Origin of the sequence: Kribbella voronezhensis, assembly GCF_004365175.1 — a bacterium.
Lineage (GTDB): Bacteria > Actinomycetota > Actinomycetes > Propionibacteriales > Kribbellaceae > Kribbella > Kribbella voronezhensis.
The window spans coordinates 1490219-1603531 of the sequence record NZ_SOCE01000001.1; the positions used below are offsets into that span (position 1 = coordinate 1490219).

108 protein-coding genes, 3 tRNA genes and 3 pseudogenes (2 of these 114 only partly in view) are annotated in these 113313 nt (G+C 67.3%); 70 read left to right on the forward strand and 44 right to left on the reverse strand.

From position 1 onward, the window contains the following. A protein-coding gene (gene ettA, locus EV138_RS06535; RefSeq protein ID WP_133977517.1) for an energy-dependent translational throttle protein EttA crosses the window boundary here: on the reverse strand, positions 1–72 show its beginning. 1611 nt of this gene lie to the left of the window's left edge; 72 of the gene's 1683 nt are visible here — the first part of the coding sequence; it begins with the start codon at positions 70–72; its stop codon lies off the left edge, out of view. Between the two features lie 281 nt (positions 73–353). Beyond that, positions 354–848, reverse strand: a complete 495-nt coding sequence (locus EV138_RS06540) for a single-stranded DNA-binding protein (RefSeq protein WP_133977518.1) — start codon at positions 846–848, stop codon at positions 354–356. A 178-nt stretch (positions 849–1026) separates the two neighbouring features. Between EV138_RS06540 and EV138_RS06545 the strand changes: the two genes are divergently transcribed. Further along, the gene (locus tag EV138_RS06545; protein ID WP_238157985.1) at positions 1027–1656 is read left to right on the forward strand and encodes an SRPBCC family protein; all 630 of its coding nucleotides are present in this window, start codon (positions 1027–1029) and stop codon (positions 1654–1656) included. 59 nt (positions 1657–1715) lie between these two features. Here the strand turns inward: EV138_RS06545 and EV138_RS06550 are convergent, their stop codons facing one another. The 3 genes from EV138_RS06550 to EV138_RS06560 all read right to left on the reverse strand — a co-directional run bounded on the left by EV138_RS06550 (position 1716) and on the right by EV138_RS06560 (position 8715). Next, positions 1716–3386 carry a GTPase gene (locus EV138_RS06550; protein WP_166678513.1) on the reverse strand — a complete coding sequence of 557 codons (1671 nt, stop codon included), beginning with the start codon at positions 3384–3386 and terminating at the stop codon, positions 1716–1718. Beyond that, positions 3383–7102 carry a dynamin family protein gene (locus EV138_RS06555; protein ID WP_133977519.1) on the reverse strand — a complete coding sequence of 1240 codons (3720 nt, stop codon included), beginning with the start codon at positions 7100–7102 and terminating at the stop codon, positions 3383–3385. The genes EV138_RS06550 and EV138_RS06555 overlap by 4 nt, the downstream gene beginning before the upstream one ends. An 89-nt stretch (positions 7103–7191) precedes the next feature. Next, positions 7192–8715, reverse strand: coding sequence for a PrsW family intramembrane metalloprotease (locus tag EV138_RS06560; RefSeq protein WP_133977520.1), 1524 nt, complete (start codon positions 8713–8715; stop codon positions 7192–7194). A 231-nt stretch (positions 8716–8946) separates the two neighbouring features. On the opposite strand from EV138_RS06560, the gene EV138_RS06565 reads away from it, so the two are divergent. From EV138_RS06565 to EV138_RS06575, 3 genes are all read left to right on the forward strand, one after another. Then, positions 8947–9020, forward strand: a tRNA-Arg gene (locus tag EV138_RS06565). Between the two features lie 140 nt (positions 9021–9160). After that, on the forward strand, positions 9161–9619 hold the full coding sequence (locus EV138_RS06570; RefSeq protein ID WP_202866636.1) for a MarR family winged helix-turn-helix transcriptional regulator: 459 nt from the start codon (positions 9161–9163) through the stop codon (positions 9617–9619). A gap of 2 nt (positions 9620–9621) precedes the next feature. After that, positions 9622–10437, forward strand: coding sequence for an NAD-dependent epimerase/dehydratase family protein (locus EV138_RS06575; RefSeq protein ID WP_133977521.1), 816 nt, complete (start codon positions 9622–9624; stop codon positions 10435–10437). 97 nt (positions 10438–10534) lie between these two features. On the opposite strand, the gene EV138_RS06580 is transcribed toward EV138_RS06575, so the two are convergent. Both EV138_RS06580 and EV138_RS06585 read right to left on the reverse strand, forming a co-directional pair. Further along, positions 10535–10927: an ester cyclase gene (locus EV138_RS06580; RefSeq protein ID WP_133977522.1), complete on the reverse strand. Its 393-nt coding sequence runs from the start codon at positions 10925–10927 to the stop codon at positions 10535–10537. Between the two features lie 16 nt (positions 10928–10943). Further along, entirely contained in the window at positions 10944–11468 is a 525-nt protein-coding gene (locus tag EV138_RS06585; protein ID WP_133977523.1) for a CGNR zinc finger domain-containing protein, read from the reverse strand. A gap of 85 nt (positions 11469–11553) precedes the next feature. On the opposite strand from EV138_RS06585, the gene EV138_RS06590 reads away from it, so the two are divergent. Then, positions 11554–12690 carry an epoxide hydrolase family protein gene (locus EV138_RS06590; RefSeq protein WP_133977524.1) on the forward strand — a complete coding sequence of 379 codons (1137 nt, stop codon included), beginning with the start codon at positions 11554–11556 and terminating at the stop codon, positions 12688–12690. 85 nt (positions 12691–12775) lie between these two features. On the opposite strand, the gene EV138_RS06595 is transcribed toward EV138_RS06590, so the two are convergent. Further along, positions 12776–13843 carry a TRAP transporter substrate-binding protein gene (locus tag EV138_RS06595; RefSeq protein ID WP_133977525.1) on the reverse strand — a complete coding sequence of 356 codons (1068 nt, stop codon included), beginning with the start codon at positions 13841–13843 and terminating at the stop codon, positions 12776–12778. Between the two features lie 317 nt (positions 13844–14160). On the opposite strand from EV138_RS06595, the gene EV138_RS06600 reads away from it, so the two are divergent. Both EV138_RS06600 and EV138_RS06605 read left to right on the forward strand, forming a co-directional pair. Beyond that, positions 14161–14808 (forward strand): hypothetical protein, encoded by a 648-nt coding sequence (locus EV138_RS06600; RefSeq protein WP_133977526.1) that lies wholly within the window; start codon positions 14161–14163, stop codon positions 14806–14808. Between the two features lie 170 nt (positions 14809–14978). Continuing rightward, the gene (locus EV138_RS06605; protein WP_133977527.1) at positions 14979–16028 is read left to right on the forward strand and encodes a M4 family metallopeptidase; all 1050 of its coding nucleotides are present in this window, start codon (positions 14979–14981) and stop codon (positions 16026–16028) included. A gap of 52 nt (positions 16029–16080) precedes the next feature. On the opposite strand, the gene EV138_RS06610 is transcribed toward EV138_RS06605, so the two are convergent. Further along, complete coding sequence (locus tag EV138_RS06610) at positions 16081–16446, reverse strand: PRC-barrel domain-containing protein (protein WP_133977528.1); 366 nt, start codon at positions 16444–16446, stop codon at positions 16081–16083. Between the two features lie 178 nt (positions 16447–16624). Here EV138_RS06610 and EV138_RS06615 point away from each other — a divergent pair, with 178 nt between their 5' ends. After that, on the forward strand, positions 16625–17806 hold the full coding sequence (locus EV138_RS06615; RefSeq protein WP_133977529.1) for a peptidase MATCAP family protein: 1182 nt from the start codon (positions 16625–16627) through the stop codon (positions 17804–17806). Further along, positions 17803–18798, forward strand: coding sequence for an ATP-grasp domain-containing protein (locus EV138_RS06620; protein ID WP_133977530.1), 996 nt, complete (start codon positions 17803–17805; stop codon positions 18796–18798). Before EV138_RS06615 ends, EV138_RS06620 begins: the two co-directional genes overlap by 4 nt. A 9-nt stretch (positions 18799–18807) precedes the next feature. On the opposite strand, the gene EV138_RS06625 is transcribed toward EV138_RS06620, so the two are convergent. Together EV138_RS06625 and EV138_RS06630 are read right to left on the reverse strand one after the other, a co-directional pair. Further along, on the reverse strand, positions 18808–19428 hold the full coding sequence (locus EV138_RS06625; RefSeq protein WP_133977531.1) for a methyltransferase family protein: 621 nt from the start codon (positions 19426–19428) through the stop codon (positions 18808–18810). Positions 19429–19469: 41 nt separating this feature from the next. After that, positions 19470–20327, reverse strand: a complete 858-nt coding sequence (locus EV138_RS06630; RefSeq protein WP_238157986.1) for an aldo/keto reductase — start codon at positions 20325–20327, stop codon at positions 19470–19472. A 201-nt stretch (positions 20328–20528) separates the two neighbouring features. Here EV138_RS06630 and EV138_RS06635 point away from each other — a divergent pair, with 201 nt between their 5' ends. After that, positions 20529–20756: a hypothetical protein gene (locus tag EV138_RS06635; protein WP_238157987.1), complete on the forward strand. Its 228-nt coding sequence runs from the start codon at positions 20529–20531 to the stop codon at positions 20754–20756. A gap of 16 nt (positions 20757–20772) precedes the next feature. On the opposite strand, the gene EV138_RS06640 is transcribed toward EV138_RS06635, so the two are convergent. Further along, on the reverse strand, positions 20773–22083 hold the full coding sequence (locus EV138_RS06640; RefSeq protein WP_133977533.1) for an MFS transporter: 1311 nt from the start codon (positions 22081–22083) through the stop codon (positions 20773–20775). A gap of 147 nt (positions 22084–22230) precedes the next feature. Between EV138_RS06640 and EV138_RS06645 the strand changes: the two genes are divergently transcribed. From EV138_RS06645 to EV138_RS06655, 3 genes are all read left to right on the forward strand, one after another. Further along, positions 22231–23055, forward strand: coding sequence for a hypothetical protein (locus tag EV138_RS06645; RefSeq protein ID WP_133977534.1), 825 nt, complete (start codon positions 22231–22233; stop codon positions 23053–23055). Positions 23056–23140: 85 nt separating this feature from the next. Next, positions 23141–23848 carry a PadR family transcriptional regulator gene (locus tag EV138_RS06650; RefSeq protein ID WP_133977535.1) on the forward strand — a complete coding sequence of 236 codons (708 nt, stop codon included), beginning with the start codon at positions 23141–23143 and terminating at the stop codon, positions 23846–23848. Further along, the gene (locus EV138_RS06655; RefSeq protein ID WP_238157988.1) at positions 23848–24336 is read left to right on the forward strand and encodes a DUF1707 SHOCT-like domain-containing protein; all 489 of its coding nucleotides are present in this window, start codon (positions 23848–23850) and stop codon (positions 24334–24336) included. Before EV138_RS06650 ends, EV138_RS06655 begins: the two co-directional genes overlap by 1 nt. On the opposite strand, the gene EV138_RS06660 is transcribed toward EV138_RS06655, so the two are convergent. Further along, positions 24298–25341: a LacI family DNA-binding transcriptional regulator gene (locus EV138_RS06660; RefSeq protein ID WP_133977536.1), complete on the reverse strand. Its 1044-nt coding sequence runs from the start codon at positions 25339–25341 to the stop codon at positions 24298–24300. The two genes, EV138_RS06655 and EV138_RS06660, sit on opposite strands and share 39 nt — an antisense overlap. Positions 25342–25345: 4 nt before the next feature. Next, positions 25346–27745, reverse strand: coding sequence for a glycoside hydrolase family 3 N-terminal domain-containing protein (locus EV138_RS06665; protein ID WP_133977537.1), 2400 nt, complete (start codon positions 27743–27745; stop codon positions 25346–25348). Positions 27746–28011: 266 nt separating this feature from the next. On the opposite strand from EV138_RS06665, the gene EV138_RS06670 reads away from it, so the two are divergent. From EV138_RS06670 to EV138_RS06695, 6 genes are all read left to right on the forward strand, one after another. Next, a complete protein-coding gene (locus EV138_RS06670; RefSeq protein WP_133977538.1) occupies positions 28012–29361 on the forward strand; it encodes an extracellular solute-binding protein in 1350 nt (449 codons plus the stop codon). A gap of 77 nt (positions 29362–29438) precedes the next feature. Continuing rightward, the gene (locus EV138_RS06675; protein ID WP_133977539.1) at positions 29439–30281 is read left to right on the forward strand and encodes a carbohydrate ABC transporter permease; all 843 of its coding nucleotides are present in this window, start codon (positions 29439–29441) and stop codon (positions 30279–30281) included. A gap of 1 nt (position 30282) precedes the next feature. Continuing rightward, positions 30283–31167: a carbohydrate ABC transporter permease gene (locus tag EV138_RS06680; protein ID WP_133977540.1), complete on the forward strand. Its 885-nt coding sequence runs from the start codon at positions 30283–30285 to the stop codon at positions 31165–31167. A 22-nt stretch (positions 31168–31189) separates the two neighbouring features. Continuing rightward, the gene (gene xylA, locus EV138_RS06685) at positions 31190–32353 is read left to right on the forward strand and encodes a xylose isomerase (protein ID WP_133977541.1); all 1164 of its coding nucleotides are present in this window, start codon (positions 31190–31192) and stop codon (positions 32351–32353) included. Positions 32354–32518: 165 nt separating this feature from the next. Then, entirely contained in the window at positions 32519–33691 is a 1173-nt protein-coding gene (locus EV138_RS06690; RefSeq protein ID WP_133977542.1) for a winged helix DNA-binding domain-containing protein, read from the forward strand. Positions 33692–33719: 28 nt separating this feature from the next. Beyond that, positions 33720–34478 carry a maleylpyruvate isomerase family mycothiol-dependent enzyme gene (locus EV138_RS06695; RefSeq protein WP_133977543.1) on the forward strand — a complete coding sequence of 253 codons (759 nt, stop codon included), beginning with the start codon at positions 33720–33722 and terminating at the stop codon, positions 34476–34478. 100 nt (positions 34479–34578) lie between these two features. Here EV138_RS06695 and EV138_RS06700 read toward each other — a convergent pair whose 3' ends face one another. Further along, positions 34579–35667 (reverse strand): alpha/beta hydrolase, encoded by a 1089-nt coding sequence (locus EV138_RS06700; protein ID WP_202866637.1) that lies wholly within the window; start codon positions 35665–35667, stop codon positions 34579–34581. 52 nt (positions 35668–35719) lie between these two features. Here EV138_RS06700 and EV138_RS06705 point away from each other — a divergent pair, with 52 nt between their 5' ends. The 4 genes from EV138_RS06705 to smpB all read left to right on the forward strand — a co-directional run bounded on the left by EV138_RS06705 (position 35720) and on the right by smpB (position 43353). Then, the gene (locus tag EV138_RS06705) at positions 35720–36016 is read left to right on the forward strand and encodes a PadR family transcriptional regulator (protein WP_133977544.1); all 297 of its coding nucleotides are present in this window, start codon (positions 35720–35722) and stop codon (positions 36014–36016) included. Continuing rightward, on the forward strand, positions 36013–36774 hold the full coding sequence (locus EV138_RS06710; RefSeq protein ID WP_133977545.1) for a hypothetical protein: 762 nt from the start codon (positions 36013–36015) through the stop codon (positions 36772–36774). The genes EV138_RS06705 and EV138_RS06710 overlap by 4 nt, the downstream gene beginning before the upstream one ends. Before the next feature lie 402 nt (positions 36775–37176). Beyond that, complete coding sequence (locus EV138_RS06715) at positions 37177–42696, forward strand: PKD domain-containing protein (protein ID WP_133977546.1); 5520 nt, start codon at positions 37177–37179, stop codon at positions 42694–42696. A 177-nt stretch (positions 42697–42873) separates the two neighbouring features. After that, positions 42874–43353, forward strand: coding sequence for an SsrA-binding protein SmpB (gene smpB, locus EV138_RS06720; protein ID WP_133977547.1), 480 nt, complete (start codon positions 42874–42876; stop codon positions 43351–43353). 323 nt (positions 43354–43676) lie between these two features. Here the strand turns inward: smpB and EV138_RS06725 are convergent, their stop codons facing one another. Further along, positions 43677–44720 (reverse strand): LacI family DNA-binding transcriptional regulator, encoded by a 1044-nt coding sequence (locus EV138_RS06725; RefSeq protein ID WP_133977548.1) that lies wholly within the window; start codon positions 44718–44720, stop codon positions 43677–43679. Positions 44721–44821: 101 nt separating this feature from the next. Here EV138_RS06725 and EV138_RS06730 point away from each other — a divergent pair, with 101 nt between their 5' ends. From EV138_RS06730 to EV138_RS06750, 5 genes are read left to right on the forward strand one after another with little or no spacing between them, the layout of a single operon-like run. Continuing rightward, positions 44822–45688 (forward strand): carbohydrate ABC transporter permease, encoded by an 867-nt coding sequence (locus EV138_RS06730; RefSeq protein WP_166678515.1) that lies wholly within the window; start codon positions 44822–44824, stop codon positions 45686–45688. Further along, on the forward strand, positions 45685–46551 hold the full coding sequence (locus tag EV138_RS06735; RefSeq protein WP_202866638.1) for a carbohydrate ABC transporter permease: 867 nt from the start codon (positions 45685–45687) through the stop codon (positions 46549–46551). Before EV138_RS06730 ends, EV138_RS06735 begins: the two co-directional genes overlap by 4 nt. 31 nt (positions 46552–46582) lie before the next feature. Beyond that, the gene (locus EV138_RS06740; RefSeq protein WP_133977549.1) at positions 46583–48001 is read left to right on the forward strand and encodes a ricin-type beta-trefoil lectin domain protein; all 1419 of its coding nucleotides are present in this window, start codon (positions 46583–46585) and stop codon (positions 47999–48001) included. 31 nt (positions 48002–48032) lie between these two features. After that, positions 48033–49388: an ABC transporter substrate-binding protein gene (locus EV138_RS06745; protein WP_133977550.1), complete on the forward strand. Its 1356-nt coding sequence runs from the start codon at positions 48033–48035 to the stop codon at positions 49386–49388. 27 nt (positions 49389–49415) lie between these two features. Further along, positions 49416–51158: a glycoside hydrolase family 35 protein gene (locus EV138_RS06750; RefSeq protein WP_133977551.1), complete on the forward strand. Its 1743-nt coding sequence runs from the start codon at positions 49416–49418 to the stop codon at positions 51156–51158. Here the strand turns inward: EV138_RS06750 and EV138_RS06755 are convergent. Next, complete coding sequence (locus EV138_RS06755; RefSeq protein WP_133977552.1) at positions 51091–52497, reverse strand: FAD/NAD(P)-binding protein; 1407 nt, start codon at positions 52495–52497, stop codon at positions 51091–51093. The genes EV138_RS06750 and EV138_RS06755 overlap by 68 nt on opposite strands. 339 nt (positions 52498–52836) lie before the next feature. Here EV138_RS06755 and EV138_RS06760 point away from each other — a divergent pair, with 339 nt between their 5' ends. Then, positions 52837–53040, forward strand: coding sequence for a cold-shock protein (locus EV138_RS06760; protein ID WP_112239219.1), 204 nt, complete (start codon positions 52837–52839; stop codon positions 53038–53040). Positions 53041–53080: 40 nt separating this feature from the next. On the opposite strand, the gene EV138_RS06765 is transcribed toward EV138_RS06760, so the two are convergent. The 3 genes from EV138_RS06765 to EV138_RS06775 form a co-directional block, all read right to left on the reverse strand. Then, entirely contained in the window at positions 53081–53581 is a 501-nt protein-coding gene (locus tag EV138_RS06765) for a GNAT family N-acetyltransferase (RefSeq protein WP_133977553.1), read from the reverse strand. An 81-nt stretch (positions 53582–53662) separates the two neighbouring features. Further along, the gene (locus tag EV138_RS06770) at positions 53663–54022 is read right to left on the reverse strand and encodes a M23 family metallopeptidase (RefSeq protein ID WP_133977554.1); all 360 of its coding nucleotides are present in this window, start codon (positions 54020–54022) and stop codon (positions 53663–53665) included. Positions 54023–54055: 33 nt separating this feature from the next. Beyond that, entirely contained in the window at positions 54056–57277 is a 3222-nt protein-coding gene (locus EV138_RS06775) for an AfsR/SARP family transcriptional regulator (protein ID WP_133977555.1), read from the reverse strand. 185 nt (positions 57278–57462) lie between these two features. On the opposite strand from EV138_RS06775, the gene orn reads away from it, so the two are divergent. The 9 genes from orn (at position 57463) to EV138_RS06820 (ending at position 64004) form a co-directional block, all read left to right on the forward strand. After that, entirely contained in the window at positions 57463–58071 is a 609-nt protein-coding gene (gene orn / locus EV138_RS06780) for an oligoribonuclease (RefSeq protein ID WP_133977556.1), read from the forward strand. Positions 58072–58129: 58 nt separating this feature from the next. Next, positions 58130–58202, forward strand: a tRNA-His gene (locus EV138_RS06785). A gap of 322 nt (positions 58203–58524) precedes the next feature. Further along, a complete protein-coding gene (locus EV138_RS06790) occupies positions 58525–58992 on the forward strand; it encodes a hypothetical protein (RefSeq protein WP_133977557.1) in 468 nt (155 codons plus the stop codon). Between the two features lie 36 nt (positions 58993–59028). Further along, positions 59029–59598 carry a dihydrofolate reductase family protein gene (locus tag EV138_RS06795; protein ID WP_133977558.1) on the forward strand — a complete coding sequence of 190 codons (570 nt, stop codon included), beginning with the start codon at positions 59029–59031 and terminating at the stop codon, positions 59596–59598. Continuing rightward, positions 59598–60629, forward strand: a complete 1032-nt coding sequence (locus EV138_RS06800) for a sigma-70 family RNA polymerase sigma factor (protein WP_133977559.1) — start codon at positions 59598–59600, stop codon at positions 60627–60629. The genes EV138_RS06795 and EV138_RS06800 overlap by 1 nt, the downstream gene beginning before the upstream one ends. Before the next feature lie 4 nt (positions 60630–60633). Continuing rightward, a complete protein-coding gene (locus tag EV138_RS06805) occupies positions 60634–61254 on the forward strand; it encodes a TetR/AcrR family transcriptional regulator (RefSeq protein ID WP_202866639.1) in 621 nt (206 codons plus the stop codon). 109 nt (positions 61255–61363) lie between these two features. After that, a complete protein-coding gene (locus tag EV138_RS06810) occupies positions 61364–62578 on the forward strand; it encodes a cytochrome P450 (protein WP_133977560.1) in 1215 nt (404 codons plus the stop codon). Between the two features lie 13 nt (positions 62579–62591). Beyond that, positions 62592–62786: a ferredoxin gene (locus tag EV138_RS06815; protein WP_112239228.1), complete on the forward strand. Its 195-nt coding sequence runs from the start codon at positions 62592–62594 to the stop codon at positions 62784–62786. A gap of 6 nt (positions 62787–62792) precedes the next feature. After that, entirely contained in the window at positions 62793–64004 is a 1212-nt protein-coding gene (locus tag EV138_RS06820) for an NAD(P)/FAD-dependent oxidoreductase (RefSeq protein ID WP_133977561.1), read from the forward strand. A gap of 491 nt (positions 64005–64495) precedes the next feature. Here the strand turns inward: EV138_RS06820 and EV138_RS06825 are convergent, their stop codons facing one another. Continuing rightward, on the reverse strand, positions 64496–66238 hold the full coding sequence (locus EV138_RS06825) for an aminotransferase class V-fold PLP-dependent enzyme (RefSeq protein WP_133977562.1): 1743 nt from the start codon (positions 66236–66238) through the stop codon (positions 64496–64498). Between the two features lie 94 nt (positions 66239–66332). Between EV138_RS06825 and tenA the strand changes: the two genes are divergently transcribed. The 8 genes from tenA (at position 66333) to EV138_RS06865 (ending at position 72356) form a co-directional block, all read left to right on the forward strand. Beyond that, positions 66333–67001, forward strand: a complete 669-nt coding sequence (tenA, locus tag EV138_RS06830) for a thiaminase II (protein ID WP_133977563.1) — start codon at positions 66333–66335, stop codon at positions 66999–67001. Next, positions 66998–68551, forward strand: a complete 1554-nt coding sequence (locus EV138_RS06835; RefSeq protein ID WP_133977564.1) for a phytoene desaturase family protein — start codon at positions 66998–67000, stop codon at positions 68549–68551. The genes tenA and EV138_RS06835 overlap by 4 nt, the downstream gene beginning before the upstream one ends. Before the next feature lie 77 nt (positions 68552–68628). Then, a tRNA-Lys gene (locus EV138_RS06840) sits at positions 68629–68704 on the forward strand. A gap of 387 nt (positions 68705–69091) precedes the next feature. Beyond that, positions 69092–69403, forward strand: a complete 312-nt coding sequence (locus EV138_RS06845) for a TraR/DksA family transcriptional regulator (protein WP_133977565.1) — start codon at positions 69092–69094, stop codon at positions 69401–69403. 76 nt (positions 69404–69479) lie between these two features. Then, complete coding sequence (locus EV138_RS06850; RefSeq protein WP_133977566.1) at positions 69480–69851, forward strand: TraR/DksA family transcriptional regulator; 372 nt, start codon at positions 69480–69482, stop codon at positions 69849–69851. Further along, on the forward strand, positions 69848–70651 hold the full coding sequence (locus EV138_RS06855; RefSeq protein WP_133977567.1) for a rod shape-determining protein: 804 nt from the start codon (positions 69848–69850) through the stop codon (positions 70649–70651). The genes EV138_RS06850 and EV138_RS06855 overlap by 4 nt, the downstream gene beginning before the upstream one ends. A gap of 86 nt (positions 70652–70737) precedes the next feature. Beyond that, on the forward strand, positions 70738–71700 hold the full coding sequence (locus EV138_RS06860) for a sensor histidine kinase (RefSeq protein WP_133977568.1): 963 nt from the start codon (positions 70738–70740) through the stop codon (positions 71698–71700). Further along, complete coding sequence (locus EV138_RS06865) at positions 71697–72356, forward strand: response regulator (protein ID WP_238157989.1); 660 nt, start codon at positions 71697–71699, stop codon at positions 72354–72356. Before EV138_RS06860 ends, EV138_RS06865 begins: the two co-directional genes overlap by 4 nt. Before the next feature lie 117 nt (positions 72357–72473). Here the strand turns inward: EV138_RS06865 and EV138_RS06870 are convergent, their stop codons facing one another. Together EV138_RS06870 and EV138_RS06875 are read right to left on the reverse strand one after the other, a co-directional pair. Then, entirely contained in the window at positions 72474–72956 is a 483-nt protein-coding gene (locus EV138_RS06870; protein WP_133977570.1) for a universal stress protein, read from the reverse strand. A gap of 39 nt (positions 72957–72995) precedes the next feature. Further along, positions 72996–73253: a hypothetical protein gene (locus EV138_RS06875; protein ID WP_133977571.1), complete on the reverse strand. Its 258-nt coding sequence runs from the start codon at positions 73251–73253 to the stop codon at positions 72996–72998. A 78-nt stretch (positions 73254–73331) separates the two neighbouring features. Here EV138_RS06875 and EV138_RS06880 point away from each other — a divergent pair, with 78 nt between their 5' ends. Then, positions 73332–73907, forward strand: coding sequence for a TetR/AcrR family transcriptional regulator (locus EV138_RS06880; protein WP_166678516.1), 576 nt, complete (start codon positions 73332–73334; stop codon positions 73905–73907). An 88-nt stretch (positions 73908–73995) separates the two neighbouring features. On the opposite strand, the gene ygiD is transcribed toward EV138_RS06880, so the two are convergent. Next, on the reverse strand, positions 73996–74853 hold the full coding sequence (gene ygiD / locus EV138_RS06885; protein ID WP_238157990.1) for a 4,5-DOPA-extradiol-dioxygenase: 858 nt from the start codon (positions 74851–74853) through the stop codon (positions 73996–73998). A gap of 40 nt (positions 74854–74893) precedes the next feature. On the opposite strand from ygiD, the gene EV138_RS06890 reads away from it, so the two are divergent. Together EV138_RS06890 and ctaD are read left to right on the forward strand one after the other, a co-directional pair. After that, positions 74894–76888, forward strand: a complete 1995-nt coding sequence (locus EV138_RS06890) for an FAD-dependent oxidoreductase (RefSeq protein ID WP_202866641.1) — start codon at positions 74894–74896, stop codon at positions 76886–76888. A 259-nt stretch (positions 76889–77147) separates the two neighbouring features. Continuing rightward, the gene (gene ctaD / locus EV138_RS06895; protein ID WP_133977573.1) at positions 77148–78932 is read left to right on the forward strand and encodes an aa3-type cytochrome oxidase subunit I; all 1785 of its coding nucleotides are present in this window, start codon (positions 77148–77150) and stop codon (positions 78930–78932) included. Positions 78933–79003: 71 nt separating this feature from the next. Here the strand turns inward: ctaD and EV138_RS06900 are convergent, their stop codons facing one another. From EV138_RS06900 to EV138_RS06915, 4 genes and pseudogenes are all read right to left on the reverse strand, one after another. After that, positions 79004–79504: a VOC family protein gene (locus EV138_RS06900; protein ID WP_202866642.1), complete on the reverse strand. Its 501-nt coding sequence runs from the start codon at positions 79502–79504 to the stop codon at positions 79004–79006. Positions 79505–79518: 14 nt separating this feature from the next. Then, positions 79519–80531: pseudogene (tal, locus tag EV138_RS06905) on the reverse strand (transaldolase). Positions 80532–80680: 149 nt separating this feature from the next. Continuing rightward, the gene (locus EV138_RS06910; RefSeq protein ID WP_133977574.1) at positions 80681–81436 is read right to left on the reverse strand and encodes a hypothetical protein; all 756 of its coding nucleotides are present in this window, start codon (positions 81434–81436) and stop codon (positions 80681–80683) included. A gap of 214 nt (positions 81437–81650) precedes the next feature. Next, a complete protein-coding gene (locus EV138_RS06915; RefSeq protein ID WP_133977575.1) occupies positions 81651–82892 on the reverse strand; it encodes a PucR family transcriptional regulator in 1242 nt (413 codons plus the stop codon). 178 nt (positions 82893–83070) lie between these two features. On the opposite strand from EV138_RS06915, the gene EV138_RS06920 reads away from it, so the two are divergent. The 6 genes and pseudogenes from EV138_RS06920 to EV138_RS06945 all read left to right on the forward strand — a co-directional run bounded on the left by EV138_RS06920 (position 83071) and on the right by EV138_RS06945 (position 89933). Next, positions 83071–84057: a universal stress protein gene (locus tag EV138_RS06920; protein WP_133977576.1), complete on the forward strand. Its 987-nt coding sequence runs from the start codon at positions 83071–83073 to the stop codon at positions 84055–84057. Then, entirely contained in the window at positions 84054–86804 is a 2751-nt protein-coding gene (aceE, locus tag EV138_RS06925) for a pyruvate dehydrogenase (acetyl-transferring), homodimeric type (protein WP_133977577.1), read from the forward strand. The genes EV138_RS06920 and aceE overlap by 4 nt, the downstream gene beginning before the upstream one ends. 269 nt (positions 86805–87073) lie before the next feature. Further along, complete coding sequence (locus tag EV138_RS06930) at positions 87074–87505, forward strand: hypothetical protein (protein ID WP_133977578.1); 432 nt, start codon at positions 87074–87076, stop codon at positions 87503–87505. After that, positions 87502–88527, forward strand: a complete 1026-nt coding sequence (locus EV138_RS06935; RefSeq protein ID WP_133977579.1) for a slipin family protein — start codon at positions 87502–87504, stop codon at positions 88525–88527. Before EV138_RS06930 ends, EV138_RS06935 begins: the two co-directional genes overlap by 4 nt. A gap of 110 nt (positions 88528–88637) precedes the next feature. Further along, positions 88638–89103, forward strand: a pseudogene (locus tag EV138_RS06940) (ABC transporter ATP-binding protein); the annotation flags it as partial. A gap of 464 nt (positions 89104–89567) precedes the next feature. After that, positions 89568–89933, forward strand: a complete 366-nt coding sequence (locus EV138_RS06945) for a DUF488 domain-containing protein (protein WP_133977580.1) — start codon at positions 89568–89570, stop codon at positions 89931–89933. Positions 89934–89983: 50 nt separating this feature from the next. On the opposite strand, the gene EV138_RS06950 is transcribed toward EV138_RS06945, so the two are convergent. Then, positions 89984–90391 carry a hypothetical protein gene (locus tag EV138_RS06950; protein WP_202866643.1) on the reverse strand — a complete coding sequence of 136 codons (408 nt, stop codon included), beginning with the start codon at positions 90389–90391 and terminating at the stop codon, positions 89984–89986. Then, positions 90384–91100, reverse strand: a complete 717-nt coding sequence (locus EV138_RS06955) for a DUF2249 domain-containing protein (RefSeq protein ID WP_133977581.1) — start codon at positions 91098–91100, stop codon at positions 90384–90386. The genes EV138_RS06950 and EV138_RS06955 overlap by 8 nt, the downstream gene beginning before the upstream one ends. A gap of 86 nt (positions 91101–91186) precedes the next feature. Here EV138_RS06955 and fdxA point away from each other — a divergent pair, with 86 nt between their 5' ends. From fdxA to EV138_RS06975, 4 genes are read left to right on the forward strand one after another with little or no spacing between them, the layout of a single operon-like run. Further along, positions 91187–91513 (forward strand): ferredoxin, encoded by a 327-nt coding sequence (gene fdxA, locus EV138_RS06960; protein WP_133977582.1) that lies wholly within the window; start codon positions 91187–91189, stop codon positions 91511–91513. A 5-nt stretch (positions 91514–91518) separates the two neighbouring features. After that, positions 91519–92226 (forward strand): helix-turn-helix transcriptional regulator, encoded by a 708-nt coding sequence (locus EV138_RS06965; protein WP_133977583.1) that lies wholly within the window; start codon positions 91519–91521, stop codon positions 92224–92226. Next, complete coding sequence (locus EV138_RS06970; RefSeq protein ID WP_133977584.1) at positions 92226–92594, forward strand: cupin domain-containing protein; 369 nt, start codon at positions 92226–92228, stop codon at positions 92592–92594. Before EV138_RS06965 ends, EV138_RS06970 begins: the two co-directional genes overlap by 1 nt. Before the next feature lie 60 nt (positions 92595–92654). Continuing rightward, on the forward strand, positions 92655–93086 hold the full coding sequence (locus EV138_RS06975; protein ID WP_166678517.1) for a hypothetical protein: 432 nt from the start codon (positions 92655–92657) through the stop codon (positions 93084–93086). A gap of 10 nt (positions 93087–93096) precedes the next feature. Here the strand turns inward: EV138_RS06975 and EV138_RS06980 are convergent, their stop codons facing one another. Further along, positions 93097–94332, reverse strand: coding sequence for an NAD(P)/FAD-dependent oxidoreductase (locus EV138_RS06980; RefSeq protein WP_133977586.1), 1236 nt, complete (start codon positions 94330–94332; stop codon positions 93097–93099). Between the two features lie 77 nt (positions 94333–94409). Continuing rightward, the gene (locus EV138_RS06985; RefSeq protein ID WP_133977587.1) at positions 94410–94841 is read right to left on the reverse strand and encodes a DoxX family membrane protein; all 432 of its coding nucleotides are present in this window, start codon (positions 94839–94841) and stop codon (positions 94410–94412) included. Positions 94842–94929: 88 nt separating this feature from the next. On the opposite strand from EV138_RS06985, the gene EV138_RS06990 reads away from it, so the two are divergent. Further along, positions 94930–95613 carry a helix-turn-helix transcriptional regulator gene (locus EV138_RS06990; protein ID WP_133977588.1) on the forward strand — a complete coding sequence of 228 codons (684 nt, stop codon included), beginning with the start codon at positions 94930–94932 and terminating at the stop codon, positions 95611–95613. 191 nt (positions 95614–95804) lie between these two features. Here the strand turns inward: EV138_RS06990 and EV138_RS37215 are convergent, their stop codons facing one another. From EV138_RS37215 to EV138_RS07005, 4 genes are all read right to left on the reverse strand, one after another. After that, positions 95805–95942 (reverse strand): hypothetical protein, encoded by a 138-nt coding sequence (locus tag EV138_RS37215; protein WP_166678518.1) that lies wholly within the window; start codon positions 95940–95942, stop codon positions 95805–95807. A 363-nt stretch (positions 95943–96305) separates the two neighbouring features. Beyond that, positions 96306–96773: a hypothetical protein gene (locus EV138_RS37220; protein WP_166678519.1), complete on the reverse strand. Its 468-nt coding sequence runs from the start codon at positions 96771–96773 to the stop codon at positions 96306–96308. A gap of 61 nt (positions 96774–96834) precedes the next feature. Further along, positions 96835–97029, reverse strand: coding sequence for a hypothetical protein (locus EV138_RS07000; protein ID WP_133977590.1), 195 nt, complete (start codon positions 97027–97029; stop codon positions 96835–96837). Positions 97030–97171: 142 nt separating this feature from the next. Then, on the reverse strand, positions 97172–98062 hold the full coding sequence (locus tag EV138_RS07005) for a hypothetical protein (RefSeq protein ID WP_133977591.1): 891 nt from the start codon (positions 98060–98062) through the stop codon (positions 97172–97174). 278 nt (positions 98063–98340) lie between these two features. Here EV138_RS07005 and EV138_RS07010 point away from each other — a divergent pair, with 278 nt between their 5' ends. Continuing rightward, complete coding sequence (locus tag EV138_RS07010) at positions 98341–98778, forward strand: pyridoxamine 5'-phosphate oxidase family protein (RefSeq protein WP_133977592.1); 438 nt, start codon at positions 98341–98343, stop codon at positions 98776–98778. Between the two features lie 11 nt (positions 98779–98789). Here EV138_RS07010 and EV138_RS07015 read toward each other — a convergent pair whose 3' ends face one another. Beyond that, on the reverse strand, positions 98790–99107 hold the full coding sequence (locus EV138_RS07015) for a helix-turn-helix domain-containing protein (protein ID WP_369410737.1): 318 nt from the start codon (positions 99105–99107) through the stop codon (positions 98790–98792). Positions 99108–99486: 379 nt separating this feature from the next. Here EV138_RS07015 and pflB point away from each other — a divergent pair, with 379 nt between their 5' ends. The 3 genes from pflB (at position 99487) to EV138_RS07030 (ending at position 103296) form a co-directional block, all read left to right on the forward strand. Further along, positions 99487–101748, forward strand: a complete 2262-nt coding sequence (gene pflB / locus EV138_RS07020; protein WP_133977593.1) for a formate C-acetyltransferase — start codon at positions 99487–99489, stop codon at positions 101746–101748. A 67-nt stretch (positions 101749–101815) separates the two neighbouring features. Further along, positions 101816–102535 carry a pyruvate formate-lyase-activating protein gene (gene pflA / locus EV138_RS07025; RefSeq protein WP_133977594.1) on the forward strand — a complete coding sequence of 240 codons (720 nt, stop codon included), beginning with the start codon at positions 101816–101818 and terminating at the stop codon, positions 102533–102535. Between the two features lie 314 nt (positions 102536–102849). Then, on the forward strand, positions 102850–103296 hold the full coding sequence (locus EV138_RS07030) for a hemerythrin domain-containing protein (RefSeq protein ID WP_255513652.1): 447 nt from the start codon (positions 102850–102852) through the stop codon (positions 103294–103296). A 298-nt stretch (positions 103297–103594) separates the two neighbouring features. On the opposite strand, the gene EV138_RS07035 is transcribed toward EV138_RS07030, so the two are convergent. After that, entirely contained in the window at positions 103595–103804 is a 210-nt protein-coding gene (locus tag EV138_RS07035) for an ArsR/SmtB family transcription factor (RefSeq protein ID WP_133977596.1), read from the reverse strand. Positions 103805–103953: 149 nt separating this feature from the next. Then, positions 103954–104370 carry a winged helix-turn-helix transcriptional regulator gene (locus EV138_RS07040; RefSeq protein WP_133977597.1) on the reverse strand — a complete coding sequence of 139 codons (417 nt, stop codon included), beginning with the start codon at positions 104368–104370 and terminating at the stop codon, positions 103954–103956. Positions 104371–104443: 73 nt separating this feature from the next. Between EV138_RS07040 and EV138_RS07045 the strand changes: the two genes are divergently transcribed. From EV138_RS07045 to EV138_RS38565, 3 genes and pseudogenes are all read left to right on the forward strand, one after another. Then, positions 104444–105079 (forward strand): dihydrofolate reductase family protein, encoded by a 636-nt coding sequence (locus EV138_RS07045; protein ID WP_133977598.1) that lies wholly within the window; start codon positions 104444–104446, stop codon positions 105077–105079. Further along, positions 105076–105699, forward strand: a complete 624-nt coding sequence (locus EV138_RS07050; RefSeq protein WP_133977599.1) for an MBL fold metallo-hydrolase — start codon at positions 105076–105078, stop codon at positions 105697–105699. Before EV138_RS07045 ends, EV138_RS07050 begins: the two co-directional genes overlap by 4 nt. Positions 105700–105720: 21 nt before the next feature. Then, positions 105721–105780: pseudogene (locus EV138_RS38565) on the forward strand (hypothetical protein); the annotation flags it as partial. 44 nt (positions 105781–105824) lie between these two features. On the opposite strand, the gene EV138_RS37225 reads toward EV138_RS38565, so the two are convergent. The 3 genes from EV138_RS37225 to EV138_RS07060 all read right to left on the reverse strand — a co-directional run bounded on the left by EV138_RS37225 (position 105825) and on the right by EV138_RS07060 (position 107503). Continuing rightward, the gene (locus tag EV138_RS37225; RefSeq protein ID WP_166678520.1) at positions 105825–105989 is read right to left on the reverse strand and encodes a hypothetical protein; all 165 of its coding nucleotides are present in this window, start codon (positions 105987–105989) and stop codon (positions 105825–105827) included. A gap of 197 nt (positions 105990–106186) precedes the next feature. Next, a complete protein-coding gene (locus EV138_RS07055; protein ID WP_133977600.1) occupies positions 106187–106570 on the reverse strand; it encodes a pyridoxamine 5'-phosphate oxidase family protein in 384 nt (127 codons plus the stop codon). 144 nt (positions 106571–106714) lie between these two features. Then, complete coding sequence (locus tag EV138_RS07060; RefSeq protein ID WP_133977601.1) at positions 106715–107503, reverse strand: hypothetical protein; 789 nt, start codon at positions 107501–107503, stop codon at positions 106715–106717. A 184-nt stretch (positions 107504–107687) separates the two neighbouring features. Here EV138_RS07060 and EV138_RS07065 point away from each other — a divergent pair, with 184 nt between their 5' ends. Further along, positions 107688–109082, forward strand: a complete 1395-nt coding sequence (locus EV138_RS07065; RefSeq protein ID WP_133977602.1) for an FAD-dependent oxidoreductase — start codon at positions 107688–107690, stop codon at positions 109080–109082. 24 nt (positions 109083–109106) lie between these two features. On the opposite strand, the gene EV138_RS07070 is transcribed toward EV138_RS07065, so the two are convergent. After that, positions 109107–109955 (reverse strand): GNAT family N-acetyltransferase, encoded by an 849-nt coding sequence (locus EV138_RS07070; RefSeq protein WP_133977603.1) that lies wholly within the window; start codon positions 109953–109955, stop codon positions 109107–109109. 278 nt (positions 109956–110233) lie between these two features. On the opposite strand from EV138_RS07070, the gene EV138_RS07075 reads away from it, so the two are divergent. Both EV138_RS07075 and EV138_RS07080 read left to right on the forward strand, forming a co-directional pair. After that, the gene (locus EV138_RS07075; RefSeq protein WP_133977604.1) at positions 110234–110692 is read left to right on the forward strand and encodes a MarR family winged helix-turn-helix transcriptional regulator; all 459 of its coding nucleotides are present in this window, start codon (positions 110234–110236) and stop codon (positions 110690–110692) included. A gap of 110 nt (positions 110693–110802) precedes the next feature. Continuing rightward, on the forward strand, positions 110803–112896 hold the full coding sequence (locus EV138_RS07080) for an MMPL family transporter (protein ID WP_202866644.1): 2094 nt from the start codon (positions 110803–110805) through the stop codon (positions 112894–112896). A 119-nt stretch (positions 112897–113015) separates the two neighbouring features. On the opposite strand, the gene EV138_RS07085 is transcribed toward EV138_RS07080, so the two are convergent. After that, positions 113016–113313, reverse strand: partial view of a hypothetical protein gene (locus tag EV138_RS07085; RefSeq protein WP_238157993.1) — the 3' portion only. The gene runs 158 nt beyond the window's last position; 298 of the gene's 456 nt are visible here — the last part of the coding sequence; its start codon lies off the right edge, out of view; the stop codon is at positions 113016–113018.

Here is a 113313-nt window from a genome sequence, read left to right on the forward strand (position 1 = left end):
GACGTTGTCGAGAACGACCTTGTCGCCGTGCGCTTTCCGGACGTTGCGAAGGGTGTAGATGAATTCCGCCATACCCCAGAGCCTATGTGCACACCCCCGCCCAAACCCAACCGGCGTCACCCGCGGGATCAGGCGAGGTACGTGCGCCGTCGCCGGACGCGACCCCGCACGCAATGCCAACCTGCTTCCGCTTGAGGTGCACCCGCGGCCGGCGACCGCATACGGCGCACAAGTCTCCTGAACCTGGAGCGGCGCGACAGCCAGGTGAGGAATCGAGTGTTGGTTGCTCGCACGCCGTCGCCGGCCGCCCAGCGCCGGACGCGGGCGGACGACGGCATCGTCGGGTGGGCGACTCATGCGGCTTGGGAGTCGGGTTCGTAGGGGTCGTTGGCGTTGCCCGGGTAGAAGTCGGGGGCGCCTTCTTCGCCGGACTCGGTGGGGTCCTGGTCGAGGGAGCTGATATCGGCCGAATACGGCCGTCGTGGTGATTTGGTGAAGGCGGTGGTGCCGCGGGCCAGATCATGGCCGACCGAGAACGCGTCGATCACCGTCTTGGTCTTGGTGACTCCTTCGGCGTCGACCCATTCGGTGGTCTTCAAACGGCCGGTGACCAGGACCGGGTGGCCGCGCTGGACGGACTTGCGCACGTTCTCGGCCAGCGCCTTCCAGCACTCGACCTGGAACCAGGTGGTCGGCCGGTCGACCCAGCCGCCGACCGTCTTGTCGAAGTGCCGTGGCGTCGTACCGATCCTGAAGTTGGCCACCCCGAAGCCGCCCGACACCTCCCGGTAGCTGATCTCGCCGCCGACCCAGCCCATCACCGTCACCGTGGTCTCGTTGACGCTCATGCCGGTCACCTTCCTTTCAAGTCGCAGATTCGCTGTCACCAGAGAAGATGCACCCGACCACGCCCGCTCCGACGACCCAATCACCGACCTGGGGACACCTATTTCAGGCTTGACTTATATAAGTCAAGCCTGGCAACCTGACCGGCACAGACGCAAACCGCAGCAGAAAGGCCGACAGGTGATCGACATCCTCGAGCACATCAACGCGATCCAGCGCCAGGTGAGCAAGACCGGCGAGGAGGTGCGGGTGACGCTCCGGCGTACCTATCAAGCAGAAGTCGAGGACGTCTGGGACGCGCTGACCGACCCCGACCGGATCCGCCGCTGGTTCATGCCGATCACCGGCGAGCTGAAGGTCGGCGGCAGCTTCCAGCTGGAAGGCAACGCAGGCGGCGAAATCCTCGAGTGCGAGCCGCCGGACCGCTTCAAGGTCAGCTTCGGCGGTCCGGCCAGCCTGGTCGAGATCCGCTTGTCCCCAGGCGCGGGCGACGACACCACGGAGCTCCAGATGGACCACTCGGTGCCGGCCGACTTCGGCGGTCCCAGCGGCGCGCTGTACGTCGGCCCCGGGTGGGACGGCGCGCTGCTCGGCGTGGCCCTGTACGTCGAAGGCAAGCTCAAGGAGACCGACGACCCTCAGCAGATGGCCAACTCTCCCGAGGTCATCGAGTTCAACAAGGCGTCGATCCGTGAATGGGTGAAGGTGCTCCGAGACTCCGGCCTGGTCACTCCGGAAGAACTACGAGCCGCGGCCGAAGCCTCAGCCAACCAATTCGCGCCCGGCACTCCGGTCGACGACTACCTCTAACCGGTACTACGAACCGTCGCGCCGCTGGCCGCTTCGACCTCGGTCGCCCGAGCGACTGGTCAGCGGCGCGCGATGGCCAGTTTGTCGCGGCAGAGCGTGTAGGCCTCGAGCTCTTCGCGCGCCGGTGCAACTACGTGGCTGTCGGCAACCTTCTCCAGCTCGGCACGAAGAGCCTTCGCGACCAGCCGAGCTCTGCGATTCGCTCCGCTGCTGGCGAAGAGCCTGCACGCGACGGCCACCAGGAGGCCGAGCACCACACCACCGACGAGCATGATCGTCGCGTACGGAACGCCTTCCCACTTCGGCAGCACCAGGTCGCCCACCTGCAGGAACCCGACCAGCGCGAGCCACACAGCACCGCCGAGCGCGACCAGGAACAGCACCCACTGCAGGAACCGCGCAGCACCCCACCAACCCGGGCTGGTGTTGGCCCCGAGGTCGGTGCGAGCTACTGCCTGGTCCAATTCGTCCCCGAGCGATTCCTCGCGCCGGCGAATCGCAGTACGGACCGAGTCTGCCCATGGGCGTGACAGGCCGGACGCTGCCTTGTTGGTGATGTTGCGAACCGCTGTGTCCATCCGCGCACGCTGCACCGGTGTTGCCGCAGGCAACGAAGACCGGGCGATCGACACCTCGTTGGATGCCGTCTTGCGCGCTGCCTTGCCCTGCTGCTTGCTGCCCTGGTCCAGGTGGAGCCGACGCAGCGGGTCCGGCTTGAACCGCCCGAGCCACTTGGTGACCGGCCAACCGGTCGCTGCACGAGCCCGCTGCAGGTACGACCGGCGTACGGCCTCGACGACCACGGGGACACCGGATGCGTCGGACAGCGCCTCGACCAGCTCGGCGATGTCGGATTTGGCGATCTCCGGCGTCTTGGCGTTGCCGCACTGACTCGCCATCCGGTCGGCCACCCGGTCGACGTCGGCGGCGAGCCGCTCGCGGGCAGCACGCTTGGCGTTGACCCGCTTCACCAGCAGGGCGCGGAGGTCGTCCAGACCAGTACCGCTCACCGCGGAAGTGGCGACGATCGACGGCGACTTCAGCCCGTCCGACTTGAGCAACCGGGTCAGGTCGCTGACACAGCTCGTGCGCTGCTCGTCGGTCAGCTTGTCGGCGTGGTTCAGCGCGAACACCATCACGGACGAGTGCGACGCGAACGGCTTGATGTAGCGGTTGTGCAGGGCGGCATCCGCGTACTTCTGCGGATCGACCACCCAGACCAGTACGTCGACCAGCTCGACCAGGCGGTCCACGATCAGCCGGTGCTCCACCTCGGTGGAGTCGTGGTCCGGCAGGTCCAGCAGCACCAGGCCGTCGAGATCCTCCGACTGCGCGTCCTCCAGCGAGCTGCGGTGCGCGACCTGGTGACGCCGCGGGATCCCCAGCCAGTTCAGCAACTCACCGGCGGGCTCCTCACCCCACACGCAGGCCAGCGGCATGGAACTGGTCGGCCGGCGCGTACCGATGGCTGCCAGGTCGAGCCCGGTGAGCGCGTTGAACAGCGACGACTTGCCGGAACCCGTCGCACCGGCCAGCGCGACCACAGTGAGATCGCCGGACATCCGCAGCCGTTGGCCGGCCCGGTCCACGATCTGCGAGGCCTCGCTCAGTACTACGGGATCCAGCCGGCCCTGGCCGGCCTCCGCTGCGTCCTCGAGTGCCTCGATCTTCGTCAGGACATCGGTAGAGCCCCGCACGAGGCCCTTGACCGTATCCACAATTCCCGTCACGTGCAGTCCTCCACCGCGCGCGCGGCCTCCGTCAGTCGCCTGGGTGCGTCGGGATCGACCGGATGCTGGTCGAGCACAGCCAGGTAGCGGGCGAATTCGGCATCCATCAACGCATGCACCCTACCGTCCAGATCGGCGCGCGCCTTCGCGGCCAGGGTCCGGACCGCCTGGTCACCGAAGACGGCTTCCAGCAGCTTCTGCCCGACCACCGCGGTCCCGGCGCCGACACCGACCTCGGCGCCGCTCAGTCCCGCGGTGTGGGCGAAGATCACGATCATCAGCGCGAGGCCGAGCCCGTTGACGCCGTACGCAAGGATCCGGGCCGTGGACCGCTTGTCCGCACCCTCCTTGCGGACCAGGTCGAGCACGTAGCCCTGCCACTCCCGTACTGCGCGGCTCGCCGCGGCCGGGAACTCCTTGGACATGCGGCCCATGTCCTTGTCCCCCGCAGCGAGCAACTGACGCCCGGCAGCCAACGACTGCCACGACTCCTCGGCCCGCTCGGCTGCCGCCTCGGCATGCTCGCGCAGCAACGACTCCAGCCCGGACTCGACCGCGTCGTTGAGGTCACGCGTGGGCGGCGGCTTGCCGACCACCGCAGTACGGACCTTGTCGCGCAGGCGGCCGACGTTGGTCTGCAGACCCTTCAGCAACTCACCGGTGCCGACGAACTCCTGCCAGCGGGCAAGCACCTCGCCGCGCAGCATCGTGCCGTCCTGGGTCGCCTTCGCGATGTCCTTGACCGCACGCTCGTACGCCGTTTCCGCCGTCGCCCGCAGCTCGACAACCGTGTCCGCCTGAGCGCGCACTGCCGTCGCGAACGCCGGGGTCTTCTTCGTCATCGCGGTGACAGCGCCGTGCAGAGTACGCCGTACTACGGCCGACCGGCCCTCGGCGTCGGCAGCCAGGTCGATCAGCCAGTCCTTGATCGAGGCAACGGTCTCGGCCGGCAGCATGCCGTTGCTGTCGACAACGGTCTCCTTGATACTGAACAGCGGCGAGTCACCCAGGCCGCGCTCGAGCAGCATCTGCGCCAGGTGCCCGGTGATGTCGTCGATCGTGTCGGCCGGAGCGCGGTCGAGCACCACCGCGACCGCAGTACTGCGGTCCGACGCGCTCTGCAGGAACTCCCACGGGACAGCATCGGCGTACCGGGCCGCGGTCGTGACGAACAACCACAGGTCCGCGGCAGCGAGCAGCTGGGTGGCGAGTTCGCGGTTCGCCTCGACGACCGAGTCGATGTCCGGTGCGTCCAGAATCGCCAGGCCCTGCGGAACGGTGTCGGCGGCAACCAAACGGATCTGGCCGGGATCCTCCATCCCACCGGGCTTCTCGCCGGTGGAACGGGCCATGCCGGGCAGCACCCGGTCGCCGGTGAACCACTCGGCGTCGACCGGATTGTGAATCAGCACAGGTGAACGCGTGGTCGGCCGCAGTACGCCGGGCTCACTCACGACCTGCCCGATCAGCGAGTTCACCAGCGTCGACTTGCCCGCGCCGGTCGAACCACCGACGACAGCAAGCACCGGAGCTTCCAGCTGAACGAGCCGCGGCAGGATGTAGTCGTCCAGCTGATCCAGCATCGCCTTCTGCTGCTGGCGAGCCTCGTCAGCCCCGACCACATCAATCGGCAACTTGCTACTCGCCAGAGCCCCACGCAGACGCATCAGGGCAGTGATCAGCGCCATAGCAGCCTGCTCAGCAGCAGACTTCTCCGCCGCCGCAACTTCATCCAGTACTACGCCCTCAGCACGGTCGCCCGCATCCTCCGAGTCGCCACTCTCCGCACTCGAATCCTCCGAGACAGCGTCGCCAGCGCTCAGGTCCCCCGAGTCGCCGCTCTCCGCGCTCGAACCCTCCGGGTCAACGTTGCCGGTGCTCAGGTCCTCCGAGTCGGCGCTGTCCGCGCTCGAATCCTCCGGGTCAGCGTTCCCGGTGCTCAGGCCCTCCGAGTCGGCGTTCACGGGGTTCAGCTTCTCCGGGTCGGCGACCTCGGCACGCGGCTTCTCTGGGTCGGTGCTCTCGGCGCTGCGCTGGCCGTCTACGGCCGCCTCAGCTTCACCCTCAGGCCCCGCATCGGCACCATCCGCTTCCGCCTTCTCCGGCTCAGCCGCGGATTCAGCCTTCTCGGCATCACCCGCTACTGCGCCGCTCTCGGCGTCAGCATGATCCGCCTCGCCCTCAGCCTTGGCAGGCCCGACCTCCGCACCCTCAGCCACCGGTTCGCCGTCCCCGGAGACCTGCTCCGAGTGTTCAGCGTCGGCGTTCTCCGCGTCGCTGCCATCGGACCCTGCCTGGGCCTCGGTGCCTTCATCCACCACCCCGGCACCTTCACCGGCCGGCACGACCTGCTCGCCACCCTCGTCCACGATCCCGGCCCGCTCACCCACCGACTCGGTCTCACCGGTGGGCTCAGCCTGCTCACCCGGAGCCTCGGCCTCGGCCGCGGACTCGGCCTGCTCGTCCGGAGCGTCGGTCTCACCCGTGCGCTCGACCTGCTCAGCGGCCGGCTCGGCCCCGCCTGCGGGCTCGATCTGCTCACTGGCCGGCTCGGTCTCACCCGTCAGCTCGAACTGCTCATCCGCCGACTCGGCCTCGACCGTGCGCTCCGCCTCCTCAGCCTGCTCAGCCGGCGGCTCGGCCTCGACCGTGCGCTCCGTCTGACCAGCCGCGGGCGCGGCATCGCCTGCGGACTCGGTCTCGCCTGTGGGCTCGTTCGGCTCGCCCGTGGGCTCGGTCAGGTCAGCGGTCGGCTCGTCCTCATCGGGGTGATCGTCGGCATCCTCCGGCGAGGTGGCGGTCTTCTCGGGGCTCGTCTCGGCGGATGATCCCGGGCTCGGCTTGCTCTTCTTCAGTTCGACCGGCTTCGGGAGTCCGATGATGATGTCGCCATACTCCAGCGGGAACCCGTCCGGCGACTCTTCCGGCTCGTACACCACACCAACCGTCGGCCGGTCGTGCTCCAACTCGTCCGCCTCTTCGTCCGCAGACTCGTTGCCTTCCGCCACTACCTCGGCAGACGTCCCGCCCTCAGCGCTCGGCTCAGCGTCACCTGCCTTCTCAGCCTCAACCGCGACATCCGAATCGTCCGCCTTCACCGGCTCCGCGGCACCTTCAGCATCAGCCTTCCCGGCCTCCGCAGCAGCGTTCTCCGCATCAGACGACTCGCCTTTCGCACCGACCTCGGCACCGTCCGTTGAATCCGCATCCGAGCCGACCTCGCCCGTCACAGACCCAGCCTCGTCCGTAGCCGAATCCGCCTTGTCGCTCGCCGCGCCGGAGGTGTCCGTCACCGAGTCCGTGTCGGAGGTTGCCGACTTGACCCCGGAAGTTGCCGCCTGGGCGTGGTCCGTAGCCGCCCCGGACGAGTCCGCAGTGGACTCTGGCCGGCCGGTCGTCGACGAAGACTGGTCAGTGGCCGACCCTGGCTTGTCGCCGGCCGACTCGGAACGGTCGGTGGCCGACTCGGTGGCCGGGGTGGAGTTGGGCGAAGGTGGGGTCGCGGCCTCCGGCGTACCGGCGGGTGACGGGGTCTCTGCTGACTCGGGTGCGCCGGCGGGCGTCGTACCGGGTTTGGGTTTGCGGAGGCGGCGCCAGAAGCCCTTGCCCTTGGCATCCGATTCGGCGATCAGGTTCGCCAGTTCGTGGGCAGGCTCTGCCTGGGCCGGAACCCGCGGTTCCGAACCCTCGCCTGCTGCTGACCTGGTGTCAGCCACGGCTTCCGCCCACGAGCACAGAGTGCCCGGTCGGACAGCGCAGAAGCAAAGTCATCTTGACCCCGTTTGGCGGCTTGGACGGGTGGCGTTCACTGCGACGGTGGATACGGACCGTATCCTCCCGGCGATCCTTGCGCTCCAGGGGGTCCCTGTGGGTAACCGGATTGGGTCGAAGGGTAGCTGGGTTGCCCCGAGGGATACCCCGGCTGGGCAGGTTGATAACCAGTACCCCCCGGATATCCCCCACCCCCGGGACCAGGCCCCACCGGACCAGGCCCCACCGGACCAGGCCCCACCGGACCAGGCCCGACCGGACCGGTCCCGGGACCCATCGGAGCGGCGTACATGCCACCAGGCCCCTGCGGTACCGCCTGGGCGAACGCCGGCATCGGCGGGAACGGCACGCTCGCCCGCCGGTTGCGCAGCTCGTCCAGCAACTGCTTCTCGGTCTCCAGCGCCTCCGGCCCGATCACCTGGCGGACGATCTTGTCCCGCAGGTATGCCAGCTCGGTGGCGTTGTGCTGGAACGCCTTGGCCGCGGTCTCAGCCTGTACGCCGTACCGCTTCGCGTTCTGCCGCAGCGCCTTGCGACCCCGCAAGGTGGCGATCAGCGGCACGTCCTGCGGGATCAGCCAGCCGAACCGCACGTAGTCGTACAGCCGCGAAGCGATCATCTGCCCCTCGCGGGACCGCATCACCAGCGCGAACGCCACCATCGCGGCGAAGAGCGGGAACATCAGGATCACGTAGACGGCGATGAAGCCGCCGCCGGCCCAGCTGGCACCGGCGTTCCACAGCCCGTGTGCCAGTACGGCGGTCAGGTAGCCGACGATCGGCGCCAGGTAGCGCACCGCAGTACTGCGATGTCTGACCGCGACCCCGATGCCGATCGCGGTGAACGACGTGAAGAGCGGGTGGGCGAACGGGGTCGCCAGGCACCGCAGCAGGAACAGCAGGAACGCGCCGCGCAGGCCGGCCGCGCTGCCGGACTCCTTGGAGAGCTCGTCGAAGATGCGGCCGATATAGAGGATGTTCTCGGTGAAGGCGAAGCCGACGCCCACCATGCCGGCGTACACGAGTCCGTCGATGATCCCGTCGAACTCCTTACGGCGTACCAGCGCCAGCAGCAGGATCACGGATCCCTTGGCGAACTCCTCGACCACCGGTGCGACGAACACAGCCGACCGGTTCCCGCCACTGTGCGCCTCGTGCAGCAGGTCGGCGACCTGGGTGTTGATGAAGATGGCGGCCAGGGTGGCGATGAACGCACCCCAGCAGAACGCGAAGATGATGTACTTCGCCGGCTCCGGCTCGTACCGGTCCAGCCACAGGTACACCGCGATCACCGGTACGACCGGCACGAACGCGAACAGCAACCCCCAGGCGAACCCGCCGAGACCGGTCGCCCTGGCCACGATCCCGAAGATCAGCAGCCCCGCGACGGCGAACACCACCACGATCACGACACCGATCAGCACCCCCTGGTTACGCCGCTGACCGGGGACCGGATGTGTCCCGAGCACGTTCGGCTGCGGTTGGGGGCCACCGGGCGGGTAAGCCGGCCCCGCCGCCGCTTGTGGCGACTCGGCCGGGCCTCCTGAGGGGTAACTCATGCCCGCAGCCTAGTTGTAGAGCCCACACCGCGGCAGGACAGCCCACTCAGCGTTACCGGGATGGAACGACAGTCCACGCTTCTCACTCCCCGTGCGCGCCCCCGCGCGTGTTTCCCGATCTTTCCCGTACTACGTACGCCTACCCCACCCAACCCACCCGGTAACCCACAAGCACGATCGCCCCCGGATCTGAGAGACTCTGATCCGTGCCGCGGTCCCCCACCCGGCCATGCGCCCGTAGCTCAGCTGGATAGAGCGTCGGACTTCTAATCCGTTGGTCGCAGGTTCGAATCCTGCCGGGCGCGCCTTGGGATGTCTCAAGTCATCGGCGACAGCTGAACCTGCGTTTCGTGGGTTCAGCTGTTGTCATTTGGGGTGTCTGGTCGCGGAGGCTTCGCGGCCATCGGTCCTTGATTAATTGTTAGCTGCCTGACAGGATTGTTAGGTGGCTAACAGAATACAAACTCCTGATCTGGACGGTGCTGGGGTCTGGGCCAAGCGATATTTCCTGGCCAGCCGGGCGCTGATGGATTCGGTGCTGCGTCCCTACGATCTCGGGCACACCCAGTGGTACGTGCTGCAGTTGCTCGCCATCAACGGGCCGTTGAACCAGCGTGAGGTCACCCGCCTGCTCGAAGTGGAGCGCGCGACCCTCAGCACGATCACCGGCGTTCTCGTCCGTAAGGGGCTGATCGAACAGCTTGCCGACGATGCGGACCAGCGCCAGAAGGTCCTGCGCATCACGGCGGCCGGTACCGATCTCTGGAGCACGATCCCGGATCCGATCGAGCTGATCACCACCGTCGCCTTCGCCGGGGTCGATCCGACCGACCTGGCAACCGCCCAGCGCGTACTCAGCGAAGCCACCCAACGACTTGTCAACCACAGAACGGAGAACAAGTAACCATGACGATCCTCGTCACCGGTGGCACCGGTCTGGTCGGCTCACGTCTATTGAAGCGATTCGCCGCGAACGGTACCGACTGCCGAGCGCTCGTGCGCCCCGGAAAGACCGTACCGGAAGGAATTCAGCCGGTTGAGGGAGACATTCTGCGTCCGGAGACACTGTCCCAGGCTCTGGTCGGCGTCACGGCCGTCGTTCACCTGGCCGCCGTGTTCCGCACCACGGACGAAGCGCGGATCTGGGCGGTCAACCTGGACGGGACCCGCAACCTGATCGCCGCGACGCAAGCCATCAATCCCCAGGCCCGGTTCCTGCTGGCCAGTACCTCCAACGTCTACGGTCCAGAACTCACCCACCCTGGTCGCGAGACCGACGCCACGACGGCGACGCACGCCTACCCGGCCAGCAAGATCAAGGCCGAGGCGGAACTCCGCGCCAGCGGACTGAACTGGGTGATCCTCCGCTTCCCCTTCGTGTACGGAGACCAGGACGGTCATCTCGAAGCGGCCCCGCACCAACTGGCCGAGATGGGATGGCATCCCGCGCGCAAACTCAGCGTCATCCATCACGAGGACATCGCAACCGCGACCAATCTCGCCCTGGCCGGCGAACTGGACGGACAGACGGTCAACATCGCCGACGACTCACCCCTCACTGCCTACGAAATGGCCCAACTCGTCGGCTCGACCTACGAGTCGTCCGGCGAGGCCCTGCCCAACCCCTGGCAAGGCCACATGGATATCTCCCTCGCTCGAAGCCTCGGCTTCCGACCGAAGGTGCCCACCGCCTACCAGGCCCATCGCGACGGAAGAATCTGACCCGAACCAAACTGCACCGCGGGATTTCGGAGTGACAGGAGCCGCAGGCAACTATCAGCGTGGCTGCGATCCGCACCAAATCGCCGGCCGCGCCGGGCTAGGAGCTGAATTGGGACGCGACCGCGTCGCGGTCGATGAGGGACCAGACGTGCGCGATCCGTCCGCCCTCGAACCGGTAGAAGACGTGCTCGGCGAAGGAGACCGCCCTCCCTGTCGGTTCAAGGCCGAGGAAGGTACTCGTCGGGGTGCAGTCGAACCAGAGCCGGCAGGCCACCAGGTCACCATTAGTGGACAGCAGGTGAGCCTCGAAGCGTAGATCCGAGACCGCACGAGCATCCGCCGCGATCATGTCGGCGTACTCGGGGCGGGTCAGCAGCTTGTCGTTGTAGACGAGTTCGTCGCACACATAGCGGTCCAGTTCGTCGAACCGCCGGCCGTTCAGTGCGTCGAGGTAGGCCAGGTACGTGGACTCCAGGTTCTCGTGGGCCACGGGTTCTCCTTCCACATCATCCGGCTTGCTGGCGGCGCTCGCGGTAGACGCGGGTCTTGTGGCGGTTGCCGCAGACATTCATGTCGCACCAGCGCCCTCGACCGCTGCGCGACGTGTCGTGGAAAGCCCACCGGCAATCCGGCGCCGCGCAAAGCTTGACCCGGCTCCAGTCTCCGCGGCCCACGGTCACGACCACGGTCTCGAGGATGGTGTCGAGCCATGGCCTTCCCGACCGAGCCGCGATTCGCAGCCCACCCGAATCGTCGTGGGCGAGCTGCAGCGGATACGCCGCGAAGGCCGTCGTCGCATCGACCTCACCTGAGAGCGACTGACGCAGTGCCGTACGAAGAGCGATGGCGGCCGCCAGATCCTCCGTTCCCAACTCATCACCGGCCACGAGCAGGTCGTACTCCGCCAGCCAGTCCGCCAAGTCCCCCGGCGACGCCAGCCGCTCATCGCCGACGTGGGTCCGGCCGTGCCGGCTGAACGATCGCTGGTCGACCGTGTTGAGGAACTCGGGGATCACGTCCAATGCATCCACGACACCACTGTACACAATTACTGGTGTTGCGAATGATCGACACCACTGTTAGCTTTCAATGGTGTCGACAGAAAGGATGCAGAAGATGCCCGACCCCCAACGAGTACTCACGGTGTCCGACGCCGACCTCGACGACCTCCGCGCACGCCTGCGCGGTACGCGGTGGGCGAGGCGATGGCCGGTCGACGCCTGGAAAGCCGGTACCGACAGCGACGAGTTGCGTCGACTGGTCGACTACTGGTCCACGGCGTACGACTGGCGCGAACACGAAGCGGCGATCAACGCCCTGCCGTCCGGGTTCGCCGACGTCGGCGACACGTCCGTTCACTACCTGCGTTTCGACGCCGAGCGCCACGGAGCACTGCCGCTCCTGCTGGCCAACGGCTGGCCCAGTTCGTTCCTCGAACTGACCGGCCTTGCCGACCGGTTGTCCTCGCCCTCGCGGTACGGCGGCAGCGCGGAGAACTCTTTCACCGTTGTCATCCCGAGCCTGCCCGGGTTCGGACTGTCTCCGCAGCGGCCCACCCTCGGCAAGGCCCCGCTGACCCACGACATCTGGCACCGGCTCATGCACGACAGCCTCGGTTTCGAGCGGTACGGCGTACACGGATCCGACCTCGGTGCTGGTGAGTCCAGCTTGCTCGCACAGGCTCACCCGGAGGCAGTGGTCGGCGTACATCTCCTGGACGCCGCCGGACCGCAAAGCTACGACCCGGAAGGATTGACCGACGAAGAACGCGCTTATCTGGCAGCAGAGAAGGCCTGGTTCGACGCGGAGGGCAGCTATTCCCATCAGCAGCAGACCCGCCCGCTGACCCTCGCCCAGGGCCTGTCCGACTCCCCGTCGGGCCTGCTCGCCTGGATTCTCGAGAAGTACCGGGCGTGGAGCGACTGCGGCGGCGACCCCGCCGGCCGGTTCGGCGACGACTTCCTCCTGACCCAAGCGTCGCTGTACTGGTTCACCAACACGATCTCGACCTCGTTCCGGCCCTACTACGAGCGAAAGCACGGAATCAGGCCGAGCGTCGAACGTGTCGAGGTGCCGACCGCGATCGCGGTCTTCCCACACGACCTCGGAGGCCGGCCGCCCCGCGAGTGGGTCGAGCGGACTTACAACCTCACCCGCTACACCCCCATGCCCAGCGGAGGACACTTCGCCGCCCTCGAGGAACCGGACCTGCTCGCCGACGACCTCACCGCCTTCTTCTCCGAGCTGGCCTGACGTCCCCCTCGGTCTGCACCGTGACACCACGGACGTGCGGGCCGCGCCTGCTGGGGGCTGATGCCTTCGGTGATGGGGGCGTGGATCAGCAGGGTGTGGCGACTCCTGTGCGGGGAACTTGTACGGACTGCTTCAGGGTGCGGATGCGGTCGATCATCGACTTGGTGTCCGCGTCCTGCTCGAGTTGGGTGTACAGGGGTCGTACGGCCTGGCTGAGGGCCTGGAGGTTGGCGGGTGTCGCGGTGACGATCTTGCCGCCGCGGTTGCAGAAGGCTGCTGCGTTGGCGGCTTCTGTGGTGCGGTGGCTGAGCGCCCACTGAAGCGTCGCGGTCGCGGCGTTTCGCAAGACGGCTTGGTTCTCGGGCGACAGCCCATTGAGGGCGGCGGAGTTCGCCACCAGGGTGTTCACCTTGGTGGTGAAGGTGACGTTGGCGGCCGCGGTCCCTGGCACCGGCAAGGTGTCGGACAAGACGAAGCCGGTCTCGGCGCCGCCGAGGGTTCCGTCCCGGACGCCGGCTCCGATGGCGTCGCCCACCGGGTCGTCGGGCTTGCCGCCGAGCGCACGGATGGTGGCATCACCAAGGTCCGACTTCGCCGCGCGGATGACCTTGCCCTTGAAGGCGACCGGGGTGACCAGCGCCGGACCGAAGCTGAAGGGGTGGCGCAGGCTCTCGGGGATCAGCGCGAGACCGGTCGCCCCGTCCTTGTCCAGGCCCGCCATCAGCTCGGCGGACAGGTCCTTGCTGGTGACGATCTCGTCGGCCAGCGCATCCGAGGTCACCAGGAACGGTGCACCGAGCGCACGCAGGGACGTCACCCCTTCGGTGTCCCAGGTCCGGCTCGGGATCATGGCCAGGTCGAGTTTGCGGTCCTTCAGCATCCGTGCGACGACCTGGTCCCACTGCTGTACGTCGTGTCCCTGCGCTTCCCACACCGGATAGATCAGCAGCTTCCCGCCGGACAACGTCCTGACCTGCTCGACGAACTGTACGATCGCGAGCCCTCCCGGCCGGCTGTCGTCGTCGGCCGTTCCCAGCTTCAACGTCACCGGCGCCGACGTGTCGACAGTCTCGGTCTTCTCCGCCTTGCCACCGCACGCTGTCCCCGCAAGCACCAGCGCGGCAGCGATCGGAAGAGCCCAGTACTTGCTCATCACAGCCCCCAAGTACGTCGAGGGCTTGGCCGCACCCGGCGACACATTTCCACTGCACCGTCGATACCCTCCGGCGCCGAAAGTCCCCCAGGCCCAACGGCACTGGCCTGCACGAATACGTGCAGGCGCCTGCCGACCACACTTGCACCGGACAGCCCCGCCCGCCACCTCCCACACACCGAAACCTTCCTACGCCTGAGCACTGTTTGTGGAAGACGGCATCCGCGTCTGGTGATCGCCGGCAATTGAGCGCACAGTCGCAGCAGTACCTGGACGCAGCAGGCATCTGTCTGGCGACAGTGACGAAGGGAAAGAGAATGAGCGGACCGTTCCGCTCGAAAGCCTCAGCACTCACCGCTGTCGTGCTGCTGACCGCGCTGGCCGGCTGCGGCGGGACCAGCGAATCACCGACCACCGTCACGTCGTCGCCTGCCGCGTCGTCCAGTCCAGCCCAGTTCACCAGCCGGGCATTCTCCCTGCCCTTGACAGTCACGCTGCCCGCTTCGCTGGTACCTCAGCCGAGCGAGGACACCAAGAACTTGATCAGCTGGAACGCAGTCAGCGGGAGTGGCGGCATGAGGTTCCTGCTCCCGGTCGTGGTCTACCACCCGGACAGCACCACTCCAGCGCCACTGCCCAAGGACTACCCGGCATATCTCCGCGGGCTGGTCGACGCCGGCGGCACGCTCGCTGACGAGAGCACGACAACGGTCGGCGGTCACGCCACGATCTTGCTGACCGGCACCACCTCACGAGGACTCGACGGCACCTTGGGTTGCCCCGCGCCGACCACCCCGCGGGAAGTCTGCTTCGGCCTCCAACCCGACCTGGTCCTCCGCATCGCCGTCATCGACCTCGGCGACAGAACGCTGCTGGCCTGGGCCAGGAGCCCGCAAGGCGATTCCGGGGCACCGAAGTTCTTCACCGACTTCGAGGCCATGATCCACACCCTGAAACTCACCTGACGACGCTCCTGAGCTACGGCGTCACCACGGTCACTGTGGCGGGGCCGCCGTTGGCTGTGGGTGACGGTCGACGCAGGGAATCCCTGAACCTTGAACCCGGCCACTTCCTCCCCGCAAGGGCGCGACTTACGTTGTGCTGGCAAGTCCCCTGCGTCGAGATGGAGACTCCGATGGCGCCCAAGAGCTGGACCACACCTGTCGCCCTTGCCGCGACTGCCGCGCTTACTCTGGCGGGGCTGACAGCTCCCGTCGCCAGTGCGAAGCAGCCGACCGGCGCCACCACGGCGAAGGCGCTGGTCTTCATACCGAACCCAGTGCAGTCCAGTGGCGACCAGACGCTCACTGACCAGAAGGACTCCGCGACGGCCGTTCCCCGCGGCGAGTACTACGAGGTCACGTTGACCGACCTCGACGGCTCGGGCTACCTGCGCGGCAAGTGGGCGAACGTCCGCAGTACGACCGGCACCCCGGCGTACACCGCCAACGGGACCTATTACTACAACCGGCACGACGACCAGTTCGAGCAGGTGATGGCGTACTTCTGGGGAACCGAGGCTCAGAAGTACCTGCAGTCGCTCGGCTTCGGCAGCGAGCTGCCGCCGGTGAACGCCGAGAGCCAGGACTACAAGGTCGATCAGTACGGCGTGGACAACTCGTTCTCGTGGGACAAGCACGACACGATCACGCTGGGCAAGGGTGGCGTGGACGACGCCGAGGACGGCGAGGTGATCGTGCACGAGACCGGACATGCCGTGCACGACGCGCAGGTGGCGGGTTTCGGCGCCTCACTCGAGGCCGGCTCGATCGGCGAGGCGTGGGGCGACTACTTCTCGGTGACCGTCGGCGACTGGGTGGCGAAGAAGTACGGCGTACCAGTGAAGGCGCCGCTGGTGTGCGTGGCGGACTGGGACTCGGTTTCGTACACGTCGACGGTTCCGCACTGCCTGCGTCGCCTGGATGCCGGCAAGCACTACCCGGAGGACGTCGAAGGAGAGGTGCACGCCGACGGCGAGATCTGGTCGCAGGCACTGTTCCAGATTCGTACAGCGCTCGGCCCGACGGTTGCCGACCGCATCATTGTCGACGCACAGTTCGGCTTCGCGCCGGACACCAGCTTCGCAGCCGCGGCCCGGCACACGGTCGCGACCGCGCAGTCGATGTACGGCGCCACCCAGGCCGCCGCGGTACAGAAGGCCTTCGCCGACCGCGGCATTCTCTGAGGAGGCGCGCAGTGGCGCCGGCCTCAGCGGAGGCCGGCGCGAGGTGTTGGTGTTACATGCCGCGTTTGTAGTAGTCGCCGTAGTAGTTGCCCAGACGGTCGCGGTAGTCGCGGTCGTCGTAGTCGGACGTGTCCGGGTCGTACTCGGGGGCGTCCTTGATCTGGTCCTTGGTGCGGTCGACGTAGATCTTCTTGTCGGCGTCGTCGATCCGTTGGACGACGCCGGCGGGCAGGAGGACCTTGCGGCCGAGGATCCACGGCCCGGTGTCGACCACGATCGACGCGGCGCCGACGTCGTCCGTCGCCTTGTCGACCTTGCCGATGTCGCCGTCGGTGGCCGCGATCTTGTACCCGACGATGTTGGTGCCCTGGGTGTAGCCGGCATCCTCGCGGTAGTTCCACGGATCGAATGTGCTCATGGTGGCCTTCCTTCCACACAGGGCCGGTCCCAGTGACCGGGGTCTAGCGGTACCCCGCCGAGTCCCTGTCAATGCACGAACACCGTCGCGATCTGGTCCGCCGACTCCCACGCGGTCGATTACCGGATAGTTCACAAGTTGGCGGGCTTGGGCGTGGGGTGGTGGGTACGTCTGGGAGATGACCTCCTCGACTCAGCAGCTCGGGGCGGCCCTGGAGATCGACGGGCGGCTCACCGAGATCGAGCGCAGCGTGAACCTGCTGCTCAACACGACGCCGGTCAATGCGGCCGAGGCGTGGGTGGACTTCGAACGCGGGGATTTCGGAGCCGCTCCCACGCTCCGCCTGAGACCACTGGAATTCGACCCCGACCTGGTACGACGCGACCTCTACAACCTTGAGATCGAGAACGTCGCCGATCCAGCGCTGCACACCCTCTTCCGGGCGAAGCGCGACGAGCTGGCGCGGGTGATCACGGCGCTGGAGGATCGCGACACCTCACGCTTCGTGTACGGATCACTGCAGCTGTACGGCGAACTCGCTCCCACCCTCGTCGCCGCCGCGGAGGAGTTGCTCGAACTCATCCCGCCGCAAGCGGCGAGTACGAGCAGCGTCACAGCCGGCGCGTTCGCACAGGCGGCTCGTGAGGAGTTCGACCGGTATCGCGCTGTGTATCCAGACTTCCCGGCAGACGTCGAAGTACGCGAAGACGTCTCGGAGCTGATGGTGTCGTTCGGCCGGCTGCTCATCCCCGAGTCCGCCGCCATTAGGAAGGACCGCGTCGAACCTCTGCTGCACCACGAGGTCGGCACTCACGTCGTCACCTATCAGAACGGCGCTCGGCAACCCCTGACCCTGTTGACGATCGGCCTGCCTGGCTACGACGAGACCCAAGAGGGCCTTGCCGTGCTCGCCGAGTATCTGACCGGCGGACTGGATCCGCGGCGCCTCCGCGTGCTTGCGGCCAGGGTGGTCGCGATCGACAGATTGCTCGACGGCGCCGAGTTCCTGGAGATCTTCGAGTCGCTGCGGGCGCAGTACCGGATCCCGACCCGAACGGCCTGGTCGATCGCCACTCGCGTCGTGGTCGGCGGCGGTTCCGTGAAGGACGCGATCTACCTGCGCGGCATCACCCGCATCCTCGACATCCTCGCGGAAGGCAGCAGCCTCGACGTCCTGTTCGTCGGCAAGCTCGCGGTGGACCACATCCCCTTGATCCAGGACCTGCTCGACCGCGAGGTGCTCACTCCGCCGTGGGTGCGCCCGCGCTGGCTGGACGTTCCCGGTGCACAGGAGCGCCTCGACAGGCTGCGCGCAGGCGCGTCAGTCACGGATCTCTACGAAGGAGAGGTGGCGGCATGAGGCTCGCCTTCTTTGTCAACGACGTCGAAACCGAGATCGACGAGTACGCCACCACACGGCTGGCACGCGCCGCCGCCCAGGGCGGCCATGAGGTCTGGTACGTCGGCGTCGGTGACGTCGAACTCGGGGAGAACGAGCACCTGATGGCTCGCGCTCATGCTGCCCAACTCGCACCAGACGACACGCTGGCGACGTTCATGCTGCGGATCAAGGAGCGCCCCGCCGAACGGATCGTGATGGACGACCTCGATGCGCTGTTCCTGCGCAACGAATCGATCGACGACCTGCAGGCTCGGCCGTGGGCGAGCCCGCTGGGCGTCGTCTTCGGCCAGATGCTCAAGGAGCGCGGCGTCACGGTGGTGAACGAACCGACGTCGCTGTCCCGAGCCACCAGCAAGCTCTACCTGGAGGAGTTCCCGGAGAAGATCCGGCCCCGCTCGCTGGTGACGCGTGATCCGGAAAGCATCCAACGGTTCGCCGACGAGGTCGGCCACTGCGTGGTCAAGCCGCTGTACGGAGCCAAGGGCCGCAACGTGTTCATGGTCGAGGGCCCTGGCGAGGCGAACCTCGCGCAGATGACCGAGGCGGTACTCCAGGACGGCTACGCGGTCGTTCAGGAGTTCGTCGACGGCGGCGAGAACGGCGACGCCCGGATCTTCCTCCTCGACGGGCAACTCCTCGAGCGGGACGGAAAGACGGCCGCGTTCCGGCGGGTGCCGACCGGCAACGACCCGCGCGCCAACATCAGTGCCGGCGGACGCTCGGTCCCGCTCGAGATCGGGCCGGTGGAACGCGACATCGTCGAGGCGATGAGCGACAAACTCGTTGCCGACGGCATGTTCTTCGTCGGCATCGACGTGATCGGCGGCAAGGTGGTCGAGATCAACGCCGAGAGCCCGGGCGGCATGCAGAGCGTCGAACGGCTGTACGACATCGACGTCTGCCCGACCGTCATCGAAGCCCTGGAACGCCGGACCAAGTCAAAGCCCTGAGCCGCGGGGTCACCAGATGCCGGGAACGAGGCGGCGCCGCCTGGCGGCGTACTGCGTGTAGGCGGCGCCGAAGTTGTCGAAGAGCGCGGCCTCTTCGACGCGGATCCGCAGGACCAGGCCGATCGTGGGGAGCGTGCTGATGAACAGCAGCGACAGCCAGTTCCCGAAGGTGAGGCCGATGCCGAGGAGGACCAGGACGACACCCGTATAGCTGGGATGCCGGACCCAGCGATACGGACCGGACTGGACAACCGGCTGGCCCTCGGTCACGCGTACGTCGTACGTGAACCACCTGCCCAAGGTGACGATCGCCCAGAGCCGCAGGACTGCGCCGGCGAGGATCGTGGTGATCCCGAGGCCGAAGACGATCCAGCGGATCGCCGGGTGGTCCGGCGCGATCGTCGCGCTCCTGATGCGGATGGCACTCAGGGCGGCACCGATGAAACCGGCGGCGGCGAACAGGAGCACCAGCGGCAAGGTGCCGCGATCCAGCCCGACGTGGCTCGCCCGCGCGCGTCGCCGTCGTACGAGCGCTATCACGGACGACCCCGTCTGCAGTACGGCGAACAGCCCGACCGAGATCCCGAAGAGCAACTCGGCTCGGCTGTCGGCAAAGGGAAGGGGATCCATGAGCAACCCCTTCCCTTCGCGTGTTCAGCCGAGCATAGGGGCTAGTCGATGCTGGGCAACGCGTTCAGCGTCGCCAGTTCGGCGGGACTGAGGTGGACGGTGGCGGCGGCGAGGTTCTCGATGAGATGGGCGGGATCACCGGTGCCGGGGATCGCCAGGACGTGCGGACCGCGAGCGAGCGTCCAGGCGATCCGGATCTGGGCAGGAGTGGCGCCGCGGTCGCGGGCGATCGTCTGCACCGGGTCGGAATGCGTCAGTCCGCCCACCTCGCGGCCGGTGCCGGTCAAGGCGAAGAACGGGACGAACGCGATGCCCTGTTCACCGCAGGCGGTCAGCATCGCGTCGTTGACCCGCCCGAAGTCGACTCCGTACCTGTTCTGTACTGCGACCACGGGCGCGATCTCCTGCGCTTGCGAGAGGTGCTCCGCGCGGACGTTGGACAGGCCCAGGTGCCGGATCATGCCGGCTTCGCGGAGTTCGGCCAGTACGCCGAAGTGCTCGGCCACCGTCTCCAGGCCGGTCTGGCGCAGGTACACCAGGTCCAGGCAGTCCAGCCCGAGTTGGCGCAGGTTGTCCTCGACCAGTCCGCGCAACTGGTCCGGCCTGGCGAGTCCGGACTCGGTCGGTCCGACCTTGGTGGCGATCACCAGGTCGTTGGGGTAGGGGGCGAGCGCCTGCCGGATGGCGTCGTTGGCCCAGTTCAGGCCGGTGAAATCGCGCGGCTGCTCGAGGTGCGCGAAGGTCGGGTAGAAGGCGGCCGTGTCGATGTGGTTGACACCGAGTTCGACAGCCCGGCGGAGCAGGCCCTTGACCTGCGCCGCGTCGCCCGGCCGGCCGAGGTCGACGACCCCGCGCCCGCCGAGCCGCTTGGCCCCGAATCCGATCCTGCGAACGGTCAAATCACCCAGCCGCCAGGTGCCCGCGGTGAGTGATTTGCGCTCTTCGAATTGAGGTGATACGGTTGAGATGAGTCGTGTGCCCAATTCACTCATATGCATTCTTGCAGGGTACGCCACAGCTGCCTTTCTGGTCCAGCTTTTTCTTCGTGCACTTCTTGTGTGGAACCACTGTGCGGGCGACGGCGTTCTTTCCTGCAGGAGGTGGTTCCGATCGACGGCATCTGGTTGCTCTTCGTCAGCCTGGCCGCGGTCGCGGGCGTTCTGGCTCTGCTCGCGTGGGCGGCGGCCCGGGCCCGGCGGCGTGGGATCAGCGGCTCGATGATGGGTGTGTTCGACCAGATGTGGCACCCGGCCGCCGCCGAATCACACCTCGAGCTCCAGCTCGAAACCGAACGCAAGAAGCCGCTGCCGTCCCCCGACGACCTCTGACCCTTGCCATCGGCAACTAAGCCTGTACTGCGATCCGCTCGGCCAGCGGTTCGCTCTGCAGCACCGTTTCGCCCTGCAGCATCGTTTCGCGGCCGGCCGGGGCCGGGGCTTCAGATGCCGCCCGTTCGCCGCGGGCGAGCAGGATGAACGGCAGGACGAGCAACTGGATGCCGGCACCGAGCAGGTAGGACGGCCCGTAGCTCCACACGTCGGCGGCCTTGCCGAGAGCCGGTTGGATGACTACTCCCCCACCCGAGGCCAAAAGGTTGTCCGAGGACAGCACTGTGGCCCGCTGTGCCGACGGAATCAGACCGTTCAGGTACGCCTGCCGCACCGGCCCCGCTGCGGCGAACATGATTCCCCAGATCGCCAGCAACACCAGTGCCGCCCAGAAGTTGTGGACCAGACCCATCATCAACAGCACGGCCGCTGTGGCGACAGAGGTGATGAGCAACACCGAAGTACGGCGTCTGAACACGCGTGCGACCAGGGGTGCCGAGGCGCCACCGACGACCTGCGCTGCGGCTACCAGCGCAGCCGCAAGCCCTGCGACCGCGTAGGAGTCGCGGCTGCCGTACAACTCAAGTAGATAAGGCTGTGCGGCGTAGAAGCCGTAGCCGCTGACTCCCATGCTGAACGGCGCCGCCAGCATCAACCAGCGCACAGGCGGGTTCCGCAGACCGTGATCCAGCGACGCCCGCAGGATGCCCTGCATCTCGGAGACCACCGAGACCCGCGGTTTCGGTGCGAACCCGACGTCCCGCATCGACCGCCACGCCACCACGAAGGTGAGAGCGAGCAGCAGCGCGCGTACGGCGTACGGAACGCCCAGGCTGGTCGACTGAGCCAGTACGCCGCCGGCGATCGTGCCGCCCATCATCGCGATGCCACTCGCCATCTGGCCCTTGGCGAACGCCGACTCCAGCGAACCGCGGTACCCGGTCGCCTTCAGGCCGTCGACCAGCCACGCCTCGGTGGCGCCGCTGAAGAAGGTGAAGCCCAGCCCGAGCAGGATCGACGCACCGGCCCATGCGGCGAACGGAGCATGCATGTGCCACAGCAGCAGATAAAGCAGCGTCGAACCGAACAGCGTGGCCGTGCCGAGCAGGTACGACGCCCGCCTGCCGACCGTGTCGGCCACGACCCCGGTCGGGACCTCGAACAGCACCATCCCGACCGTGAAGAACGCGTTCGCAGCGAACGCCTCGCCGACACTCAGCCCCGCATCGAGCAGGAACAGGGTGTTGATGCCCCAGATCATCGACGACGCCCCGGTCGACACCACCGTGAGCATCACGTACGTCCGCAAAAGCTGCTCGCTTCTCATCACATCTCCTTCGCCGCGTTGTCACCTGCAACGTCGGAGTCACGGTGGCCGCCTCGACAGGGGCCAGCCGTTGACACCGGTGATTACTCGGAGTAACCCTGAGCCTTGGGGGTGCCCGCTGTCCGAGCGGGGCCGAGGGGGAGAGACATGACGGTTGATTACCGGGCGCGAACTGCTGCGCTCGCAGACGCTTACCGGCAGACGATGCTCGCCGGGGATGTCCAGCTGGCGGGGCGGCCAGAGCGGAAGATCCTGCAGGCCATGGTGGCCGATTCGGTGGCAGAGATCGCCCTGTGGGTTCGTACCCGGGCTCCCGGCGGCGACGACGTGGCCGAGCCGCTGGAGAAGCTCCTGCCCGATCTGCAGAAGGGGAACATCGTCGGCCAAGGACTGCAGAAGGTCCGGTCCACCCTGATCAGTCAGGCGAAGGGCCTTGTCGCGACAGTCCTGCTGGGAAAGGCGATGCCCTTGTTGCTGGCAGGAGTGGTCGCCTTCGTCCTCGGCGCCGTCGGCTTCGCTCAGGACGCAGGGGCATCGGTCGGGGCGACCTTGATCCCGGCGGTCGTCGGCGGCACGGTCGTCACGGGCGCGCTGGTCCGCGCGTTCCAGGCAGTACCCGCTGCCGTCAACTCAGTCGGCAATGCTGCAGGGTCGCTGTACGACAGTGCGGCATCGGTGGGCTCGACAGCCGAGGGCATCTTCAAGGAGCACGCTCTTCCCGCGATCACTGCGCTCTACAGCGGCGCCAATCTGAACGCCGGCGGAGTTCCTGTCGTCGGCCAGCTCCGCGGCCTGGGCAAGTCGATCGTCGGCGGTGCCTACCTGCTGCTTGCGGTCTGCGGTCTGTTCTTCGTCAGCGGACTCGTGCACGCCTGGAATGCGTACAACACTCCGGCCCCGGCTCCCGGGCCGAGTAGCTGCATCACCATCTCCCGCGATCCCCTTCCTCCCCTGATCACCTGCCCCCGCTGATCAGGGACATTTTTCCTTGGTTGCGATCGGTTCGCGATATATCGTCGACGTATCGGAACAGCTTCCTCGGAAGGGTGGCCCCAGCATGACCGGATCGACGTACGCGGCCGGGTGGCCGTGGCAGCAGCTGGCACAGCATTGTTCGTTCGTCGAGGACCTCAAGAAGGAATGGATCGCCGCGATGAGCGGCCGGCGCGGGCACAGCTCGTACGCCGGCCAGCACCCGTTCGGCGCGCAGTGGGGCACCCTGTTCGGCGGTGGCCCCGGGTTCGGCCCGGGATTCGGCCAAGGACCGGGCTGGGGCGGGCAGCGCGGCTGGCGTGGACCGAAGGCTCGCCGTGGAGATGTGCGGGCCGCGATCCTCGCAGTACTGGCCGAGCAGCCGATGAACGGCTACCAGATCATCCAGGAGGTCGCGGAGCGCAGTGGCGGGGCCTGGAAGCCCAGCCCTGGTTCGATCTACCCGACGCTGCAGCAGCTCGAAGACGAAGGCCTGGTAACCGCGGATGCCGCAGTCGGCCGGCGCACGTTCACGCTGACCGACGAGGGCCGGGCGTACGTAGCCGACCACACGGATGAAGTCTCCGCTCCCTGGGAGGCGATGACCGCACCACCGGGCAATGACGACAACAGCCTGAAGCCGCTCCTCGGCCAGGTCGGTGCCGCGCTGTGGCAGATCCTCGCGGCGGGCACGCCGGACCAGCAGGAGAAGGCGCGCAAGGCGCTGTCCGAGCTCCGCCGCACGCTCTACTCGATCCTCGCCGACGACGACCGCGACGAGCAGGACCGCTGATGATGCAGGACGAGCCGAGCCCTTTCCGCCGCGCGACCGGCCAGGTCCGGATCGGCGATGCCGAGCGCGACCAGGCCGTGGCCGCGCTCAGCGAGCACTTCGTGGCCGGGCGGATCACCCAGACCGAGTTCGAGGAACGCAGCGACCAGGCCACGCGAGCGCGGTACGTCGACGACCTGGCGCCGCTGTTCGCCGACCTCCCCGACGATCGGGCAGCCGAGCAGTTCCCGTACGCCGTTGCCGTTCGGCCTGACCGGGCGCCGTGGGCCCGAGGTTCCTCGAGACCGCAGCGGTTCAGCCCGCCGCCGTTGTTCTGGTTGCTGCCGCTGATGATGACCGGCCTGGTGGTCGCGAGCGTGGCGTTCGCGGCGCCGTGGGTGCTGTGGATCCTGTTCTGGGTCTTCATCATCGGTGGGCCGCGCGCCCGGTACCGCCGGCACCACCAGGGCTCAGGAGACGGCAGGTTCCAGCGCGGGTTCGGCCGCTGAGCTCCGGACGATGAGCTGGGTCGCCAGCTCGACGTGGTGCGAGTCGACCTTCTCGCCCGCGGCGAGCTGGAGGGCGGTGCGGAGCGCGACGGCGCCCATCTCGCGGAGCGGCTGACGGATGGTCGTCAGCTGCGGAGAAGCCAGGCGTGCCACCTGCGTGTCGTCGAACCCGACCACACTGAGCTGCTCCGGAACGCGCAGCCCACGAGCACGCGCGGCCTCCAGCGCACCGAGGGCGACCTCGTCGCTACCGGCGAAGATCGCGGTCGGCGGCTCCGGCAGGTCGAGCAGCGCCGCGCCACCCGCCAGCCCGTCCTCATACAGGAACTCGCGCAACCACACGTACTCCTTGGGCACCGGCGCGCCCGCGGCCTCCATCGCGCCGCGGAAGCCGTTCATCCGGGCCTGGTTGCAGCCTGAGGTCGGCGGGCCGCCGAGGTAGGCGATCCGCCGGTGGCCGAGTGAGAGCAGGTGCTGGGTGGCCGCCATGCCACCGGCGAAGTTCGTCGAACCGACACTTGTCACGTCGGGCTGGGCGATGTTGAGCGGGTCCACGACGACCAGCGGCAGTCTGGCCCGCGACAGCGCGGCGAGGTCGGCGGCCGTCAGTTCCGAGGTGATCCCGATCGCGGCACGACGACCGGTCGCGGCCAGCTCGCGGACCCACGGCTGCGCCCGGCCGGAACTGCGGCTCTGCGAATGCTTCGGCCTCGAGGTCACCACGACGTCCACCTCGGCGGCCTGGCCCGCGTCGACCACCCCCTGGATCACCTCGACCGAGTAGCTGTTGAGGAATCCCTGGTAGAACAGCTCGACCGAGGGTCGCTCGACCGGCTCGGGGCGACGGCCGACGTACTCGTGTTCTCTCAGCACCTCCTGCACGCGCGCCCGCGTCGATTCGGAGACGTCGCTGCGCCCGTTGAGCACCTTGGAGACCGTCGCCACCGACACTCCCGCCGAGGCAGCGACGGTGGCCAACGTCGTACGGCCACTCAAGCGCGGCACCAGCTCACACTCCTCCGGCTACAGGGGTCAGGTCGACAGGGGTGATCATCCTACGATCGTGTCCGACGACACGCGTATTCCCGGTCAGCCGGACGGTTCCGGTACAGGGCAGGTCTGCCGACGATGTGCCGACCAGTACTTCGAGGTCGCCCGCCTCGACGATCCGGCGAAGATCCGGCCCGCTGTACGCCGTACGGTCGGCGTGGACGTGGAAGGTGACGTCCATCGCGGCGCCGGGCTCGAGCGACACCCGGGCGAAGCCGGTGAGCAGCTTCAGCGGACGCGCGATCTGGGCCACGACGTCGTGCAGGTAGAGCTGAACCACCTCGTCGCCCGCGCGGGAGCCGGTGTTGCGGACGCGGACTGTCGCGGTGAACTCGCCGTCGGTCGGGATCTCGGTGTCGCTGAGCCGCAGGTCGTCGACCTCGAACGTCGTGTACGACGAGCCGTACCCGAAGGGGAAGAGCGGCACGGTCTCCAATCCGCTGATGCCGGCACTCTCCACGCTGCCGAGCGCCGGCTGCAGGTACGTCGCCGGCTGGCCACCCACGTGCCGCGGGATCTGCACCGGCAGCTTTCCGCCGGGTGTCACCCGTCCGCTCAGGACACCGGCGATCGCCGAACCGCCTTCCTGGCCAGGGAAAAAGGCCTGGACGACGCCGGCCGCGCGCTCGGCGATGCCACCCAAGGCGTAGGGCCTGCCGGACACGACCACCACGACCACCGGCGTACCGGTCTCGAGGAGCTGTGCAAGCAGTTCAGCCTGTACGCCGGGCAGGCGCAGGTCCTCGGCGTCGCAGCCCTCCCCCGAGGAACCGTGGCCGAACAGGCCGGACAGGTCGCCGACGAAGGCGATGCAGAGATCGGCCTCACGAGCCTTGTCCACAGCCTCGGAGAATCCCGATCGATCGTCGCCCAGAACCGGGCATCCTCTTGAGTACAGGAGTTCGGCGTCCGGGAGTTCCTTGCCCAGGGCATCTAGTGCGGAGGGGACCTCGATGCCGAGGTCGCGACCGGGATAGCGAGGTAGGACATGGTTGGGGAAGGCGTAGCAGCCCATGAACGTGCGCGGGTCGTCCGCGCAGGGCCCGACGACGGCGATCCGTTGCGGAGCAGGGCGATCGTCGCCGAGCAGCGGAAGTGCCGTGCCGGCGTCGAGCAACACGATCGAGCGTTCGGCCAGCTCGCGGGCGAGAGCTCTGTTCGCCGGGGAGTCGAGGTCGACATCGTCGGCCTGGACAGAGCCGGCGGGGGTCCATTCAGGGTCGAGCAGACCGAGCCGGATCTTCTGCAGCAGCAGGCGACGCGCGGCCCGGTCGACGAGGTCTTCCGAGAGCTCACCCGCTTCGACCCGCTCGATCAACCCACCGCCGAAACCGATGGTGTCGGGCAGCTCGACGTCGGTTCCGGCGGTGAGAGCAAGGGCACCCGCGGCATCCACGTCGGCGGCGACGCGGTGCATGGTGGCGAGGAACGGCACGGCCCAATAGTCCGAGACGACTGTGCCGTCGAAGCCCCACTGGTCGCGCAGCAGTTCGGTGAACAACCAGGGGTCGGCTCCGGCCGGGAGCCCGTCGACATCGGAGTAAGAGCTCATCACCGAGCCGGCGCCTGCGGTCGCGATCGCGGCCTCGAAGGTCGGCAGGATGACGTCGAGCAACTCGCGGCGCCCGATCGACACCGGCCCGTGGTTACGTCCGCCCCGGGCCGCGGAGTAGCCCGCGAAATGCTTCAGGGTCGCGATCACACCGGCACTCTGCAGCCCACGCACGTACGCCGAGCCGAGCGTCGCCACCAGGTGCGGGTCCTCACCCATCGTCTCCTCGACCCGGCCCCAGCGGTAGTCGCGGACCACGTCGAGCACCGGCGACAACCCTTGATGGACACCGACGGCGGCCATGTCGCGGCCGATCGCCGCGGCCATCCGCTCCACGAGTGCGGGATCGAAGGTCGCGCCCCACGCGAGCGCGGTCGGGTAGACCGTCGCGCCGTACGTCGTGAAGCCGGTCAGGCACTCCTCGTGGACCAGCGCCGGCACACCCAGCCGGGACTGCGCGAGGACGACCTCGTGCTGGCGAAGGAGTTCGGCCACGCCTTCTTCGACCGTCAGCGGGACACTGCCCCAGACGCGGGTCAGATGACCCAGACCGTTCTTGCTGGCGTCCTCCAGCGAGACGGATCCGCCGGCGGCGAAGACGTCCTGCATCGGTGCGACGTTGATCGTCTCGTCCGCGGGCAACTCGGGCTCGGCCATGTCGTTGCCGACCCAGCGGCTGCCGAGCTGGGCCACCTTCTCGGCCAGCGTCATCGCCTGCAGGAGCAGTTCGGCCCGCTTCTCGGCCGACAGGGAGGTGTTCTGCCAGGGACGGTCGTCCGGGGTCGCCGGCACAACAGAGGTCGTCACGAAATTCTCCCTAGTTTTCGGCGGAAGCAGTAACAAAGTATCGAAACTTTTCGACACTTTGTGTGGACCATGTCGTCACCGGAAGAGTCCGGAGCGATACTCCATTTCGCCTGCTGGTACGGCGTATCCGCATCGTAACTCTGACTCCTCATTGTCCCGAGTTCAAGACCTTGACAGCAACACGCGCGAAACCTACGTTACGAAACATCGCAACTTGTTAACCGGTTAGTGCTTCGGCACGGAGTACGGAGATCACAGTGGATCCCATGACGACATCCCGGCGTACGTTCCTCACCTTGGTCGGTGGCGGCGCCGTGGCAGCCGGTCTGGCCGCCTGCGGCGGCACATCCGGCCCGAAAAGCTCCGGCGGCTCGACCGGTGGTGGGGCGGCCGGTTCGGGGGCTACCTACTGGTCGCTCACCGGCCAGCCTCAGCAAGCGATCCGCGAGGCCCAGGTCAAGCGGTTCAACGACGCGAACCCGAACACGAAGATCAAGCAGACCGAGTTCCAGAACGACGCGTTCAAGCAGAAGATCAAGACCGCGATCGGAGCCGGCCAGGGGCCGACGCTGATCTGGGGCTGGGGCGGTGGCGGCCTGAAGGCCTACGTCGAAGCCGGCCAGGTCGAGGACCTGACCGACTGGCTCGGCCAGCAACCCGACCTGAAGAACTCGATCTTCCCGTCCGCCTTCACGGCGGCGACGGTCAACGGCAAGATCTACGCGGTGCCTGGTGAGACCGTGACGCCGATCGTGCTGTTCTACGACAAGCGCGCGTTCGACAAGATCGGCGCCCAGCCCCCGCAGTCGTGGGGCGACATCATGGACCTGGTGCCGAAGTTCAACGACAAGGGCATCGCGCCGTTCTCGCTCGGCGGCCAGTCCCGCTGGACCAACATGATGTGGCTGGAGTTCCTGTTCGACCGGATCGGCGGCAGCGAGGTCTTCCAGAACATCTTCGACGGCCAGCCCGACGCCTGGTCCGACCCGTCGGCACTCAAGGCGCTCGACGAGATGCAGAAGCTGATCAAGGCGAACGGCTTCATCAAGGGCTTCTCCTCGATCACCGCCGACTCCAACGCCGACCAGGCCCTGCTCTACACCGGCAAGGCCGCGATGATGCTGCACGGCGCCTGGACGTACGGCGGCATGAAGGGATCCGGCAAGGACTTCGTCACCGGCGGCCACCTCGGGTACATGAACTTCCCACCGGTCGACGGCGGCAAGGGCGACCCGAGCGACACCGTCGGCAACCCGGGTCAGTACATGTCGATCTCCTCCAAGGCAAGCCAGGCCGAGAAGGACACCGCGAAGAAGTTCATCGCGAACAACACGCTCGACGACGCCACCGTGGACGCCTGGGTGAAGTCCGGCAACATTCCGGTCGTGAAGAGCGCGAAGGACAAGCTCTCGTCGATCACCGACAAGAACGACGCCGAGTGGCTGAAGTTCGTCTACGACACGGCGGCGAACGCCAAGAACTTCGCGCAGTCCTGGGACCAGGCGCTCAGCCCGACCGCGGCCGAGACGCTGCTCGACAACATCGCCAAGCTGTTCCAGCTGTCGATCTCGCCGCAGCAGTTCGCGTCCAGCATGAACGCGGTGATCGGCAAGTGACGGCCGCCGCTCCCCCCGGCGTACCGGTCCTGCGGCCTCACTCTTCGCGCGCCGGGCGGAGCGGCTCGGTCAGCTGGATGGTCGTCCCGGCGCTGGCGATGTTCGTGGTGTTCGGCATCGTCCCGCTGGTCGGCGTGCTGTTGCTCAGCTTCGCGCAATGGGACGGTCTCGGTGCGATCCACACCGCAGGCATCTCGAACTGGCGCACGGTGCTCAGCGATCCCGCGCTGCCGCACACCGTCCTGGTGACCTTCGAAATCATGTTCCTGTCATGGGCCGTGCAGACTCCGCTGAGCCTGCTGCTCGGCGTCTTCCTGGCCGGCCGCCAGCGATACCGCGCACTGCTCGCGGTCCTGTACTTCGTTCCGCTGTTGCTCAGCTCGGCGGCGATCGCCATCACCTACAAGGCGCTGCTCGACCCCAATTTCGGGCTGGGGCCGGGCCTGCACCTGGATTTCCTGACTCAGGACTGGCTGGGCAAGGGCAATCTCGCCGTGGGTGTGGTGATCTTCGTCGTCTCCTGGCAGTTCATCCCGTTCCACTCGCTGATCTACCAAGGCGGCGTCCGGCAGATCCCGACCACGATGTACGAAGCGGCCGCGATCGACGGAGCCGGGCGGATCCGGCAGTTCTTCAGCATCACCGTCCCGCAACTCAAGTACACGATCATCACGTCGTCGACGCTGATGGTGGTCGGCTCACTGACGTTCTTCGACCTGATCTTCATACTCACCGCCGGTGGCCCTGGTGACGCCACCCGGGTGCTTGCTCTCGACATGTACAAACGCGGGTTCCAGGCGAACTTGATGGGTCCGGCCAGCGTGATCGCCGTCCTGCTCGTGGTGCTCGGCCTGATCCTGGCCCTGGTGCTGCGCCGACTGGGCGGCAGCACCACGGCAAGCCAGCAAGAAGGGGCGTGAGATGGCAGTCCTGACCTCGAGTGCGGCGACCCGGCCGGCCGGATCGAACCCGGTGGGGATGCGCCGGCTCACCCAGCTGAACTGGTTCGGCGGTGCGGCAGGCTGGCTCTGGCTGGTGATCGTCCTGGTCCCGCTGTACTGGATCGTGGTGACCAGCTTCAAGGACCAAAGCGCGTTCTTCACCCAGAACCCGTTCGCCCTGCCCGCTGATCCGACCATCGAGAACTACCGGCTCGTGATCGAGTCCGACTTCCCGCGGTACTTCGTGAACAGCGTGGTCGTCACGGCCGGCACGATCATCCCAGCGGTGGCGATCTCCTTCATGGCCGCCTACGCCATCGTCCGCGGCGCGGGCAGCCGGCTGCTCGCCGGCGTGAACGGGCTCTTCCTGATGGGACTGGCGATCCCCTTGCAGGCGACCATCATCCCGGTCTACCTGCTGATCATCAGGATGCACCTCTACGACAGCCTCCTGGCCCTCATCCTGCCGTCGATCGCCTTCTCGATCCCACTGTCCGTGCTCGTGCTGACGAACTTCATCCGCGACGTTCCGAAGGAACTGTTCGAGTCGATGCGCGTCGACGGCGCCAGCGAATGGGGCATGTTGCGCAAGCTGGCCCTGCCCCTGACCAGGCCGGCCCTGGTGACGGTCAGCATCTACAACGGGCTCGGCGTCTGGAACGGGTTCCTCTTGCCGTTGATCCTGACCCAGAGCCCGGACAAACGCACGCTTCCCCTTGCCCTGTGGACGTTCCAGGGGCAGTACAGCGTCAACGTGCCCGCTGTACTGGCGTCCGTAGTACTGACCACACTTCCCATCGTCATCCTGTACGCGCTCGGGCGTCGCCAGTTGCTCAGCGGTCTGACAGCCGGTTTCAGCCGGTAACCCCATCAGTAGGAGGAGCACCATGACCGATGCCGACTTCACGCCCACGCGCGAGGACAAGTTCTCGTTCGGCCTGTGGACTGTCGGCTGGCAAGGCGTCGACGTTTTCGGTGGCGCGGTCCGGCCGGTGCTCGATCCGGCCGAGGCTGTGCACCGGCTCAGTGACATGGGTGCCTACGGCATCACCTTCCACGACAACGACGTCTTTCCCTTCGGGAGTTCGGTCGCCGAGCGCGATGCTCACCTGAAGCCGTTCCGGTCGGCGTTGGAGGAGACCGGCCTGGCCGTTCCGATGGTGACCACGAACCTCTTCTCCCACCCGGTCTTCCGCGACGGCGGCTTCACGAACAACGACCGCGACGTCCGCAGGTACGCGATCCGCAAGACCGCCGACCAGCTGGATCTCGCGGCCGAACTGGGGGCGGAGACGTTCGTCGCGTGGGGCGGCCGGGAGGGTGCGGAATCGGGCGCGGCCAAGGACGTGCGGGCGGCGCTCGACCGGTACAAGGAAGCCTTCGACATCCTCGGGTCGTACGCGATCGAGCAGGGCTACGACATCCGGTTCGCGATCGAGCCCAAGCCGAACGAGCCTCGCGGCGACATCCTGCTGCCGACGATCGGTCATGCGCTGGCGTTCATCGAATCGCTGGAGCACTCCGATCGGGTCGGCCTCAACCCCGAGGTCGGGCACGAGGAGATGGCGGGGCTCAACTATGCGCACGGGCTCGCCCAGGCGCTGTGGCACGGCAAGCTGTTCCATGCCGACCTGAACGGCCAGAACGGCCCGCGCTACGACCAGGACCTCCGCTTCGGGGCCGGCAATGCCCGGGGTGCGTTCTGGACCGTCGACATTCTGGAGAACGGTGGCTACGAAGGGCCGCGGCACTTCGACTTCAAACCGCCGCGGACCGAAGACATGGACGGCGTCTGGGCCTCGGCCGCAGGCTGCATGCACAACTACCTCGTACTACGCGCCAAGGTGCGCGCCTTCCGCGCCGACCCCGAGGTACAGCAGGCGCTGCTCGATGCCCGGCTCGACCAACTCGCCCAGTCCACCCTGTCCGAAGGCGAGACGATCGCCACCCTCCGCGCCGAATCCTTCGACCCCGACGAGGCCGGCCGCCGAGGCATGGCCTTCGAACACCTCGACCAACTGGCCCTCGACCACCTCTACGGCACCCGCTGACCCCGACCGTCAGCCGGCCCGAGTCCTGCGCGCCGGCTGACGGTCGCCCTCCGCGCCTCCTGGCCGCGGACAGTCGCCGGCCGGCGGCGATGGGCGCGCCGCCGCCGGCGACACACACGCAACCACCGGCATCCACACTCGACAGTTGGCATTTAGGGTGGGCGGATGGTGGTTACTGGGCGGGGGCTCAATCGGGCGACGTTGGGGCGACAGCTGCTGCTGCGGCGGGAGCCGCTGGGTGTCGTGGAGGCGACCAGGCGGATCGTGGCGATCCAAGGGCAGCAGGCCGCGTCGCCGTACATTGCGTTGTGGAATCGGATCGACGGGTTCGAGCCGGATGACCTCGATGCGGCGTTCGCCAGTCGGGAGCTGGTGAAGGCGACGCTGATGCGGTTCACCTTGCACGTGGTGCATTCGGAGGATCATCTGCCGATGCACAAGGCGATGCAGCCGTCGCTGCGAACGAGGCTCGGCGACGCCCGCTACACCGAGGCAGGGCTGACCCGCGACGACGCCGACGCGGTCATCGCGAAACTGCTGGAGTTCCTGGTGGAGCCGAGGTCGAACGCGGAGATCGAAGCCTGGTTGCAGGACCAGATCGACGGGCCGCCGAAGAGCATGTGGTGGGCACTGCGCGCGTTCATCCCGGTGCTGCACGCGCCGACCGGTGGACCGTGGGCCTACGGATACCGCCCCGCCTACCGGGCAGCCGTGGCCACTCACGCTCCACTCGACACCAGCGCGTCGGACGCCGCGCTGCAAACCCTCGTCTGGCGCTATCTGGAAGGCTTCGGCCCCGCGACCATGGCAGATGTCGCCCAGTTCGCCTCGGTCCAGCGAGCCCGTGCCCGAGCAGCAATAGAGGCCCTCGGCAACAAACTCGAGATTCTGGAGGGACCCGACGGCAAGGACCTGTACGACGTACCGGGCGGTCTGCGACCCGACGACGACACGCCCGCGCCACCGCGGTTCCTGCCGATGTGGGACAGCACGCTGCTCGCGTACGCCGACCGCGGACGCCTCGTACCAGCGGAGTACCGCAAGATCATCACCCGGACCAACGGCGACACGCTGCCGACACTGCTCGTCGACGGGTACGTCGCCGGCGTCTGGCGCACCGTCGACGACGGCATCGAGGCGACCGCCTTCCACCAGCTGCCCGCGAAGGTCTGGAAGGAGCTCGCCGTCGAGGCGCGCGCCCTCACCAAGTTCCTCGCCAAACGCGACCCGCACCCGTACAGCCGCTACCACCACTGGTGGGCCAAGCTCCCCGACTACGAGACCCGCGTTCTCCCGCGCGATGTCAAGAAGCGGCCGTCCGCTCCGACCCAGGCCTGACAGCCCCGATGAGCGGAGGAGACCCACGATGGACTACCACGAGTACTGCGACCAGATCGTCGCCCAGGCCAGCCTGCTCGCGCAGCACCTGATCGACGCCGATCTCGTTACACCGGTGCCGACTTGCCCGGGCTGGACGGTCGGCCAACTGGTCCGGCACGTCGGCGGCGCTCATCGTGAGGCCGAGCAGGTGGCCCAGAAGGGCCGGCCGCCCGGGCAGGACGACTTCCGGGACCCGACGCATTTCACCGACACCGATCCTGGACAGCTCGGTGCGTGGCTGGTCGAGGGCGCCAATCGGCTGGCGGCCGAGTTGCGCGCTGCCGGACCGGACAAGGCGGTGGCCACCCCGGTGGCCGACCAGACAACGAAGTTCGTAGCTCGCCGGATGACCCACGAAACGGTCATGCACCGGGCGGACGCGGCGCTCGCCCTCGGATCGGAGTACCGGCTGGAGCCAGGGATCGCCGCCGACTCGATCGACGAGTGGATGGAACTCTGCGCGCTACCGCTGCATTTCGAGGTCCATCCCTGGATGCGCGAGTTGCTGGGTCCCGACCGGATCCTGCACTTCCATGCCACCGATACGCGGACAGACTGGCTGGTCGACCTCACCGGCGACGCGATCGCCTGGCGGCACGCCGATGAGGAAGCAGCGGTCGTTGTCCGCGGCACCGTCCTCGACCTGCTACTGCTGATCTACAAGCGCCGCCCCGTCGAAACGGTCGAGGTCCGGGGCGACCGCGAACTGCTCGGCTTCTACCTCGATCGCGTCAGCTTCGGTTGAGGGCTAGCAGAGCGCGAGACCTGGCAGCGGAGTCCCCTGTACTACGTGGTTCACGAAGCCGGACACGTCAGCGTTCTCCTGCGTCAGCACCTTCCGGCCATCAGCGTTGCCGAGAGCAAGGAACTTTCGAAGCGGTGCAGCCAGGTAGTAGATGCCGTAATCGGTGAAGTTGAAATGCCGCGCCCCGGTGATCGTCGAGCACCACGACGGTCCGGAACTCGCTGTCAGCAAGCGCTTCGCTCGATCGACGTCGTCCTTGTTCTCCACCGCTGCCGGACCGCACCTGCCCGTGATGCAGGAGTCCTCGGAGCCGAGCAGCAGCATCGGCGCCTTCACTCCGGCAGTGACCACGTCGCCGAACTGGCTGCCGTCCAGGTCGACCGCTCCCCCGCAGCGAGCGTCCAGCCGGCAGGCCCTCCAGCGAAGCCGCGCCGCCGAACGAATGACCCACATAGACGACTCGCGCCACGGTGTCGACGCGCCCCGCGAGCAATCCACCTGCCGTTGCGACCTGGTGAGCCGCGAACCGGGCATCGGCGGCCCACGTCATCACCAGCCGATCTCCTTCCGAGACGGCCGCGGGGGTGTCGCGGCCCAAGTCCTCGGGGTTGGCCGCTTTCAAGCTACCGACCACCTGCCCGTCCAGCACGGTCAGGTTCGCGCTGTACGTCGGAGTGACGCCGGCGACCAGGTAGCCATGACTGGCAAGGTCTTCAGCCAGTACTGCGTACTGCGGCGCCGAGAACCCCATCCCCGGTTCCAGTACGACGACCGGATGCCGCCCGGTCGCCACCGGGACGTCCCGCAACGCGTTGTCCCGCAGCGACTCGAACCGCCCCTCGAACGGCGCGATCGGCCCCTGCAGGTGCAGGCCGTCCCACAACCCCGGCGCGTACTCGGCTCGCTGCCCGCCGGCGTCTGCCGCGGCCGGATACCAGAGCCAGACGGACAGCTTCCGCGGCAGCCCCGCTACGAACGGATCCCGTCGTGCGGTGTCCGTCCACTCGAAGGTCGTCCGGCCGACCTTGTACTGCCCGGTCGGCGCCGGCAGCGCGATCGGATCCGACCGGCGGGACAGCACGTAGCCGAAGTAGCCGATCCCGGCGGCCAGCACCAGCAGCACCAACGCCGCCGTACCGGCTGCCAGTCGCCGAAGCCATCTCCTCCGACCACGCTGCTTGGTTCCCATGGCGCCCAATAGTACACATCACGTACTACGCGGAACGTAGTACCGTAGGTTCATGAACGGCAACGACGCCCAGACGCTGGTGCTCTGCGTGCTCGCGGACGGGCCCCAGCACGGCTACGCGATCAACACCGCGATCGAGGAACTCACCGGCGAACGGCTCGGCCCCGGCAGCCTGTACGGCGCGGTCAGCCGGCTCGAGGCCAAAGGTCTGATCGAGTCGCTCGACGAGACCGGCCGGCAGCGGCCGCTCCAGCTCACCGACGCCGGCCGCAAGGCGCTGACGCAGCAATTGCGGGCGATGGCCAAGGTCGCCGAAACAGGTCTTCGCAGTCTCGGCCTCGCGACATGAAGCTCGCCGGCGCCCTGATCAGGCTCTACCCGAAGTCGTTCCGCGACCGGTGGGAGGACGAGCTTCGGCTCGAGGCCCACGCCGCCGGAGCAAGAGGCCTCCCGGACCTCGCGGCGGGAGCCGTCAGCCAATGGCTTCATCCGGCCTTGTGGCCCGCAACCCGACCTGACCAGCGCTACGGCCGAGCGACCGCCTCGCTGACGGCCGTCACCCTGGGCACCTGGCTGCTCGCCTATCTGACCGGCGAGCAGGACAAGACGGCCATCCCGCACGGACTCGACGCCGCCGCCTATCTGATGGTGTTCGCGATCGTCCTGAGCTCGCCCTGGCCGAAACTGACAGGCGCGGCATTGACGACGCTGGCCAGACGCGGCTTGGCCCGGCTGGCTCTCCCCCTCCTGGTCGGCGCTGCCGTGGTGGTCATCGCGAAAACGACCGCCGGACCAGTCACATATCCGGCCCGGCAGCTCCTGCCGGCCATGTGGTGGGCCAGCCTGCTTGCTTTCGCTGTCCAGGCGCCCCGCGTGATCACCGACGTCTGCGAGCACGCCGCACGCCCCGCCGGCCCGGCCCGGTTGCGTACGTCGATCGACCTGGTCACTGCCGCGAACCTCGCCATCGCGGCCACCATCCTCGCCCGCGCGGCGAGCAGTCGTCACTTCCTGCCCGCCGCTACCGCGGTGATGATCGCCGTCCTGACGATCCCCGCGCTCTTCACCCGGCGGGATCTGAGCAGCTTGCGCGGATCCATCCGCTGACCACCGGCCGCCGCGAGCCAAAGCTGGAAAAAGCGACGAAAATCAGTTCCTGAAATACCTCGGGAAGCGGCACCGAATGACCTAACAGCAGCCGCTAAAACACTTACGCTCGGTAGTGAGAACAGCCCGATCTGCCGAATCGGCGCCGAAACTCTTGCACGCAGCGTGGCGGAATGCCATTGTCAGCCCTGGGGATCCGGGGGGCGGATCTTTGGGGTGGATTCTCGGTCACTGGGGGGTGGCGAGCAGTGTCGGTCGACGACGTCTTTGTCACACGCGTGCCTGCGGCCGCTACGGCAGCCGGATTCCAGCCAAGTCACGCCTCACCTACGGGAACTCCAGCAACGGCCTGGCAGCTTGCCGGGCCGCGTCCTGTTCTCTGAATCTGGTTGGTGAGTGATTGTGTCCCAGCTCTTCGCTCGATCCGTTCGCGGCCGGAGGCGTCCGGTCAGTCTGCTGCTCGCGGCGCTGATCGCCCTGGTCCCGGCACTGACGTTGACCGCGGTCCTCGCGGGGTCGGCCTCTGCCGCCACCGGACAGATCTCCTTCGTCGCTGCCACGAGCAACGGTGGAAACCGGACCGCGCACACGGTCCGGGTGCCCGCGACCGCGCAGCCGGGAGACGCTCTGGTCCTGTACATCACCACCAACGAGACAGCCAGCGTCATGAACGACACGCTGGCCGGCTGGACGTTGCTGCAGTCCCGCAACGGCAACGGTGTCCGCGGCCGGCTGTGGACGAAGACGGCTGTCGCCGCCGACGTCAATGCCAACGTCACGGTGACGACCAGCCTCGCCGCCAAGTCCGTGATCGGCGTCGCCGCCTACCGCAGTACGGGGAATGCGACCGTGTCGGCGTCGGCGGTCGGCGGTGTCGACACGACCGCGACCTCGCACACCACTCCGGCTGTGGCCGTCGCCGACACGAACTCGTGGCTGCTCAGCCTGTGGTCGGAGAAGTCCTCGGTCGACCCGATCACCTGGACCCTCCCGGCCGGCGCGACCTCCCGTACGACGGCTGCCGGTACCGGCTCCGGCAAGGTCAGCGCGGTGCTCGGCGACTCCGCCGGCGCAGTCCCGACCGGTACGGCGGCAGGCCGGACCGCGACGACCAGCGCGGCGACCTCTCGCGACGTGATGTTCTCCGTCGTGCTGAACCCCGGCCAGACCGCGGACCCGGTGAACCAGCCGCCCGTGGCCGCCTTCGTCTCCAGCTGCAACGGCCTGGTCTGTGGCTTCAACGCCTCGGCTTCCAGCGACCCGGATGGCAACACGCTCACCTACGCCTGGAACTTCGGCGACGGCCAGACCGGTACCGGCGTCAACCCCAACCACACCTACGCGAGTGACGGTGCCCGCACCGTGACCCTGACCGTCAGCGACGGCAGCCTGTCCGACACCGAGACCAGCCAGGTCAGCCCGGTGGCCAACGTCAGCCAGGGCGAGGTCTCGTTCGTCGGTGCTGCCAGTACCGCGGGCAACCGGTCGGCCCACTCGGTCAAGATCCCCACCACCGTGCGGACCCAGGACCGCCTGCTGCTCTTCCTCACCACCAACGACACCGTCAGCACGATCACCGACACCGTGCCCGGCTGGACTCTGCTGCAGAGCCGCGACGGCAACGGAGTCCGGGGCCGCGCGTGGACGAAGCAGGCCACCGCTACCGACGCCGGTAGCGACGTGACCGTCAACGGCAGCGCTCTGACCAAGTCCGTGATCAGCGTGGCGGCGTACCGCAGTACCGGCCTCGCGACCGTCTCGGCGTCGGCCATCCGCGGCCTGGACACCTCGTCGGCCAGCCACGCCAGCCCGACGGTCACAGTTGCCAAGGGCAACTCCTGGCTGGTGAACGTCTGGAGTGAGAAGTCGTCCACCGACCCGATCACCTGGACCCTGCCGGCCGGCGTGACCTCCAGGACGACGGCCGCGAGCACTGGCACCGGCAAGACCAGCTCGGTCCTCGGCGACTCCAACGCGAGCGTCCCGATCGGCACCGCCGCCGCCCGGACGGCGACCACCAGCGCGGCGACTTCGCGCGACATCGACTTCTCGGTCGTCCTCGACCCGGGTCCGGACGCGTCCGGCACCAACGAGGCGCCGATCGCGGACTTCAAGACCGGCTGCGCGACGATGACGTGTGAGTTCGACGCCAACCTGAGCTTCGATCCCGACAACGACCCGCTGACCTACAGCTGGAACTTCGGCGACGGCCAGACCGGCACCGGGGACAGCCCGGCCCACACCTACGCCACCGTCGGCACCCGTACCGTCACCCTGACGGTCAGCGACGGCACCCACACCGCCACCAAGACCGGTACGGCGGTCACCACGGCCAAGCTGCCCGGCCCGGGCCACAACCGGATCGTGCCGGACATCCCGCGCACCAACATGCCGCTGATCAGCGACGGCGAGATCTGGGACATCGAGATCGTCGGCAACCGCGTGTACGTCGCGGGTGGCTTCACCTCGATCCGCAACCAGGTGACCGGTAACACCACCAGCTACGCGCAGGCGAACCTGGCGGCGTACGACCTGTCCACCGGTCTGGTCGACCCGACCTTCCGCCCGGTCTTCGGCGGCGGCGGTGTCGAGTCCGTGGAGGCCTCACCGGACGGCACGAAGCTGTACGTCGCCGGATCCTTCAACGCCGTCAACGGAGTCACCAAGCGCGGCGTCGCCAGCCTCAGCCCGACCACCGGCGCACCGGTCACCGGCTTCACGGCCAACACCGACGTCAAGGCGACCGAGCTGGCCGTCACCAACTCCACGGTGTACATCGGCGGCCGGTTCAGCACGGTCAACGGCGTACCGCGGAACGCGCTCGCCGCGGTCGACGGCGTCACCGGCGTGGTCCGGGCCGACTTCGTCAACAACATCACTGGCGGCATCGGCAGCAACGGTGAACTCACCGTGCAGCGGCTCAAGCTGACCCACGACGAGGGCACGCTGATGGTGGTGCACACCGGTCGCCAGGTCAACGGCCAGGACCGGTACGGCATCGCGCTCATCAACACGCGCACGAGCAAGCTGCTGCCGTGGCGGACCCGGCTGTGGGACGACAACCTGCAGTTCGTCGGCGGCATCCAGCGCATTTACGGCGGCGACATCGCGCCCGACGATTCGTACTTCGCTGTCACCAGCGGCTCGGGTGGCGACCGGCCGCCGATCAACGACACCGTGGTCGCCTACTCCTTCACCGGCGGCGACAACGTCCAGCCGCTGTGGATCGCACGCAACTTCGACTCGACGTACTCGATCGCCATCTCCGAGGTCGCGGTCTACATCGGCGGCCACTTCGCCTGGAACGAGTCCCCGACCTCGCCGCAGCCGTGGCCCGGTCTGGACGACGTCGGCTACGGCACCGGCCAGGGCCTGTCCGGCTACGGACTCGGCGACGCCGTCGTCCACCGCGAGCACATCGGCGCGCTGAACCCGGTCGACGGTACGGCGCTGGACTGGAACCCAGGGTCCAACTCCTTCGAGGGCAACAAGGCGATGGAGCTGACGCCACGCGGACTCATCACCGGCGGTGACGCGACCACCCAGGGCGAGTACAACGTCGGCCGGATGGCGTTCTACGACTTCAATTCGGTCCCGGCCGCCAACGGGGTGGAGACCACCATCACCGACCCGATCGAGGGCCGGGTGAAGCCGATCAACACCGAGTTCACGATCACCGGCAACGCCTCGGCCAACCAGGGCCGGACGGTGCAGCGGGTCGAGGTCGAGATCCAGGACCGGGACAGCCGGCGGTACCTCAACGACGACCTGACCACCTGGGGATCGACCACCAGCAACACGATCAACGCCACCCTGGCAACGCCGAACGCGGCGTCGACGGGCTGGTCGCTGCCGCTGACGATCCCGCAGAACCGCGCGCTGAAGGTGCTCGCCCGCACGATCGCGAACACCGGTGCCGCGGACAACTACAAGGCGACGAAGAAGTTCGAGACCTTCGGTACTTCGGACGCGCCACCGGACACGACGATCACCGGACCGACGACGAGCGTGGTCCCGACGACCACTTTCGAGATCACCGGCCGCGCCACCGACGACCTCGGCGTGAACTCGCTGAGCCTGACGCTGCGCGACCTCAACAACCGCTATCTGCAGAACGACGGCTCCGTCTCGCCGACGTACAACGCGTTCCGGGTCGTGCCGGACGTCGTGGGCGGGACGAACACCACCTGGTCGTACGAGGTCACGGTGCCGACCGAGGGAACCTGGCAGGCACAGGCCAGAGCCACCGACACCACCGGCCAGTCCGATCTCGACACCGCCGACCGGTCCTGGCTCGTGTCCGACACGGCCATCCCGCCGACGGTCTCCATCACGGCGCCGGTCGCGATGACACCGCCGCTCACGGTCCCCACGGTGACCGTGGCGCCGGGTGGTCAACTGACCTTCGCCGGTACGGCGAACGACGACCAGCAACTGGACACGGTCGAGATCCAGCTGCGCAACAGCACTACCCGCGAGAACCTCGGCTCCGACGGCGCCTGGGGCGTGGACGTCATCCAGGGCTGGTACCGCGTCTCGCCGGTGCACATCAACGCGACCAGCTACAACTGGACGTACACGACACCGTTCAACCTCAAGCCGGGGACGTACAGCTTCTCGGTCCGGGGCACTGACCAACTGGGTCTGTCCACCGCCAACAACAACCAGGGCCGGCTCACCATCAGCGCCCAGATCCCCGGTGACAGTCCGCCGGACACCACGATCACACCGACCGGCACGATCACCGGCCTGCAGGTTCTGCACCTCGACCTGACCGGTTCGGCGACCGATGCGCAGGGGGTGTCCGAGGTACGGGTCTCGCTACGGGACAACGACACCAGTCGCTACCTGCAGCCCAACGGGACGATGTCGGCGAACTTCGCCACCTTGCCGGCGAACCTGGCATCACCGGGTGCCACGAGTACGACGTGGACCTTGCCGATCAACCTGCCGACCCAAGGTGACTGGTCGGTGACGGCGATCGCCTACGACACCGCCGGCCAACAGGACCTCTCGACCACCGGAGCGACGTCGCGGTACCCGATCTATCCGGGTGACACGCCGCCGGTCCTGAACGAGAGCCTGCTGACCCCGACCGAGGGCACCACCTTCGTCGACGGCAAGGTCTTCATCTCCGGCCGCGCCGAGGACGACCAGGCGATGCAGCGGGTCGAGATCGCCATCGTCGACTCGCTCGGCCGGTACATGGGATCAAACGGCACCTTCACCAGCACGAACGCCAGCTGGCGGACCGCGTTCCTGACCAGCCCGGGTACTCCGGGTTCGAACTTCTCCTACACGTCACCGGTGATCCCCGACGGCGCGTACACGGTTCGGGTCCGGGGCGTCGACCAGCACAACTTCGTCACGGCAGTGCCGTCCGAGCGGCACGTGACGGTCACCCACCCGGCGAACAACCCGCCGGTGGCAGCGTTCACCGTGTCGTGCAACCAGAACGTCTGCACGTACGACGCTCGCAGCTCCACCGACGAGAACCCGACGGCCCTGACGTACTCCTGGAACTTCGGCAACGGCACCGGTAGCGGACCGTTGGTGGACAGGACCTACACCAGCGCCAACACCTACACCGTCACGCTGACCGCCACGGACGAGTGGCTGTCGACCAGCACGGCCACCCAGACGGTCACCATCACCGAACCGACGAACAACGTCGCTCCGGTCCCGGTGATCAACCCGCCGGTCTGCTCCGGACTGGTCTGCAACATCTCCGGTGCAGGGTCCGCCGATCCGAACCTCGGCGACACCTTCACCTACCGCTGGGACTTCGGTGACGGTACGGCGGTGAGCACGTCGTCCGCCCCCAACCACACCTTCCCGGCAGCCGGCACCTACACGGTCACGCTGACCACGACAGACGGCTGGGGCAAGGCAGCCAGCCTGACCAGACAAGTCACCGTCTGACCTAACACACAGAGGGGCGCCGGCAAACCCGGCGCCCCTCTCCCTTTACCTGCCGCAAGCGACGCCCCACGCCACGGCGATCGGGTGCCGGCCCAAATCTCTGAGCTCCGATTCGCCAGACCGGCCGGCTCGTCATCGGTTGGCTCGCGGGTACGGGCCTCGGGGCAGAATGTGCATGTGAAGAAGCCTGAGGTCGACCCGGTGGTCGCGCGGAACCGCAAGGCTGCCCATGACTACCAGCTAGGTGAGTCCTGGGAGGCGGGGATGGTGCTGCAGGGTCCGGAGGTGAAGGCGCTCCGGGCCGGGCGCGCGTCTTTGGTCGGCGGTTTCGCCATGGTCGAGAACCGGGAGATCTGGCTGCACGGCGTGCACATTCCGCAGTACTCGCAGGCCCGGTGGTTCAACGACGGTTCGCGCCGCAAGCGGAAGCTCTTGCTGCATCGCGCGCAGATCGACAAGATCGAGCGCAAGGTCAACGAGAGCGGCCTGACGATCGTCCCGGTGGTCCTCTACTTCAAGGACGGCCGCGCGAAGATCGAGATCGCGCTGGGCCGCGGCAAGAAGACCTGGGACAAGCGACAGACACTCGCCGAACGCGAGGCGACCCGTGAAACCGAACGCGCAGTCAGCCGCCGCTTGAAGGGCCACCGAGACTGATCAACGATTGCCCCCACGAGCCGGGGGGTGGGGTTGGCGCTGGGGCCGGCTGCGATCGGCTGGCCGGTTTGGCGCATCGGAACTGGAAGGTCTGGCCGGCCCCGGCGCATCGACCCAAAGGTCTGGCCGGCCCCAGCGCATCGGACCCAAAGGTCTGGCCGATCCGGCGCATCGGAGCTCAGAGGTCTGGGCCTGCAGCCGACCGCCGCGGCCCGCCGCTGCCCAGCATCGCGACGGAGGAGCGGGCGTTCGGGGTGGGCGGGAGCCAGACGCCGAAGGTCGCGACGGAGGAGCGGCCGTAGGCGGCGGCGTGGGTGGGCAGGTCAGCTCCGGGGTGGCGCTGTGCTTTCTCGGACAACCAACTCGGTTGCCACGGCGACTGGTTGGTGGTGGTGTTCGCCGGCCTGGATTTCGCTGATGAGGGCGTCGACGCTGCGGCGGCCGACCTCGGCGAAGAACTGGCGGATCGTTGTCAGGGGCGGCCAGAAGTGAGCTGCCTCCTCCATGTCGTCGAAGCCGACGACGCTGACGTCGCCGGGGATCGACCGGCCGTGCTCGTGCAGCGCGCGGAGCAAACCGAGCGCCATCTGGTCGTTGGCGACGAAGACCGCGGTGACGTCCGGGTCCGCGGCGAGCTGGTGACCGGCTTCGTACCCCGAACCGGCTGACCAGTCGCCCGTCAGCACCGGCGGCACCGGGCAGCCGCGGTCCATCAGGGTCTGCCGCCACGAGCGCAACCGGCGCGAAGCGGCGAAGGACTTCGCCGGACCGCCGAGGTGCCAGACCGTCCGGTGGCCAAGGTCCAGCAGGTGCTCGGTCGCGAGCCGGGCGCCCTGGGCCTGGTCGGTGTCGACGATCGGGTAGTCGAAGTCGGCGTTCGAGTCCACCACGACCACCGGCAGCCCGTCGGGCAGCTGCACCTCGGCCTCGTCGAGCTGGTGCGCCTCGATCAGGATGACCACGCCGTCCACCGCCTGCTCACCGAGCCGGTTGAAGGCCCGGTCGAAGGCGCCCGACAGGGTCCCCTGGGTGGCGTTCAGCACGGGGATCAGGTTGACGGCGTACCCGCTGCTGGTGGCGGCTGTGGCGATCGCGTCCAGGGTGCGGGTGTTGCCGAAGCTGGACAGCTCGAAGACGATCACGCCGATGCTGCGGAACTGCCCGTTGCGAAGCGCGCGGGCGGCGCTGTTCGGCCGGTAGCCGACCTCGCGCATCGCCGCCAGCACCCGGTCGCGGGTGGCTTCGTCGACGTTGTGCCGGCCGTTCGCGACCCGCGAAACCGTCTGCCCGGAGACACCGGCCAGGCGGGCGACGTCGGCCATCGACGGCCCGCGCCGTCGGCGCAGCAGCGGTTCCTCCGCGGTCATCGGCCACCTCCTGGTGTCTCGCTGACTATAGACATGTTGACGTAAACACGTTAGCGTCCCGGCGAGTCATGTTGACGTAAACATCGGAGGACGGCGACCAGATGCACCGAGATACCAAGGGATGGGTCTTCGTCGGTCCGTTCCTGGCCGTGTTCGCGCTGACTTTCCTGGCGCCGATCGGCTACGCGATCTATCTGAGCCTGTTCCGGGAGCAGGCGTTCTTCGGCGGGAACGTGTTCGTCGGCCTGGACAACTACGCCGACGTGATCGCCGACTCCAAGTTCTGGGAGTCGTTCCTGCGGGTGCTGACCTTCCTGGTCGTCCAGGTGCCGGTGATGCTCATCCTGGCCCTGCTGGCCGCGCTCGCGATCGACAGCGCCCGGCTGCACGGAGCGAGCTTCTTCCGGATCGTCATCTTCCTGCCGTACGCCGTACCGGGTGTCGTCGCCGTCCTCATGTGGGGCTTCATCTACGGCGACAACTTCGGCCTCGCCGCCGATCTCAACAACCTGCTCGGCAGTACGGCGATCAAGCCGCTCAGCGGGCACTGGATGCTTCCGTCGATCGCCAACATCGTGACCTGGGAGTTCGTCGGCTACAACATGCTGATCTTCTACTCAGCGCTGCGGACCGTGCCCGAGGAGTTGTACGAGGCGGCCGCGATCGACGGTGCGAGCGCGTTGCGAACCGTCCGCGCGGTCAAACTGCCGGCCCTGCGCGGAGCGGTCGTGATCGCCACCATCTTCTCGATCATCGGCAGCTTCCAGCTGTTCAACGAGCCCAACATCCTGCGCACGCTGGCGCCGAACGTGATCACGACGTACTACACGCCGAACATGTACGCCTACAACCTCTCCTTCGCCGGCCAGCAGTTCAACTACTCCGCGACCGTCGCCATCGTGATGGGCGTCATCACCGCCGTCATCGCGTACGTCGTCCAGCTGCGCGGTTCACGGGAGGCACTGTGAGTACCCGGACGTCACCGCTGCGGCCCAGGCGGTCTCCCCTGCTGACCGGGCTGATGATCCTCTATCTGGTCTACACCCTCGTCCCTTTGCTCTGGCTGTTTCTGAGCGCCACCAAGACGCAAGGCGATCTGCTCTCGAGTCCCGGGCTGTGGTTCGGTCACCGGTTCGCGCTGTTCGCCAACATCCGCGACACCCTGACCTACAACGACGGCATCTTCCTGCGCTGGCTCGGAAACACCTTGCTGTACGTCGTTGTCGGAGCAGGCGGGGCGACTCTGCTCGCGACGGCGGCCGGCTACGGGCTGGCGAAGTACAAGTTCAAGGGCCGCCGCGCGGTCTTCGCAGTATTGCTCGGTGCCGTCGCGGTTCCCGGTACTGCGCTGGCCGTGCCGACGTTCCTGATGTTCTCCAATCTCGGTCTGACGAACACCGTCTGGGCGATCATCATCCCGTCGCTGGTCAGCCCGTTCGGCCTGTACCTGATGTGGGTCTACGCCTCGGACGCCATTCCGCACGACCTGCTCGAGGCGGCCCGCATCGACGGTGCCGGCGAGGTCCGGATCTTCTTCACGGTCGCGCTGCGACTGCTTGCCCCAGGCATCGTCACGGTCCTGCTGTTCGCGGTGGTGTCCACCTGGAACAACTACTTCCTGCCGCTGATCATGCTCAGCAAACCCAACCTCTACCCGCTCACCGTCGGCCTGACCCAATGGAGCAACCAGGCGACCGGCGTCGGTGCCCGCCCCATCTACAACCTGGTGATCACGGGGTCGTTGCTGACCATCGTGCCCTTGGTGGTCGCCTTCCTCCTGCTCCAGCGGTTCTGGCAGTCGGGCCTGACCGCGGGCAGCGTCAAACAGTGAGGTGTCAATCAGTGAAGGGAATCCGAGTCTGATGAAAACTGCACTTTGGCGAAGAGTCCTGACCGCGGTCGTCCTGGTGACCACCACGGCAGCGATCCCTGCGGCCGCCGCGGCGCCGAGCACAGGTCCGGCCGGGACCAGTGAGTTCCGGGGCGTGAACTGGGCGGATCCGCGCGACAACTACGCGTCCGACGCGGTCGTCCCGTCCGGGCTCAGCACCGCGGACAACTACGCGACGACGTACCGGAAGTCGACGGGCATCGTGCTGGAGTTCCGGCACGAGCTCAAGGCCAACACGATCCGGCTGCCGATCAATCCGTCCAGTGTCGGGACCGCCTGGTGGAAGTCCTACCAGGCCGCGATCGATGCCTCGGTCAACAACGGCTTCAAGGTCATCCTCAGCTACTGGGAGGCCAACGACGCCAAGGATGGCCGGGTCGACGACGCAGGAGCGTACGCCGCCATGTGGGACACCGTGGTCAAGAAGTACGCGAAGAACCCGCGGGTGTACTTCGAGCCGATGAACGAGCCGTTCGGCTACTCCCTCGACGAGTGGGTCGGTCTCACCTCGTCGTGGCTCGCGCGACACAGCAACGTCCCGCGCGGCCGCGTCGTCATCTCGGGAACCGGCTACAACGACAACGTGACCGGCGTCGGCGCGGCCCCGCAGTTGAAGGGAACCCTGCTGTCGCTGCACTTCTACGGCTTCTGGGCCTCCGACACGACCGAGGCCGCCTGGCTGGCGAACCTGCAGCCCCGGATCGGTTCGTACGGCTGGCGCACCATCATCGACGAAGCCGGCTCACCGATGACCATCGGCCTGAACTACGGCAACCACGAGGGCAACGTGTACACGGCGTACCTCGGCGCGCTCACCCAGACCGCGCGCGAACAGCACATGGGCATCGTCTACTGGCCCGGCCTGCGCAACGGTGACTCGTACTCGATGACCACCCAGGTCGCCGAGAACGACCTCGTGGTGAACAGCCGCAGCGGTCTCGCGCAGTTGCAGTGGGGCTGGGGGCTGCTCAAGACCGAGCCGTCCAACAACCTGCCGCCGGCTCCTCCCGGTGAACCGCTGCGAAGCGTGGCCGGCGGCCGCTGCGCCGACGTACCGGGCTTCTCCACTGCTCCCGGGACGGCGCTGGATCTGTGGGACTGCAACAACGGTGGCAACCAGTCGTGGAACTACACCGCCGACAAGCAGTTGATTGTCTACGCGGACAAGTGCCTGACGATCGGCGGCGACGGATCGAGTGCGGGCAGCCCCGTCACCATCGAGAACTGCACCGGCGCGTCGACGCAGGCATGGGATGTCCGCGCGGACCTGTCGGTGGTCAGCGTCGGCCACCCGGATCTCTGCCTCGAGGCCGTCGGTACGGACAACGGATCGCCGGTCGCTGTGGGGACCTGCAACGGGCAAGCAAATCAGCAGTGGACGCGCTCGTAGCGCTCGTCCTTCATCAGTGAAAGGAACACCCATGAAGACCAGTCATCGGCACGGCCTGAGGCGACTCGTCGCCGTCGGCGCCGCCGTCACGGCCGCGTCGGTCCTGCTGGCCGCTTGCGGCAGCTCCGACAAGACGGCCGCCGGCAGTGGTCAGGCGCAGGGGTCGCCGGATGCTGTCAACGCCGCCCTCGAGAAGGGCGGGACGATCACCTACTGGAGCTGGACGCCGTCCGCCGAGGCGCAGGTGAAGGCCTTCGAGCAGGCGTACCCGAAGGTCAAGGTGAACTACGTCAACGCCGGTACCGGCAACGACCAGTACACCAAGCTGCAGAACGTGATCAAGGCCGGCTCCGGGGCACCGGATGTGGCCCAGATCGAGTACCAGGCGCTTCCGCAGTTCGCCCTGCCGGGCTCGCTGGTCGACCTGCGCCAGTACGGCTTCGACAGCTTCCAGTCCGCCTACACGCCGTCGACCTGGACCGCCGTGCACGCCGGTGACGGTCTCTTCGGGCTGCCGCAGGACTCGGGCCCGATGGCCCTGTTCTACAACAAGGAAGTCTTCGACAAGTACGGCCTCACGGTTCCGAAGACCTGGGACGAGTACATCGCCCAGGCCAAGAAGCTGCACACGGCGGACCCGAAGAAGTACCTCACCAACGACACCGGTGACGCGGGCTTCGCCACCAGCATGATCTGGCAGGCCGGCGGCAAGCCCTTCAGTACCTCGGGCAAGAACGTCACCATCAACCTGCAGGACGCCGGGACGCAGAAGTGGACCGGGGTCTGGAACCAGCTGGTGACCGGCGGCCTGCTCGCGAACATCCCCGGCTGGTCCGACGAGTGGTTCAAGGCCCTCGGCGACGGCACGATCGCCTCGCTGTCCGTCGGCGCCTGGATGCCGGGTGTGCTCGAGTCGTCGGTGAAGGGCGGCGCCGGCAAGTGGCGGGTCGCCCCGCTGCCGACGTACGACGGTCAGCCGGCCACCGCCGAGAACGGCGGCAGCACCGAGTCGGTCCTCAAGCAGAGCGCGAACCCCGCGCTGGCGGCCGGCTTCGTGCGCTGGCTCAACCACGACGGCGGCGTGAAGCCGTTCCTGGCCAGCGGCGGCTTCCCGTCCACCACGGCCGACCTCGCCGACCCCGCGTTCCTGGACAAGAAGAGCGCGTACTTCGGTGGTCAGCAGATCAACCAGGTCCTCACCAGCGCGGCCGGCTCGGTGGTCAAGGACTGGAGCTACCTGCCGTTCCAGCTCTACGCCAACAGCATTTTCGGCGACACTGTCGGTAAGTCCTATCAGGCCAAGACCGACCTCGACGGCGGGCTCAAGGCCTGGCAGGACGCTCTGGTCAGCTACGGCAACCAGCAGGGCTTCCAGGTCAACGGCTGACGGTCCGGAATCTCGAGAAAGAGGCACATGTCCGACTTCACGATCGGTGAGTCCGAGTTCCTGCTCGACGGTGAGCCGTTCCGGATCCTGTCCGGTGCGCTGCACTACTTCCGCGTCCACCCGCAGTCGTGGGCGGACCGGATCGAGAAGGCCCGCCTGATGGGACTCAACACCATCGAGACCTACGTTCCCTGGAACGCCCACAGCCCCGTGCGTGGGACGTTCGGCACCGAGGGAATGCTCGATCTCGCGGCGTTCCTGCGCCAGGTCGCCGAGGCCGGCATGTACGCGATCGTCCGCCCAGGCCCCTACATCTGTGCGGAATGGGACAACGGCGGCCTGCCCGCCTGGCTCTTCGCGGAGCCGGGCGTGGGGGTCCGCCGGTACGAGAAGCAGTTCCTGGCAGCGGTCGAGGAGTACCTGGAGCAGGTACTGCGGATCGTCCGGCCGCTCCAGGTCGACCAGGGCGGCCCGGTGCTGCTCGTCCAGGTCGAGAACGAGTACGGCGCGTTCGGCGACGACCCGGCGTACCTGAGGTTCCTCGTCGACGTCACCCGGCAGGCTGGCATCACCGTGCCGCTGGTGACGGTGGATCAGCCCGAAGACGCCATGCTCGCGGCAGGCGGCGTGGACGGCGTACTGCGTACTGCTTCGTTCGGGTCGCGGAGTGCCGAGCGGCTCCGCACCCTGAGGGCCCACCAGCCGTCAGGACCCTTGATGTGCATGGAGTTCTGGGACGGCTGGTTCGATCACTGGGGAGGTCCGCACCACACGACCTCGGTGGCGGACGCGGCCGCCGAGCTGGACGCGTTGCTGGCGGCCGGCGCATCGGTCAACGTGTACATGTTCCACGGCGGGACGAACTTCGGCCTGACCAGTGGGGCGAACGACAAGGGCGTCTATCGGCCGACGATCACGTCGTACGACTACGACGCTCCGCTGGACGAAGCGGGCAACCCGACGGCGAAGTACGACGCGTTCCGTGAGGTGATCTCCCGGTACGCCGAGGTGCCGCCCGCGACCCCGCGACCGGCCACACCGGCGCCGGCGTTCCGGGTGACGCTCGGTGAACCGGTCCGGTTGCTGGCCAGCCCGGGCCTGTGGGGAAGCTGGAGCGATCACCGCGAGGCGCCGTCGCTGGACGAACTCGATGCCCGGCTGGCGCTTTTCCGGACCGAGATCGACGTCGACGGCGCCACGATGCTCAACGTCGGCGAGGTCCGGGACCGGGCGCAGGTGTTCCTGAACGGGGACCCGGTCGGCGTTCTCGATCGCGAGCAGCACGATCAGGCGATCATGCTGCCACGCGGGCGGGGCCGGCTCGAGATCGTCGTGGAGGACCAGGGCCGGGTCAACTACGGTCCGCGGATCGGCGAGCCGAAGGGCCTGGTGGGTCCGATCCGGTTGGGGTCGGAGTCGTTGGCCGACTGGTCTGTCTGCGCGATCGACCTGGATGCCGTTCCCCGGCTCTGGGAGTCGGCGGCCGTCGGTGCCGCGGGCGTCGGTCCGACTGCGTGGCGCACCACGTTCCTCGCCGAGGAGCCGGCCGATCACTTCCTGCAGACCGATGCCTGGGGCAAGGGTTTTGCCTGGGTCAACGGATTCTGCCTCGGCCGCTACTGGCGACGCGGGCCGCAGCGCACACTTTTCGTCCCAGGTCCGGTGATCCGGGCCGGAAGCAACGAACTGGTCGTCCTGGAACTCAACGCACTGTCGGAACCGACGGCGCAGTTCGTACCGGGACCGTCGCTGGGACCGCTGGAGCTGTGAATCGGGCTTCGGTGGAGAGCAGGTAGGCCACGACGGACCTCGCTACTCCGGCTGCCTGTGAGCGGATCTCCGGCATCGCGGTCGACTCCCACAGACTGCCGCGGCGTAAGGCTCCCAGCGTCCAGAGTGGCGCGTTGTCGTCACCGAGGATGCGGCCGTCGTCGGCTGTTTCGAGTCCTAGTCCGACGTCGCCGCTCCTGGCCAGCCCTTGCGCCAAAAGGTTGCGCAGAAGCGGGTCCACCTTCGCGTCGCCTACGGGGCCCGTGCAGTTGACCACGGCACCGACCGTCATGACCGTGCCATCACTGAGCAGCACCCGCACGGCGTGGCCGGTGTCTTCAGCCGTCACCACCTCGCCGGTGTGCTGGCAGAGCCGCCCTGACTCGCGGACCACGGCCAGCCGCTCTGCCGTGACAGGCGCCATGCGATGCCGGTGCGCATCCCAGGTTCGCGCGTCACCGCGAAGGAACTCCTGCTTGTCACTGGCCGACAACCGCTTCCACACCTGCGAGGTGATCGGCCGCAGCCCGTCGATCGCGGCCCGCCAGTCACCAGTACGCCGTACCGTCTGCGCCACGTGCCGGAGCAAGGCTGAGCGCAGTACGGCGAGACTGTCGGCCTCGGCGAGCTCAGCAGGCGGCGGCACCGGCGGGGTCTTCTCTGAGCGGTGTACCGCAGGGATGACGCCGTGGCGCGACACCGTGTGCACACTGCGACTCGGACGGTCTGCTGCGAGCACTACGTCGACCATGGTGAGTCCGGTGCCGACCAGCAGCACGTCCGAGTCCGGCAGGTTGTCGAGCACGTCGGGGAGCCACGGGTCTGCGACAAAGCGGGCGGAGGCCTGCAGGCCAGGTGGAGCCCACGCAGTGCCGGGCGCCGTACCGCTGGCCACTACGGCGGCGTCGGCGAGCAGAAGCTCACCTGAGTCGAGCTGCAAGGTCACCTGCCCGTCGACGTGGCCTACGGCAACCACTCGGGCATGGACACGCTCCAGGGACCCAGCAGAGCGGGCCACGCAGGCGGCGAGATGGTCGGCGAGATAGTCGCCGTACCGGGCTCGGGCCACGAAGGCGGACGGCTTGATGCCGGGGTCAACGTGCGCGTGCAGCCAGTCGACGAAGTCGTCCGGTTCATCGGGCAGCGCGCTCATCCCGGCCACGGGGACGTTCAGCAGATGCCGGCCGTCGGGCGTCGAGTAGGCCACACCCCGTGCTGTGGCCGCACCGGGGTCGATCAGCACGACCTGGAGCCGGCCGGCATCCAGGAGCCGGGCCGCGGTCAGCGCACCGGCGGCACCCGCGCCGATCACCGCGACCGTCCAGCCGGCTTCCCCCATGTCGACCCCACCCCGCAGGCGTAAAACTCTACTGAATCAATAGACTTACTCGCCTGACGGTAGCCGATCCCGGCCGCGATCGCCAGCAGCACCCGGTGGGCAGGGGCGGCTTCCGACGCGCTGTGCAAGCTGGCGGTAGCGCGACCGGCATTGTGTGCTACCGTTTTCACCGGTTGCAGTTTTGCAGTTCCACGTTCGTTTTGAGACGCCCGCGGAGTTTGTGATCCGCAGGGCGTTTTCTCATTTCCGGGCCTTGGTCCGATGTGGGAGGGCTCGTTCGGCAGCCCGGGAACCGGTATTCGCCGGGACTCGTCAACTCGCCCCACAAAGGAGCAGATCATGGCCAACGGAACAGTGAAGTGGTTCAACAGCGAAAAGGGCTTCGGCTTCATCGCGCAGGACGGCGGCGGCGCCGACGTGTTCGTGCACTACTCGGCGATCACGACGGACGGCTACCGTTCGCTGGATGAGAACCAGAAGGTCGAGTTCGACCTGACCCAGGGCCCGAAGGGCCCGCAGGCGGAGAACGTCCGCCCGGTCTGAACCACCGTGTGACGCAGGCCCGGCTTCGGCCGGGCCTGTTTCATTTTCCGCGCGGCTCGGACTCCCAGCGGACCTCTCCGTCCTGGACCACGTCGGTGCGAGTCAGCCCGACTACCGCCGCCACAGCGGCCGACGCGCCGTGATCCGGGTGAACGTGCGCGACGATCCGCCGTACGCCGTGCGCCTGCAACCAGGTCACCAGGCCCACCGCGGCCTCCTTCGCGTAGCCGCGCCCCTGCCACGCAGTACCGATGACCCAGGCGATCTCCGCCTCGTCACCGGTGACCGTCGCCTGTACGTAGCCGACCAGCGCGTCGTCCTCCAGCGAGCTCGCCACCCAGTTGAGCCAGTACTCTCCCGGCCGACCCGGTCCTGCCACCTGTCGTTCGTACCGCGCAGCCAGCTCCTCCGCCGTCGGCGGACCGCCACCGGTGAACGTGTAGAGCTCAGACGCAGCCAGTACGCCGGCCATTTCCTCGGCGTACTCCACGTGCAGCGGCAGCAAGGCCAGCCGCTCGGTGTCGAACCTGGTGGCGATCATCGGGCAACGGTAGCGCCGAGCGGTCCGGCCGCTCCCTCCTCGGCCGATCCGCCCGGTGCCACTGCGTTGCGACGCAGGCGACTAGGGCAGCCGTGCGTTCGGATGAATGTCGAACCGTGGACTCCGGTGGTCGCCCGGCCGGTACGGCGTGACCCGCTCCTCGTAGTGCAGATGCGGACCCACCGCGACGCCCAGACGATCCCCCGTCTCCACCGTGTCCCCCTGCTGGACCTCCACCTCGGACACCCGACCGTAGAGGTGCCAGATCGCGTTCGACTCGACCACGACCTCGTCACCTGCTGCCCGGACGACGACCCCCGCAAGCGTCGCCCGCACCGGCGTACCCGGCTCGGCACGGTAGTCCCGGCCCGGGTGCGGCCCGCGCTCCCCCGTCACCCCGAACTCGCAGGTCACTCTCGGGTTGTGCACCGGCGCCGCCATGTACCGATGGTCCGGGCGCACCTTCAGAAACCCTTAAAGCCTGGCCGGTGCCGTCGGGTAGGGGGCCGGCTCGACGTCCAGCTCGGCCATGCGCTGCACGTAGGTGCGGTAGGCCCGGCGGGCTTCGCCGTGCGCTCCACTGCTCTGGAACGCAGACACCAGCCCGAGGTGCGCGCGTTCGTCGTACTGGTCTCGTTGCAGGATGCGGAGCAGGTAACCGGCGGCCGCGTCGGGGTCGCGCTTGCTGCGATCGGCCAATACGCGGGCAACGCGGACATACAGAGCCCGGGCTTCCTCGCGCATCCCTGCGGCCCAGTCGGCGTATACGTCCTCTTCCAGGAAGTCACCGCTGTACGACGCTTCAGCGGCGCGCAACATCGTCAGGTCGTTGCTGTCGAGACCGGCTCGCGCATCCCGCAAAAACCCCTCGACGTCGACGGCAGTCTGCTCACCGTCCAGCCAGATGGTGGCTCGGTCGGCGCCGACGAAGCTGTCCGGCGGATACGACTTGTCGGGGTCCAGCACGGACCGCACGGTCGACAGCGCCACCGACAGCCGCGGCGACGCGACCGACTCGCCCTGGTCGGGCCAGAGCAGGTCCAGTAGCTGCACGCGAGCCACTGGACGGCAGCGACGGGCGACGAGGATCTTCAGCAGGTCCCTCGCCTTCTTGGACGGCCATTCGCCAAGCTGCACGGGTTTGCCGTGCCGTAGTACGCGGAAGCCACCGAGGCACTCGATGCGTACTGGAGCGGGCCCTGTCTCTTCACCGGCGGCCAGCGCAGCTGCGGCGTAGCGGGTCGCTCCAGCTGCGAGGAACTGCTGGTGAGCACGCAGCGCCAAGTCCCTGGCCTCGGGACCGTGCGTCCGCCTGGACAGCATCAACTCGGCCCGCGCCTGCCCCAACGGATCGCCCAACTCAGTACGGATGTTCAGTACTTCGTGCAGTGGCTCGGCGCCGCCGTCCGCTGCCGCAAGGAGTTCCAGCGCGTCGGCAAGTCCTGCGCGGTCACGCCGCTTGCGACACAGGGCTGCTGCTTGCTCTGCAGCAACTGCCGCCTCGGCCTTGTTGCCGGCGTGCAGGCTCACCCAGCCGAGGGCAACCAGGGCACTGGACTGACCGAGCACAGGCCCGTAAGCCACGGCCTGCTTGGCCATCTCGGCAAGCTCCGCGGCTCTCTCCGGCTCCTCCCCGGCAAGCACCCGCGCCAGCCCGGCCAACGAGGGCACCAGCGACTGCATGTCCTTCGTCTCGTCGGCCAAGGCGATGGCCTCTTCGAAACAAGCCCTCGCCATCGCCCGGTCGCCACGCTCGCGATAGACCTCGCCCAAAACAGAGAGCGGTTGTGCGACTCGCTTGGACTCCAGCTTCTGGTAGAGCGCCCTGGAACCTTCCAGCTCGCCAATGGCCTCGTCCAGCCGGCCCAGTCTCAGCAGTGCTTCGCCGCGATTATTCAGTGCGAGCGCCCGGAACACCGCGAAGCCGGACCGGTCGGCCAACTCCAGTGCACGGTCAAGCTCTTCCAGGCCGAGCATGTAGTCGCCCTCGGCGATGTGGTGAGATCCACGGTTCACCCGGATGCGGATCGACTGCAGCAGGTCACCTGCGCGCTCTGCGTGGTCCAGCGCGCGCAGGTAATGGGAGGCGTTGCCGCGCGGGTCACTGTCGACCGCGGCCAGCATCGCAAGCACTGTGTGGACGATCGCCAGCGCGCGGTCGTCGCGAGACGTCTTGGCGGCCTGCTGAGCCGCTTCGATCAGTGTGCGGCAGTCGTCGAACTCCCCGCGCAACCAGTGCGCTCCGGCCCACCACGCCTGCAACAGCGCCTCATCGGCCGGCTGGCCGCCGTCGATCCGGCCTCGGCGATAGGTGGCGATGGCAACATCCGTCCGCCCCCGCAGGTGATGGATCAGGCCCAGGCGCCAGGCGATGGCGACCGGGATCTCCCCCTCGGGCCCGATGATCCGGTCGAAGCAGTCCTCCGCACCCTGCCAGTCGCCCAGAACCTGCCTGGCTTCGCCTTCCAGTTGGTCCATCGCCGCGTCGCGCAACTCCTGCGGCAGCATGGTGACGGCAGCGACCACCATCTCCGCCAGCCCACCCGCAACCATCGCGTGCCCGCGCTCGGTCAGCATGCGCGCCGCTTGCGCCGGATCGACGGCCTGGAAGCACGCCAGTGCATCCCGATGGTCCCCGACCGACTCGAACCAGCGGCCGGCCTGCTGGGTCAGTTCGATGATCTCTGCGTCGTCGGTGGACAGCCGGTCGTTGGCGAAGTCGCGAACCAGCGGGTTGAGCTCGTAGCCGTCCGCCTCGCCGGCAGAGACGAGCAGACCTCTCGTCCGAAGCTGTTGCAGCGTGTCGGCACTGTCAGTGAGCCCGATCGCCTGGCACAGCTCGGCCCCGAATCGCGGCAGCACAGCGACGGCGGCCACCAACCGGCGTACGGACGCAGGCTCGGCAGCGAAGACCTCCTCTGCCAGGTAGTCGTACAGCGGCCCGTCCGAACGCAGCGCACGTCGTAACCGGATGGATCGCTCGGCAGCCGGCACAGTCCGCAACGCCTCCACCGCAAGGCGAGTAGCAGCAGGCCACCCCTGTACTGCGGCTTGCAACGGCTCGGCGAGTTCGTCGACCCCTTCACCCAGTACTGCGCGCAGCACCTCCAGGGTCTCCGGCACAGTGAAGGCCACCGCCGTCGCGTCGATCTCCAGCACCTGGCCTCGGCCACGCAACCGGTCTATCCCGAACGGCAGCGCCGTACGGGAAGCCACCACCAGGTGCAGAGACGAGGGCGCCACCCTGACCAGTCCGTCGATCAGCTTGGCTGCCGGGTCGTGCGCATGGATCTCGTGGAGGTCGTCCAGGACGAGGACGAGGTCGTCGTGCAGGTTCTGCTCGAGCGCCTCGGCCAGCACCGCGGCGTACGCGAGTGCTCTGGTCTCCTGCTCGGCGTCTGCGTCCGGCCCACGAGGCCCTTGGAGCTCAGCAGCCAGCACTGCGGACAGTGCGGGGACCTGGCGCCGGAGTGCCTCCACCAGTGCGGTCACCATGGCAGCGAGCGAGCGGTCCTCGGCGCGGACGGTGTGCCAGGCGCAGGGCCGCCCGGCGGCCCAGGAGCCGAGCAACGTGGACTTGCCGAACCCAGCGTCCGCGACGACCGTCACCAGCCGCCGCCGCGCGCCCTCGTCCAGCAGCGCCAGCAGGCGCGGCCGTGCCACCGTCCCCTGCAAACCCGCGCCGTCCCCAGCCATCTGGCCACCTTCCCGTCCCCTGTCGCGAGATTAGTGTCGCGGAGGGGCTGCAGCTACAACAGCACCCTCAGTAGCCGGTTCGCAACGGTGCCGGCACTGATCTCACGCCCAGGAATCCCCGCCACGCCCGCTCCTGAGCCTGCCGGGCGCGACCCTGTCGGCGTGTCGCCGTAGGGTGGGTGCCCATGAACGACCGGCTGGTGTGGATCGACTGTGAGATGACCGGACTCGATCTGGTGGCGGACGCCCTGATCGAGGTGGCGGTCCTCGTCACCGACTACGAGTTGAACGTGCTCGGCGAGGGGATCGACCTGGTGATCGCACCACCCCCGGGCGCGCTGGAGCAGATGGGCGACTTCGTCCGCGACATGCACACCGCCTCCGGCCTGCTCGCCGAACTCGAGCACGGGATCGAGCTCGCCGACGCCGAACAGCAGGTGCTCGACTTCATCGCCGGCTACGTCCCCGACCCGCGCAAGGCCGCGCTGGCCGGCAACTCCGTCGGCACCGACCGCACCTTCCTGGTCCGCGACATGCCCAAGGTCGAGGCCCACCTGCACTACCGCAACGTCGACGTCAGCTCGATCAAGGAACTCGTCCGCCGCTGGTATCCGCGCGTGTACTACGCGACGCCGGCCAAGAACGGCAACCACCGCGCCCTCGCCGACATCACCGAGAGCATCGCCGAACTCAGGTACTACCGGCAGACCGTCTTCGTGCCCCAACCGGGCCCCGACAGCGACACCGCGAAGGCCGCCGCCAGCGCCGTCTCGGCCCCGATTTCAGGGAACTGACGATCGTCGCTATGATTACCCAGCCGTCGCAGTCAGGACGGCAGCAGTACCGAACATGGTGGGTATAGCTCAGCTGGTAGAGCACCTGGTTGTGGTCCAGGGGGCCGCGGGTTCAAGTCCCGTTACTCACCCGGCTGGCCCGGCGTGTCTGCGGAAGGCGCAGACATTGCCGGGCTCTTTTTTTGTGCGCGGTCGCTTCGCTCCGCGCGGGCGGGGGCTTCGCCACCCGCACCCCCTTGCCGGGGGCTGGGGTTCGCTTGGGGGCTCCCTGGCGGGGAGCTGTGTTCGGATGGGGGCCCTCGATGCGCCTCCACTTCTCGCCGGTCCATCGCCGTCCCCACCCCGGTGCGCTCCGCCTTTCCTTGCCGCACGCCTTTTTTGGGTGGGTTTGTGCGGGGGTTGGTGGGGGTGGGCTGGGAGGATCGGGGGGTGAAGTCGGGCAGCGTTTGGTTTGTGTATGGGGTGGCTGTGCTGGTCACGTTCGTGATCGGGGTGGTCGCGTTCGGGGTGTTCGTGTTGTCGAAGGTGTTCGGCGGGGGGTCGACTGAGGAGTCCTCGCCGGCGCCGGCAGTTGTCCAGGCGAGCCCGTCGGTCAGGGCTACACCGGTTCCGCGGAAGAGGGCTGCTCAGGTGTTGGGGGTGCGGGCTGTGGTGGCTGATGCCCGGCAGGTGGTGGTGACGGTGGCGACGCCGGTGGGGTGTGCGAAGAATCTGCGCGCGGTCGCTTATGCCGAGGGGGTCGGCGCGGTCGCGGTGCGGGTCACGCAGGAGGTTGGCGCCGGGTGCCGATGGCAGCGCAAACCTGTGCTGGTCACGGCCAAGGCCCCGGTCGGTGACCGCACGCTGATCGTCAACGGCACCCCGTGGACACCGACCGAGTCCGGCGAATACCAGCAGGCGCTTCGCGCCTCGACGTCCTGACCGATTCCTTTTCCGGGTCCGCGCGGTCTACCTGTCATGACTGAAAACAGACCCCGCCGGCTGGCCCTGTCCGTCCTCGTCTCGCTCAACGGCGTCATCGGCGAACCGATGACCTGGGCCGGACCGTACTTCGGAGAAGGTAGCGCCGCCCATTCCCTCGCCGTCCTGGAGCGCAGCGACGCCTTCCTGATGGGCCGGCACACTTACGAACTGTTCGCGCGACAATGGCCGACGGCGACCGGCCCGTACGCCGACCGGCTCAACCGGATGCCGAAGTACGTGTTCTCGTCGACCCTCACCGAGGCCGAGTGGACCAACACGACCATCGTGGGTGGCGACGTCGTGGCCGGAGTGCGGGAACTGAAAGAGGCGGGCGGCAACGATCTGATGGTCTACGGGCACGGCCGGTTCGGGCAGACCCTCGTGGATGCGGGGCTCGTGGACGAGTTGACTGTCACCGTCGTACCGGTGTTCGTGCCCGGTGGCACGCCTTTGTTCCGCGACGGCGGGCAGGGGCACCATTGGGAACTCGTCCATGCCGGCGAAGGCCACGACCCGGGCCTCGCGACCCTCACCTACCGACCCGCAACCGCTGCGAAGGCCTGATGAAGACGATCTCCAGCGACGACCGCGACCAGTTCCTCGAGGACACCGAGCAGTACCGCTCCGAGCTGCTCGCCTATTGCTACAAACTGCTCGGCTCGTTGCACGAGGCGGAGGACGTCGTACAGGAGACCTGCCTGCGCGCCTGGCGAAGCCAGGACACGTTCGAGGGCCGGTCGTCGCTGCGCACCTGGCTGTACCGCATCGCGACCAACCAGTGCCTGAACGCGCTCGGATCTCCGCAACGCCGTGCGCTCCCGTCCGGATTGTTCGCACCCAGTCAGGATCCGGGCGCGATGATGGCACCCGCCCAGGGCGAAAGATCATGGCTCGACCCGTTCCCGGGACCTGCCGCCCACGAGGGCGACCCGGCCGAGGTCGTCGCGGCCCGGTCGAGTCTGCGCTTGGCGCTCGTTGCCAGCCTGCAGCACCTGCCACCACGGCAGCGGGCGGTACTCATCCTGCGGGAAGCACTCGGGTACCGCGCGGCCGAGGTCGCCGAGATGCTCGAGACCTCCGTGGCCGCGGTCAAGAGCGCTCTGCAGCGTGCCCGCGCCACCCTCTCCGAAGTCGCACCGACCACCGAGGAAGTGGTCGAGCCCGACTCTCCGGAGGCGCGCGCGATCCTCGACCGCTACATGGACGCCTTCGAGCGCGCGGACGTCGAGGCGATGAACGACCTGCTCCGCTCCGACGCGAGGCTCGAACTGGTCCCGTCCGACGTCTGGTTCCAGGGCAAGACCACCTGCGTCGGCCAACTGCGCGCGCGGGCCATGACCCAGCCCGGCCTCTACAAGATGCTGCCGACGATCGCCAACGGCCAGCCCGCGGCCGCCGCCTACTACCGCAAGACCGTCGACGACGAGTTCAGGCCGTTCGCGATCTCGGTGCTCACCGTCGACCGCAGCAACATCATCGCGATCACGGTCTTCGCCGATCCGGCGCTGCTGGCCCGCTTCGGCTTCCCGGCCGAACCGGCAGCCGTCGACGCCGGACAGGTTCCCGGCCGGGCGGGTGACGCTGGGGCAGAATGACGAGATGCCGGACGACGAGACCATCACCGAACAGCGGGTCCGCAACCGTTGGGGCGAGGGCGACCGGCTGCGGGTCGAGATCCTGGAAGGCGCCGGCCGGCTGTTGTCGGAACTCGGTGGCGAGGACGGCCTCACCATCCGCGGCGTCGCCCGGGCGGTCGGGATAGCGCCGGCCAGCATCTACCAGCACTTCGCCGACCGGGCCGCGCTGATCGACGGCCTGGTGGAGTACGAGTTCAGCCAGCTGATGAAGGCGATAACCGCCGCCGACGAGAGCCTCGACCCGACCGACGTGGTGGGCCGGGTGCGCGCCCAGGTGCACGCCCACCGAGATTTCGCCGACGCCAAGCCGGGGCACTACCGGCTGCTGTTCGGGAAGGCCACCCGACGGGCGATCCGCGGCGAGCGTCCGGTGAACGGGCCGCTGTTCGAGGTGTTCACGAGTTTCATCGCGGCCTTCGACCGCTGCGCCGAGGCCGGCTTCGCGCTCCGGGTGCCCAGCCAACGGGCCGCCTCGCTGGTGTTCGTGAGCGTCTACGGGCGCGCGGCCCTGCTGGACGGCGTACGGATCGAACGGCCGGACGAAGACTTTCTCGACGATCTCGTCTCGCTGATCTTCGTCTGAGCTCCTCACGAAGTGTGACCTCTCTCTCACTGTCTGGTATCGCCGGAGGCAGTTACCTAACGTCTGTTCAGTAAGAAAACAATCGTTCGGTAACTCTGGGGAGTCGACGATGTCCGAGATCGTGGAGGAACTACCGACCTATCCGATGAGCCGCGGTCGCTGCCCGTTCGATCCGCCGCCGGAACTGGACCGGCTGCAGGACACCGAGCCGCTGTCCCGGGTGAAACTGTGGGACGGCAGTACGCCGTGGATGGTGACCCGGTACGACCACAGTCGCCAACTGCTCGCCGACCCACGGATCAGTTCGGACCCACGCAACGACGGCTTCCCGTTCTCGAACGCGGCCCAGTCGCAGAACCGCGGCCAGTTCAAGGCGTTCATCGTCCGCGACGATCCCGAGCACGCCGCCCAGCGCCGGCTGGTGACCGCCGACTTCATGATCAAGCGGGTCGAGGCGATGCGGCCGCGGATCCAGGAGATCACCGACGGCCTGATCGACGACATCCTCGCCGGCCCGAAGCCGGTCGACCTGGTGGAGACGCTCGCACTGCCGCTGCCGTCCCTGGTGATCTGCGAACTGCTCGGCGTACCGTACGCCGATCGCTCGCTGTTCCACCGCCTGGGCAAGACGCTGCTCCGGCGTGACAACACCCCCGAGCAGAGCCGCGCCGCGAGCGAAGAACTGCGGGCCTATCTGCGAGACCTCGTGAACCGCCTGGACGCCGAGCCCGACGACGCCCTGCTCAGCCGCCTGATCGTGCAGCAGTTGCGCACCGGGCAGATGGGCATCGAGGACATCGTCGACATGGCTCTCTTACTGCTGATCGCCGGCCACGAGACGACCGCCAACATGATTGCCCTGGGCACCGTTGCACTGCTGGAACACCCCGACCAGCTCGCCGGGCTCCGCGACACCGACGACCCCAAGGTGGTCGCGAACGCCGTCGAGGAACTGCTGCGCTATCTGACCATCGTGCACAACGGCCGGCGTCGCGTCGCGCTGGACGACATCGAGATCGGCGGCCAACTGATCCGCAAGGGTGACGGCGTGATCGTCGCGACCGAGATCGCCAACCGCGACGCCGAGGCCTTCCCGGACCCGGACAAGCTGGACATCCACCGGGTGGCACGGCACCACGTGGCCTTCGGGTACGGCGTACATCAGTGCCTTGGGCAACCACTTGCGCGGGTGGAGCTGCAGGTCGTCTACAGCACGCTCTACCGGCGGATCCCGACGCTCGCCCTGGCCGTCCCGCTGGACGAGGTGCCGTTCAAACACGACATGGCGATCTACGGCGTGCATGCACTGCCGGTGACTTGGTGATGGGAGACAGGGGATGAAGGTCGTTCTCGATCAGGACAGGTGCATCGGGTCGGGGCAGTGCGTGCTGTCGTCGCCCGAGGTGTTCGACCAGCGTGACGACGACGGCATCGCCGTACTGCTGGCCGAACAACCTCCGGCCGATGCCGAGGAAGGTGCGCGGGAGGCGGCCCGGATCTGCCCGGCGCTCGCGATCACGGTGGCGGAGTAGCCGCGCGTGCTGTCGCAGGTGGTCGTCGTCGGTGCCTCGGCCGCTGGGCTCACCGCGGCCGAGGCGCTGCGGCGCGAAGGCTTCGCGGGTGAGCTGACCGTCATCGGCGACGAGGTGCATCCGCCGTACGACCGGCCGCCGCTGTCGAAGCAAATCCTTCGCGGCGGCTGGGAACCGGACCGGATCGTCCTGCGCACCGCTGACCTGCTGGCCGACCTGAAGGCATCCTGGCTCCTCGGTACGCCGGCCGCCGGACTCGATCCCGTCGGGCGCAAGGTGGTGCTCGCGGACGGCCGCGAGATCGGGTACGACGGCCTCGTCATCGCGACCGGGGCAACGCCGCGGCGCCTGCCGTTCGGGCACGACGTGGCCGGCGTACATCTCCTGCGCACGCTCGACGACACGCTGGCGCTCCGCGACGGCCTGCGCTCGGCAGGCTCGGTGGCGATCGTCGGCGCGGGTTTCCTCGGCGCCGAGGTCGCGGCGGTCGCCCGGGAGGCGCGGCTCGAGGTTACGATGATCGATCCCCTGCCCGCGCCGATGATCCGGCAGTTCGGCGCGGAGCTCGCCGGGTTGCTGGCACAGCTGCACCAGTCCCGCGGTGTGAATCTTCGCTGCGGCGTGGGCGTCACCGCGTTGACGGGCGACGACGGGCGGGTGACTGGTGTCGACCTCTCCGATGGCTCACATGTGACCGCCGATCTCGTCCTGGTCGCGATCGGCGCAATCCCGGCGACCACCTGGCTCGCCGGCAGCGGCCTCAGCCTCGGCGACGGCGTGGAATGCGACCAGTACTGCGTCGCCGCGCCCGGCATCGTCGCGGCCGGCGACGTCGCTTCGTGGCACCACCCCGGCATCGGGCGGCGCCGGCTGGAACACCGGATGAACGCCACCGAGCAAGCCACCATCGCCGCGAAGAACCTGCTCGGCGCGCAACTCCCGTTCGCACCGGTCTCCTACTTCTGGACCGACCAGTACGACGTCAAACTCCAGGTCTACGGCCGCTCCGGCGACGACCTCGACTTCCGCATCGTCGCCGGCACCCCCACCGAAGACCGCTTCGCGGCCCTCTACGGCAACGGCCACCACGTCACCGGAGCCCTGACCTGGAACCTCCCCCGCCAAGCCCGCCTCCTCCGCACCCACGTCGCCAACCAAACCCCTTGGCAAGAGGCCCTGGCTTCGATCCCCACCGGCGAACTCGAGGTCGGCCGCTGACCCACCGCGAGCAAACGCCGGCGGCGCTTCCCCGACGCGAGCTCAACGCCCGGCGGCGCTGCCCGGACGCGAGCTCAACGCCGGGCGGTGGTGCCCCGACGCGAGCTCAACGCCGGGCGGCGCTGATCCACCTGCGTCCGGCGGCAAGGAGCGTGGCGAGGCGACCGGCGAGTCTGGTTCGCCAGGTGATCTGCGGTCTAGAGGGTGCGAGCGGATCGACCTTCCTGTGCACCGGTCTGGTCGGGTAGGTCGCCGCCTCTCGTCCCGCGCGCGATGGGCGGCTGCTGGGACGAAGGCTGTGCGGCGTACGGCCGAGTGGCTGGTGGGCTACCGTCTGGCGTTTTCGGAGGACTCTTCGGTGCGCTGTAGCGCGTTCGGCATCATCACTGGTCATCGGATCCACCTCCGCGCCTCCAGTGACCGTTGCCCATGGCACGCACACGTCGGAGAGCAGGCTGTGACAGCGTTGTTACATGCTGTCGCCTGGTCTGTCAGCGCGACGGGCGGGTGATGCAGGTGGCGGGGAGGTCGAACCAGCGGAGGTGGTCGAAGTCGGAGTTGACGGTGGCCTCGTCGGCGGGTGGCGCGGTGTGCTGGCAGGCCGAGAGGAGTTGGCGGGCCTCGGCCAGGTAGCCGTCGAGGGCGGACTCCGGAGCGGTGTCGTTGTGGTGCGGGTAGCGCAGCGTGCCGTCCGCGTCGTAGCCGACTTGGGACAACCGCATCGGCGGCTCGACCGGACCGCGATGGTGTTTCCAGAGTCCGTTGGCCGGGTCGAACCGGTAGTCGCACAGCAACCGCCAGCCGTCCCGTGCGACGAGCTTCACCGCCTCCACGACGTACGAGAAGACCGCTTCGGAGATGAAGTAGTTGAAGTTGACCCGCACCCAGCCGGGCTTGATTCCCTCGCAGCCGTGCATGATCTCCGCGGCGAACTCCGCCGACTGCTGCAGGTCGATCCCGAGCAGCGTGTGCCCGTACGGTCCCGCGCACGAACAACCGCCCCGGGACTGGATCCCGAACAGATCGTTGAGCAGGGCAACGACGAAGTTGTGGTGCAGGTAGCGCCCCGACGGCGCCTTCACCACGAACGAGACGATCGACAGCCGCTCGGCGTCCAGGTTGCCGAGGATCTGGATGTTCGGCTCCTCGCGCCACGCCTCGACGGCGCGCCGCAGGTAGGCGTCCTCGTGCGCGCGGATCACGTCGATTCCGACCGCCTGCTTGAGCTGGAACACCAGCCCGGCCCGGATCGACTCGATGATGGCCGGCGTCCCGCCCTCCTCGCGGTGGACCGGGTCGTCGAGGTAGCGGTGGTCGTTCGGGTTCACGAACGCGACGGTGCCGCCACCCGGTACGTCGGGGACGCGGTTGTGCAGCAGGTCGCGGCGCGCGACCAGCACGCCCGGCGTACCGGGGCCGCCGATGAACTTGTGCGGACTGAGGAAGATCGCGTCCTTGTACGACAGCGGGTCGGCCGAGCGCCCGCCGTACATGTCGATCTCGATGTACGGCGCGGCGGCGGCGAAGTCCCAGAACGACAAGGCGCCGTGCCGGTGCAGGAGCGCGGAGACCCGCTGGGTGTTGCTGACGATGCCGGTCACGTTGCTGGCGGCGGAGAACGAGCCGATCTTGAGCGGCCGATCGGCGTACCGGACGAGTTCTTCCTCGAGCCGCGGGATGTCGATGTGGCCGTCCGAGTCCTGGCCGATCGTCACCACGTCCGCGATCGACTCGCGCCACGGCAACTCGTTGGAGTGGTGCTCGTACGGGCCGATGAAGACGACCGGGCGGCGCTCGGGCGGGATCCGGTCGGTCAACTGGTACTCGTCGTCGAGGCCGGCCGGGATCCGCAGGCCGAGGACGCCGATCAGCTTGTCGATCGCGCCGGTCGCGCCGGACCCGCAGAAGATCACCGCGGTCTCGTCGTCGCCGCCGACGCTGTCGTGGATGATCTTGCGGGCGTCCTCACGCAGGCGGGTGGTCTGCAGGCCGGTGCCGCTGGACTCGGTGTGGGTGTTCGCGTACCGGGGCAGCACTTCGGCGCGGATGAAGTCCTCGAGGAAGGTCAGCGCCCGGCCGGACGCGGTGTAATCGGCGTACGTGACCCGGCGCTGCCCGTACGGACCGGGCATCACCTGGTCGTCGCCGATCACCGACGACCGGATCCGGCTCAGCAGCGGGGTGTCCGGCGGCATCGCGAGCCGGTCGCTCGGGGCCGTCTCCTGGATCGTCATGGCGTCAGGGTAAGCCGGTTCGTGAAGTTCGTCTCCTGCCAATCGTCGGTGCGCTTGGCTAGGGTTCTCAGCAGTCGACGGTGAGGAGCTGGGGATGACGTTTTCCGCGGAATTGTGGGAGCGCGGCGCCGCGAAGGTGTACGAGGAGATCCTGCGGCACCCGTTCATCACCGGGCTCACCGACGGGACGCTGGAGCACTCCGCCTTCCGCTACTTCATCATCCAGGACAGCCACTACCTGCGGGCGTACTCGCGTGCGCTCACCCTGGTCGCCGCCCGGGCCACCTCCGAGGACGACGTACGTCTCTTCGCGACCCACGCAGCCGAGGCGATCGCGGTCGAGCAAGGTCTGCATTCGGAGTTGCTGGGGTCGCTGGGGCTGGAATCGGCCGACGTCGACGCTGCCGGGTCGCGGCCGACGACCACGGCGTACATGTCCTATCTGACGGCTGTCTGCGCGACGGGCACGTACGCCGAGGCAGTGGCCGCCGTGCTGCCCTGCTACTGGATCTATCGCGACGTCGGCCGGGAGCTGCTCAAGCGGTCGTCGCCGGATCCGATCTACGCACAGTGGATCTCGACGTACGGGTCGGAGGAGTTCGACGCGGTCGTAGAGTCGGTCCTGGCGGTCACGGATCGGCTCGGCGACGAGGTCGGGCCGGGTGAACGCGAACGGTGCCACCGGCACTTCTCCACCACCACCAGGTACGAGTGGATGTTCTGGGACGCCGCGTACCGCGAGCTGGATTGGCCGGTCGGATGAAGGATTTCTACGACGTCGTGATCGTCGGCGGCGGCCACAACGGTCTCGTCGCCGCCGGCTACCTGGCCGGTGCCGGGCTGTCCACGCTCGTGCTGGAGCAGCAGGGGCAAACGGGCGGCGCCGCGGTCAGCCAGCAGGTGTTCCCCGGCGTCGACGCGCGTCTGTCGCGGTACTCGTATCTCGTCAGCCTGCTCCCCGACAAGATCGTGGCCGACCTCGGACTGTCCCTGGAACTCCGGTCCCGCTCCGTCGCGTCGTACACGCCCGTACGCCGGGGAGGGCGCGACCTGGGTCTTCTGGTCGACCGCCCCGAGGGCGCCGCCACTCGCGCGTCCTTCGCGACGTTGACGGGAAGCGACACGGAGTACGACGCCTGGTCTGCCTTCTACGGATCGGTCAGCGAGCTCGCCGCAGTCGTCGCGCCGACCCTGCTCGAACCGCTGCTGCCCGCGGCGGAGTTGCGTCGCCGGGTGAATCCGGCGTTGTGGGAGGCACTGGTGGAGCGGCCGCTCGGAGAGGTGATCGAGCAGCGGTTCGCCGACGACACGGTGCGGGGCGTGGTCGCGACCGACTCGGTGATCGGGACCTTCGCCGGACTGCACGACGAGTCGCTGATCCAGAACCGGTGCTTCCTCTACCACCTGATCGGCAACGGCACCGGCGAATGGCGAGTCCCGGTCGGCGGCATGGGCGCCGTGACAGATGCCTTGGCGACTGCCGCCCGGCGGGCTGGTGCTTCGTTGGTGACGAACGCCTCGGTGACCTCGGTGCAAGCCGACGGGAAGCGGGGTTCCGTGACGTGGCTCGGCGGTGACGGCGAGCGTTCGGTCGACTGCTCCTTCGTGCTGGCCAATGTCGCGCCGGCCACGTTGGCCGGGTTGCGCGGCCTGGGCGGTGTGGCGCGGCCTGAGGGCTCCCAGCTCAAGATCAATCTGCTGCTGTCGCGGCTCCCCCGGCTGCGCTCGGGTGACGACCCAGCGCGCGCCTTCGCGGGGACCTTCCACATCGACGAGGACTACTCGCAACTCGAATCGGCTTATCTTGAAGCCGCTGGTGGCTCGCTGCCCGCAGTACCGCCGTCCGAGGTCTACTGCCACTCGTTGACGGACCCCTCCATCCTGAGTCCTTCGTTGATTGCCTCCGGGCACCACACGCTGACGGTCTTCGGCGTCCACTTCCCGGCGCGACTGTTTGCCTCCGACAACGATGCCGCCCGCAACGAGTCCGTCCGCCGCGTGCTGGCCGGCCTGGAGTCGTACCTGGCCGAACCCCTCGAGCCCTGCATCGCCCGCGACGCCGAGGGCAACCTCTGCATCGAGGCCAAGACGCCGTACGACATCGAGGCATCCGTCGGCATGCCCGGCGGCCACATCTTCCACGGCGACCTCCAGTGGCCCTGGCTCGACAACTCCGCCGACGCCGGCCGCTGGGGCGTCGAGACCGACGTCGCCAACCTCCTCATCTGCGGCTCCGGCGCCCGCCGAGGCGGCGCCGTCAGCGGCATCCCCGGCCACAACGCCGCCCAGGCAGTCCTCGAACTACACCCCTGAAACTCCCACCCCGAACCGATTTCGCATCCCCCCACCACCCCTGCTACGATCCTCTTCGTTCGAACACAACAGAACATGCGCCGCTAGCTCAATTGGCAGAGCAGCTGACTCTTAATCAGCGGGTTCGGGGTTCGAGTCCCTGGCGGCGCACCAGCACCACCCAGGCCCAGGCAGACATCGCAATCTGTTCCTGGGCCTTTGTGCGTCCGGGGAAGTGATATCCCCCACGCCGACTCCTTCGTCGCCGGCTCCCACCCACCCCAAACCGCCGCTCCTCCGTCGCGGCTCGTGGCCGAGTGCGGGTTGCCTCCTGCCGAGACGGCGGCCCGCTCTCCCAACTGGCTCGTCGCGACCCTCCGCACCGAAGCAGCCGCCGGTATCCGCCTCCTCGAATGGGTGTTGGCACCGATGGTCGCGGCGGGTGGCGTCGGACATGGTTGGTGGTAGGACACACCTGAGGCAACGGCACGCAGCGCGCGGCCGCGTCGGCGTTATCGGCGTAGAGCTTCAGTCCCGTGTTCGCGAAAGGACGAAGCTTCGATGACCACCGTGGGCCGACCATCGACCCTGACCACGCACGACGCCCGCCGGCGGCTGGAACACGAACGCAGCTCGCGGCTGACCCAACTCGAAGCGATCGAGGACGGCGCGGCGCTCGCGGACGAGGAGCTCAGCAAGGCTCAGACAGTCGCCATCCGGCGCGTGCTGGCTGAGATCCGAGCCGCTGAGGACCGTCTCATCGACGGCTCGTACGGCGTTTGCCAGGACTGCGGGACACGAATTCCGGTCGAACGGCTGGAGATCCTGCCTTACGTGCGCTTCTGCGTGAACTGTCAGCAACGCGCTACCTGAACAGCCCAGGCGCGCAACAGCCCGACGAGCTTCGTCGCGCGGTCCCGTCCACCCGAACTCTTAAGGGCGTGAAGTCTTGAGCTATCCGTTCGCCACCATCAACGAAGTCGAGCTGACTCCGGAGGACGTGATCGCCTTGCGGACTGCCCTTCGGGACGAAGGCGCGTTCCGCCGTGAGCAACTCGCCGGGCTCGCCGAGACCTGGCCACTGGACACTGCCCAGCCGCACACTCCGCATGCGACGGCCCGCGAGGAGGTGCTGCACGCGCTGGCCGAGGCCGCTCAGAACGTGCTCACCGATGTCGAGGCAGCGCTCCACCGACTGGAGACCGGCCACTACGGCAGCTGCCATCTGTGCGATCGTCCCATCCCGCTGCCCCGGTTGCGCATCCTGCCCCACGCCCGGTACTGCGGCCCCTGCCACCAACTCAAGGAGACTCTGGCGTGACGATTCCGCGCCCGCCGCTGCTGCGGAAGCGCGGCGCGTGGGCGGCCGGCCGGCGTACGACCGGCATCGCCATCGACCTCGGCAGTGCACGCACCCGCGCGTGGATTCCCGACCGCGGTCTGGTCTTCGACGTACCGACGACCACGTTGTCCGGCGGGGAGGTGTGTCATCCCGTGCGGCGCGGAACGGTCGTCGATCCGGACGCGGCTGCGAGCATGCTCGACCACCGACTCGGCCGCCCCGCCGGCTTCGGTCGCTACTCGATCGCCGTCGTCACCATCCCTGTTCTGTGCACCGACCATCACCGCAGTACGGCGCTCACCGCGCTGAAGGTCCTCGACGCGCGCACGGTACTGACCATCCACAGCGTGAAAGCCGCAGCACTCGGAGCAGGCGCCGGCCTCGACCAGCCGCTGCTGGTGGTGGACGTCGGGGCCCACCTGACCGAGGTCGGTCTGCTGGTGGACGGTGGCGTTACGCACGGCCGACGGATCGAGGCCGGAACGTCCGATCTGGGGGCGACCACGACCGTTGCCGAACTCGTGCAGTCGATCGTCGCAATGGTGACCGGTCTTCTGCGCCTGGACTGCGGCGGGCAGGTTGTCGATGCGCTGGAGCGTGGGCCGCTGCTCACCGGGGGCGGCGCACTCCGTCCGGAGATCACCTACCGGCTGGCCAAACGGCTCGTCGCCCCCGTGCGGCCGGCTGCCGCGCCCCAGTTCGCCGCCGTTCGTGGAGCCGGCCTCGCCTTGGTGGCCGCCGGCCACCACCCATCCGTCCCGCTCGAGGGCCTGCTGTGACCCACCCGCGATTCCAGGCCTACATCACGGTCAGCTGGTTCGGGTGGATAGTGGGCAGGGCAGGGATTGAGAGAGGCGACCGTGCGATGGCCTTGTTCTGGCGGATCTTCGGACTGAATGCGTTGGTGCTCGGCGCTGCAACGGCGTTGCTGCTCTGGGCGCCCGTGACAGTGTCCGTGCCGGTGGCGCTGACCGAGGCGGTCGTACTGATCGTCGGCATGGTTGTGATGCTTGTCGCCAACGCCGTACTGCTGCAGGTCGGTCTGGCTCCGCTCGAGCGGGTCACCCGCCGGATGGCGACCGTCGACCTGCTCCGTCCGGGCCAGCGGCTCTCGGTGGCCGGGCACGGCGGCGTACCAGACCTCGTCCGGGCGTTCAACGACATGCTGGACCGGCTGGAGAACGAACGCGCCACCAGCAGCGCGCGTGCCCTGTCTGCCCAGGAAGGCGAACGACACCGGATCGCCCAGGAACTCCACGACGAGGTCGGCCAGAGCATGACCGCAGTACTGCTCGAACTGAAACGAGCCGCCGACCGCACCGCGGATCCAGTACTGCGAACCGATCTCCTGCATGCGCAGGAAACCACCCGGTCAAGCCTGGACGACGTACGCCGGCTCGCGCGCAGGCTGCGCCCCGGCGTACTGGAGGATCTGGGTCTCATCAGCGCACTGACCACGCTGGCCAGCGATCTGTCGACCCATACCGGGCTGGCGGTACACCGCCACTTCGCCTCCGATCTGCCCCGATTGGACCAGCCGACCGAACTGGTGCTTTACCGGGTCGCGCAGGAAAGTCTGACCAACGTCGCCCGGCACGCCGAGGCGACCGAGGTCTCGGTGCGGTTGGACAGCGCCGGCGATACCGTCCAGCTGGTGATCTGTGACAACGGCCGCGGTATCGGCCTCGCGCACGAAGGCGCCGGCATCCGCGGAATGCGCGAGCGTGCGCTGCTGATCGGAGCGACCCTGGACCTGCAGTCGGTTCCCCACGGCGGACTCCAGGTCAGCCTGACCGTACCGCTGTCCCCCGAAGGCGGATCACGGTGACACAGCAGCGACAGATCCGCATCCTCCTCGCCGACGACCATGCGCTGGTACGGCGCGGCGTACGACTCATCCTCGACAGCGAACCCGACCTGACCGTCGTCGCCGAAGCCGGCGACGGCGCGGAAGCGATCGCCGCAGCCAAACGCCAGCCGGTCGACCTGGCGATCCTCGACGTCGCGATGCCGCGGCTGACCGGTCTGCAGGCAGCCCGCGAGTTGTCGGTTCTCCTTCCCGAGCTACGGATTTTGATGCTGTCGATGTACGACGACGTGCAGTACCTCTTCCAGGCGCTCCGATCCGGTGCCTCGGGCTACGTGCTCAAATCGGTCGCCGACCGCGACCTGGTGGAAGCGTGCCGGGCTGCCATGCGCGGCGAGCCCTTCCTCTATCCAGGCGCGGTCACCGCGCTGATCCGCGACTACCTGGACCGGGTACGGCGTGGCGAGAGCCTGCCGACGCAGGTCCTCACCGCCCGCGAGGAAGAGGTCCTGAAACTCGTTGCCGAGGGCAACTCCTCCAAGGAGATCGCGGAGACGCTGTTCATCAGTGTGAAGACCGTCGAGCGGCACCGCGCCAACATGCTCCACAAACTCGGCATGCGCGATCGGCTCGACCTCACCCGCTACGCCATCCGGGCAGGCCTGATCGAGCCCTGACCAAATCTCGAATTCCTGTGCGTGGAGAACCGCGCGATCAACTCGTTCTGGAACCGCTTGCGCTCTCGGCGCCCGGCCGCGGTCGCCTCGATCACCTACGCCAGCCCGTCGGAGGCGTCACCGATGCGGCGCACCCACCCGGCCACCTCCAGCTGCCTCTGCTCGGGAGTTCGTCGTACCCGGAGGAACGATTACCACCGGCACGGTCGCATGTTGAGCGATTTGCTGGCTGACCGAGCCCAGCAGGAGCCCGGCGAAGCCGCCTCGTCCGCGTGAACCGACGACGAGCAATGCACCACCACGAGCGGCATCGATCAGGGCCGGTGCGGCAGGTCCTTGGACGAGTCGCAGTTCAGGCACGATCGCGAGGCTGGTCGTGTCTACCGATGCGACGGAATCAGCAAGGATCGCTCGCGCCGTGTCGGCCAGTGAGACGGGGTCGGCCAGCGTCGCGCCGTACGGTGACATCACGGCGGCAGATGGCTGCCACGCATGTACTACGACAAGCCGCGCGCCACGCACCGAGGCTTGTGCCACCGCCCACTCGAGTCCGCGCTGTGCCGGCTGACTGCCGTCGACGCCAACCACTATCTTTTCCATTTCTCCTCCAGTCGTTTCGTTGGGCCTTCGCGCGGCGCATCAGCCGAGCAGCCGCCTACCGATCTCGACGTCCGCCGGTCGAGCTTCGAGACCGGACCTCCCTCTCGTGATCGCCAGCACCTGGGCGCTGTCGGCTGCGGGTCTTCGACGGGAAACAGTCGCCGGCGGCCTGGCTGAGGTTCGCCTCTTGGTCCGATGCACCCTGGCGACGACTCGGAGGGTGGTGATGAACACCAGCACCCCGAGAATCATCAGAACGACGTTGTCGCTTCCGCTCGACGCATCCATGCCGACCATCTGCTCCTCCTTCGAGATTTATCGCTACACCATGTGTAGCGTAATTGGATGTTGATCTATTCCCGGCAGACTGACCCCATGCCCCACAGCACATCGGGACGCGGCCGGCCCCGCCTCGAGTCGACAGACCAGCGCATCGTCCAGGCGGCGCGCGAACTGCTGCGTCTCAAGGGGCCCGCCGCGGTGAACATCGATTCCGTCGCAGCCCGGTCCGGTGTGGCCCGGACCACGATCTACCGCCGCTACCGCAGCCGGGACGAATTGATGAACGCGATCCTGGAGGACCTCATCGACCCGGCGCCGCTGGCACCCGACCTTCCGGTCGACGTGAAGCTGCGATGGGTCCTGGAGCGGATCAGCGACATCTTGGAGAACCGGCTCGGGCCGGGTGCTACCGCCGCGATCATCGCCGACAGCGATCCAGAGTTCACGGCCGCTGTCCGATCACGGCTGGCCGCCCGACTGAGTTCGCTCGCCGACCTGATGAACAGCGACATCAAGGCCGGGCGCCTGCAGTCGACGATCGATCCCGACACGATCCTCGGCATCCTGGTCGGCACCTACCTCGCAGAGGTCCTCAGGTTCGGCTCGCCGCGCGAGGGATGGATGGACCGCGCGATAGCGCATCTGGCTCCCGCGGTGACAAAGAACTGACCCACAAGACCTCCCACCGCGAACTGCTCGATCCTCGCGCGTCAGGACTGCCCTGCGGGCCAGGCGATGGCTCGGATCACAGCTCGCTTCAGAGGTTGCTTTCAGTCGTCGGTACGCCGTCGGGCAGTGCGGCGGCGGGCCCCGCTCCTGAGCCGACGGTCGCGTCACAGTCCAGCCCCAGGGTGTAGGCGGCCATCGAGATCGAGCCGGCGGCATGTCCATCGACGAGGAGATCGAACGCCTCGTCGCCGGCGAGCCCAGCAGCGTAGAGCAAAGGCAGGAAGTGGTCCGGTGTCGGAACCGCCTGGGCGAAATCAGGATGAGCGTCCAAAGCTGCCACCTCCGAGGGCGAATCCTCGAGCAACGCGCGAGCGGCTTCGTCGAAACGCAGCGCCCAGTCGTACCCCGAGTCCGGTCTGCGGTAATCGACGGCGCGCAGGTTGTGCACGATGTTGCCACTGCCAACGATCAGAACGCCTTCATCGCGGAGCGGGCTCAGTTTGCGGCCGAGTTCGAGGTGGTGGTGGAAACTCTTGAACGCGTTGAGAGACAGCTGAACGACCGGGATGGAAGCGTCCGGGAAGGCGTGAAGGAGCACCGACCAGGTGCCGTGGTCTATTCCCCAGCTGTCGATGTCCTGCCCCACCCACTTGGGCTTGCAGACGTCCGCCACGAGTTCGGCGACCTCGGGGTCCCCAGGCGCGGGGTACTGCACCGCGAACAACTCTTCCGGGAATCCGTAGAAATCGTGGATCGTGCGAGGCCGGGGCATCGCGGTGACCGCGGTTGCATTGGTGTACCAGTGCGCGGAGACGACCAGGATCGCTCGAGGTCGCGGTACCGATGCGCCGAAGACCCGCCAGGCCTCGGTATAGCGGTTCGTCTGCAGCGCGTTCATCGGATTGCCGTGTCCGAGGAAAGCCACGGGCATTCGGGTTCTGTTCACAGTGATCTCCCGACTCGCATCCAGGCCGACCCTACGCCGCGTGGCCATCCGCCACCATCGGCGGACACAACCACCCTCACGTGCCGGGAATAGATGCCCGATCTTTTACGCTACAGGCTATGTAGCGAAAAGCGTCGGAGCAACGGAGCTCTGGGGCGCAGGCGCCTTCCGAGCAAGAGGGCGAACGGAAACGGATCTGGAGGACTCAATGGTGAACAGTTCGACTCAACTGCGCGGCTCGATCGGCAGCGTGGCCGAGCTCGGCATTCCTGACGAGGTCGACGTGGCAATCGTCGGGTCGGGCGGGGCCGGGCTGATGGCGGCACTCACCGCCGCGAAAGAGGGGGCTCGCGTCCTCGTTGTGGAGTCGCGGGAACTCGTCGGTGGCGCCACCGGTATTTCGGCGGGCGCGGCATGGATCCCCAACCATGGCTTCTCCACCGACGACCTCAAGGTGACCGACGACCTGGACCGGGCCCGGCGCTACATCTACGGCGAGGGCAGAGACAAGATTCTTGATCACGCCCTGGTGGAGCAGTTCCTGCAGACCGGTCCCGAGGTCGCCCGCTTCATCGAAGAGCACACGTCGTTCGGTTGGATCCCGACGATCTGGCCGGACTACCGTTCCGACATCGACGGTGCGTCCGTCGGGCGGGCACTCTTTCCAGGCCCCTACTCCCCCGACGGCCTTGGCGAGGCCGCGAAGTACGTGCGACCGGCCCTGACGACCGGAATGGCCAAGAACCCGCTTCCGTTCTGGCTGCTGGGCGGCATCGGTATCGAGGACGTCTGGCTCGCCGGTCCGGCGTTGGTCGGAGCCTTGCTCGAAGCCGGCCTGCGCAATGGTGTCGACGTACGCGTCGAGGCGCCCGCGGTCCGGCTCATCACCGATGGCCCGACCGTGCGAGGTGTTGTGATCCGGTCCGACGGCGTTGAGCACGCAGTACGTGCCGGCAAGGGCGTCATCCTGGCCAGCGGTGGGTTCGAGAGCTCGCCTGAAGTCACCACGGCGTACCTCGGCGCGCCTTTCCGCGTACAGGTTTCTCCCAAGGGCCACGATGGCATCGCTGTGCAGCTGGCTCAGGAGGTGGGGGCGGATCTGACCGGCGTGGAGGACGCGTGGTGGATGCCTGCCGTTCAGTTGCCCGGTGAGGAACTGGAGGGTCGCCCGCTCAGTCGGGTCTTCCTGGGCGAGCGCGCGCTGCCACACAGCATCATGGTCAACAGCAAGGGCGAGCGCTTCGCGAACGAGGCCCTCCCGTACGACCAACTCGGCAAGCTCATGCGAGAGGTCGACAGCGGCACGGGTGCCATGCCGAACGCCACGGCATGGCTGATCTTCGACCAGACCTACTGGACGAAATTCGGGATCTTCGGCATCCCACCGGGTGGAGAGGTGCCTGACTACCTCGAGCGTGCCGACACCCTCTCGGAACTCGCCGCCAAGATCGGCGTCGACGAGTTGGGGCTGCTTCGCACGGTCGATCGTTTCAACCCCGAGGCGGCTCACGCTCGCGACCCGCAATTCCACCGCGGCGACACGGTTTTCGACCGGTACTTCGGTGCCTTCTACCCCAGGTTGGGCACGTATTCGCCCGACGCGCTGTTCCCCGCCGCCACCGCGAAGGCACGGGTGCGCGTCGCCGCGGCGATCGGACCGATCCTCAGCAAGCTCGCGGGGCGGGTGGCCAAGAAGAACGATCCCGAACGCATGCGATCAATCGTGGTGGGGCCGTTGGCGAAAATCATCCGGCCTGTGCTGAAGAGCCCGAAGTCGAGCGTGCTCGGGCCGGTGGACACCGCGCCGTACTATGCGCTCAAAGTCGAGGCGAGCGCGCTCGGCACTGTAGGCGGTCCGAAGACGGACGCACTGGGACGCGCCCTGAACACTGACGGACGGATCATCCCCGGCCTGTACGCCGCCGGCAACGCGGGTGGCGCACCCACGAAGGGCTTCTACGGAGGCGCCGGAGGCACCATCTCGCTGGGCCTCGTCTTCGGCCACCTCGCTGGACGAGAAGCTGGCCGGCGATAGAGATGAACAGCTCACTACCACCGCAGCTACCCGCAGACCTCGACACCTTCGAGCCCTCCGAGAGCCCGGCGCGGGAGGACCCCTACACCGACATCGTCCAGGTATGGGGGTTCGACTCCTTCCCCGCCAGCGATCCACCGGCGAACTGGTGAGCGTCCAACAGTGATCAGTTGGTTGCCGACGTCCGGCAAGCAGGGCCGGCTACCGATGCCGGTACCGGCCCTAACCAGCTGAAGATTCCGAGGGCAGTGTGTCTCGCATGAACCAACGACGGCCGCCGGTGAGATGGGCAGCGAGAACGGCGAGACGTCGGCGGCCGTTGGGTCGTGCGGTGGTCCGGGTTCTCACCACCACCGATCACAAGCTGATCGGTCACCTGTACCTGATCACGTCGTTCGCGTTCTTCCTGATCGGTGGCGTGATGGCACTGGTCATCCGGGCCGAGCTGGCCAAACCGGGTCTGCAGATCGTGAACGAGGAGGTCTACAACCAGCTCTTCACCATGCACGGCACGATCATGCTGCTGCTGTTCGCGACGCCACTGTTCGTCGGCTTCGCGAACGTGATCATGCCGGTCCAGATCGGCGCCCCCGACGTCGCCTTCCCGCGACTCAACATGCTCAGCTACTGGCTGTTCCTGTTCGGCGGGCTCATCGCGTTCAGTGGCTTCTTCACTCCCGGTGGTGCGGCGAGCTTCGGCTGGACGGGTTACGCCCCACTGTCGAATGCGGTCCGTTCGCCGGGCGTCGGCGGCGACCTGTGGATCATGGGTCTCTGGCTTGCTGGTCTGGGGACCATTCTTGGTGCGGTCAACTTCATCACCACCGTGATCACCATGCGTGCGCCCGGGATGACGATGTTCCGGATGCCGATCTTCACCTGGAACGTCTTCATCACGTCGATGATGGTGCTGATCGCCTTCCCGATCCTGGCCGGTGCGCTGTTGATGCTGGAGGCGGATCGGGCCTTGGGGGCTCACGTCTTCGATGCCGCGAACGGCGGTCCGATGCTGTGGCAGCACCTGTTCTGGTTCTTCGGGCACCCCGAGGTGTACATCATCGCGCTGCCGTTCTTCGGCATCATCACCGAGATCCTGCCGGTGTTCAGCCGCAAACCCGTCTTCGGCTACATCGGCCTGGTCGGCGCCACTCTCGCGATCGCCATGTTGTCAGCCACTGTCTGGGCACATCACATGTTCGTCACCGGGGCTGTCAGCCTGCCGTTCTTCTCCTTCATGTCTTTCTTGATCGCGGTCCCGACCGGGGTGAAGTTCTTCAACTGGATCGGGACGATGTGGGGCGGCTCGGTGTCGTTCGACACCCCGATGCTGTGGTCGCTCGGATTCCTGACCACTTTCCTCTTCGGCGGCCTGACCGGCGTCATCCTCGCTTCACCCGTCCTGGACTACCAGGTCACCGACACCTACTTCGTGGTCGCGCATTTCCACTACGTCGTGTTCGGCACGGTGGTGTTCGCGATGTTCGCGGGCTTCTACTTCTGGTGGCCCAAGATGACCGGCCGGATGCTGAACGAGAGACTCGGCAAGCTGCACTTCTGGATGTTGTTCGTCGGCTTCCACATGACCTTCCTGGTGCAGCACTGGCTGGGCGTCGAGGGGATGCCGCGGCGCTACGCGTCGTACGGGGCCAATGAGGGCTTCACCACGCTCAACCAGGTGTCCAGCATCGGCGCGTTCATTCTCGGTGCCTCGACCTTGCCGTTCCTCTACAACATCTACAAGTCACGCAGGTCACCGCGGGTCGGCGTCGATGATCCGTGGGGTTGGGGCCGTTCGTTGGAGTGGGCCACCAGCTGCCCGCCACCACGGCACAACTTCGTCGAGCTGCCACGGATCCGGTCCGAGAGCCCTGCTTTCGACCGGCACCACCCCGAGCTGGCGCTCGCGGAGTACCGCGACAGCGGCGCGCCACGCGACAACCTTCTGGATGCCGGCGAGGACGACGGAAGGGTGGAGAGCCTGGAAGAGAGCATTGAGCAGCAACGTCTCGAGGCGCCAGGTCATGACGCTGGCTCCACCGGGTGACCTCATTTGCGACCCATTTCGACGACGCCCGTACGGTACCGGCGGTCGACAGGAGTCAGGCGGCAGTCACTTCACCACCGGTAGATCCGTCGCATGACCTGATGCCGCGGCGCTTCCCGCGGCCCGGGGTGCGCGATCAGGATCGGGGCGTTGTCGGGTCCACGGCCCTCAAGAACGGTGAACCCATCGAGGGTTGAACGCGTCACCTGGCTGGACTGTTGCCTCAGTACTTGTTCGCACCGGTCCAGTTCACTCTCGCTCGGCGCGGTCCAGATGAGGTACTGCACGCCGATGTGCCCGAGCCCGTGAAAGGCGGCCCTGGGGCCGCGGCCGCGCAGGTAGAGCTGGAAGCCATCGGGGCAGGTAAGCAGCGCGGCGTCGAGGTCGTGGACGGCGACTGTCCACGCCAGCAGTTCTGCGTAGAAAGCGACCGCCCGGTCCAGGTCGGACACAAACATCACCGCGGAGGCCAGGCTCAAACTCGCCGGCTCTCCTGTTCCGGCCAGGTCTTCCTTGCCGGCGAGGTGACCAGGCTCAGCTGTGGCGGGCGTGGCTGCGTCGTTGAAGGCCATCCGGCGAACCTTCCTCACGAGTGCGGGCGGGTTGTCTGCGGGGCAGTGGCCAGGTTCGCCAGCACCTCTTGGTATGCCTTGTCGAAGCTGGCGATGCCGTTTTCCTCCAGGGTCCTACCGACGGCGGTCATGTCGACGCCGACGTCGGCCAGGCGGAGCATCAAGTCGGCTGCCTGCGACACACCGTTGTCGACGGTGCGAGCCATCGTGCCGTGATCCTCGAATGCGGCGATGGTTGCCTCGGGCAAGGTCGTGACCGTGTCGGGGCCGATGAGTTCCTCGACATAGCGGGTGTCGCGGTCCTTGGGGTTCTTGGTGGACGTCGACGCCCACAGCGGTCGCTGGACATCCGCACCTACAGCGGCGAGCCGGTGCCAGCGCTGGGTAGCGAACTGGTCGGTGAACAACCGGTAAGCCAGCTTGGCTTGTGCGACTGCGGCTTGGCCACGCAAGGCAAGCGCTTCGTCGGTGTCGAGCGCCTCGAGTCGCTGGTCGACCTCGGTGTCGACCCGGCTGACGAAGAACGAGGCGACGCTGCTGACCGTCGAGGGATCGCCACCACTTGCGGTGAACTTCTCCAGCCCGGACAGATAGGCTTCGATGATCTCGGCGTAGCGCGACAGGGAGAACAGCAGCGTGACGTTGATGCTGGCGCCCTCGGCGGTCAGCGTTTCGACGGCGGTGACGCCTTCGGCAGTCGCCGGAATCTTCACGAGCAGGTTCGGTTGAGCGACACGCTCGCGCAGCCATCGCGCGGCGGCGATCGTTGCGTTCGCGTCGTGAGCGAGTTCGGGAGACACTTCGACGACACGAAGCCGTCGACGCAGTCACCGCCGTCGAAGACCGGTCGCAGTACGGCGAGCGCCTGACTGGCGTCGGAGATGACCAGCTCCCAGTAGGCCTCGTTTACCGACTTGCCGGCCGCCATCAGGGCCCAGAACTGTTCGTCGTAGTCGTGCGAGCCGGTGATGCTTCTCGCGAAGATCGTCGGGTTCGCGGTGACGCCGCGGATTCCGTCGGCGACCATGCGCGCCAGGGTGCCGTCACGCAGAGCAGCACGGGTGAGGTTGTCCAGCCAGGGAGTCTGACCGTAGTAGCGGTAGAGGTGTTCCAACTTGGTCACTGTGTTCTCGGTTTCCCTGGCATCCGCCACTGCGGCTGTCGAGTGTTGGTTGCTTACTTGTCGGTGTCGTGGAGCAGGTTGTTCCAGTCAATGGGGGCACGGCCTGCCGCGCTGTCTCCCAGGACGAACCTGCTGGGGTCGCCGGCTGCTCTTGGTCCGGACGCCAGCCACGCTGCCAGGCCGTGGGCGGTACGACGCTCGATTTCATCGAGGTACTCCCTGCGCTCGTCGACGATCCGTAGCCGTTGCGTCGGCGAACTGGCCTTCTGCAGGGCCGAGAAGCTGGACCGCCATGCCAGGCAGAGGGCTTTGTCGCTCAGGGCATCGGGCGCGATGTGAGGCTGGGGCGCCTGGTCTGGTTCGGCTTCCAGGATGGAGGCCGGCGCCGGCGTTGACGAGCGGTCGGCGCGATCCGGCCGGGCGGGCTCGGGCCACGGGCCGGCGAGGTGGCCGTGTTCGGTGAGCCAGCGAACGCAGTAGCGAATGGCGTACGGGGATGTCCCGACGAGGATGGCCAGCAATAGCACCGTGGTCGGCGCGCCTACCAAGGTGCCCATTCCTACGAACGAAACCGTGCCGGCCGCGGTGAGGACCGTGCTGAGGGCCACGATCCGTCGCCGGTCCCGCGGGGGTCGGGTCGCTTCATTGTCGGGGTCCGCCAAAGCGACCATGGCCACGACTCCACCCGTGACTGCCGCGAGGACGAGCAGCATGATGACGCTCGAGAGCGACCAGGTGAAGGCCATGACGGCGCCTACGGCGCCGAGCACACCACAGAAGAACGACCAGAAGATTCGATAGGCGCTCATCGTGCGGTCTCCCACACCACAGCGTCGGACGCATCGAGGCGAGCGGCGACTGATTGGTCCACGACAATCCTCCTCACGGGATCTTGCTCGTGCAGCTACAAATGTGCCGCGAGGTGGCGATGACAGGTATGGCCGCGATCGGCGAACCTGGGGCCGGCATGTTGGCCGACGCCCGGCAACGAAGCCCACGCGGGAGAAACAGCGTCCGGTCGGGTTAGGCGTGGGCCTCCGCGCCGGATGGGAGGTCACGGGCCGGCCAGTCGAGAAGTCGTGCGCCGAGGACTGCGATGTGCAGCGTGAACCGCTGTGCGGGGTCGCCCGGGTCGTGCCCGGTCAGGGCCTTGACCTTGTCCAGCCGGTAGGTGACGGTGCGGACCGACACGTTCAGGCGCCGGGCTGCCTCGGTGGCGACCTCGCCGGTCGCGAAGTACGCCTCGAGGGTCTGCAACAACGGGTCTGCGCCGCCGCGGGCCTGGGTCAGCGGGCCGAGGACGGCCTGGATGAGATCGACGATGGCGGCCTGGTCGCGGATCAGAACCCGGTACACGAGCATGTCGCGAGCGTCGACGACGGCGGTGTCGAGCCGCAACCGGTCAGCCAGCGTCAGCGCTTCCCGGGCCTCTTCGTAGGAGCGGGCGATGCCGTATGAGCCGGGGTAGGCACGGCCGGCGGCGACCCGCCACACTCGGCCGGGCCGGTGCCGGATCAACGCGTCGTGGATCAGATCCCCGACGCTCTTGTCGATGGTCCGCGGAGCCGTGCTGGGGGCGGTGGCTGGGATCAGGACCACGAGGAGGCCCTCTTTGGTCGCGACGAGCACCTCGCGGTCGCCGAAACGGTCAAGGATGAACAGTTCCAGCATGGTCGCGCTGGTGTCGCCTTCGGGAAGACCGTCGGCGGGGCGAGCCAGGACGACCTGGTGCGGCCGGCCGAGATCGAGCCCGAAGGGTTCGGCCCGTTCGACCATCCGGGCGACGTCGGGGTCGCCGCGCAACAGGTCGTCGACCAGTTCCCGGCGCAGCGCTTCCTCCTGCCGGACCAACTGCTGAGTCGCAAGCTGATAGCTGTCGACCAGTACGGCGATCGCTTCACCGACAGCACGCAGTACGGCCTGGGCGGAGGCGCGGACAGTGTCGCGGTCGCGGTATGGCACGACGTCGGGGAGGTCGCGCCACATCCGCCAGGCAGCGGACAGGTAAAGATCGACCACCCGCCCGGCCGGGATGCCCTGTTCGGCAGCGCGACGTCCGAGTTCACGCACGATCGCCAGTTCGTGCTCGCGTGGCCGACGCCCGGAGATGGCAGCGTCCGCGAGCAGGGTGAGGTATTCGACCAGAAGCTCCAAGGGTGCCTGGGAGTCTCCAGCGGCTGCTTGCGCGATCGCCGTCAGCCACGCTTCGTCCGCGCTGTTCGCGGCACCGGAGCCCGGCCACCGCGGTCTCCCGGGCTCGCTCATGCCGCTCCCTTCGCACTGGATCTACGCAGGGGTTGGGCCATGTCCCAGTAGAGCATCGTTGCCGGGCGTCGGCCATAAGCCTGGTCACAGGTTCGCCGATCGGCGCACTACCTGTCTGACCGGTGGAACGGCACAGTCGAAACCACTGGGGTACCAAGAGCTGAAGCGGAGCGGCGACATGACCAAGACAACTGCTGGAGTCAACCACGGCCGTCGGCCGGTCCTGGTGGGTGTCGACGGCTCGGTGTCCGCACAGGCCGCGCTCGCCTGGGCGGCCGCCGAGGCGTCGTACCGACGCTGCCCGCTGCGGATCGTTCACACTTTCACCTGGCCGATGATCGGCGACCCGTTCGGGCTGAACCTCGCCGAACCGATGAACGACGGTCTCCGGACCGCGGCCGGCTGGATCCTTGGCGAGGCGGAGAACCAGGCGCGCCACGCTGCGCCCGACATCAAGGTCACGGCTGCGCTGTTTGCCGCCGGCGCCGTACCGACGCTGCTGAGCCAGGCACAGGACGCCGATCTGGTCGTTGTGGGCAGCCGGGGAATCGGCGGCTTCCGCGGTCTGCTGGTGGGCTCTGTCAGCTCCACCGTGGCCGCGCATGCCCCGTGCCCGGTGGTCGTCGTCCACCCGCACCGAGACGGCACCGCATTCCCCGCCTCCCCGACCGGCCGGATCGTCGTCGGCGTCGACGGATCGGACGTCTCGGCCGCGGCGATCCGGTTCGCGTTCCAGGAGGCCGCGCGCCGACGTGTCGGAGTCACCGCAGTGCACGCCGCGATGCCGACCCGCCAGCATCCATCGCTGCGCGTCCCCGCGGACATTGTCGAGCAGGTGGAGCGGCAACTGTTCGCCGAAGCGATGGACAGCAAGCGGATCCTCGTCTCAGGTATCGACGTGAAGACGAAACTTGTCCACAGCCACCCGGTCCAGGCTCTGCTCGACGAAGCCGACGGCGCCGAGCTGCTGGTCGTCGGGTCACACGGGCGCGGCGGCTTCACCGGCATGCTGCTGGGCTCGGTGAGCCAGGCCGTGCTGCACCACGCCCCCTGCCCCGTCGCGGTCGTGCACCGAACCAAGGCCAAGAAGCCCTCGCCTGCGCGGCCACGCATGCTCCAGATCGCCGCACCGGGCCACTTTGCAGACCTGAAGGAACTGTCATGACACCGACGCCGCAAGGTCTGCCGGAAAGCCTCGGCCTGCACAGCCAGCTTCTCGATCTGGACCCCTCCGAGACTCAGGAGTGGCTGGAATCGATCGACCAGGTGGTCGACCATGCCGGCCAGAACAGGGCGCGGTACCTGCTGCTCAGCATCCTGCAACGGGCCCGCGATCGCCGCGTCGGCGTCGCGAACCTGCGCAGTACCGACTATCTCAACACGATCGCGCCCGAGGCCGAGCCGGCCTTTCCCGGTGACGAGCACATCGAGCGGCGGATCCGGGCCTACAACCGCTGGAACGCCGCGGTCATGGTCCACCGCGCGCAGCGACCCGGCATCGGCGTGGGCGGACACATCTCCACCTACGCCTCGGCCGCAGCGCTGTACGAGGTCGGGTTCAACCACTTCTTCCGCGGCCACGACGCACCCGGCGGCGGCGACCAGATCTACTTCCAGGGCCACGCCTCGCCCGGCATCTACGCGCGTGCGTTCCTGGAAGGCCGACTCACCAGCGACCAACTCGACGGGTTCCGGCAGGAGTTCTCCCACGCCGGCCAGGGCAGCGGGTTACCGTCGTATCCGCACCCGCGGCTGATGCCGGACTTCTGGGAGTTTCCGACAGTCTCGATGGGACTCGGACCACTCAACGCGATCTACCAAGCCCGCTTCAACCGCTACCTGCACAACCGCGGCCTCAAGGACACCAGTCGGCAGCGCGTCTGGGCCTTCCTCGGCGACGGCGAGATGGACGAACCCGAATCCCTCGGCGCGATCGGCGTCGCAGCCCGCGAAGAGCTCGACAACCTCACCTTCGTCGTCAACTGCAACCTGCAGCGCCTCGACGGCCCGGTCCGTGGCAACGGCAAGATCATCCAGGAACTCGAGTCGTACTTCCGCGGCGCCGGATGGAACGTCATCAAAGTGATCTGGGGCCGCGAGTGGGACCCGCTGCTGGCCGCCGATACCGACGGCGCACTCCTCAACCTGATGAACACCACACCCGACGGCGACTTCCAGACCTACAAGGCCGAATCCGGCGCGTTCGTCCGCGAACACTTCTTCGGCCGCGACCCTCGCACCGCCGCCATGGTCGAGCACCTGTCCGACAACGAGATCTGGAACCTTAAACGCGGCGGACACGACTACAGCAAGCTGTACGCCGCCTACCGGGCGGCCACCGAACACACCGGGCAACCGACCGTGATCTTGGCCAAAACCATCAAGGGCTGGACACTCGGCTCCCACTTCGAGAGCCGCAACTCCACCCATCAGATGCAGAAACTGACGCTCGAGGACCTCAAGGGATTCCGCGACCGGCTGTTCCTGGACATCCCCGACTCGGCGTTGGATGCGGTGAAACCGCCCTACTATCGGCCGCCGGAGGACTCGACGGAACTGGAGTACCTGCACGAGCGACGACAAGCCCTGGGTGGCTACCTACCTGCTCGCAGAGTCCGCAGCACACCTCTTGTACTGCCAGGCGAGGCGGCGTACGAGGTCGCGCGGCGAGGCTCGGGCCGGCAAAAGGTCGCCACCACGATGGCGTTCGTCCGGCTGCTCAAGGACCTGATGAAGGACCCTCAGACGGGTCACCGGTTCGTGCCGATCATCCCCGACGAGGCCCGCACGTTCGGCCTGGATTCACTGTTCCCGTCCAAGAAGATCTATTCGCCCCACGGACAGACCTACCTGTCGGTGGACCGGGAACAGATGTTGAGCTACCAGGAAGACACCCAGGGCGTTCTCCTCCATGAGGGCATCACCGAGGCCGGGTCCGCCGCATCGTGGACAGCCGCCGGTACGTCGTACGCCACTCATGGTGAGCCGATGATTCCGCTCTACATCTTCTACTCGATGTTCGGGTTCCAGCGCACCGGCGATCAACTGTGGGCGGCCGCGGACCAGATGACCAGGGGATTCTTGCTCGGCGCAACCGCCGGCCGAACCACCTTGAACGGCGAAGGCCTGCAGCACCAGGACGGCCATTCGTTGCTGCTGGCATCCACCAACCCCGCATGCATCGCCTACGACGCCGCCTACGCCTTCGAACTCGGACACATCACCGCCGACGCACTCCGGCGCATGTACGGCAGACCGCGACCCGGCGAAGACCATAATGTCTTCTACTACCTGACGCTCTACAACGAACCGATCACCCAGCCGGCCGAGCCGACCGACGTCGACGTCGACGGCATCCTCGCCGGAATGCACCGTTACTCCCCCGCCCCCGATGGTGACGGCCCGAAAGCGCAGATCCTTGCCTCCGGCATCGCCATGCCCTGGGCACTGGACGCGCAACGCCTCCTGCACACCGACTGGGGCGTCCAGGCCGACGTCTGGTCGGTGACGTCCTGGACCCAGCTACGCCGCGACGCACTCGCTGCCGACGAATGGAACCAGGCCCACGCCGACCAGACGCCCCGAATTCCCTACGTTACAAGGCGCCTGGAAGAAACCGCCGGACCTGTCCTGGCCGTCTCGGACTGGATGCGCGCCGTACCCGACCAGATCGCACCGTTCGTCCGCAGGCCCTGGACATCCCTGGGCACCGACGGCTTCGGCCACTCCGACACCCGCGCCGCCCTGCGCCGCCACTTCGGCGTCGACGCGCAATCAATCGTCGTGCGGACGCTGCAGCAGCTGGCCGATTCCGGCGACCTGGACGAATCGGTACCGCGGTTGGCCAGGACGACTTACCCGGCTGGGCAGGACCACGCGTCTCCCGACGGCGGCCATGACACCCCACACTAACGTCCGCGGCCCCACAGACAGGACCGCGCGGCAACACATCCCATCAGCGTGGTCTGCGCAGCACGGACGGCCCCCCGCCTGGAGACTCCGATCGTCTCGGTCTCGCGCGTGCCGCTGGGAAAGCGTTGACTCAGCCGACGATCCGTTGATCCGCGAGTTGCCGATCATCGGCAACCCCGCAGGGTCCAAGTCAGCCGACCAAGGGCGGTGCTAGTGCGTGGCCGTCGGACAAACATAGAGGTACATCGACGCTCTAGAAGGAGCAGATTATGAGCACTGAGGGGCGCACCGCCCGCACACCAAGCCGGGAGACACTGTCCGACCCGGCCTACCAGGCCTTCCTGGTCCTGCGAACCGTCTTCACTGTGGCCCCGATCGTGTTCGGCCTCGACAAATTCGTCAACCTGCTCACGGACTGGCCCGGCTACCTGGCCCCCTGGATCAACGACATCGTCCCCGGCTCCGGCCAGGACGCCATGTACATCATCGGCGTCATCGAGATCGTCGCCGGCATCGCCGTCGCCCTGATCCCCCGCTACGGCGCTCTACTCGTGACCGCCTGGCTCGCAGGCATCATCCTCAACCTGCTCACCCTGTCCGGCTTCTACGACGTCGCCCTGCGCGACTTCGGCCTCCTCGTCGCCGCCCTAGCGCTGGCCCGCCTCGCCACCAAGTACGCACCCTTGACGGAGAAGAAATGATCATCGTCTACCTCCTCCTCGCAGCGTTGGTCGTCGGTCTGATCGGAGCGGCTTCGTGCGTCCGCGTGGTCAAGCAGTTCGAACGCGGCGTGGTGTTCCGGTTCGGCCGGGTGCGGCCGGTGATCCGGCAGCCAGGGCTTGCCTTGCTGGTGCCGATCGCCGATCGGTTGCAGAAGGTCAACCTGCAGATCATCACCATGCCGGTCCCCGCGCAGGACGGTATTACCCGTGACAACGTGACGGTCCGCGTCGACGCTGTTGTCTACTTCAACGTGATCGACCCGGTCCGGGCGGCCGTCGATGTCGAGGACTATGTGTCGGCTATCGGTCAGGTCGCGCAGACTTCGCTGCGCTCGATCATCGGCAAGAGCGACCTGGACGACTTGTTGTCCGACCGGGAACGCCTCAACCAGGGCATGGAGCTGATGATCGACAGCCCCGCCCTCGACTGGGGAGTTCACATCGAACGGGTTGAGATCAAGGACGTCGCATTGCCGGAGACGATGAAGCGGTCGATGTCGCGCCAGGCCGAGGCCGAACGTGAGCGCCGAGCCCGCATCATCACCGCGGACGGCGAACTGCAGGCCTCAGAGAAGCTCGGACAGGCCGCTGAGGTGATGACCGAACACCCAGCCGCCCTGCAACTTCGCCTGCTGCAGACCGTCGTGGAGGTCGCCGCCGAGAAGAACTCCACCCTGGTGCTGCCCTTCCCGGTCGAGTTGCACCGGTTTCTAGAACGATCGACCCCGCCGGAGCCCACCAAGACAACCAGTGCCGATCATGCGGCGCCGGCTCTAGCCCCGGCCGCGAGGAACGGCTCGCCGGCATCCGGAATCTCACCGGCCCGTGAGATCGAACAGTCCCAGCGATCCAGTGGGTCGATCTCTCTCGACTCGTTGACCGCATCCCCAGCAATGACGGGCAAACCACCAGCCCTGCCTGTCCCCGAAACGGCCGGGCTGCCACAACCCCAGTGGGGCGGCCTCCACGCTGGTTGTGCCGACCCGGCATGGCAACCGTGAGGACCCAAGGTCGTGCGGGTGGTGGTCGGCCGGATCGTCCGGCACGTCTCTGCCGGTGAAGGAAAGGAAGCGCGACATGGCAACCCGTCTCGTTCAAGGGAGCCACCCGGGTGTACCTGGGCTCCGACACCCCCGCCGTCGACGAGCTGGACCTGGACATCGGAGACGGCGAGTTCATGGTGCTCGTCGGACCGTCGGGGTGTGGCAAGTCCACCTCACTGCGGATGCTCGCCGGCCTTGAAGAGATCTCCATCGGCGACCGCGACGTCACCAACCTTCCACCAAAGAACCGAGACATCGCGATGGTGTTCCAGAACTACGCGCTCTACCCGCACATGACTGTCGCCGACAACATGGGCTTCGCCCCTCAAGATGCCGAGCCTGCCCAAGGACGAGCGGATCAAGCGCGTGGCCGACGCAGCCAAGCTACTCGGCATCGAGGAGTACCTGGACCGCAAACCGAAGGCCCTGTCCGGTGGACAGCGGCAGCGGGTCGCCGTGGGCCGCGCGATCGTCCGGAACCCACAGGTCTTCCTGATGGACGAGCCGCTGCAACGCTGCTGGCCGAAGACGAGGAACAACGCGGCGAAGCCGAAGCACCGCCGCGCTCCATTGCCCCTCTGGACGCGCTACAGCCGCTCGTGCCCGAACTCGGCCGGCTCAACGACCGGCAACTGGCGAGGACGTGATCACATGCAACCCGACACGACGCAGGACGAGCCGTTGGCGAAGGAAGATCTCGAGGCGCTGGCTCGGTTCCGTTTCGGCATCCGCCGGTACCTGCACTTCAGCGAACAGACTGTCCGCGGACAGGGGCTGACCCGAGAGCAGTACCAGTTGCTGCTGGCGTCGAAAGGGTTCCCTGACCGCCGCGAATGGAGGGCGTCAGATTCGCCGGATGGCAGGGCTGTCCGAGTGGAGTTGACGCGGTACGGCGAACGGGCATTGTCGCGGCTCAGTACGCTGCATCGCGACGAACTTCGGCGCCTTGGCGCAGCCCTGGCAGTACCCGACTGGAGCGACAGCACTGGCGGGGCGGCATGAAGCGGCACACTGTCCGGGTTCACAGGATCTACGATCGGCCCGCGGCCGATGACGGCGTCCGCGTCCTGGTGGATCGTGTATGGCCCCGCGGGGTCCGCAAGGAAGCGGCCGCCATCGATGAGTGGGTCAAAGACGTCGCACCGTCCACGGAACTGCGCAAGTGGTACGGCCATGTCCCGGAGAAGTTCGCGCAGTTCGAGGCGCGCTATCGCGACGAACTGGCAACGCCCACCGCAAGGACTGCACTGGACCACCTGCGCGCGCTGGCGAAGCGGGACACCGTGACCCTGCTGACGGCAACCAGGGATGTGGACCACAGTCAGGCGGCGGTCCTGGCCCGGCTGCTGCAGGAGCCGGGCTAACCCTCGCCTGCCAATGGTTCGTCGGACCAGCTGGGCAGGCTCTGTGGGACTTAGTGACCAGGGCGTTTGCTGATCTGCAGACCGGGCCGGCGACGATGGACCGTCAGATAGGACAGACCGCTGTCGCCGGCGGTGATGTTACGGGTCGAACCGTGGGGCAACCAGACAATGTTGCCGTCGGCAAGTGTCTGCTCCCCGTTCGGCGTACCGACGCTGCCACCACCCGCGACGACGACGAGTACGACGTCGAGATCCGGCTCGGTGTGGGTCTCCACGCGCTGCCCGGCCGGTAGATGAATGAGGTTCGCATCAAGCTGACGACCCGGTTCGGCGAGAGTCCACCGGGCACCCGACGGTATGCGCGAGTCGTCGACGAGTTCGTGCACGTCGGCAAGGACTAGCACCGTCGGCTGCTCAGGCAGCGAGTCGGCGGCAACAGTTGGCGACTCCTCAGGCATCAGCAGCGACCCGGCCGATCCGTACTCGCCATTCCTCGGGCCCGGCCTCCAGACAATCCCAGCTGAACGCGCCGGCGTGAATTGCTTCGAACTCCCGCCGCAACGGCTTGGGATCGTGACTGTTGACGAGGACGAACGTCTCTCCAGGCGCCAGCCGGGCGTACCGGGCGAAGACACGTGGATGACGACCACCGCGCGCAATTCGCCGTACGTCGATGACCGTGGGCTCTTCGACCTGCTTCCCCTCGAGGTAAGCCCGTACGTCCGCGGCCAGCAACGACGGATCCACATCAGGCAGACCGGCGAGCGCGGGCAGCAACACCGACTCCTCGATCCTCAGGTGGATCTCCAAGACCGCCGCGATCCGTACGCCGAACTTCGCCGCGTCCACGGGGTCGGCGGCCGCCAGTTCGTCGATCTGCGCATCGAGCACTGCGGCTCCGACCCGGAGAGCATCAATCAGGAGCCGGGTCTCATCTCCGGACGCGGGCGCATACAGCTCCCGATCCGCGGTGACCAGGTACCGGCGCACTTCATGGAGGCAGAAGTCCACCAGCTCTGCAGACCGTGCACCGTCGACAACAGAATGCGCCGAGATCAACTCCGCCAGTCCGGACCGCAGCCGCTCATGGGCTTCGCGAACCGCATCTCGAGCGATGACGTCCGGGTCGGTCTCGGTCGCCTCGATGAAGATCTCCGAAGCCGGCATCGTGCCACTCTCCTCACGTCGGTGTTTTCACTGATTATTACATGTGATATTTGTAGTAAATACAAGCGCCAGTGAGGGAGTCAGCTGTGACCTACGTGATCGCGTTGCCGTGTGTCGACCTGAAGGACCGCGCATGCGTCGACGAATGCCCGGTCGACTGCATCTACGAAGGCGGCCGCTCTCTCTACATCCACCCCGAGGAGTGCATCGACTGCGGTGCGTGTGAGCCGGTATGCCCGGTCGAAGCCATTTTTTACGAGGATGACCTGCCCGAGCAGTGGAAGGACTACCAGGCCGCGAACGCGGGCTTCTTCGACGATCTCGGATCACCCGGCGGTGCCTTCAAGATCGGCGCCCTCGCACACGACCATCCCCTCATTGCGGCGCTTCCGCCGCAGGAGCAGGCAAGCTGACCCCCATGACCAGGACTGACCAGACGGCCGGCGACCAGCCACGCCGCCAGGCCCTGCTGGAAGCCCTGCGAGCCTCTGATGCCCCCCTTGGTGTCACAGACCTCGCCGAACGGCTTGGCATCCACCCCAATACGGCCCGCTTCCACCTCGACGCGCTCGTAGCGCAAGGACTCGTTGACCGCCGGCTCGAGGAACCAACCGGGCGGGGCCGGCCTCGGACCGTGCACACACCACATCCCGGAATGGACCGGGGCGGGCAGCGTCAGTACCAACTGCTGGCCAAGATCCTGCTCGGTCAACTGTCCACGAGCCCCGACGCGGGCGCGGCAGCCGAGGCCGCAGGCCGCAACTGGGGCGGCTATCTGATCGACCCCATCCCCCCATCCCGCCAGCCCGGCGTTGCCGAAGCCACGCAGCGATTGACCGCGATGATGACCGACCTGGGATTCGCGCCGGAAGCCGATCGCAAGCAGGCGGGCAGCATCAGACTGCGGCACTGTCCCTTCCTGGAACTCGCGGAGGAGTACTCCGCCACCTTGTGTCCGCTGCATCTCGGCCTGATGCGCGGCGCCCTCACCGAAATCCGCGCACCGATCGAGGCCACCAGCCTCGAACCGTTCGCCGAACCCGACGCCTGCATGGTCCACCTCTCCCCCACCCGCAACACCGGCGAGGACACCCGCTGGGGGCGGCGTCGCGACAGGAGCAGCTGATGTACCTCACCCGGATCGGCACCACACCCCGGCGCCGCGCACCCATCCCCGGCGGTCCGACGATGGAGGTCCTCGTCGCCGCCGAGACCTCCGACAACATCGCCATGGTCCAGGTATGGATCCCTCCCGGTGGCGGCCTGCCCGAACACGATCACGGCCCCTCCGAGATCGTCCTGGTTCACCTGTCCGGTTCGATCGACCTGCGGCAAGGCGACCAGCACCACAGCCTCGCCCCAGGAGCCGTCGCACACATCGCCATTGGCGAACGGGTCAGCCTGACCAACCCAGGGACCGAACCCGCCGTCATGATGATCGCCGCCTCACCGCCGGACTTCGTCGCACGAATCGCCGGCTGGCCAGCTGCGTAGCTGTACCTGCCAACGGTCGTGCGACGGCCGATGCTCGTCACGAATCCAGAAGGAGCAATCTTGAACGCCGTACCAGCCGCCGTGGCATCCGCCGTCGTCTTCGTCTGGCTCGGCATGGTGCTCGCGATCTCGTTCCTGGAGACACCCCTCAAATTCCGCGCTCCCGGCGTCGACATTCCTCTCGGGCTAGGCATCGGCCGCATCGTCTTCCGGGCACTCAACCGCATCGAAATCGCGTTGGCGCTGGTGACGCTCGCCGCGATCGTCGCGGGTCAGCCGACCGGCCTGGCCGCCGCTCTCGCGGCGGTGGTCCTGGCCGTCTTGGCCGTTCAGCTCATCGCCGTCCGTCCGCGCCTCAACCGGCGCACCGACCGCGTCCTCGCCGGTATGCCCTCGCCCCGCTCGACCACACACCTGTACTACATCGGTCTCGAGGCAACCAAGGTGCTGACCTTGGCCGCGCTCGGAATCTCCCTCCTCGTCGAACTGTGACTCGCCGCCGCTAGACCAAGACGTGCGCAGTCAGAGGAACTGAGACGTCCGCGAGGCGATCCGGATCCACTCGTCGCCGACTGCGGATCAGGTCCTCGACGGGTGCGATGCCGTCATCCCAGCGGTTGACGTGCATCCCTGCCACGACTCGATCATCGGACAGCCAGAACGCGTGGAACGCCTGCCCGTCGACGTCGCCGCGAGTGACGAGACGGTCGTAGCCGTCCCGGCCGATCCAGCCGGAGAACTCCATCCCGACGTCGAACTGGTCGGTGAAGAAGTACGGAAGCTTGTCGTAGGCAACCTGCTGACCGAGCATCGCCTGAGCAGCGACCGGCGCGCCATACAAGGCATTCGCCCAGTGCTCGGTCCTCAGATGCTTGCCGTAGAAGGGACGATAGGAGTTCGCGACATCGCCCACCGCATAGATGTACGGGTCTTGCGTGCACAACATCTCGTCGACGACGATCCCGTTGTCGCAGCTCAAACCCGCCTGCTCCGCGAGATCGACGTTCGGCAAGGCACCGATGCCGACAATGACCGCGTCTGCCGCGAACTCGCCGCCGTCATCGGTGCGGACACTGGCCACCTTGCCGCTCCCCTTCAACGCGGTCACGGTGTGACTCAACCGCAGGTCCACACCGTGGCGGCGGTGCAACCCGGCGAAGAACGCACCCATCTCACTCCCCAGAGCCGCAAGCAAAGGTGCCGGTTGCGGATCGATCACGGTCACGTCGCAGCCGGCCTCCCGACCAGCGGCCGCGGTTTCGAGGCCGATCCACCCGGCGCCGACGACGACGATCCGTCGGCCCTCACGGAGAGTCTCGCGCAACAGGTCGGCGTCCAGTACCCGTCGCAGGTAGTGCACGCCCTCGAGTTCACCGCCCGGCAGCCGGAGCCGGCGCGGCGAAGCCCCGGTGGCCAGCAGCAGTTTGCTGTAGGTGATCCGTTCGCCGGTGTCGAGTTCCACTTGGTGGGCGACGCGGTCCAGCAATGTCACCCGCCGGCCGAGCAGCAACTCGACCGCGTGCTCGGCGTACCAGGACTCCTGGTGGACGTAGATTTTCGCGCGTTCGTCGGTGCCCATCAGGTACCCCTTGGACAACAACGGACGCTCATAGGGCAGCTCGGTCTCGTCGCCGACCAAGACGATCCGTCCGCTGAAACCGTGGTCCCGCAGAGCCTTGGCCGCGGTGGCTCCCGCCAGACTCGCGCCGACGATGACGTAGGTGGGCTGGTTGTTCATGATCACCTTTCCAGTTCGGCAGCGGCTACCGGATCGATCTCGCCCCGCCCCGGGCCACTACGGTTCGATTCCTTTGACTAGGAGTCGTGGCGTGGGGGTGCGTATTGGACGGCGAGTCGGGACAGCGCCACGGCGCCGATCAGGAGACCGAAGTCGCGCAGTGCGACGTCGTAGAAGCCGGACAGGGTCAGCAGGTTGACGATGATGCCCGCGAGCCAGGCCGCGACGATCAGTGCGCCGTACCGCGGGATCACCGCGACCGCGATGCCGGCGACGATCTCGATCACCCCGACGACGTACATGGCGTCCTGCCCCGAACCGGGGACGAGATCGTTGATCCACGGGGCCAGGTACTTGGGCCAGTCGGTGAGCAGATTGGCGAACTTGTCCAGGCCGAACGCGATCGGGGCCACCGTGAAGACGGTTCGCAGGACCAGGAAGGCCTGGTACGCCGGATCGGACAGCGCCGCTCGGCTCGCTGTGCGCTTGCTCGGCACCTCGGCTGTCATAGCTCCCACTCCTTCTAAAGTAGATAGATTTTGACTTTAGAAGGAGATCCCAATTTTAGTCAATGGGAGTTAGCTTTAGACTGTTGTCGTGGACCCCAGCAGGGAAGCGCGGATCTTGGCGATCGCGGCGTTGGACGAACCGACGCGGCGGCGCCTCTATGACCACGTCGTCCGGCAACCGGCCGCAGTGAGCCGCGAGGAAGCGGCCACGGCGCTCGGCCTGCCACGCGCGACTGCGGCGTTCCACCTCGATCGGCTCGCTGACGAAGGCCTGCTGGACGTCGTCTACGAACGCCGTACCGGCCGCTCCGGCCCCGGCGCGGGCCGCCCATCAAAGCTGTACCGCCGCTCCGAGCAGCACGTCGACGTGTCCCTGCCCGAACACCGCTACGACCTGGCCGGCCGCCTCCTGGCCGCAGCCATCGAAGACGCCGAGACCACCGGGGAAGCCCCGCGAGCGGCACTCGACCGGCATGCCCGCCAACTCGGCAACGACCTCGCCAAAACTGCACAGGATGCCGGTACTACGGAAGCCGACCCCGTGATGCGCATCCTCGAAGCGCAAGGATTCGAGCCCCGTCCTGACGAGGACGCGATCGTCCTGGGCAACTGCCCGTTCCACACCCTCGCAAAGCAACACACCGACCTCGTCTGCCACATGAACCTGTGCCTGATCAGTGGCCTCCTGTCCGGCCTCACCACCAAACTCCAGGCCCACCTCACACCCCAACCAGGCCACTGCTGCGTCCGCCTCGAACCAGCCCGGCCCTAAACCGCAACTTCCGGGGTGCGCGACTCGTGGCCCGATCCCGAGCTGTCGGCCAGCTCGTACGCTGTCCCTTGCCAAGCCACAGCGCGGGCATATCGTCTGGACTGCAGCAGCCTTGTCAAACCGGCATCCAAGGTCCTCTGGCGGTGCTGGCGGCCGAGCTGGTCTCAGGTAGACGAGACCACTGAGGGCTCTCAGCGAGGCCGCAGGCCAATCTCGACGATGCGTCGCGTGACCTTGTCGGCACCAGCCGTCTTCTCGCGCAGCAGCCGTAGCGTCAGGTCAACGCCGTCGACCTCGCCAAGCCATCGGTACAGGCCAGCGACGAGCACCTCGGCTCTTCGATCGGGCCGAGGATGCCACCGACAATCACATCCTAGATATCGCGGTGCTCCACCTTTCGTTGCCGTCGTCCATGACATCAGAGTGCGCCTGCCGGCTATGACCTGTCGCCCTACAGAGGCCTGTTCGCCGGCGCGAGCGAGATCCCTTCGGCCTGCCGCCAATCCGGCTGTCATTCGCGTCAGCGGTCCCCTTGTTGCCGCGACGACCCAGCCGATGGTTGGCGAGAACCTACGTCTTCGCGGCGATGATTCGGGTCACCCGAACGGACAAACTTGCGCGTCGACGGACTCAGGTTCCGACGGCGCGCTGGACTTCGGAGCGGCGAAGCTGCCGCTCAGCGGGGCCAGGAGTCACCTCTGGACCATGTCCGAGGCATGAGACGAGGTGCTCGTGCGTGTTCGGGACCCGAGCTTGCGGCGTCGGTGACGGCGCACGATGGTCCACGCGTCGGTGGGGAAGCTCTTGGTCAACAGGAAGGTCAAGCCTGCGGCCAGGATGACGTTGGGGACCTCCTCCAGTCCCAGTGGCGTGATGCCAACCAGGAACACGATTGCCCCGAGCAGGCCCCACTTCACGTAGCGGCCGCGGCTGACGATGAGGGCAGCGGTGACGGTTTCAAAGGCGAGCATGAGGATGCCGAAGGCCAACGGGTTCGGCTCGACCAGCCAGAGTCCGACGTCGCGGTAGGTGCCCCACGGCGCCTTGGCTGCGAAGTGGACTAGTTGTGCGGATTCGTGGCTATGAGCGCCCCATGGATACCTAGGCCCATCGCAGCAAAGAAGACACCGATGAAGATTCGTGCGGCCTGCGGCCTCCATACACAGAACGTTGCTACTGCGACGGTGAACGCTCCCCAGATGAGGAATCCCTGCATAGCGCTCACCTACTCATCACGTGGTGGTCGACCCACCGTTCGAGCTGCGGGACGAGCAGTAGAGCGAATACACCGGCCACCATGACTACGTGGACGAACGCAGTCCAGGTCGCCGTACCCGCGGTCTCGCCGCCTCCGTGAGCGGCCAGCCAGTACGGGATCAACGCGACCAGCCCAACGACCCCCGAGCCGAGGGCCACCGCCGAGGTTCCGGACAGTGAACATGACTATCGCCTCCAGTCCCAGCATCCGTCGCAGGTGAGACTCCGTTTAGGGCCTAAGGGCCCAATCGCCGCTGGGCCACAGTCCCGTAGTCCGGTGAGCCGTTGGGTGTGGTGGCGGTTATCGCAGCTCGTCCTGCTCATGGAGGGGTTGGCGGGTCAGGATGCCCGGATCCATGGCTTTGAGGAAGCGCCGGCAGGTGAGGGCTTGCAGGATGCCGAGCAGGCCGAGGACTGCGGCGACGACGGGCGAAGCGTGCTCGCCGCGGGACGCGGTGACAATGGTCAGGCAAACGATGCCCAGGCTTATGCCGGCCATTGCGCTGAGCACTACCGGCGCAAGGATCTGACCCCATGGACGACCGCGGCGGAGCAGGACACCGGCCACCAGGGCCGCTGGCAGGAACAGCGCGAGGTCGATCACATGTACTGGGTTGGTGAGCAATCCGGTGTCTCGCAGCTCGTCAGGCGGCGTGCTGCTCAGCATGGCGGGCAGGTCCTGGCTCAGCCAGAGCATCGCGAAAGCCGACGCGAGCAGGATCAGCAACGTGGAGGTGAACCCGGTCAGCCGCCCGGGCCGGGACGCCGGCGAAACGCGAGCGGGATCGATGCCGGCGAAGAAGCCGATCAGCGCCCACGCTGAGAGACCGAGGACCGCGACGTACAGAAGGAACAGCGGGCCGAAGTGCACGGCAAACGCGTAGAGCACGTAGCTGTACGCGACGTACATGACAGTCCCGGCCCACGCGAGCAGCGCCCTCGCCGAGCCGCGCGCAGCGGCGTACCCGAGGACCAGCAACACGGGGATCACGACAAGGTTCGAGACGTCCTGGCCGATCGCCTGGGCCTGCCAGTTCGCGGTCTCGTTGGCGTAGACCCTGTCGACGAAGATGCCGGCCACGCTGGCTGGAATGCCGAGCAGCGCGATCGGTACCGACAGCCACAGCCACCACGGCGTCCGGGTGACGGCGTCAGCGGCTCGTTGCGAGCGGAAATGATGTGCAGTGCTCATCGCACTCTCCCTCCTCCAATCCCAACCTCGTAGCCCGACCTAGGCGGGGCGAGAGCCGGAGGCCCCGATAGCGCGGGCCGAAGGTCAGAAGGCCGGCTCCAGCGCGAGTTGAGCGAGCCCAGACGAGCACGCCCACCAACATGATTTCGGCAAGGGGGCGCGGGTCAGCGGGATCCGTTGAGGGGCGATTTGGTACCGCGGCGCGGAGCCGCGTTCGGCACCGAGAATCAGGACCTTCGACCTTTGCCCGGCAGGACAGGCCGCTGTACATCTGAAAGATGAGCATGCGCGAGGGCGGCCACCGATGGTTCGAACCGGCACTCTTCCAACATCTGCCGCCGGAGGAATGCAGGGATCTCTTGACGACCAAGTCCGTGGGAAGGGTCGGCTTCAGCAGCCCGGACGGTCCGCAGGTACTACCCGTCAACTACGTCGTGCACCGACGCGACATCATCTTCCGGACCGACGCCGGCAGCGCGCTGGCCAACGCGATGCGCGGTAGCCGAGTCGCCTTCGAAATCGATGACATCGACGAATTCCTGCAGAGCGGGTGGAGCGTCCTGATCGTCGGCGACGCCGACCATGTCGACGATCCGGACCTTCTCGTCGAACTGTGGGGGGATCGCGGCCCGCAGCCTTGGGCTGTCGGTCTTCGCACCCAATTCGTCCGAATCACACCGACTCGTCTGACCGGCCGCCGCGTCCTGCAGAGCTGATCGACTACCGATCAACCCGCCTGAGGAGTCACCAGGAAGATCTGGGTCCTCAGCGCGCGGGGCGCCTCTTGGTTCGCTCGATCGCGTACACGGCGGCCTCGGTACGGCGTTCCATGTTGAGCTTGCGGGAGCAGCCCGGAGACATAGTTCTTGACGGTCTTCTCAGCCAGGAACATCGTCTCGGCGATCTGGCGATTCGTCTTGCCCTCGGCAATCAAATCAAGGATGCGCCGTTCCTGCTCGGTGAGGCTCGCGTACACCGGGTCCTCGGCTTCGACCGGATTCCGCAACCGCTCGAGAACCGCCAAGGTCAGCGCCGGATCCAGCAACGACTCACCAGGAGCTGGCGCAGACCCAGCCGCACCACTTCGTGATCGTCGAGCAGGAACACCTTGATCGCCATCCTGTTTTCCTCACTCCTCGGGAGCTTGTCGTATCTACACGATAGGTGGCGATCTGGCCGCAACTCCTTCACAAGCGAAGACTGCGGACCTCCGTACGCCGACCACGCAGCCCGGCGCGTCGAATGGGTGGCCGTTGGAAGGGCCGAAGGTCCTGCGGCGACCAGCCGGATGTCCCTGGCCGGTACGAGTGCGCTCGTCGACAGGCGTATCCCTTGCCCACAAGGACTTTCGGCCCTACGCCGGCCACGTCGCGTGCGACAGAGTGGAACCGAGGACAGCGAATCGAGTGACGACAGGCGGGGTCATGACGGACACCATCAGCACATTGCCGCCCAGCACCACCACCGCATGGCACGACTTCACCGGGACCGGGTGGAGAGAGCGGATCGACGTGGCCGACTTCATCCGCGCGAACCTCACGCCGTACATCGGTGAGAGTTCCTTCCTGACCGGGCCGACCGATCGCACCCGCAGGCTGTGGGACACGGTCTCCGCGCTGTTCCCCGAAGAGCGCGAACGCGGCATTCTCGACGTCGACACTCACACCCCGTCCACGATCACCAGCCACGCCCCCGGGTACATCGACCGCGACGACGAGATCGTCGTCGGCCTGCAGACCGACCGGCCACTGAAGCGAGCCATCATGCCGAACGGTGGCCTGCGGATGGTCCAGGACGGCCTGACGGCGTACGGGTACGAGCTCGACCCCGAGGTCCGCAGGATCTTCAGCCAGTACCGGAAGACCCACAACGACGGCGTGTTCGACGCCTACACCCCGCAGATCCTGGCTGCCCGGCGGTCGGGCGTGATCACCGGTCTGCCGGACGCCTACGGTCGCGGCCGGATCATCGGCGACTACCGCCGAGTCGCTCTCTACGGTGTCGACCGGCTCGTCAGGGATCGCGAGGCTGCCCGCGCGCGGCTGGCCGAGCGGCGTTCCACCGCCGACGTGATCCGCGACCGCGAGGAACTCGCTGAGCAGATCAAGGCCCTGCGCGAGCTGACCGAGATGGCCGCGACCTACGGCTTCGACGTGACCCGGCCGGCCGAGACCGCCCGTGAGGCAGTGCAGTGGCTGTACTTCGCGTATCTGGCCGCTACGAAGGAGCAGAACGGTGCCGCGATGTCGCTGGGCCGGACGTCCACCTTCCTCGACATCTACCTGCAGCGCGACCTCGCCGCCGGCCTGATCGACGAGGAGGCGGCTCAGGAACTCGTGGACCAGTTGGTCGTGAAGCTGCGCATCATCCGGTTCCTGCGGACACCGCAGTACGACGCGCTCTTCTCCGGCGACCCGACCTGGGTGACCGAGAGCATCGGTGGGATGGCCGAGGACGGCCGGCCGCTCGTGACCCGGACGTCGTTGCGCTACCTGCAGACGCTGTACAACCTCGGCCCCGCGCCGGAACCGAACTTGACCGTCCTGTGGTCTCCCGACCTGCCGAGCGGGTTCAAGGAGTTCGCCGCGCAGGTCTCCCTGGACACCAGCGCGATCCAGTACGAGAACGACGACCTGCTGCGGCCGCGGTACGGCGACGACACCGCCATCGCGTGCTGCGTGTCCGCCATGCCGGTCGGCAAGTCGATGCAGTTCTTCGGCGCCCGGGTGAACCTGGCCAAGACGTTGCTCTATGCAATCAACGGCGGCCGGGACGAACTCACCGGTGAACAAGTCGCTCCCGCCGTTCCCCCGGTCGCCGGCGAGATCCTCGAGTACGACGACGTGCTGAACCGGCTCGACACGATGATGGAGTGGCTCGCGCAAACCTACGTCGACGCCCTCAACGTCATCCACTACATGCACGACAAGTACTGCTACGAACGGCTCGAGATGGCGCTGCACGACTACCCCGTGCACCGCACGATGGCCTGCGGCATCGCCGGACTGTCGGTCGCCGCGGACTCACTGTCGGCCATCCGGTACGCGACCGTCCGCCCGGTCCGTGACGACCGGGGAATCGTCATCGACTACCTCCGCGAAGGCGACTTCCCCACCTTCGGCAACGACGACGACCGCGCCGACGAACTCGCGACCTGGCTGGTCGAGACCTTCATGGCGAAGATCCGGGCGCAGCGGACCTACCGCGATGCCGAACCGACCCAGTCCGTCCTGACCATCACCTCGAACGTTGTCTATGGCAAGCACACCGGCAACACACCCGACGGCCGGCGCGCGGGCGAACCGTTCGCCCCCGGCGCGAACCCGATGAACGGCCGCGACCACCACGGCATGCTGGCCGCCGCGCTCAGCATCGCCAAACTCCCCTACGACGAAGCTCGCGACGGCATCTCACACACCGCGTCCATCACCCCGGCGGGACTCGGCCGAACCCGTCAGGAGCACATCGCGAACCTGGTCGGGGTACTGGACGCGTTCGCCGACGCCGGCGGATTCCACCTGAACGTTAACGTGCTGGACCAGGCGACCCTGCTCGACGCGATGGAGCACCCCGAGGCCTATCCGGCCCTGACGATCCGGGTCTCGGGGTACGCCGTCAACTTCGTCCGGCTGACCCGCGAACAGCAACTCGACGTCATCAACCGCACCTTCCACGCGGGAATCTGACGTGCGCCTCGACGAAGCCCGGGCGACGTTCGCTACGGTCGATACGAGCCGGCAGACCGTCACGGGGATGGTGCACTCATGGGATCTGTCCACCGCGGTCGACGGCCCCGGCGCCAGGCTGGTGCTCTTCCTCTCCGGCTGCCCGCTGCGCTGTCTGTACTGCCAGAACCCGGACACCTGGTCCGAACGTGACGGCGCCCCGACCTCGGTCGACGACGTACTGCGAAAGCTGCGCCGGTACCGCGCACTCTTCGAGCGCACCGGCGGCGGAATCACCATCTCCGGCGGCGAACCACTACTCCAGCCCAAGTTCACCGCGGCCGTCTTCCGCGCCTGTGCCGAAGAAGGTATCGCCACCGCCCTGGACACCTCGGGAGCACTCGGCGCACGCGCCACCGACGAACTCCTGCTCGACACCGACCTCGTCCTACTCGACATCAAGTCCTTCGCGCCCACCACCTACGCCCGCATCACCGGCGGCGCCGAAGTGGCGCCAACGCTGCGGTTCGCCCGCCGCCTCGCCGGCCTCGAACGCCGGGTCTGGATCCGGTTCGTCCTCGTCCCAGGCCTCAACGACTCGCCGGACAACGTCGAGCCGTTGGCCGACTTCGTCGCCGATCTCGGCAACATCGAACGCGTCGACGTCCTACCGTTCCACACACTGGCCGTCCCCAAGTACCAAGCCCTCGGCCTGCCTTTCCCCCTGGCCGGCCGGCCGGCGCCCACCCCGGAACAGACAGCCCACGTCAGGTCACGCTTCGCCGCCCGCGGCCTCACCGTGACGTGACGCGGACCAGGTCCATCAAGCCGTCTACGACAGGACTTCGCCTCTACGACCGGCAGGGACCGCGTTTCACCCTGGCCCCATGAACTCGTTCACCTCGCCCGCTGCGCAGTGCCATCGGTCCTGCCGACTGGGGGACTTCGACATGTCGCTTGGTGACTCTCGGGCCTGGGAGCGAGGTGCGCTCCCGCGGTAACTTCTACAAGACATAGCGTAGTAAATAGCGCCGAGGGCTGGGATTGACGTCCGCCGCGGGCGGGCCTGGCGATGATGGGTTGGGGTCGAGGAAATTGTGTGAGCACTGTGGTTGCCGGGGTGTGGAACCCATAGCTGAATTGATGGACGAGCATTTCGTACTGCTGGATCTCGCGGGCGACGTGCGCCGCGCGCTGGTCGCAGACGACCGGAGCCGGGCGGTCCAGGTCCTGGAGGTGCTGGCCGATCGGCTCGACCGGCACGTCGGCCGCGAGGAACGGGGCGTGTTTGCTGCGTTGAAGGAACAAGGCGACTTCGCCGACGCGGTGGAAGACCTCGAGTCTGAGCACGTCAGCTTCGATCAGCGGCTGTCCAGCCTCGACCCGGCCGGCGAGAGCTTCGCACGCGACATGGCTGCGCTGCTCGATGAGTTGCGCGAGCACATCGACAAGGAGAACCTGGGTGTGTTTCCGGTCGCGGTCGTATCGCTGGGAGCCTCGGGGTGGGAGATGGTGGGGCGGGCTCACGACGGCGAACCCAGCTTCCTCACCGACCCCGCGCTCACCTGACCTCCCACCTCCGTCGGCAGCCAGGTGCAGCACGGATCACTCCGGCCGTCGACATTGGGCCTGCTCGGTGTACGCGGTCGGGTCGCGAGACGTAGACCTCGTCGCAGAGCACTCCGTAGGAGTAGACCGTGCGCAACCGCTCGAAGGCGGTACGCGTTCCGCCCGCCACGTTGCGGACTGCTGCGGTTCAGAGCTTGGCTGCAGCCTGCAGGACGTCTTGCGCCTCGTCGGAAACCGAGGCGGTGATGTCCATCTAACCTTTTCCCTTTCGGTACGGCGTCGCCGTCTTCGGCTGTGCTCAGGGTCGTGACAGCGGCCGCCACCAGGTCGGGGGGGTGAGGTGCAGCGAGAACGGCGCGGCCTCGTAGTACTTGAGCGCCTTGCCGTCGTCGGACAGCTCAAGCTGGGCAGTGACCAGACCGGCCTTCTCCAGCGTCTTGAGGTGCACCTGCAGCGCCTGCCGAGCCATCGACCGCGTCTCCGGGGTGAGCTTCTTGGCCCGGTTCATGTGTCATAGGTGAGCTTGCCGGACCTGTAGGTGGGCCGCGATCTGGCCGTTGCGATCTGGATTTGGCTTTCGCCGTTGTCGCAGCCGGCACCAACGCCTGCAGGTAGGCAGTCCTAGATTGTTGAGCCGGTCGAATCTTCGTGTGGTTTTCACTGGGAACCGAGATGGCGGTCGCGCAGTTCTTCCATGAACTGTTCGACGTACGCAGGACCCATCTCGTGCCTGTCCTGCTGTCGGCACGGAAGGGCGTCGCTGCCTGGACGCCAGCGCAGCCCCCAGGTCGCGAGGGCATCGATAATCGGCAAAGTCTGGATGCCGGCTTCGGTGAGGCTGTAGCGCGCGCGTTGTCCGCGGGCGGCCGTTCCGCGGGTCAGGAGGCCGGCCTCGACGAGCCGCACGAGTCGGTCGGCGAGGATGTTCGAGGCGATGCGCTCGACCGATCCGGTGAGCAGCACCCGGAAGTACCGGCGGTCCTCGAAGATGATGTCGCGCAGCACAAGCAACGACCAGCGATCGCCCAACACCTCGACGGCGGCGTTGATCGGGCATTCGGATCGGGGTTCCACGGTCCCTCCTTGACAGGCGACTGGCGCCAATTATAGTGATTGCAACTTGCAATCACTAGGGGAAGAGCAGCCGATGGGTCGGTTCGTGTACTTGATGAACGTGTCTCTTGACCTGCTCATCGAGCAGGTCCCAGGCGACAATGGTGCCGGTGAGTGGTTGCGCATCGACGAGGAACTGCACCGCGAGCTCAATGCGCGCTCACGTGATTTCGCGCTCCTTGTCCAAGGTCGCGTCTTCTACGAGCTGATGGAGGAGTACTGGCCGCGGTCCCGCGATGATGCGTCGTTACCTGAGGTCTTGCGTGACTACGGAGAGCTGTGGACGAGCAAACCCAAGATCCTCGTCTCGCGCACCCGGCACCGTGCGGATCACAACACGCAAATCTTCGGCGGCGACGATGCGCTCGTACAGCTACGTGCTCTGCGCGCCAGCACCGACGGACCCATCGGCGTGGGTGGAGCGGCACTCGCCACGCAACTGCTCCGAGAGGGACTGCTCGACGAACTGCTGCTCTACACCCATCCCTCGATTCTCGGCTTCGGCCGGCCACTGTTCGACGACTACGAACTGCCGGTCGACCTCGACTTGCTCGAGCAGCAACGTTTCGAGTCCGGAGTAACGATGCACCGCTATGCCATTCGCCAAGGAGACGAATTCATGACGCCCGGCAGCGGTGACGAGTCCAACGCGCGGGTGGCCGCGCGATGACCAGCCCTCCGACCGTCGTCGTCACCCCGATCCACGTCGCCGACCTGGTGGCTGATGGTGCCTTGATGCCCGTATACGTACATGTCATCGACCATCCCGAAGGCCGAGTGCTCGTCGATACCGGTATGACGACGCTGCATCCGCTGGTGGCCGACATGGACCCCCGAATCCGCCAACTCACCAAGGAGCAGCTCGATCCTGCGAGCATCGACATCGTCGTCAACACCCACCTGCACTTCGACCATTGCGGTGGCAATCACCTCTTCGCCGGCAAACCGATCTACGTCCAGCGCCAGGAGCTTGACGATGCGTTGAGCCAGCAGGAGTACACGATTCGCGAGTGGGTCGAAGCACCCGGTGTGGAGTACGTGCCGGTCGACGGCGAACTCGAGCTGGTGCCAGGCGTCCGCCTCGTCCCAGGCCCGGGTCATACTCGCGGATCTCAGCTGGTACTGGTCGACTCGGGCCTACAGCGGACCGCTGTCGTCGGCGACCTGGCCATCTCGTCCCGTGATCTCGACGACCCACAAACCGAAGGACAGCTGCAGGTACGCGCTCTCGCCCCCGGCCTGGTTTGGCTAGCCCACCAGCACGAGCCATGGCGCCCCTCGCAGCCCTGAACCGCGCAGAAGCTCGACGATGCCGGCGACCACACGGTCAACGAGATCGCCGCCATGTTCAACGTCGGGAGAGCCACCTTGTACCGCCACCTCACGCCGGGGACTGGCGGCTGCGCATACGTGATCTACCGCGGGGACGCCGACGTACCGATGACGGCGCCACTGACGACGACGAGGTCGACGAGCAGCTGTCCAGCCTGCCCATGCGCGTGGGCGATCACGTGGAGCGGACCCGTGGCAAGCTGCGCGAGTACGTCGCGCTGTAGTGCCGGCTGCGCCCAGCTCGCCACCACTCCCGCTGTCGGGAAGGCACACGGCAACTAAGCATCCGCCGACCTCAGCCCTTCCGGGCTGGCATACCGATTGTTGGCGGTGCTTCAAGAGTGCGAGTTGCGTCGGATGCGAGGAGTCGCACCTGAGTGCCACCACTCGCATCTGGCCTGACTCAGCGATCCGCATCGCCCGGTCAGCGACAGCGACGGCGACGTCAGGAACCTGAGGTGATGCGCTCCGGGGTCAGCGCGAGAACGACGCGGTCGGGGTCGTCCGGGCGGTCGCCGGGGTTCTGACCGGGGAGATAGCGCGCGAACATACGCTTCGACAGTTCCGCATGCCCACCCTCCTCATGTGCCTCGCCGACGGCGGCGACGTACTGCAAGGTCTCCGGGTCGTTGATGAGGAGCGACAGGTGCGGATCACGCGTGAACAGCCGGTACTTCAGCCGGGAACGAAGGGTGGACAACCGAAACGTCGTACCGTCCCAGTCGAACCACACGACACTCAGGTGCGGCGAGTTTCCCGGCCGGTTGAAGCCCGCCACCGCGTGCAGCGGCTTGGCGAGGATGGCGTCGATCTCGGGAGTTGTCTCCATGGTCTCTCCTCAGAACTCGATGACGATCTTGCCGAGAGGTCGGCTCACCAGGATGAATTCCCGCGCTGTCGAACACGCCGCGTCGACAACTGCACCAAGGCCGGCGACATCTGTGGGACGGACGGCAACCCCATCCAGCAATACCTACTTGGTGAGCTGCTGCTTGGCGGGTGGCGTGATGACGGCCTTGGTTCCGAAGTTGTCGAAACGGATCGAGAACGCGTTCTCCCCGGTGCCGTAGTTGAGCTCACGAAGCAGGCCGTTGGAGTCGAGCAGGGCGCTCAGCGGCAGCGTCTTCTGCGCCTCGGCCTCCTTGGCGGACAAGAAGGGGCCGTACACCTTGTTGTCCGCGGCCGCCTTCCTGAGATCGATGAGCATCACATAGCGAGTCGTGAGCACCTCACCTACGTACGGCCCGGGCGAGACGGCGAACTGGCTCGAGTACGGCGCCCCGTCCAGCAGCCGCGGCGACTGGACCAGCTTGCGGTAAAGCACGATGAGCCCGTTGGTGGTGACGGCCTGGTGCCCTTTCGCCTTGGGGTCGTACTTCGTCCACTTGGCCTTGCTCGACAGGGGGCCGTCCTTGTAGAAGTACTGACCACCGACGCCGATGACCGACCCGTCGGCACCGCTCAGCGAGAAGTCTTCGCCGGCACCGGTGAACTTGACCGTGGCGGTGAGGTTCTCGTCCTGCTCGTACTGCCATGTGATCGTCATCCGGTACGTGCCCCGCTTCTTGAGCGCGGCCTGGACCTGCTGGCCGATATTGGCCCGCGCCAGCTCGACCGGCGTAGGGCTGACGGTCGGCTTGCTACTTGTTGCTTTACTCGCCGTGGGGGTCGGTGCAGGTGCCGCGGGATCAGCGCCGCCCCCACACCCGACAGCCAGCACCAACCCCCCGCTGCCGGCCAGCGCCATGATGATCTTCTTCACGGGCCGCATCATCGCAGCCGCGATCCGTCATCGCCCCGTCGGTTGCAGCTTGTTGCAGAAGGGTTGTAACCCTGTGGGCTATCCATCGATGACCATCGAAATCTATCCGTGGAGTCATCGTGACCTCTGCAGTCTCGCGTCCAGTCCGTTTCCCTAGGTGGAACGGGCTGAATGGCGCAAAGGCATGAACGAACGTCAAGCCGTGGTCCTCGGCGGCAGCATGGCCGGACTGCTCGCGGCGCGGGTGCTCACCGAGCACTTCGCACGCGTCACCATCATCGAACGCGACGAGTTCAGCGGAATGTGGGCGGGCGATCCGGAGGCCGATCCACGGGAGCGGGAGGTGCGTCCCGGCGTACCACAGGGCCGCCACGCACACGGTTTGCTGGCTGCCGGGCTCGACGTCGTCGAGCGGCTGTTCCCAGGCGCGGCTGAGGACCTCATCGCGGCGGGAGTACCGAGCGGCGATGTGCTGGCCAACGTGCGCTTCTGCGCCAACGGGCACCGGCTGCGGCAGGCGCCGACCGGGATGACTGCGCTGTCGTTCAGCCGGCCGTACCTCGAGAACTACCTGCGCGCCAAAGTGATGGCATTGCCTGGCGTCGATGCGCGCGGCGGGACGGACGTTGTCGGCATCAAGGCCGATGCGAATCAGTCGCGAGTGACGGGGGCCTTCGTACAGCGGCGTGACGGCGGCGGACTGGAGACCATCGCCGCGGACCTCGTGGTCGACGCCACCGGACGCGGGTCGCGAGCACCGCGGTGGCTGGACGACCTCGGCTACGAGCGGCCCCGCAAAGAGCAGTTGCACGTCGACCTCGCTTACGTGTCGCGTCACTACAAAGTCGACCCCGCCCTGCTCGACGGCGACATCGCCATCATCATCGGGCCGTCCGCAGCCGCGCCTCGCGGCGGCGCGGTCATGCTGCAGGAGTCCGGTCGGGCAGTCATCACCCTGTTCGGCATCCTCGGCGATCATGCGCCGCTGGATGACGCGGGGTACCGCGCCTACGCTCGCCGGCTTCCCCTGCCGTACATCGCCGACGTCATCGAGGGGTCGGTGCCGCTCGACGACCCGGTGAGATTCCGCTATCCGGCCAGCGTCCGACACCGCTACGACCGGCTGCGGCGCTTCCCGAAAGGATTCGGCGTCATCGGCGACGCGATGTGCTCGTTCAACCCGATGTACGGACAGGGAATGTCGGTCGCCGCCGTGGAAGCGGTGCGCCTCGGCGATGCGCTCGCCCGCGATGGCGCTACCGAGTTCGACGCCTTGCGGTTCTTCCGCGCGGTACGCCCCGTCGTCGACATCCCGTGGCAGATCGCGACTGGCGGAGACGCGGCTCTGCCCGGCGTCGACGGGCCCCGCGACGCGCGCACCCGCCTGGTGAACCGCTACCTCGACCGGCTCTACGCTGTCGCGGCGCGCGACGAGGTGGTGTCGCTGGCGTTCAGTCGTGTGACGAACCTGCTGGACCCACCGACGGCACTGCTACGCCCCGCGGTAGCGGCGAGAGTGCTGGGACGGCGACGCTTGCCAGTAAAGGCCGTTCTCGACCAGGAGACAGCAAAGGCATGACCGCGTTTCTTGCGAGGGCGTGAGCTAGACGTGCTTCACGAGGACTGCGCGGGTGTAGAGGAGCGTGAAGCCGCTGCGCTGGGCGTTCTGTTGGGACTTCGATCCGGGTTGGGTGGTGATGACGCCGACGTCGCAGCCGGCGGCTGCAGCGTCGGCCAGGCGGGTGGCCAGGAGCGCGGACTGGATGCCGTGGCGTCGGTGGGCGGGCAGAGTGGCAGCGCCGGCGAACTGGGCGATGCCGTCGGCCGTGCGAAGACCGCCGCCGCCCGCGAGCTCACCGTTTCGCAGGACGGCGTACCGCGCTACGCCGGCTGCGACACCGTCGCGTTCTGACTCGATATAAGTGTCGCGAGGGAACTCCTCTCGCCACGGCACGCCCTGTGTATCCGGTGCGGCGACCGCATCCGCCATCAGGTTCAGCCAGCGGTCGAGCTCGTCGTCGCCGCTCGGCCGGATGACGACCCCATCGGGCATAGTCACGTCGTACTCGTCCTCGATCGCTATGCCGAGCACGTTCTCGAACGACTCCAACTGGTAGCCACGCCTGGTCAGGACAGGGCCGATCTCAGGATCGGCGAGATGCGTGAGCTCGACCTGCACCGGCGTACCGACACCGGCGTGGGCCTTCTCGATCTCATCAAGCTCGTCGTCCGTCGGTACGCCGCCGAAGCCGAGCCCGACCACCTTGTTGAACGGCGAGTCGTCGCCGGCGAACACCGCGAGCCCACCAGCCACCGGGAGGACGAATCCCCGGCCGTCGGCCAGCCGGCGATGAGCGGCGCGAGCTGTCGCCTCGATGAGCTGAGCCTCGGCCCGCTCGATCCGTTCGGCCAGCTCGAGGTCGCAGAACAGTGGTGTGTGCTGGGTGTTCATAAGCCTCCTGACAGGTCCGGTCCAGCCGATCCCGGTCGCGTTCGCCGCAGCCGAGGTAGCTGGTCTCATGCAAGATCCGTGTCGCAAGGCTCGGAGACGTTACAAGACCACGGAAGATTTCTTGAAAGGCCCGAGCGGGCCTTCCTAGCCCGGCCGAAGGACACCGTTTGGGCCTCGATTGGTGAACCTGATCCGACACGGCGCGTTTCGTAGAGGAGCTGAGCAGTGGAGTCGGCGGGTATGTGTGGGCAGAGGCACGGACCGGATAGTTTGGGGCGGTGGTGGATTCCGTGTGGAGCGAAGACGAGCTGGCTCGGTTGCCGGCTTGGACTCTGGTGCAGGCGTATCACGCTGTGGCGCAGGGGTTTCACGCGTTGTTCAGTGAGCATCGATTGACGCCGGTGCAGTTCGGGGTACTGGCGCAGCTTGCCGTGAGTCCCGGGCTCACTCAGGCGGAGCTGGCCCGGCGGGTGCTGATCCGTCCGCAGAGCATGGGTGAGCTGATCGGCTCACTGGTCGACCGCGGACTGCTGGTTCGCGGAGGCCCTGGGGGCAAAGGGCGGCCCGTTCCGGTGTCACTGACGGAGCAGGGACGCTCCGCGCTGGAACAGGCCGGTACCGCGGTACGGGCATTCAACGATTCTGCCGCCCTCGGCCTGACGGCGAAGGAGGGCTCGCAGCTCAACGAGCTTCTGCACAAGGTGATCCGATCGAGAAGCCGCCCGGCCGGCGGCTGACGCCAGCGGCCTGCATAAGTTCTGCAGCGGCCGGTCCGCGCGCGAGGTAACCTCCGAGAATCAGGCCCCTTATTCTTGGAGCGATCGTGATGCGGCGATGGACCACGTGGGTGTTGCGACTGCGGTGGCTGGTCATCGTGGGCTGGGTGGCGGTCGCGGTGACCGGTGGTGTGCTGGCGCCGAGGACGATCGATCGGCTGAGCTACGACTTCGGGTTGCCCGGACAGCCGGCGTACGAGACGAACGAGAAGATCCTGGCCGAGTTCGGCAACGGCGGGGCGACCGATCCGCTGGCGGTGGCGCTGTCGGTCCCTGCGCCGGCCAGCGTCGACGATGCGGGCGTCAGGCAACAGTTCGCCGCAGCACTCGATCGGCTGCCGGACAAGGGCTGGCGAGTCGTCTCGATGCTCGACGCCGGCAACGAGCAGGCGCAGCAAGCGCTGACCAGCGCAGATCGGCGTACGACGGTCGCGCTGGTGTATCCGCCGGTCTTACCGGGGCCTGCGGCGTATGAGGCGGCCCTACCGCGGTTGACCGCGTCGATGGCGAGCGCGAAGGTTGCCGGACAGCCGTTGCAGGTGACCGGGGTCGAGGCGCTGCGTGAGGGCGGTGGCGGATCCGATCGACCGATAATCGTCGAGATCGCGCTCGGCGCCGGCGGCGCGATCATCGTCCTGGGTTTGGTCTTCGGCTCGCTGCTGGCGATCCTGCCGCTGCTGATGGCGGCAACAGCGATCAGTACGACGTTCCTGCTGATCCTCGGACTGTCCACGGCCACGGACGTCTCCTTCATCGTCCAGTACCTGGTCGGACTGATCGGCTTGGGCGTCGCGATCGACTACGCCCTGCTGATCGTGATGCGCTGGCGGGAGGAACGGGCAGCCGGCGTGGGCAATACCGAAGCGGTCGGTACGGCGATGGCCACGGCGGGCCGCGCAGTACTGTTCAGTGGTGTCACGGTAGCGGTCTCGCTTCTGGCGCTGGTAGTGGTGCCGGTGCCGTTCCTGCGCAGTGTCGGATTCGGCGGCCTGCTGATCCCTCTGGTCAGCGTTGCTGTTGCCTTGACCTTGTTGCCGGTCATCCTCGCCACCGTCGGCCCGCGACTGGAATGGCCGCACCGCAAGCGGCACCAGGCGGACAGTCGGTTGTGGAAGCGGATCGGTCGAGTGGTGGTGCGGCACCGCGTCGTCGCGGCACTTCTTGCTACAGCCGCACTTGCAGCCATGTTCGCGCCCGCTCTCGGCTTACGACTCGGCTCGCCGGAACTGGCGGCTATCTCGGCCGGCACGGATCCCGCCGCCAAGGCTTACCGGACGGCCACCGACGCCGGGATCAGTGCCGGCATCTTCCGGCCGGTCGAGATTGTCAGCAGCACCGACGATGCCTTCAACCGCGTGCGGACCATCGAAGGAGTCGCCGCTGTCGCCACCCCTGAAACAGCAGCCTGGAAACAAGGGGACCAGCGACTTGCAGCCGTGCTGCTCACGAACGACGCCGCCACACCCGCGGGCCAGGAAGCAGTCGACAGGATCCGTCACGCTGTTCCGGAGTCCACGGTCGGAGGTAGCGCCGCAGAAGACGCAGACTCGGTCACCGCGATCTACGGCAACGTCGGATGGATCTTGGTGCTGGTTGCACTCGTCACCGTCGTATTGCTGGCGCGGGCGTTGCGATCGATCTGGCTACCGATCAAGGCACTGGTCCAGAACGTCGTCTCGATCGGCGCGGCCTACGGTCTGACCGTGCTGATCTGGCAGACCGGCTACGGTGCCCAGACCCTGTTCGGCGCGGAGGCCAGCGGCACCATCACCTTCTGGGTACCGCTCGCCGCGTTCTCCTTCCTGTTCGGCCTGTCGATGGACTATGAGCTGTTCATCCTGTCCAGGATCAAGGAAGAACACGACGCGGGGCTGTCCACGCCGGACGCGACCGTCGCCGGCATCAGCTACACCGGACGACTGGTCAGCTCGGCCGCGCTGATCCTGTTCCTTGCCTTCGTGGCTCTGTCGACCGTGCCGGTGATCGACGTGAAGATCTTCGCCACCACCCTTGCCCTGGGCATCATTCTCGATGCGACCATCGTCCGCAGCGTTCTCACTCCCGCCCTCGTCGCCTGGTTCGGCAACCTCAACTGGTGGTGGCCCTTCCGCAGCTCGACCGTGCCGGTTGGCCTGACCGAGCCTGCCCCGAACAAGTCGAAGTAGTTCTGGTCGTAGTCGTCAACGATCTGGAAGGTCCAGCGACGGTCGACCGCGCCGCGGCCGAGCAGATCGCGTTCGATGATGTCGGCGAAGGCGTCATGACCCATAAGTTCGGAGGTTGGCTAATCCTGCCAGTCGGCCTCTGTGACCCGCCCTCCGACCACATCGACGGTCAGCCGCACAGGACCGTCAGGCAGCACGTACAGCTCGTAGCTGCCCTCGGGGACCTCGAAGAAGACCGCCGAGTAGACCGTCTCCCCCGCGGGCGACGTTCGGGGGACGACCGCCACGTGCGGGAACCTGTGAGTGTGCTCGCGCAGCCCGTGCCCGTGACCGTGCTCGTGACCGTGGTTGTGATCGTGGCCGTCGTCATGCCGGTGACCGGCGGCCACGGGTCCCTCGGCGCTCCAGCCTGCCGGG

Bases quoted from the DNA above. Each gene is read 5' to 3' on its own strand.
- EV138_RS07010 (WP_133977592.1), top strand. From the start codon at position 98,341: ATGAGCATGCGCGAGGGCGGCCACCGATGGTTCGAACCGGCACTCTTC.
- EV138_RS07065 (WP_133977602.1), top strand. From the start codon at position 107,688: ATGAACGAACGTCAAGCCGTGGTCCTCGGCGGCAGCATGGCCGGACTG.
- EV138_RS06725 (WP_133977548.1), bottom strand. From the start codon at position 44,720: ATGACCGCGGAGGAACCGCTGCTGCGCCGACGGCGCGGGCCGTCGATG.
- EV138_RS06980 (WP_133977586.1), bottom strand. From the start codon at position 94,332: ATGAACAACCAGCCCACCTACGTCATCGTCGGCGCGAGTCTGGCGGGA.
- EV138_RS06700 (WP_202866637.1), bottom strand. From the start codon at position 35,667: ATGGGAACCAAGCAGCGTGGTCGGAGGAGATGGCTTCGGCGACTGGCA.
- EV138_RS06875 (WP_133977571.1), bottom strand. From the start codon at position 73,253: ATGGTCGGCATGGATGCGTCGAGCGGAAGCGACAACGTCGTTCTGATG.
- EV138_RS06705 (WP_133977544.1), top strand. From the start codon at position 35,720: ATGAACGGCAACGACGCCCAGACGCTGGTGCTCTGCGTGCTCGCGGAC.
- EV138_RS06540 (WP_133977518.1), bottom strand. From the start codon at position 848: ATGAGCGTCAACGAGACCACGGTGACGGTGATGGGCTGGGTCGGCGGC.
- EV138_RS06575 (WP_133977521.1), top strand. From the start codon at position 9,622: ATGACGATCCTCGTCACCGGTGGCACCGGTCTGGTCGGCTCACGTCTA.
- EV138_RS06620 (WP_133977530.1), top strand. From the start codon at position 17,803: ATGAGGCTCGCCTTCTTTGTCAACGACGTCGAAACCGAGATCGACGAG.
- EV138_RS06615 (WP_133977529.1), top strand. From the start codon at position 16,625: ATGACCTCCTCGACTCAGCAGCTCGGGGCGGCCCTGGAGATCGACGGG.
- EV138_RS06910 (WP_133977574.1), bottom strand. From the start codon at position 81,436: ATGAGCGCCTATCGAATCTTCTGGTCGTTCTTCTGTGGTGTGCTCGGC.
- EV138_RS06795 (WP_133977558.1), top strand. From the start codon at position 59,029: ATGACTGAAAACAGACCCCGCCGGCTGGCCCTGTCCGTCCTCGTCTCG.
- ctaD (WP_133977573.1), top strand. From the start codon at position 77,148: ATGAACCAACGACGGCCGCCGGTGAGATGGGCAGCGAGAACGGCGAGA.
- EV138_RS06760 (WP_112239219.1), top strand. From the start codon at position 52,837: ATGGCCAACGGAACAGTGAAGTGGTTCAACAGCGAAAAGGGCTTCGGC.
- EV138_RS06775 (WP_133977555.1), bottom strand. From the start codon at position 57,277: ATGGCTGGGGACGGCGCGGGTTTGCAGGGGACGGTGGCACGGCCGCGC.
- EV138_RS06625 (WP_133977531.1), bottom strand. From the start codon at position 19,428: ATGGATCCCCTTCCCTTTGCCGACAGCCGAGCCGAGTTGCTCTTCGGG.
- EV138_RS06950 (WP_202866643.1), bottom strand. From the start codon at position 90,391: ATGCCTGAGGAGTCGCCAACTGTTGCCGCCGACTCGCTGCCTGAGCAG.
- EV138_RS06670 (WP_133977538.1), top strand. From the start codon at position 28,012: ATGACGACATCCCGGCGTACGTTCCTCACCTTGGTCGGTGGCGGCGCC.
- EV138_RS06710 (WP_133977545.1), top strand. From the start codon at position 36,013: ATGAAGCTCGCCGGCGCCCTGATCAGGCTCTACCCGAAGTCGTTCCGC.
- EV138_RS06770 (WP_133977554.1), bottom strand. From the start codon at position 54,022: ATGGCGGCGCCGGTGCACAACCCGAGAGTGACCTGCGAGTTCGGGGTG.
- EV138_RS06955 (WP_133977581.1), bottom strand. From the start codon at position 91,100: ATGCCGGCTTCGGAGATCTTCATCGAGGCGACCGAGACCGACCCGGAC.
- EV138_RS06695 (WP_133977543.1), top strand. From the start codon at position 33,720: ATGGACTACCACGAGTACTGCGACCAGATCGTCGCCCAGGCCAGCCTG.
- EV138_RS06610 (WP_133977528.1), bottom strand. From the start codon at position 16,446: ATGAGCACATTCGATCCGTGGAACTACCGCGAGGATGCCGGCTACACC.
- EV138_RS06810 (WP_133977560.1), top strand. From the start codon at position 61,364: ATGTCCGAGATCGTGGAGGAACTACCGACCTATCCGATGAGCCGCGGT.
- EV138_RS06920 (WP_133977576.1), top strand. From the start codon at position 83,071: ATGACCAAGACAACTGCTGGAGTCAACCACGGCCGTCGGCCGGTCCTG.
- EV138_RS06870 (WP_133977570.1), bottom strand. From the start codon at position 72,956: ATGGAAAAGATAGTGGTTGGCGTCGACGGCAGTCAGCCGGCACAGCGC.
- EV138_RS06650 (WP_133977535.1), top strand. From the start codon at position 23,141: ATGACCGGATCGACGTACGCGGCCGGGTGGCCGTGGCAGCAGCTGGCA.
- EV138_RS06655 (WP_238157988.1), top strand. From the start codon at position 23,848: ATGATGCAGGACGAGCCGAGCCCTTTCCGCCGCGCGACCGGCCAGGTC.
- EV138_RS06915 (WP_133977575.1), bottom strand. From the start codon at position 82,892: ATGAGCGAGCCCGGGAGACCGCGGTGGCCGGGCTCCGGTGCCGCGAAC.
- EV138_RS07055 (WP_133977600.1), bottom strand. From the start codon at position 106,570: ATGGAGACAACTCCCGAGATCGACGCCATCCTCGCCAAGCCGCTGCAC.
- EV138_RS37220 (WP_166678519.1), bottom strand. From the start codon at position 96,773: ATGGAGGCCGCAGGCCGCACGAATCTTCATCGGTGTCTTCTTTGCTGC.
- EV138_RS07070 (WP_133977603.1), bottom strand. From the start codon at position 109,955: ATGAACACCCAGCACACACCACTGTTCTGCGACCTCGAGCTGGCCGAA.
- pflA (WP_133977594.1), top strand. From the start codon at position 101,816: ATGGTGCACTCATGGGATCTGTCCACCGCGGTCGACGGCCCCGGCGCC.
- EV138_RS06815 (WP_112239228.1), top strand. From the start codon at position 62,592: ATGAAGGTCGTTCTCGATCAGGACAGGTGCATCGGGTCGGGGCAGTGC.
- EV138_RS06640 (WP_133977533.1), bottom strand. From the start codon at position 22,083: ATGAGAAGCGAGCAGCTTTTGCGGACGTACGTGATGCTCACGGTGGTG.
- EV138_RS06930 (WP_133977578.1), top strand. From the start codon at position 87,074: ATGAGCACTGAGGGGCGCACCGCCCGCACACCAAGCCGGGAGACACTG.
- xylA (WP_133977541.1), top strand. From the start codon at position 31,190: ATGACCGATGCCGACTTCACGCCCACGCGCGAGGACAAGTTCTCGTTC.
- EV138_RS06590 (WP_133977524.1), top strand. From the start codon at position 11,554: ATGCCCGACCCCCAACGAGTACTCACGGTGTCCGACGCCGACCTCGAC.
- EV138_RS06690 (WP_133977542.1), top strand. From the start codon at position 32,519: ATGGTGGTTACTGGGCGGGGGCTCAATCGGGCGACGTTGGGGCGACAG.
- EV138_RS06825 (WP_133977562.1), bottom strand. From the start codon at position 66,238: ATGACGATCCAGGAGACGGCCCCGAGCGACCGGCTCGCGATGCCGCCG.
- EV138_RS06860 (WP_133977568.1), top strand. From the start codon at position 70,738: ATGGCCTTGTTCTGGCGGATCTTCGGACTGAATGCGTTGGTGCTCGGC.
- EV138_RS06560 (WP_133977520.1), bottom strand. From the start codon at position 8,715: ATGAGTTACCCCTCAGGAGGCCCGGCCGAGTCGCCACAAGCGGCGGCG.
- EV138_RS06755 (WP_133977552.1), bottom strand. From the start codon at position 52,497: ATGGGGGAAGCCGGCTGGACGGTCGCGGTGATCGGCGCGGGTGCCGCC.
- tenA (WP_133977563.1), top strand. From the start codon at position 66,333: ATGACGTTTTCCGCGGAATTGTGGGAGCGCGGCGCCGCGAAGGTGTAC.
- EV138_RS07005 (WP_133977591.1), bottom strand. From the start codon at position 98,062: ATGAGCACTGCACATCATTTCCGCTCGCAACGAGCCGCTGACGCCGTC.
- EV138_RS07050 (WP_133977599.1), top strand. From the start codon at position 105,076: ATGACCAGCCCTCCGACCGTCGTCGTCACCCCGATCCACGTCGCCGAC.
- EV138_RS06605 (WP_133977527.1), top strand. From the start codon at position 14,979: ATGGCGCCCAAGAGCTGGACCACACCTGTCGCCCTTGCCGCGACTGCC.
- pflB (WP_133977593.1), top strand. From the start codon at position 99,487: ATGACGGACACCATCAGCACATTGCCGCCCAGCACCACCACCGCATGG.
- EV138_RS06935 (WP_133977579.1), top strand. From the start codon at position 87,502: ATGATCATCGTCTACCTCCTCCTCGCAGCGTTGGTCGTCGGTCTGATC.
- EV138_RS06835 (WP_133977564.1), top strand. From the start codon at position 66,998: ATGAAGGATTTCTACGACGTCGTGATCGTCGGCGGCGGCCACAACGGT.
- EV138_RS06745 (WP_133977550.1), top strand. From the start codon at position 48,033: ATGAAGACCAGTCATCGGCACGGCCTGAGGCGACTCGTCGCCGTCGGC.
- EV138_RS07035 (WP_133977596.1), bottom strand. From the start codon at position 103,804: ATGAACCGGGCCAAGAAGCTCACCCCGGAGACGCGGTCGATGGCTCGG.
- EV138_RS06880 (WP_166678516.1), top strand. From the start codon at position 73,332: ATGCCCCACAGCACATCGGGACGCGGCCGGCCCCGCCTCGAGTCGACA.
- EV138_RS06965 (WP_133977583.1), top strand. From the start codon at position 91,519: ATGACCAGGACTGACCAGACGGCCGGCGACCAGCCACGCCGCCAGGCC.
- EV138_RS06750 (WP_133977551.1), top strand. From the start codon at position 49,416: ATGTCCGACTTCACGATCGGTGAGTCCGAGTTCCTGCTCGACGGTGAG.
- EV138_RS06730 (WP_166678515.1), top strand. From the start codon at position 44,822: ATGCACCGAGATACCAAGGGATGGGTCTTCGTCGGTCCGTTCCTGGCC.
- EV138_RS06800 (WP_133977559.1), top strand. From the start codon at position 59,598: ATGAAGACGATCTCCAGCGACGACCGCGACCAGTTCCTCGAGGACACC.
- EV138_RS06970 (WP_133977584.1), top strand. From the start codon at position 92,226: ATGTACCTCACCCGGATCGGCACCACACCCCGGCGCCGCGCACCCATC.
- orn (WP_133977556.1), top strand. From the start codon at position 57,463: ATGAACGACCGGCTGGTGTGGATCGACTGTGAGATGACCGGACTCGAT.
- EV138_RS06900 (WP_202866642.1), bottom strand. From the start codon at position 79,504: ATGGCCTTCAACGACGCAGCCACGCCCGCCACAGCTGAGCCTGGTCAC.
- EV138_RS06645 (WP_133977534.1), top strand. From the start codon at position 22,231: ATGACGGTTGATTACCGGGCGCGAACTGCTGCGCTCGCAGACGCTTAC.
- EV138_RS06985 (WP_133977587.1), bottom strand. From the start codon at position 94,841: ATGACAGCCGAGGTGCCGAGCAAGCGCACAGCGAGCCGAGCGGCGCTG.
- aceE (WP_133977577.1), top strand. From the start codon at position 84,054: ATGACACCGACGCCGCAAGGTCTGCCGGAAAGCCTCGGCCTGCACAGC.
- EV138_RS06945 (WP_133977580.1), top strand. From the start codon at position 89,568: ATGAAGCGGCACACTGTCCGGGTTCACAGGATCTACGATCGGCCCGCG.
- EV138_RS06600 (WP_133977526.1), top strand. From the start codon at position 14,161: ATGAGCGGACCGTTCCGCTCGAAAGCCTCAGCACTCACCGCTGTCGTG.
- EV138_RS06805 (WP_202866639.1), top strand. From the start codon at position 60,634: ATGCCGGACGACGAGACCATCACCGAACAGCGGGTCCGCAACCGTTGG.
- EV138_RS06595 (WP_133977525.1), bottom strand. From the start codon at position 13,843: ATGAGCAAGTACTGGGCTCTTCCGATCGCTGCCGCGCTGGTGCTTGCG.
- EV138_RS06845 (WP_133977565.1), top strand. From the start codon at position 69,092: ATGACCACCGTGGGCCGACCATCGACCCTGACCACGCACGACGCCCGC.
- EV138_RS06675 (WP_133977539.1), top strand. From the start codon at position 29,439: ATGGTCGTCCCGGCGCTGGCGATGTTCGTGGTGTTCGGCATCGTCCCG.
- EV138_RS06680 (WP_133977540.1), top strand. From the start codon at position 30,283: ATGGCAGTCCTGACCTCGAGTGCGGCGACCCGGCCGGCCGGATCGAAC.
- EV138_RS07045 (WP_133977598.1), top strand. From the start codon at position 104,444: ATGGGTCGGTTCGTGTACTTGATGAACGTGTCTCTTGACCTGCTCATC.
- EV138_RS06740 (WP_133977549.1), top strand. From the start codon at position 46,583: ATGAAAACTGCACTTTGGCGAAGAGTCCTGACCGCGGTCGTCCTGGTG.
- EV138_RS06765 (WP_133977553.1), bottom strand. From the start codon at position 53,581: ATGATCGCCACCAGGTTCGACACCGAGCGGCTGGCCTTGCTGCCGCTG.